83 protein-coding genes and 1 tRNA gene are annotated in these 115,343 nt (G+C 37.6%); 41 read left to right on the top strand and 43 right to left on the bottom strand.

Annotation, left to right across the window (positions count from 1 at the left end; translation table 11 throughout):
- The first annotated feature begins 388 nt into the window (after positions 1–388).
- A complete protein-coding gene (locus ACFING_RS01095) occupies positions 389–955 on the top strand; it encodes an SH3 domain-containing protein (protein ID WP_375620834.1) in 567 nt (188 codons plus the stop codon).
- Positions 956–1,001: 46 nt separating this feature from the next.
- Here the strand turns inward: ACFING_RS01095 and irrA are convergent, their stop codons facing one another.
- Positions 1,002–1,514, bottom strand: a complete 513-nt coding sequence (gene irrA, locus ACFING_RS01090) for an iron response transcriptional regulator IrrA (RefSeq protein ID WP_375611439.1) — start codon at positions 1,512–1,514, stop codon at positions 1,002–1,004.
- A gap of 233 nt (positions 1,515–1,747) precedes the next feature.
- Here irrA and fabA point away from each other — a divergent pair, with 233 nt between their 5' ends.
- The 3 genes from fabA to fabI are packed head-to-tail and all read left to right on the top strand — an operon-like array spanning position 1,748 to position 4,402.
- Positions 1,748–2,257 carry a 3-hydroxyacyl-[acyl-carrier-protein] dehydratase FabA gene (gene fabA / locus ACFING_RS01085; protein ID WP_273722474.1) on the top strand — a complete coding sequence of 170 codons (510 nt, stop codon included), beginning with the start codon at positions 1,748–1,750 and terminating at the stop codon, positions 2,255–2,257.
- Between the two features lie 57 nt (positions 2,258–2,314).
- A complete protein-coding gene (gene fabB / locus ACFING_RS01080; protein WP_375629263.1) occupies positions 2,315–3,535 on the top strand; it encodes a beta-ketoacyl-ACP synthase I in 1,221 nt (406 codons plus the stop codon).
- 48 nt (positions 3,536–3,583) lie between these two features.
- Positions 3,584–4,402: an enoyl-ACP reductase FabI gene (fabI, locus tag ACFING_RS01075; protein WP_375620835.1), complete on the top strand. Its 819-nt coding sequence runs from the start codon at positions 3,584–3,586 to the stop codon at positions 4,400–4,402.
- Between the two features lie 1,940 nt (positions 4,403–6,342).
- Here the strand turns inward: fabI and gpsA are convergent.
- From gpsA to acnA, 11 genes are all read right to left on the bottom strand, one after another.
- Positions 6,343–7,350, bottom strand: coding sequence for an NAD(P)H-dependent glycerol-3-phosphate dehydrogenase (gene gpsA / locus ACFING_RS01070; protein WP_375629261.1), 1,008 nt, complete (start codon positions 7,348–7,350; stop codon positions 6,343–6,345).
- A gap of 397 nt (positions 7,351–7,747) precedes the next feature.
- A complete protein-coding gene (gene cyoD, locus ACFING_RS01065; protein ID WP_375629259.1) occupies positions 7,748–8,596 on the bottom strand; it encodes a cytochrome o ubiquinol oxidase subunit IV in 849 nt (282 codons plus the stop codon).
- A complete protein-coding gene (locus ACFING_RS01060) occupies positions 8,596–9,264 on the bottom strand; it encodes a cytochrome (ubi)quinol oxidase subunit III (RefSeq protein ID WP_375617543.1) in 669 nt (222 codons plus the stop codon). The genes cyoD and ACFING_RS01060 overlap by 1 nt, the downstream gene beginning before the upstream one ends.
- The gene (cyoB, locus tag ACFING_RS01055) at positions 9,261–11,279 is read right to left on the bottom strand and encodes a cytochrome o ubiquinol oxidase subunit I (RefSeq protein WP_375611433.1); all 2,019 of its coding nucleotides are present in this window, start codon (positions 11,277–11,279) and stop codon (positions 9,261–9,263) included. The genes ACFING_RS01060 and cyoB overlap by 4 nt, the downstream gene beginning before the upstream one ends.
- A gap of 76 nt (positions 11,280–11,355) precedes the next feature.
- Complete coding sequence (cyoA, locus tag ACFING_RS01050) at positions 11,356–12,327, bottom strand: ubiquinol oxidase subunit II (RefSeq protein WP_375611432.1); 972 nt, start codon at positions 12,325–12,327, stop codon at positions 11,356–11,358.
- Between the two features lie 130 nt (positions 12,328–12,457).
- The gene (gene aroQ / locus ACFING_RS01045; protein ID WP_375611431.1) at positions 12,458–12,910 is read right to left on the bottom strand and encodes a type II 3-dehydroquinate dehydratase; all 453 of its coding nucleotides are present in this window, start codon (positions 12,908–12,910) and stop codon (positions 12,458–12,460) included.
- Positions 12,911–12,964: 54 nt separating this feature from the next.
- Positions 12,965–14,098 (bottom strand): DNA replication/repair protein RecF, encoded by a 1,134-nt coding sequence (gene recF / locus ACFING_RS01040; RefSeq protein WP_375611469.1) that lies wholly within the window; start codon positions 14,096–14,098, stop codon positions 12,965–12,967.
- 20 nt (positions 14,099–14,118) lie between these two features.
- Positions 14,119–15,240, bottom strand: coding sequence for a DNA polymerase III subunit beta (dnaN, locus tag ACFING_RS01035; RefSeq protein ID WP_375620838.1), 1,122 nt, complete (start codon positions 15,238–15,240; stop codon positions 14,119–14,121).
- A 186-nt stretch (positions 15,241–15,426) separates the two neighbouring features.
- Entirely contained in the window at positions 15,427–16,998 is a 1,572-nt protein-coding gene (dnaA, locus tag ACFING_RS01030; RefSeq protein WP_375620839.1) for a chromosomal replication initiator protein DnaA, read from the bottom strand.
- Between the two features lie 701 nt (positions 16,999–17,699).
- Positions 17,700–17,966, bottom strand: coding sequence for a 30S ribosomal protein S20 (gene rpsT / locus ACFING_RS01025; RefSeq protein ID WP_375620840.1), 267 nt, complete (start codon positions 17,964–17,966; stop codon positions 17,700–17,702).
- Positions 17,967–18,203: 237 nt separating this feature from the next.
- Positions 18,204–20,891 carry an aconitate hydratase AcnA gene (gene acnA / locus ACFING_RS01020; protein ID WP_375629256.1) on the bottom strand — a complete coding sequence of 896 codons (2,688 nt, stop codon included), beginning with the start codon at positions 20,889–20,891 and terminating at the stop codon, positions 18,204–18,206.
- Between the two features lie 294 nt (positions 20,892–21,185).
- Between acnA and ccmA the strand changes: the two genes are divergently transcribed.
- From ccmA to ACFING_RS00995, 5 genes are read left to right on the top strand one after another with little or no spacing between them, the layout of a single operon-like run.
- Positions 21,186–21,797, top strand: coding sequence for a heme ABC exporter ATP-binding protein CcmA (gene ccmA / locus ACFING_RS01015; protein ID WP_375629253.1), 612 nt, complete (start codon positions 21,186–21,188; stop codon positions 21,795–21,797).
- 11 nt (positions 21,798–21,808) lie between these two features.
- Positions 21,809–22,474: a heme exporter protein CcmB gene (gene ccmB, locus ACFING_RS01010; RefSeq protein ID WP_375611427.1), complete on the top strand. Its 666-nt coding sequence runs from the start codon at positions 21,809–21,811 to the stop codon at positions 22,472–22,474.
- A 46-nt stretch (positions 22,475–22,520) separates the two neighbouring features.
- Positions 22,521–23,300, top strand: coding sequence for a heme ABC transporter permease (locus tag ACFING_RS01005; protein ID WP_375629250.1), 780 nt, complete (start codon positions 22,521–22,523; stop codon positions 23,298–23,300).
- Positions 23,288–23,539, top strand: coding sequence for a hypothetical protein (locus tag ACFING_RS01000; protein WP_375612828.1), 252 nt, complete (start codon positions 23,288–23,290; stop codon positions 23,537–23,539). The genes ACFING_RS01005 and ACFING_RS01000 overlap by 13 nt, the downstream gene beginning before the upstream one ends.
- Positions 23,514–24,107: a DsbE family thiol:disulfide interchange protein gene (locus tag ACFING_RS00995; protein WP_375620841.1), complete on the top strand. Its 594-nt coding sequence runs from the start codon at positions 23,514–23,516 to the stop codon at positions 24,105–24,107. Before ACFING_RS01000 ends, ACFING_RS00995 begins: the two co-directional genes overlap by 26 nt.
- Before the next feature lie 706 nt (positions 24,108–24,813).
- Here the strand turns inward: ACFING_RS00995 and ACFING_RS00990 are convergent.
- From ACFING_RS00990 to ACFING_RS00980, 3 genes are read right to left on the bottom strand one after another with little or no spacing between them, the layout of a single operon-like run.
- Positions 24,814–25,815: an Hsp33 family molecular chaperone gene (locus ACFING_RS00990; protein WP_375629247.1), complete on the bottom strand. Its 1,002-nt coding sequence runs from the start codon at positions 25,813–25,815 to the stop codon at positions 24,814–24,816.
- A gap of 36 nt (positions 25,816–25,851) precedes the next feature.
- Positions 25,852–26,787, bottom strand: coding sequence for an ornithine carbamoyltransferase (gene argF, locus ACFING_RS00985; protein ID WP_375629244.1), 936 nt, complete (start codon positions 26,785–26,787; stop codon positions 25,852–25,854).
- The gene (locus ACFING_RS00980) at positions 26,784–27,998 is read right to left on the bottom strand and encodes an aspartate aminotransferase family protein (protein WP_375629317.1); all 1,215 of its coding nucleotides are present in this window, start codon (positions 27,996–27,998) and stop codon (positions 26,784–26,786) included. The genes argF and ACFING_RS00980 overlap by 4 nt, the downstream gene beginning before the upstream one ends.
- Before the next feature lie 486 nt (positions 27,999–28,484).
- Here ACFING_RS00980 and ACFING_RS00975 point away from each other — a divergent pair, with 486 nt between their 5' ends.
- On the top strand, positions 28,485–29,021 hold the full coding sequence (locus ACFING_RS00975; protein WP_375617530.1) for a GcrA family cell cycle regulator: 537 nt from the start codon (positions 28,485–28,487) through the stop codon (positions 29,019–29,021).
- A gap of 913 nt (positions 29,022–29,934) precedes the next feature.
- Here ACFING_RS00975 and ACFING_RS00970 read toward each other — a convergent pair.
- Positions 29,935–30,525 (bottom strand): Smr/MutS family protein, encoded by a 591-nt coding sequence (locus tag ACFING_RS00970; protein ID WP_375611420.1) that lies wholly within the window; start codon positions 30,523–30,525, stop codon positions 29,935–29,937.
- Between the two features lie 52 nt (positions 30,526–30,577).
- Positions 30,578–31,270 carry a Tim44/TimA family putative adaptor protein gene (locus tag ACFING_RS00965; protein ID WP_375620844.1) on the bottom strand — a complete coding sequence of 231 codons (693 nt, stop codon included), beginning with the start codon at positions 31,268–31,270 and terminating at the stop codon, positions 30,578–30,580.
- A 175-nt stretch (positions 31,271–31,445) separates the two neighbouring features.
- On the opposite strand from ACFING_RS00965, the gene ACFING_RS00960 reads away from it, so the two are divergent.
- Complete coding sequence (locus tag ACFING_RS00960; RefSeq protein ID WP_375629241.1) at positions 31,446–31,940, top strand: FxsA family protein; 495 nt, start codon at positions 31,446–31,448, stop codon at positions 31,938–31,940.
- Between the two features lie 142 nt (positions 31,941–32,082).
- Positions 32,083–32,559 (top strand): protein-export chaperone SecB, encoded by a 477-nt coding sequence (gene secB / locus ACFING_RS00955; RefSeq protein WP_375629238.1) that lies wholly within the window; start codon positions 32,083–32,085, stop codon positions 32,557–32,559.
- A 68-nt stretch (positions 32,560–32,627) separates the two neighbouring features.
- Here the strand turns inward: secB and ACFING_RS00950 are convergent, their stop codons facing one another.
- Complete coding sequence (locus ACFING_RS00950) at positions 32,628–34,928, bottom strand: NADP-dependent malic enzyme (RefSeq protein WP_375629235.1); 2,301 nt, start codon at positions 34,926–34,928, stop codon at positions 32,628–32,630.
- A gap of 195 nt (positions 34,929–35,123) precedes the next feature.
- Between ACFING_RS00950 and mutS the strand changes: the two genes are divergently transcribed.
- Entirely contained in the window at positions 35,124–37,868 is a 2,745-nt protein-coding gene (mutS, locus tag ACFING_RS00945; RefSeq protein ID WP_375620846.1) for a DNA mismatch repair protein MutS, read from the top strand.
- 1,073 nt (positions 37,869–38,941) lie between these two features.
- On the opposite strand, the gene ilvD is transcribed toward mutS, so the two are convergent.
- The 4 genes from ilvD to ACFING_RS00925 form a co-directional block, all read right to left on the bottom strand.
- Positions 38,942–40,780: a dihydroxy-acid dehydratase gene (gene ilvD / locus ACFING_RS00940; RefSeq protein WP_375629232.1), complete on the bottom strand. Its 1,839-nt coding sequence runs from the start codon at positions 40,778–40,780 to the stop codon at positions 38,942–38,944.
- A 171-nt stretch (positions 40,781–40,951) separates the two neighbouring features.
- Positions 40,952–41,131 (bottom strand): hypothetical protein, encoded by a 180-nt coding sequence (locus ACFING_RS00935; protein ID WP_375611413.1) that lies wholly within the window; start codon positions 41,129–41,131, stop codon positions 40,952–40,954.
- Between the two features lie 600 nt (positions 41,132–41,731).
- Entirely contained in the window at positions 41,732–41,983 is a 252-nt protein-coding gene (locus tag ACFING_RS00930) for a DUF1150 domain-containing protein (protein ID WP_012754519.1), read from the bottom strand.
- A 26-nt stretch (positions 41,984–42,009) separates the two neighbouring features.
- Positions 42,010–42,441, bottom strand: coding sequence for an Hsp20 family protein (locus tag ACFING_RS00925; RefSeq protein ID WP_375629229.1), 432 nt, complete (start codon positions 42,439–42,441; stop codon positions 42,010–42,012).
- Positions 42,442–42,561: 120 nt separating this feature from the next.
- Here ACFING_RS00925 and nth point away from each other — a divergent pair, with 120 nt between their 5' ends.
- The 10 genes from nth to ACFING_RS00875 all read left to right on the top strand — a co-directional run bounded on the left by nth (position 42,562) and on the right by ACFING_RS00875 (position 52,308).
- Positions 42,562–43,302, top strand: a complete 741-nt coding sequence (gene nth, locus ACFING_RS00920; RefSeq protein WP_375620848.1) for an endonuclease III — start codon at positions 42,562–42,564, stop codon at positions 43,300–43,302.
- Positions 43,303–43,457: 155 nt separating this feature from the next.
- Complete coding sequence (gene rpmI / locus ACFING_RS00915; RefSeq protein WP_183193590.1) at positions 43,458–43,661, top strand: 50S ribosomal protein L35; 204 nt, start codon at positions 43,458–43,460, stop codon at positions 43,659–43,661.
- 33 nt (positions 43,662–43,694) lie between these two features.
- Positions 43,695–44,096: a 50S ribosomal protein L20 gene (gene rplT / locus ACFING_RS00910; RefSeq protein WP_375624743.1), complete on the top strand. Its 402-nt coding sequence runs from the start codon at positions 43,695–43,697 to the stop codon at positions 44,094–44,096.
- A gap of 94 nt (positions 44,097–44,190) precedes the next feature.
- Positions 44,191–45,273: a phenylalanine--tRNA ligase subunit alpha gene (pheS, locus tag ACFING_RS00905; RefSeq protein ID WP_375629225.1), complete on the top strand. Its 1,083-nt coding sequence runs from the start codon at positions 44,191–44,193 to the stop codon at positions 45,271–45,273.
- Between the two features lie 32 nt (positions 45,274–45,305).
- Entirely contained in the window at positions 45,306–47,720 is a 2,415-nt protein-coding gene (gene pheT / locus ACFING_RS00900) for a phenylalanine--tRNA ligase subunit beta (RefSeq protein ID WP_375629222.1), read from the top strand.
- Between the two features lie 290 nt (positions 47,721–48,010).
- A complete protein-coding gene (locus ACFING_RS00895; protein ID WP_375620851.1) occupies positions 48,011–48,919 on the top strand; it encodes a metal ABC transporter substrate-binding protein in 909 nt (302 codons plus the stop codon).
- Positions 48,916–49,746 (top strand): manganese/iron ABC transporter ATP-binding protein, encoded by an 831-nt coding sequence (locus ACFING_RS00890; protein WP_273790252.1) that lies wholly within the window; start codon positions 48,916–48,918, stop codon positions 49,744–49,746. The genes ACFING_RS00895 and ACFING_RS00890 overlap by 4 nt, the downstream gene beginning before the upstream one ends.
- The gene (locus ACFING_RS00885) at positions 49,743–50,609 is read left to right on the top strand and encodes a metal ABC transporter permease (RefSeq protein ID WP_375611406.1); all 867 of its coding nucleotides are present in this window, start codon (positions 49,743–49,745) and stop codon (positions 50,607–50,609) included. The genes ACFING_RS00890 and ACFING_RS00885 overlap by 4 nt, the downstream gene beginning before the upstream one ends.
- Entirely contained in the window at positions 50,606–51,511 is a 906-nt protein-coding gene (locus ACFING_RS00880) for a metal ABC transporter permease (RefSeq protein WP_273790250.1), read from the top strand. Before ACFING_RS00885 ends, ACFING_RS00880 begins: the two co-directional genes overlap by 4 nt.
- A gap of 410 nt (positions 51,512–51,921) precedes the next feature.
- Positions 51,922–52,308, top strand: coding sequence for a YbaN family protein (locus ACFING_RS00875; protein WP_375611405.1), 387 nt, complete (start codon positions 51,922–51,924; stop codon positions 52,306–52,308).
- Between the two features lie 1,464 nt (positions 52,309–53,772).
- On the opposite strand, the gene pncB is transcribed toward ACFING_RS00875, so the two are convergent.
- The 5 genes from pncB to aroA all read right to left on the bottom strand — a co-directional run bounded on the left by pncB (position 53,773) and on the right by aroA (position 67,809).
- The gene (gene pncB, locus ACFING_RS00870; protein WP_375611404.1) at positions 53,773–55,077 is read right to left on the bottom strand and encodes a nicotinate phosphoribosyltransferase; all 1,305 of its coding nucleotides are present in this window, start codon (positions 55,075–55,077) and stop codon (positions 53,773–53,775) included.
- A gap of 132 nt (positions 55,078–55,209) precedes the next feature.
- The gene (locus ACFING_RS00865; RefSeq protein WP_375629219.1) at positions 55,210–63,774 is read right to left on the bottom strand and encodes a GH36-type glycosyl hydrolase domain-containing protein; all 8,565 of its coding nucleotides are present in this window, start codon (positions 63,772–63,774) and stop codon (positions 55,210–55,212) included.
- Between the two features lie 229 nt (positions 63,775–64,003).
- Positions 64,004–65,704, bottom strand: coding sequence for a 30S ribosomal protein S1 (gene rpsA / locus ACFING_RS00860; RefSeq protein WP_026500132.1), 1,701 nt, complete (start codon positions 65,702–65,704; stop codon positions 64,004–64,006).
- Between the two features lie 132 nt (positions 65,705–65,836).
- Positions 65,837–66,484 (bottom strand): (d)CMP kinase, encoded by a 648-nt coding sequence (cmk, locus tag ACFING_RS00855; RefSeq protein WP_375629216.1) that lies wholly within the window; start codon positions 66,482–66,484, stop codon positions 65,837–65,839.
- The gene (gene aroA, locus ACFING_RS00850) at positions 66,481–67,809 is read right to left on the bottom strand and encodes a 3-phosphoshikimate 1-carboxyvinyltransferase (RefSeq protein WP_375629213.1); all 1,329 of its coding nucleotides are present in this window, start codon (positions 67,807–67,809) and stop codon (positions 66,481–66,483) included. The genes cmk and aroA overlap by 4 nt, the downstream gene beginning before the upstream one ends.
- Before the next feature lie 187 nt (positions 67,810–67,996).
- On the opposite strand from aroA, the gene ACFING_RS00845 reads away from it, so the two are divergent.
- Complete coding sequence (locus ACFING_RS00845) at positions 67,997–68,377, top strand: TIGR02300 family protein (RefSeq protein WP_375611400.1); 381 nt, start codon at positions 67,997–67,999, stop codon at positions 68,375–68,377.
- A 117-nt stretch (positions 68,378–68,494) separates the two neighbouring features.
- Positions 68,495–68,570 (top strand) — tRNA-Ala (locus ACFING_RS00840).
- A 1,602-nt stretch (positions 68,571–70,172) separates the two neighbouring features.
- On the opposite strand, the gene ACFING_RS00835 is transcribed toward ACFING_RS00840, so the two are convergent.
- A complete protein-coding gene (locus ACFING_RS00835) occupies positions 70,173–70,760 on the bottom strand; it encodes a hypothetical protein (protein ID WP_375629210.1) in 588 nt (195 codons plus the stop codon).
- Between the two features lie 111 nt (positions 70,761–70,871).
- A complete protein-coding gene (locus tag ACFING_RS00830; RefSeq protein ID WP_375629208.1) occupies positions 70,872–72,053 on the bottom strand; it encodes a DNA recombination protein RmuC in 1,182 nt (393 codons plus the stop codon).
- 90 nt (positions 72,054–72,143) lie between these two features.
- On the opposite strand from ACFING_RS00830, the gene def reads away from it, so the two are divergent.
- Genes def through truA form a run of 3 tightly spaced genes read left to right on the top strand, consistent with a single transcriptional unit; the run spans position 72,144 to position 74,354 of the window.
- Complete coding sequence (gene def / locus ACFING_RS00825) at positions 72,144–72,680, top strand: peptide deformylase (RefSeq protein ID WP_375629206.1); 537 nt, start codon at positions 72,144–72,146, stop codon at positions 72,678–72,680.
- Positions 72,680–73,609, top strand: coding sequence for a methionyl-tRNA formyltransferase (gene fmt, locus ACFING_RS00820; RefSeq protein ID WP_375629203.1), 930 nt, complete (start codon positions 72,680–72,682; stop codon positions 73,607–73,609). The genes def and fmt overlap by 1 nt, the downstream gene beginning before the upstream one ends.
- A 1-nt stretch (position 73,610) precedes the next feature.
- Positions 73,611–74,354, top strand: coding sequence for a tRNA pseudouridine(38-40) synthase TruA (gene truA / locus ACFING_RS00815; protein ID WP_375612809.1), 744 nt, complete (start codon positions 73,611–73,613; stop codon positions 74,352–74,354).
- Between the two features lie 32 nt (positions 74,355–74,386).
- Here truA and ACFING_RS00810 read toward each other — a convergent pair whose 3' ends face one another.
- The gene (locus tag ACFING_RS00810; RefSeq protein ID WP_375629201.1) at positions 74,387–75,250 is read right to left on the bottom strand and encodes an LOG family protein; all 864 of its coding nucleotides are present in this window, start codon (positions 75,248–75,250) and stop codon (positions 74,387–74,389) included.
- Between the two features lie 106 nt (positions 75,251–75,356).
- Between ACFING_RS00810 and dapD the strand changes: the two genes are divergently transcribed.
- Positions 75,357–76,205 (top strand): 2,3,4,5-tetrahydropyridine-2,6-dicarboxylate N-succinyltransferase, encoded by an 849-nt coding sequence (dapD, locus tag ACFING_RS00805; RefSeq protein ID WP_375620857.1) that lies wholly within the window; start codon positions 75,357–75,359, stop codon positions 76,203–76,205.
- Positions 76,206–76,779: 574 nt separating this feature from the next.
- On the opposite strand, the gene lepA is transcribed toward dapD, so the two are convergent.
- The 5 genes from lepA to dnaK form a co-directional block, all read right to left on the bottom strand.
- A complete protein-coding gene (lepA, locus tag ACFING_RS00800; protein ID WP_375629314.1) occupies positions 76,780–78,585 on the bottom strand; it encodes a translation elongation factor 4 in 1,806 nt (601 codons plus the stop codon).
- Positions 78,586–80,043: 1,458 nt separating this feature from the next.
- Entirely contained in the window at positions 80,044–80,958 is a 915-nt protein-coding gene (locus ACFING_RS00795; protein WP_375629198.1) for a DMT family transporter, read from the bottom strand.
- 32 nt (positions 80,959–80,990) lie between these two features.
- Positions 80,991–81,896: an acetylglutamate kinase gene (argB, locus tag ACFING_RS00790; protein WP_375629195.1), complete on the bottom strand. Its 906-nt coding sequence runs from the start codon at positions 81,894–81,896 to the stop codon at positions 80,991–80,993.
- A 1,729-nt stretch (positions 81,897–83,625) separates the two neighbouring features.
- The gene (gene dnaJ, locus ACFING_RS00785; protein WP_375611466.1) at positions 83,626–84,768 is read right to left on the bottom strand and encodes a molecular chaperone DnaJ; all 1,143 of its coding nucleotides are present in this window, start codon (positions 84,766–84,768) and stop codon (positions 83,626–83,628) included.
- Between the two features lie 158 nt (positions 84,769–84,926).
- Positions 84,927–86,819, bottom strand: coding sequence for a molecular chaperone DnaK (gene dnaK, locus ACFING_RS00780; protein ID WP_273790233.1), 1,893 nt, complete (start codon positions 86,817–86,819; stop codon positions 84,927–84,929).
- Between the two features lie 960 nt (positions 86,820–87,779).
- On the opposite strand from dnaK, the gene ACFING_RS00775 reads away from it, so the two are divergent.
- Entirely contained in the window at positions 87,780–88,334 is a 555-nt protein-coding gene (locus tag ACFING_RS00775; RefSeq protein WP_375611390.1) for a copper chaperone PCu(A)C, read from the top strand.
- A gap of 110 nt (positions 88,335–88,444) precedes the next feature.
- Here ACFING_RS00775 and lysM read toward each other — a convergent pair whose 3' ends face one another.
- Entirely contained in the window at positions 88,445–88,900 is a 456-nt protein-coding gene (gene lysM / locus ACFING_RS00770) for a peptidoglycan-binding protein LysM (RefSeq protein ID WP_375606145.1), read from the bottom strand.
- 386 nt (positions 88,901–89,286) lie between these two features.
- On the opposite strand from lysM, the gene ACFING_RS00765 reads away from it, so the two are divergent.
- The 6 genes from ACFING_RS00765 to thpR all read left to right on the top strand — a co-directional run bounded on the left by ACFING_RS00765 (position 89,287) and on the right by thpR (position 94,335).
- On the top strand, positions 89,287–90,009 hold the full coding sequence (locus ACFING_RS00765) for a response regulator transcription factor (protein ID WP_005774392.1): 723 nt from the start codon (positions 89,287–89,289) through the stop codon (positions 90,007–90,009).
- A gap of 39 nt (positions 90,010–90,048) precedes the next feature.
- Positions 90,049–91,833 carry a stimulus-sensing domain-containing protein gene (locus ACFING_RS00760; RefSeq protein ID WP_375629192.1) on the top strand — a complete coding sequence of 595 codons (1,785 nt, stop codon included), beginning with the start codon at positions 90,049–90,051 and terminating at the stop codon, positions 91,831–91,833.
- A 23-nt stretch (positions 91,834–91,856) separates the two neighbouring features.
- The gene (locus ACFING_RS00755) at positions 91,857–92,321 is read left to right on the top strand and encodes an HPr kinase/phosphatase C-terminal domain-containing protein (protein ID WP_375611387.1); all 465 of its coding nucleotides are present in this window, start codon (positions 91,857–91,859) and stop codon (positions 92,319–92,321) included.
- 136 nt (positions 92,322–92,457) lie between these two features.
- On the top strand, positions 92,458–92,856 hold the full coding sequence (locus tag ACFING_RS00750; protein WP_375611386.1) for a PTS sugar transporter subunit IIA: 399 nt from the start codon (positions 92,458–92,460) through the stop codon (positions 92,854–92,856).
- 17 nt (positions 92,857–92,873) lie between these two features.
- On the top strand, positions 92,874–93,167 hold the full coding sequence (locus tag ACFING_RS00745; RefSeq protein WP_012754483.1) for an HPr family phosphocarrier protein: 294 nt from the start codon (positions 92,874–92,876) through the stop codon (positions 93,165–93,167).
- Between the two features lie 628 nt (positions 93,168–93,795).
- The gene (gene thpR / locus ACFING_RS00740; protein WP_375620860.1) at positions 93,796–94,335 is read left to right on the top strand and encodes an RNA 2',3'-cyclic phosphodiesterase; all 540 of its coding nucleotides are present in this window, start codon (positions 93,796–93,798) and stop codon (positions 94,333–94,335) included.
- 106 nt (positions 94,336–94,441) lie between these two features.
- On the opposite strand, the gene grpE is transcribed toward thpR, so the two are convergent.
- Together grpE and hrcA are read right to left on the bottom strand one after the other, a co-directional pair.
- Positions 94,442–95,104 carry a nucleotide exchange factor GrpE gene (gene grpE, locus ACFING_RS00735; RefSeq protein ID WP_375620861.1) on the bottom strand — a complete coding sequence of 221 codons (663 nt, stop codon included), beginning with the start codon at positions 95,102–95,104 and terminating at the stop codon, positions 94,442–94,444.
- 134 nt (positions 95,105–95,238) lie between these two features.
- Positions 95,239–96,309, bottom strand: a complete 1,071-nt coding sequence (gene hrcA, locus ACFING_RS00730; protein ID WP_375629189.1) for a heat-inducible transcriptional repressor HrcA — start codon at positions 96,307–96,309, stop codon at positions 95,239–95,241.
- A 513-nt stretch (positions 96,310–96,822) separates the two neighbouring features.
- Here hrcA and rdgB point away from each other — a divergent pair.
- Positions 96,823–97,470, top strand: a complete 648-nt coding sequence (rdgB, locus tag ACFING_RS00725; RefSeq protein ID WP_375629186.1) for an RdgB/HAM1 family non-canonical purine NTP pyrophosphatase — start codon at positions 96,823–96,825, stop codon at positions 97,468–97,470.
- Positions 97,467–98,666, top strand: a complete 1,200-nt coding sequence (hemW, locus tag ACFING_RS00720) for a radical SAM family heme chaperone HemW (protein ID WP_375629182.1) — start codon at positions 97,467–97,469, stop codon at positions 98,664–98,666. The genes rdgB and hemW overlap by 4 nt, the downstream gene beginning before the upstream one ends.
- Before the next feature lie 1,591 nt (positions 98,667–100,257).
- On the opposite strand, the gene dapE is transcribed toward hemW, so the two are convergent.
- The 3 genes from dapE to ACFING_RS00705 form a co-directional block, all read right to left on the bottom strand.
- Positions 100,258–101,430, bottom strand: coding sequence for a succinyl-diaminopimelate desuccinylase (gene dapE / locus ACFING_RS00715; RefSeq protein ID WP_375629179.1), 1,173 nt, complete (start codon positions 101,428–101,430; stop codon positions 100,258–100,260).
- Positions 101,431–101,653: 223 nt separating this feature from the next.
- Complete coding sequence (locus ACFING_RS00710) at positions 101,654–102,400, bottom strand: M48 family metallopeptidase (RefSeq protein WP_375620865.1); 747 nt, start codon at positions 102,398–102,400, stop codon at positions 101,654–101,656.
- Positions 102,401–102,431: 31 nt separating this feature from the next.
- Positions 102,432–103,211 (bottom strand): alpha/beta hydrolase, encoded by a 780-nt coding sequence (locus ACFING_RS00705; RefSeq protein WP_375620866.1) that lies wholly within the window; start codon positions 103,209–103,211, stop codon positions 102,432–102,434.
- Between the two features lie 196 nt (positions 103,212–103,407).
- On the opposite strand from ACFING_RS00705, the gene infC reads away from it, so the two are divergent.
- From infC to ACFING_RS00690, 3 genes are all read left to right on the top strand, one after another.
- On the top strand, positions 103,408–103,926 hold the full coding sequence (gene infC, locus ACFING_RS00700; protein WP_026500140.1) for a translation initiation factor IF-3: 519 nt from the start codon (positions 103,408–103,410) through the stop codon (positions 103,924–103,926).
- A gap of 344 nt (positions 103,927–104,270) precedes the next feature.
- Positions 104,271–104,456, top strand: a complete 186-nt coding sequence (locus tag ACFING_RS00695) for a hypothetical protein (protein WP_375620867.1) — start codon at positions 104,271–104,273, stop codon at positions 104,454–104,456.
- Between the two features lie 64 nt (positions 104,457–104,520).
- Positions 104,521–106,287: an ABC transporter ATP-binding protein gene (locus tag ACFING_RS00690; protein ID WP_375620868.1), complete on the top strand. Its 1,767-nt coding sequence runs from the start codon at positions 104,521–104,523 to the stop codon at positions 106,285–106,287.
- Positions 106,288–108,529: 2,242 nt separating this feature from the next.
- Here ACFING_RS00690 and ACFING_RS00685 read toward each other — a convergent pair.
- The gene (locus ACFING_RS00685) at positions 108,530–113,188 is read right to left on the bottom strand and encodes a translocation/assembly module TamB domain-containing protein (protein WP_375629176.1); all 4,659 of its coding nucleotides are present in this window, start codon (positions 113,186–113,188) and stop codon (positions 108,530–108,532) included.
- Entirely contained in the window at positions 113,188–115,152 is a 1,965-nt protein-coding gene (locus tag ACFING_RS00680) for an autotransporter assembly complex family protein (protein ID WP_375629174.1), read from the bottom strand. Before ACFING_RS00680 ends, ACFING_RS00685 begins: the two co-directional genes overlap by 1 nt.
- Between the last annotated feature and the right edge of the window lie 191 nt (positions 115,153–115,343).

Here is a 115,343-nt window from a genome sequence, read left to right as displayed (position 1 = left end):
TAGCAAATTTTATAAAATGGATTATCACGAAAAAGTGTTCTGTTAGCCCTTCATATATCAATCTACTCTATAATGTTGCTCATATTTTTACGCTTAAATGTTTCATTCATCGTATTATTTGGTTCATTTAAAATTTCTTTTCAAGCTATACAATAACCCCTTCACTGAACAGTTTTTTGTTCATAATATGTATACCTATATTTTTATTTCGAAAAATAAACCCAGAAAAGAGATACAAGCTTTTGTTTTCCTTATTTTGATATTTTTGTAGCAATTTTCTCATCGTTTAGATCTCTTTAACGAGCAGTGTGTCATACTTTTTATCAGTTTCCAGTCTTATCTTTCAGATTTTAAATTTCCAATATATGATGAAATAAAGGAGTTCGGTGTGCAAAATTCTCGTTGGTTTCGCGTTTCAATACTCGCATCATGTATCTTAATAGCAACAGTCATTGTATTAGTTTCACCTCATTTGTTGCATGCACAAACATTTAATCAAAATTTAGGGCCCAGTGGTTTACCACTTCCGCGATTTGCTTCGATTAAACCCACCAGCGTTAATGTACGCGTCGGACCAGGAAGCAACTATTCTATCATTTTTACCTACAAAAAGAAGGGCTTACCTATTGAAATCATTCAAGAATATGATCAATGGCGCAAAATTCGTGATGCCGAAGGCGATGAGGGGTGGGTGTATCAATCGCTTTTATCGGGAAAGCGAACTGCTATAACTATTCCATGGCAAAAAGATAAAACTAAAAGACTAATGCTACGAAAAAATCCCACCGACAACGCAGAACTTGTGGCAGAAGTAGAACCTAATGTCATTGGTAATATCCGCCAATGTGATGGACAATGGTGCGAATTAAACATTAATAATACACGCGGATGGCTTCAACAACCCCAGTTATGGGGAATCTATCCTGATGAAAAAGTAAAAGTAAAAGGCTGGTGAATAATCAAACTCAACAAGTTTAATTTTTATTCCTCATTGAATATCCTCACTGCCTATCACAAGATTGATTTTTTGGTTTCAATCGCACGATTAAATCAACATGTGAAATTTCCATACCTTCTGGTGGCTTAGGCAAATTTCTAATAATGGGAGATTCTTCCAAATTGTAAGGAATATCAAGAATACGATTTTCACCTTCTATATAAAAATGGTAGTGATCAGAGGTATTTGTATCAAACCAAGTTTTTGAGCCTTCTACGGCAATAATCCGTAATAATCCCGCTTCCGTAAATTGATGAAGCGTATTATAAACCGTTGCTAAAGATACAGGTACACCTGCCTTCATCGCTTCCTCATAGAGCTCTTCAGCAGTAATATGACGATTTCCTTGAGAAAAAATCATATGTGCAAGTTCCAACCGCTGACGTGTTGGACGCAGACCATTTTGACGCAAACGTTTTTCTAACATAGAAATGGAATAATATTGCACAATTTTTCCACACTCTTTTGTGAACTGCTGCTCTTCATTCATATCTAAATTGTCTGCACTCACTGACATAATTACAAACCCAAATACATTCCTGCTAAATAAGATCAAAATACAAAAAAATGGGAATAGTATGGTGTAATCTTGTATTCCATTTTTAAATAATTACCTATGTAGAATACATAAAAAAAGGCTTTTGTCATTAAAAATGATATAAAATCATTTCCCTCTCTTTAAAATTTGCTCTAAAAGTAGGTTGGGAAAAGCGCAGAAATTAAAGATATATGCAAATAAATGGAGTAACAATGGCTGAACAAAAGTCTCGCTACACATATGAAGAGCTTCTAAGCTGCGCTCGCGGCGAAATGTTTGGTAGAGGTAATGCGCAATTGCCAGCACCGCCAATGTTGATGATTCATCGAATCACTCAAATTAGTGAAACTGATGGTAAATACGATAAAGGAATGGTTCGCGCCGAATTTGACATTACACCAGACATGTGGTTCTTTAATTGTCACTTTATAGGCGATCCCGTCATGCCAGGATGTCTTGGACTGGATGGTATGTGGCAATTAACAGGTTTTTTTCTTGGTTGGCTAGGCGAACCAGGCAAAGGAAGAGCAATATCAACAGGTGAAGTAAAGTTATCAGGGATGGTAACTCCACAAACCAAAATTCTTGAATATGAAATAGATTTTAAGCGTATTCGACGTGGAAATTTAGTCTTAGGAATAGCTGATGGGTGGCTAAAAGCAGATGGAGAGACTATTTATAAGGCGAACGATTTACGCGTTGCTTTATTCAAAGAAGATTGAACGTTATTTCCGTCAGAAAGAACTTTTCACTATTCTGTATGGAACGAGGAGGTATGAATGCGTCGAGTTGTTGTAACCGGAATGGGAATTGTCTCCGCAATTGGAAATAACCTTGGAGCTGTTTTAACCAGTTTACGTGAAGCAAAATCCGGAATTTCTTACGCACCTCAATATGCTGAATTAGGCTTTCGTAGCAGAGTTTATGGCAAGCCCGATATTAATATAGAAGAACTCGTAGATCGACGTGCTCTACGTTTTCATGGGCGTGGAACAGCATGGAATCATATCGCCATGGATCAAGCAATTGCTGATGCGGGTCTAGAACCGCATGAAGTATCGAACGAACACACGGGTATTATTATGGGTTCTGGAGGTGCTTCAACACATTCAATCGTAGAAGCTGCTGACATTACACGCCAAAAAGGCCCAAAACGTGTTGGACCTTTTGTTGTCCCTAAAGCGATGAGTTCTACAGCATCTGCAACATTAGCAACTTTCTTTAAAATAAAGGGGATCAATTATTCAATCTCTTCAGCTTGTGCTACCTCCAATCATTGTATTGGTAATGCTTACGAAATGATTCAATATGGTAAACAGAAGCGCATCTTTGCCGGAGGCTGCGAAGATTTGGATTGGACACTATCTGTTTTATTCGATGCCATGGGCGCTATGTCCAGCAGATATAATGACACCCCTCACAAAGCTTCACGTGCTTATGATGTTAATCGTGATGGTTTTGTCATTGCTGGAGGGGCTGGCGTTTTAGTCCTTGAAGATTTAGAACTTGCTAAAGCACGTGGTGCAAAAATCTACGGAGAAATCGTTGGATACGGTGCGACATCCGATGGACATGATATGGTTGCCCCATCAGGAGAGGGAGCGGAGCGGTGCATGCGCATGGCTCTTGCAACAGTCAATAATAAAATTGATTATATCAATCCCCATGCGACAGCAACTCCTGTTGGTGATCCTCCTGAGATAGAAGCTATCCGTCGTGTCTTTGGAGCAGGTGATCAATGCCCCCCCATTTCCGCTACCAAGTCTCTAACAGGACATTCCTTGGGAGCAGCAGGTGTTCATGAAGCAATCTATACATTGTTAATGATGAATCATAATTTTATTTGTGAAAGTGCCCATATTGAAGAACTTGATCCAGCTTTTGCTGATATGCCAATCGTTCGTGAACGACGTGATCATCAACAACTGAATACCGTATTGTCGAATACTTTTGGCTTTGGCGGTACCAATGCAACGCTTGTTTTCCAACGTTATGTATAAACAAAAGCTCTTAGTAATTGAAAAAAGTACGGTCTTACGGAGAATAATATGAAAGGTTTGATGGAGGGCAAACGCGGCCTTATTATGGGAATTGCGAATGACCATTCAATTGCTTGGGGCATTGCCTGTCAGCTCGCACAAGCAGGAGCGGAATTAGCGTTGACTTATCAAGGAAATGCTTTTGGCAAACGTGTTCATCCCCTAGCAGATAAACTTGGCTGCAAATTAGTGCTAGAGTGTGACGTTGAAAAAAGTGAAAATATTGATTACGTCTTTGAGCAACTTGAAAAAGAATGGAAAACAATTGATTTTATTGTACATGCCATTGGTTTTTCAGATAAAACTCAGCTAAAAGGGCGTTACGTTGATGTTACAACACGTGAAAACTTTCAACGCACGATGGTTATTTCAGCTTATTCCTTTACTGAAATTGCCCAGCGCGCGGGTAAGCTTATGCCGAATGGAGGAGCACTTTTAACTCTTACCTATGGTGCTTCACAGCAAGTTGTGCCTAATTATAACATCATGGGTGTTGCTAAAGCAGCTTTAGAAGCTATGGTACGTTATTTAGCAGCGGACTTTGGTCCTCAAAATATTCGTGTCAATGCGATTTCCGCTGGTCCTGTTAGAACTTTAGCAGGTAATGGTATTGCAGCTGCACGGGCAATATTTTCACATCAACGCCGTAATGCCCCATTACGTCGTACCGTAAATATTCATGAAATTGGAAAATCTGCTCTTTATCTACTCTCTGACTTATCATCAGGTGTCACAGGTGAAATCCATTATGTTGATTCAGGCTATAACATCATGTCTATGCCAATACTTGAAGAACTAAAAAAAAGTGACGATTCTCAAGAAGGATAAATTTTATTTTATTGCACTAAAAAATAAAATCAATCATGTGCATAGTGCTTTAATCGGGTATTGAGTACTTTCTCAGCTATATAACAGTGTATTGACTTATAATAATATGACGTAAGGCATGTGTACAAGTGTTTGTAAGAATAAGTGAATACAAAACCAGATGTACGATGCCTTGTTTCGCAAAATATTTTATAAAAAGCCGGAATATTTCTTCAATTCATGGTTGATAAAGTTTGTGTTTTATGACGTCATTTACCTTACTAAAGTATACGCTTTTGCCATTGCTTATAAATCAATATCCAACTCTCATGCCACCGCAGTTTGAAACAGAGATTAGAGAATTATTAAAATCCTTAGTTTCAGCTTTTGTGTAGCAAATTGAAAAAAAAATATTTCTACCGTTTGATTTATTCTTGAAACGCAAATACAATCTAATTTAGGAAGAATATGAAGGCGTAAAGAAATCAATCGTTAATTTTACTATTATTCTTTAATGAGACTTTACGATTTTAAAAGCATCTACATCAATGTTTTTTTAATAATGGAGATTACTCTTTACCTCACACCTTTATTTTGCTCGTTCTTTAATGAAAGCGTTTCTTTGATATGTCAGGTAAAATAGAACACCCAAAAACACTATAGCTGTTGCTCCTTCATGCATTTTTTTAAGATATCTCTCAATGCATGCCATTCCATTTCACAATGGTACCTGTAAAACGTATAAAAAATCCCTGTGAAGTATATAAAATCCTTTTTTTACCACCATTTTAATGTTTATACAGATGACAAACCGACACCGTCATTTTACTTGCCATGTTCTAATATTGAAACAACCCTTGACACTTGAGATGATTCATTAGAAGTATCTTTAATAATTTTTTATCCACGTACTAACCCGCTTGTGACAAGCAAACACATATTTTTAATTAACTCAATACAAAAATAAAATGAATTATTTATATAAATCAATTTTTTATCTTTATAATCACATTATTTTTTAGTTTAACTGACAGTCACAAACAAGTACAATAACATTTTCTCAATCTTAGACTTTCAAAGTTATAATTCCAAAAATCATTTCTTGCATATAAAAAACAGAATTGACATGTGAGAAAATAAAAGGCTTAAATATCTCTACTGAACAGCTTCAAGTGCCAAGAGCTGTTTCAACATTGGGGGGTAATGATGCTCGTCTTCCTCCTTCATAAACGTAAAGATGGGGATGTGCACAATGGCTTTATCGTTATACTATTCACGGTCACCGTCGCGAAGTGGACTTGGGAGTTTTAAGAGAGAGGTCTCTTTAAAACAAGAACATGAATATACAACAGCAATCGTGTTTTTTTGGGCATTCTATTTTACCTGACACATCAGAGAAATGCTTTCATTAGAAAATGAGAAAATAAAGGTGTGAGATAATCTCTATTATTTAAAAGATATTGCTTTAGATAGCGTAAAACCGAATTTAAAAATGATTGTAGAAATGGGAACAGATTTTCAGCTTTAAAATTTCATCTTCTTCCCAAATTAGATTGTCTTCTTGTTTTAAAGAATTACAAAAACAGAGATTCGCAATATCCCTGCCCCGATATTCTTAGCTTATACGTTACATAAATAAGATGCTTCTACCTAATGAGTCTTGTATTATTCTGTTTGCAAATATCATTGTGAGATGAATTTAAGAGACAATAAAAATATCTTGTTCATTACATTACATAAACATGTATAAGTGGAAACGACAATTTATCTTCAAAGAGATAGCTCTTAGACAAAAGCCAAAACTTTTATATTTCAGCCATGTTTCATAAAGAATCGAATGATATGAATCTATAATTTTCTGGAATATGACTGCCTTATACAACCATCAATAAAATCTATTTTATATGTCTATCATAGCATGTTTCTATTTTTTACGATTGGAATTATTAAAAAACAGGATATTATTGAATTTCGTCCTTGAGGGCGCGACTTAGTAATGTGTTTGCCGCTTCAGTTATATTTTTACCACAATAGAGAATTTGATAAATTTGTTCTACAATGGGCATTTCTACCCCAATACGCTGCGCCAACGTATATACTTCCTTGGTATTTAAGTATCCTTCCACAACCTGACCAATTTGTTTTTCTGCTTCTTTTATATCTATTCCTTTACCAAGAAGTATTCCAAAACGGCGATTACGCGACTGATTATCAGTACATGTCAAAACCAGATCACCTAAGCCTGTCATTCCCATAAATGTGGAAAGCTCAGCACCCATAGCCCCCCCTAAACGACTGATTTCAGCTAGTCCTCGTGTGATAAGAGCTATTCGTGCATTTGCCCCAAAACCTATGCCATCTGATATTCCTGCACCAATAGCAATAACATTTTTGACTGCCCCCCCTAATTGAACACCAATCATATCTGAACTTTTATAAACTCTAAAACTTTTGTCACAATGAAAAAGTTGCTGCAATTCTTTACCAAACTCAACATCAGAAGCTGCTATCGTCATTGCAGTAGGCCAACCAATAGCTAGTTCTTGAGCAAAAGTTGGTCCAGAAAAAACAGCTAAAGGAATTTTTTCACCTAAAATCTCACGAGCAACCTCTTGTAAGAAACGTCCAGTACCATGTTCTAAACCTTTTGTAGCCCAAATAACGCGTGAATGCTGATCTAAATAAGGCTGAATATTATACAAAACTTGATGAAATACATGGCTTGGAACAGCGATTAATATATTGTGACTTGCCGTTATTGCAGTTTCAAGGGAAGCTTCAAGTAATAAATTTTCAGGAAATCGAACATCGGGTAAATATACTTGATTACAACGTTGTTCCTGTAATTCTTTGATATGTTGAGGACTATATCCCCAAAGTAAAACATTATGACCATTACGGGCAAGAGCTATCGCTAATGCAGTACCAAAAGAACCAGCACCTATAACTGTCATTGCAACGGTTTTCATTAAATTTTCTGATTATTCTCTAAATTTTTGATTTCAATTGCATATTATTATTACAATAATTTTAATGCTATCTTTAATATAAATTCTTTAAATCTAAAAATATTACTGCTTCGTAGCTTTTTTATCTCACACAATATAAAAACTTGTTTCGCACATTCTCTTTCTTTGTAGTAAATTTTACAAACATCACTTTTTGTATATTCTACAAATAGCTATTTGTCTCAAAAATTAAAGATTGACTAAATACCCCACGGACTTTCTCTTTTAAATTAAAAGTATATTCAAAATAATGATACTCATTCCACTGATATCTTGTACTTATCTCCTGCTTTATATCCCACGAATTCTTCTACGAAGCTGATACATGCCGCATCAGCTCCGTAGATATTTCTAACAACTACTCCACAGGAAACTGCGTATTTGGACCTTGCTCCATGGGCATTTCTGAACTAGGTGCTTGATCTACAGGAGTTTGCGTACTTAGACCCTGCCCCATAGGCATTTCTGAACCAGGTGCTTGATCTACAGGAGTTTGCGTACTTAGACCCTGCCCCATAGGCATTTCTGAACCAGGTGCTTGATCTACAGGAGTTTGCGTACTTAGACCCTGCCCCATGGGCATTTCTGAACCAGGTGCTTGATCTACAGGAGTTTGCGTACTTAGACCCTGCCCCATGGGCATTTCTGAACCAGGTGCTTGATCTACAGGAGTTTGCGTACTTAGACCCTGCCCCATAGGCATTTCTGAACCAGGTGCTTGATCTAAAGGAGTTTGCGTACTTGCACCTTGCTCCATCGAAACCTCTGAGCCCTGTATCTTTTCTGGCTGTTTTCTTACGGAGATATCTTTGTTTGATAACTGCTCAGACACTGAAGAATCATCTCTACTTGATATTTCCGGTTCAATAACACGTCCTGAACCACCCATCATATTATAATTCAAATGAGAAATAGCCCACCAAGTTCCCCCAATAATAACAAAAATGCAAATAGCAGCAAACCACAACGCGCTTAAATTCCACTTGGCGTCTGGACCAGAATTCAAGTGCAAAAAGAAAACAATTTGTACTATAATCTGAATAATCGCCATCCCAATAAGATACGCAACCTTTGTACTAACTGCCCAACTTTCCATCATTCCATACATCACAGGAATAAAAGAACCCAAAGTGAAAAATACAGCTAGAATAAAACCAACCAAATAGGAACCAGTACTGGGACCATGTGTTTCATTTTGCACGCTCATCACAACGCTCCTAATAGATAAACCATGGTGAAAACACCAATCCATACAATATCAAGTAAATGCCAAAAAATGGAAAGACATGCTAAACGTGTTTTATTGTTCTGATCCAAGCCATTACGACGAAGATGAAAAAACATCACAACCATCCAAAGAAGGCCAACACTTACGTGAAGTCCATGGGTGCCAACCAAAGCAAAAAATGCTGACCAATAAGCAGAGAGAATTTCCCGTCCAAAAAGCTGTAAACCTGTTGCAGGATCAATACCCGCATAAGCATTTGGATCAAAATAAAAAACCTCACTCAAAAGTTCATGAAATTCGTAAAGTTCCATACCAATGAAGCAACACCCCAATACAAAGGTAATAGCCATCCATAAACGCACACCACTGATGTTATTTTTATGTGCTTGTACCATTGCAAAGCCATAAGTGACGGACGAAAACAACAAGAAAGCAGTCTCAACCAAAACAAACTTTAAATCTATAAACTCACTGCCCGCTTTACCACCACCATAAGAAGCAGAAAATACAGCAAAACTTGAAAACAGTGTCGAAAACAGGATTAAGTCTGAAAGAATATAGACCCAAAAACCAAACGTCATTACCGAGCTACTATCGTGGTGAAGTTCATCTATAGTACTCGCGTTATTCATTGTTACAGCACTCATACTGTCACTCCTTGTTCTTTAAGAACAGCCGTAAAGGCATCTTCAGTTTTTTGCACTTCTTCAGCTGGAATATAGTAACCATGATGATCACCTGTTAATGAATGACACACAAGCGTTGCAATAAAACCAACCAGTCCAACCGCAACAAGCCACCAAATATGCCAAACAAGCGCAAAACCAACAACTAATGAGAAGAAGCCAGCAATAATTCCAGCCGATGTATTCGATGGCATATGAATTTTTGTAAATCCACTTGTCGGCCGTTGATAACCACTTTTCTTCATATTCCAATAAGCATCATCAGACTGTATCTTTGGAAGGAGGGCAAAATTATAAGAAGGAGGCGGTGAAGAGGTAAACCATTCAAGTGTACGTGCATCACCCCAAGAATCATTTAATGTTACCGGTAAGTGCCCTTTATGCTTAATACCGTACCAAATCGCCAAAACAACCTGTAGCACAAAACAAAGGATACCAAGTAAGATAATACAAGCACCCAATGCAGCAATAATAAACATCGGCTGCCAACTAGGTTCCATGTAATGCTGCAGACGACGCGTCGCCCCCATTAAACCAAGCGCATAAACCGGGAAAAAGGCAAGGTAAAAACCAATAAACCAACACCAAAAAGATGTAATACCTAGTATGCGATTTGGTTTATAACCAAAAACTTTTGGAAACCAAAATGCAATCCCCGCTAAGTACGCAAAAACCACACCTCCAATAATTGTATGATGGAAATGTGCTATCAAAAAGAGCGAATTATGAAACTGCCAATCAGCAGGAACAATAGATAATAAAACACCTGTTAATCCACCACCAACAAATGTAAAGATCATACCCATGCACCAAAGCATAGGAGGCTCAAAGCGAATCCGACCTCTATACATCGTAAGCAGCCAATTAAAAACTTTTACACCGGTTGGAACTGCAATAATCATCGTAGCAATACTAAAGAAGGTATTTACAGCTTCACCCCCACCCATTGTGAAGAAATGATGGCCCCAAACAAGAAGCGAAAGAATCAAAATAACCAACATGGCCCATATCATTGAAGTATAACCAAAGAGGCGTTTTGAAGAAAAAGTTGATACAACTTCAGAAACAATTCCAAAAGCAGGAACAACCAAAACATAAACCTCAGGATGACCAAAAACCCAAACATAGTTAATCCATACCATCGGATTTCCGCCACCAACATTGGTAAAGAAATTCATGTTCAAATAACGATCACATGCCAAGAGTGCAAATGCTACAGCCAAAACAGGATAAATGACTACAATAAGAACATTGCTGACAAAAGCACTCCAACAAAAAATAGGCATTCTCATCATTGTCATTCCAGGAGCACGCATTTTAATCATCGTTGCAATAAAATTCACTGATCCCATTGTTGTTGCAATACCAGAAAGCTGAAGTGACCATAAATAATAATCTACCCCTGTATCTGGACTCGTTTGCAATTCTGTAAAAGGTGGATACATCAACCAACCACCACGACCAAAATTCCCAACACCTAGGGATATGTTAATCAATATCGCCCCTGCAGCCGTAATCCAAAAACCTAGATTATTTGCAAAGGGAAAAGCAACATCACGCGCACCAATTTGAAGTGGTATAAGATAATTAAAAAGACCAAATAAAATAGGCGTGGCCATGAAAAAAATCATGATCGTACCATGCGCCGAAAAAATTTGATCAAAATGCTCAGGGGGCAAATAACCTGCTGTTTCACTCCCAAGAGCTAAAGCTTGATGCGTTCGCATCATAAGTGCGTCCGCAAAACCGCGAACAAGCATAATAATTCCAAGAACGATGTACATAATACCTATGCGTTTATGGTCAACCGTTGTAATCCAATTTCGCCATAGAATCCCCCACCACCCAAGTACTGTTAGAGCAATAACAGCAATTAAACCAACCAAAACAATCGCAATACATGTATACAAAACGATCGGTTCATGTGCAAGCGCATGAAAAGCACCTGCCGTAGGATCTGTAAGTCTTCCAAACATTTCTCAACCCATTTCAAATGAAATTCAAGTTTAAAAGAAACCTTTGTTAAAAGGGCTCTTTACTTTATTGACTCTGTTAAATAACATCAGGATCAAATACTGAACATAGTGCACCCCATAGCGTCTGAGCAGCAGCACGTTTCATTAAATCTTCATTACATACCGTCTTTTCATCGACACATCGATTAACAACACGATAGTAAAGCCGCTTCTCAACAGGTGCAAAATAACGAACTTCAGCATCTTTTTCCTTCGCAGCAATATCACCCATACGAGGCGCAATAGAAAGTTGACGATAAGATGAACGATCAAGTACTCGACCATTAGCCCGAGCTTTTACAATCCAATCCTCAAAATCCTGCAAAGACACAGAATGCCACTTAAACCGCATACCCGAAAAACCATCACCACTATAATTTGCTGAGGCTCCTTTGAATACTCCTTGCTCTTCAGCGACCAAATGCAACTTAGCATTCATCTGCGGCATAGCGTAAAGAACTGTACCCAATTTGGGAACCCAAAAAGCATTGACAGAATTCTCTGACGTCAATTGCAATAAAACTTGACGTCCTTCAGGCGCATAAATCTCATTAATCGATGCAACACCGTATTCAGGATAAATAAAAAGCCATTTCCAATCAAGAGCAACAGCATCAATCTGTAATGGCTTTCCTTCACCTACAACTTCCACTGGAAGAGGATTTGTAGGTTCAAGCTTATAGGTATAATAAGCTGTTAATGAACCTAAAACCATTACAATTACAACTGGAATACCCCACATCAATGCTTCAATTTTATTTGAATGTGCCCAATCAGGAGAATAGTCCGCTTTCATATTCGATGCACGATATTTTATAGCTAAAAATACCACACTCACCATAACTGGGATAACAATACAAAGCATCACCACCACACAAACAACGATCAAAATGAGCTGTTGACGTGCAACATAACCTGATGGCTGCATAACATCAATTTTACAACCAGACAAAAGCAGTGCTCCCCCTAAAATCACAAGCATTTCTAATTGTCTAACAAAGCTTTTCATCTCTATTTACCCCCGTCATACGCACTAAAAACTGTCATAAATATATACCTCACATTGTACAGATTTGAAAATAATTATCAAGAGAATTAAATGCCTATATTACTCTTATTAAACGCTTACTCTTTACCTATCACAATTTAATTGTTTTGCTTAATTGTTTTGCAATATACTCAAGTGCAAACCGATATCCATCACCTCCACACCCAGTTATGATAGCGTCTACACCTGCAGATGTATAAGAATGGTGACGAAAAGCTTCACGCTGATAAATATGAGATAAATGAACTTCTACTTTCGGCCCTGAAAACATTTTTAGGGCATCAAGAAGTGCAACAGATGTATGACTGTAAGCCGCTGGGTTAATGATCAATCCAGAACTTGCCTCTATTGCTTCTTGTATCCATGCCACTAATTGCCCTTCATAGTTACTTTGATAAAAATTTATTATAATATCATTTTTTTTTGCCCATTCTCTGCATCTTTTTTCAATATCTTCTAGAGTTTCAGTTCCATAAATTTCTGGCTCACGTTGACCTAGAAAATTTAAATTAGGACCATTTAAAATCGTTATTATCTCTGACATAGCAAGCCTTTTCTTTCAGACCTATCACTTATTAAAAAAATATTTAGCATGTTTTTACGGCAATAAAGCTCCATCCTTAATCTCAAAGAATTCTGCGCGTCCTTTTAAGTCATCAAATAAAAGACGATCTGTTCCTGTCATAAATGTTTGTACAGCTAAATCATCAAGAATATCAAATAGAGCAGCACGTCGATGCGAATCAAGATGGGCAGCCATTTCATCAAGAAGAAGAATGGGAGATCTTTCCGACATCATACCTGTTAGACGTGCATGACACAAAACTAAACCTGTTAGCAGCGCTTTTTGTTCACCTGTTGAACAAGATGTTGCTGCTCTATTTTTATCAGCATAAAAAACCTGCAAATCTGCACGATGTGGTCCTTCTAACGTCCGACCAGCAGCACGATCCATTGCGCGATTATGCCGCAATCGATCACAAAATTGTTCTTCAACTTCAGTTGCTGATATTTCACTAAGAGCTGTTTCTAAAAAACCATCAATTTGCAAAAAAGCTCGTGGAAAAGGTATCTGTGAGGGCATTTGTGTAAACATGTCATTTAAAAGACGAATAACATCAACACGCGCCGCAGAAATAGCTGTCGCCAATTCTGCCATTTGCTTTTCTAAAGCATCAAACCAAGCACAATCTTCATTTCCATCTAAAAACAAACGATTACGTGCGCGCATAGCTCTATCATAATCGGCTATGCGGCGCCTATGCAAGGGATCAATCGCCAAAACCATACGGTCCAAAAAACTACGGCGCTCAAGTGAAGGACCTGTAAAAAGACCATCCATAGACGGTGTTAGGACACTAATATGACAATAATCTGTTAGGCAATCACTCGACTCATTCACACCATTAATATGGACCTTTCGACTGTTATCGCTAACCTCAAAAGCTGTACCAATCTTTACTTCACCATAAAGAGCGCATTCAAGACGCGCAAATACAACAAATCCTCCACCACCACCATCTACAAAACTAACGTCAGAATAAACAGCACGCCGCAAACCACGACCAGGAGAAAGAAAAGATAACGCCTCTAAAAGATTCGTCTTACCAGCACCATTATGCCCAGTAAAAACCACATGCTGACCAGAAAAATGAATATTGAAAAAAGAATAATTGCGATAACGTAAAAGCTTCAGCTGCCTCACTGCCACTTTGTGCACATGACTGGCTATGCATTGCAAAACAACTGCCCCTAAACGCGAATAGGCATCAGTACATAGAGCACATCCGCATCATCATTATCACGAATCAGAGCTGGTGCTCCAGCCTCAGCCAACATAAAAACCATCTCATCACTTGAAAGCTGCCCAGCAATATCCAAAAGATAACGTGAATTAAATCCTATCTCAAGCGGTTCAGATGCATAAGTTACTGATAATTGATCTTCTGCACTGCCCGAATCTGGGCTATTAACAACAAGCCTTAACTGTCCATGCTCAATCGTTAATTTAACTGCACGCCCCCGATCACTTGAAATCGTTGAAACACGATCAACTGCAGAAGAAAAGTCCTGCCTATTAACAATTAATTCTTTATCATTTCCAAGAGGGATAACACGTTGATAATCTGGAAATGTTCCATCAATTAATTTTGATGTAAAAATCACAGAGCCTATAGAAAAACGAATTTTTGTCTCCGAAAGCTCTATACATACATCGCTATCATTTTCTTCTGAAAGAAGTTTTTGCAATTCTCCTACAGCTTTACGGGGAACAATAACACCAGGCATTCCTTCAACTCCCGAAGGAGCTTCCATCTCAACTTGTGCCAAACGATGACCATCAGTTGCAACCAAACGCAATTTCAAAACACCATCATTAATAATATGGAAATAAATACCATTAAGATAATAACGGGTTTCTTCAGTAGAAATAGCAAATTGTGTACAATCAAGTAAATGTTTTAAGCCTGATGCCGATAGAGAAAAACGATAACCAAATTGCCCAGGAAGCGACTCTGGAAAGTCTGCCCTCGGAAGACATTGAAGCTGAAAATGTGCACAACCCGAAACAATGGACATTGTACCTGCTTGATTCTCATCGAGGGATAATACAACTTCATTGCTATCAGGAAGTTTTCGAATGATATCATAGAGCAAATGTGCCGGAACAGTTGTTGCTCCAGCTTGTTTAACATTAACTGCAAAAGATTCCATAACCTCTAAATCAAGGTCTGTTGCTTTTAACTGTACACGGCCATTTTCTGCATCAATCAACACATTCGATAAAATAGGAACAGTATTACGGCGCTCTACCACACGGTGAACCCGACCAAGAGACTTGAGAAATTGACTGCGATCAACTGTAATACGCATAAAAGCCCCGTATGATTTACTAAAAACTATAAGAATTCCTTAGAATTAAAGAATAGATCCCTTTAGAGAATCGCCTGCTAGAGTTTATTAAACCTCTCTTAAAATGGCAAGTCACTCCTGCATAAGAAAAAATAAATCTTTTCATTAAATTCTTTAAAGTCTCTCCAAAGAAAGAAACGATAAACACTATACAGCCTGTTCTCCAATCAACCGCTTAAGCAACTCAAGTTCCTTAGCCAAGGTCTGATCACCACAAACCAAATCTTCAATTTTACGCACAGCGTGTAAAACTGTTGTATGATCTCGCCCACCAAAACGGCGCCCAATTTCTGGTAATGAGCGAGGAGTTAATACTTTTGCTAAATACATTGCAACTTGCCGTGGCTTCACAACCGTACGTGTTCGACGATTAGATAACAAGTCCTGTTTAGAAACATTATAATGGCGTGCTACCGTACGCTGAATTTCTTCAATCCGAATACGCTTAGGTTCACCAGGACGTGTCAAATGACCTAATAATTCATCAATCCGCTCTAAAGATAAATCAGACTCAAAAGATTGACGAAACAAGAGCTGATTAAACGCACCTTCAATATCACGCCCCGACCCTAAAACCGTTTTCGCAATATATTCCAAGATATCATCAGAAATTGATACCATGCCATCATCTTGTTGTGCCACCTTCAACCGCTGGCGCAACATTTGCAAACGCATTTCATAATCTGGTGCTTCAATTTCAAGAGCTACCCCTCCCTGAAGACGAGAGCGAACGCGAAGATCAAGCGATTCTAATTCTGCTGGTGGACGATCTGCAGCGACAACAACCTGTTTTGCACTATCAAGTAACATATTAAGCAAATGGCAAAACTCATGTTGTATCGACTTACCCTGCAAAAACTGCATATCATCAATAATCAAAAGGTCGATATCACGAAGCTGTTCTTTAAAAGAAAGAGCATCATTATCACGAATAGCTGTTGCAAAACGCCACATAAAATATTCAGCAGTTAAATAAATAACGCGCACAGACGTTAAACGCTTCAATGCAGAAGCAGCAATCGCTTGAAGCAAATGTGTTTTTCCTAAGCCAACAGATGCGTGAATAAAAAGAGGATTAAAACGTAAGGCACTTTTATGCCCCTCTGCAATGGAACGCGCAGCTGCTAAAGCAACACGATTAGAAGCCCCCTCAACAAAACTTTCAAAAGTATAGCGAGAATCAAGTGGAGATCCAAAAACTCCCGTTTGAGAATTCTTAACTGAATGCTCTGCGCAACTTTCAACAAAAGATGAAGTCGCCTGCTCCTCTAGCACAACAGGAGGAACACTTCTTTTACAAACGACATCTCTTGAAACGCGTTCCATACCACGAACAATAACTTCAACACGAAGAATTGCTGAATTCTCTTGTTTCCATAAATGAGTCAAAAGAGAACCATAGTGATTATTAATCCATGAACGTAAAAAAGCAGTAGGAACAGAAAGCTTTACAAGAGTATGACTATATTCAGCAAGCTTCACACGTCCAAACCAACTGGTATAAGCCTCAACACCAACCTGCACCTTTAATTGCGCCATAACACGTATAAAAGCCGCCGCACTTTCCTCCTCTGAAACAATAGAATGCCCTATAGAAGCATTTCTACAAACGTTCTCATCACTTTCCGTCATCCTATTCTTTATTATGTTCTCTGCCGACAGGATATTTACCGAAACCCTTTTAAAGGAACTAGCTTTAGAGTTCAATTTATCCACCATCTTCCATCCTGATAAAAATAAAATTTTGTCCTGCCAAACAACTAAAATAAATCTAGCGAAGGCAAAACGCCCTACCCCAAATAAGATTACTCACCCTCCCCTAGGATAGCCTCATCACAACCCCACTAACAAAGATGACCAATAAGATTTATTTGCACTCATGATATGACCCACCCTTCTAAAATGGTAAACATATCCATTAAGAAAACTAAAAAACCGTCAGAAAACCTCTCCAACACAAAAGTTTCGAAAAGCCTAAATCAAAACATCTTGTATTCAACAAAATACAGAATAATGCGCTGATGTGACCCCTTCATGCTTCTTAGTCTTCATAAGAACCATACAAAACAGCAGAGGTAAAATGCAAGAGGTCAAAATAAAATCAAAAAACCCAAAAAAAATGCTTATATTAATGAGGACTGAAAAAAATATTGATTCAATTCATTTTTTTTCTCTAAATTTACCAATAATTAAAGAATCTCTTCAGATTTAAAAAAAAAAATAAAATGCTTGACAAAAAAGACTCTGTACAAATCCACAAAGCTTGTGGATAACCATACCTCCCCCTATAAACTTTCTCTCCTTTTTCAAGTGGAGAATCATTATCGATTCTTATTTTCAATAGAAACTTTTTGAAATAATAAACAAAAAGCCAGCATCCTCATGGATACTGGCTTTGTTCTCAATTAAAGGAGAAAAGCTTAAACGCTGAGAGCCTTCAAACGTTTAGCTAAACGTGATACTTTCCTCGCAGCAGCATTTTTATGAAAAATCCCTTTAGAAACTGCACGCATAATTTCAGGCTCAAAATTCTTAAATGCAATCTCTGCAGATGCCTTATCGCCACCCGCTAAAGCGTCATCAAACTTACGTATAAAAGTACGAACGCGTGAACGGCGGGCCTTATTAACCTGTGTGCGCGCCGCAACCTTGCGCACCGCTTTTCGAGCAGAAGGTGTATTCGCCATAAATATAATCTCTCTTTCAACACCTTGGTAAAATGAGTCTCAATAACAACTCTACCAATATAAATAAATCCAACCCAAGCAAAACTATAAATCTGCCTATAACCGTGTGGATTATAGCGCAATCCTAAAGCTAACGTCAATTAGATTTTCAAAGATAGCCATAAAAAAACGAAGCTAAACTCTTTGATCCGCAACTTTATAGCTTAATAATAGATATTCCTTAACAAACAAAAGAATTTAAACGGCTAACTTACGCAAGACATATTGCAAAATTCCACCATGATGCAAATAATCTAGCTCATCTTCAGTATCAACACGGCATAATAATGGAACGGTTTTTACCGTACCATCAGAAAAAGTAATTTTCGCTACAGTCTTTTGACGAGGTTTCAAGTTATGAATCCCTTCAATTGTCACCTTTTCATCTCCCTTTAAGCCTAAAGATTTCCAACTTAGCCCCTCTTCAAAGACAAAAGGGACAATGCCCATACCAACAAGATTAGAGCGATGAATCCTTTCAAAAGACTGCACAATCACTGCTTTGACACCAAGAAGATTGGTCCCCTTGGCAGCCCAATCGCGGGATGATCCATTACCATATTCAATACCTGCAAAAACAACGAGTGGAATACCTTCTTGTTTATACGCCATTGCTGCATCGTAAATAGTTTGTTCTACCGCTGACGGATAATGAACCGTATAACCTCCTTCTCGACCATTTTCCCCTAACATGAAATTACGAATGCGAATATTGGCAAAGGTCCCACGCACCATAACTTCATGATTCCCACGACGCGTTCCATACTGATTAAAATCAGCCACTTTAACACCATGATCCATTAAATATTTTCCGGCAGGAGAAGCTGCTTTAATAGAACCAGCAGGAGAAATATGATCCGTCGTGATTTTATCACCAAATAAACCTAAAATCCGTGCATCTTTAATATCTGGTAAGATATCAGGTGTTTTCTGCATATCATCGAAATAAGGTGGATTGCGTACATAGGTGGATTGCTCATCCCAAGAATAGGTAGAACCCGTAGGAATCTGAACTTTTTGCCAATTTTTATCTCCCTTAAAAACATCTGCATACTTTTCGGCAAAAACCTTCCGCGTGACATTTTTTTCGATAAACTCCTGTATTTCTTGAGAAGTTGGCCAAATATCTCTCAAATAAATGGGATGGCCATTTGAATCTTCACCTAGAGGCTCCTTGGTTAAATCTTTACACACCGTCCCGATGAGCGCATGTGCAACAACTAACGGTGGTGAAGCTAAATAATTCGCTTGCACATCAGGGGAAACACGCCCTTCAAAATTACGATTTCCTGAAAGAACCGCAGATGCAATTATACCATTGTCATTAATCGTTTTGGAAATAGCTGGATGCAAAGGACCAGAATTCCCAATACATGTTGTGCACCCAAATCCTACTAAGTTAAATCCTAATGCATCTAAATCTTTTTGCAGACCCGAATTTTGAAGGTAAGCTTCAACGACTTGTGAACCAGGTGCAAGAGAAGTTTTTACCCATGGTTTACTCCTAAGACCCTTTGCCACAGCATTTCGTGCCAAAAGACCCGCAGCAATAAGAACACTTGGATTCGATGTATTCGTACACGACGTAATCGCAGCGATCACCACATCACCGTGACCAAGCGTATATTCTTCACCCTCAACCTGATAACGCTTATCTTGTCCAGAAGTCTTCTTATAGTCTTCGACCAATGCCTTCTCAAAACCCTGCCCAACATTTTCCAATGCAATACGTCCTTCAGGACGTTTAGGACCAGCCATAGAAGGGACAACGGTTCCCATATCTAATTCAATTGTATCACTAAAAATGGGATGAGCCACCATTTCATCATGCCACATCCCTTGTGCTTTGGTGTAAGCCTCCACTAAGGCAATCCGACTTTCATCACGCCCTGTCATATTGAGATAACGCACTGTCTCCTTATCAATTGGGAAAAAACCACACGTTGCTCCATATTCAGGTGCCATATTTCCAATCGTTGCCCGATCAGCAAGCGTCATATGCTCCAAACCAGGACCAAAAAACTCAACAAATTTACCGACAACACCCTTCCGACGTAGCATTTGGGTCACCGTTAATACGAGATCGGTGGCTGTTACACCTTCCTTAAGTTTACCTGTTAGACGAAAACCAATCACTTCAGGTAACAACATAGAAACAGGTTGGCCTAACATTGCTGCTTCTGCTTCAATACCACCAACACCCCAACCTAAAACCCCTAAACCATTTACCATAGTCGTATGCGAATCAGTTCCCACACAGGTGTCAGGATAAATCGTCTCACAGCCCTCTTCATTCTTCATCCATACACATTGTGCTAAATATTCTAAGTTAACCTGATGACAAATCCCTGTTCCTGGAGGAACAACGCGAAAATTTTGAAAGGCTTGTTGCCCCCATTTAAGGAAACGGTAGCGTTCACCATTACGTTCATATTCATGCTCAACGTTTTCCTTAAAAGCCATGGAATTGCCAAAAGCATCAACAATAACTGAGTGATCAATGATGAGATCAACGGGAATGAGAGGATTGATTTTTTCAGCGTTACCGCCAAGTTTAACCATAGCATCACGCATTGCAGAAAGATCAACAACTGCTGGAACACCTGTAAAATCCTGCATAAGAACACGTGCAGGACGGTAAGCAATTTCTGCCCCAGCGCTCCCTTTGTCGTTTAACCACTTAGCAACATTGAAGATATCCTCTTTTTTAACTGTGCGACCATCTTCGAATCGCAATAAATTTTCGAGAATAACTTTCATCGAAAACGGTAAACGAGAAACACCTTCAAGTCCGTTCTTCTCCGCTTCAATCAAGCTATAATAAGTATATTCTTTGCCACCAACATTTAATACTCTACGACAATTAAAGCTATCAATTTGAGTCATGACTGTCCACCCTCATACTATAACCACCCAATTTCCAGGAATGAACAACACAAACTACGAGTCAAGGTCGCAGCTTGAGCGCAGACGCAATTACCTCCGCCATCCATTTCCCCTCCACCCTCTAGGCATAATGCGGAAATCAGCGCCAGAAACCATTTTACACCAGATATTGATGCAAGGCATCCCTTATAGAACTATTTCTAGAACTATTCTAGGTACAATTGCATAAAAAATGTGTTTTTTATTCTATAATGCAATAAAGAATATGAAAATAAAAACAAAATAGGCAATCACATGGTGTTATCAGGCAAAGATTTAGCCGCTTACAGAAACGAGGAAATTCTGTTTCAAGGTCTTTCTTTTTGTTTATTTTCACAGCAACTTATGACAATCACCGGTCCTAATGGTATCGGAAAGTCTACATTACTCCGAATCATTGTCGGTCTTCTTGAGGCTGCTGAAGGTTATATAATACTTAAAGACCATGATCAAATATACCCTGTTGCAACTGCTTGTCATTATCTTGGTCCTCAAAATGCTATGAAACCTCTCTTATCTGTTATTGATAATTTGCAATTTTGGGCAGATTTTTACGGTCAACATTTACGTTTTGCGCATGAAGCTCTTGCCGATATTGGTCTTTCTAACCTTGAACATTTACCCTTTAACGCTCTGTCAACTGGACAACAAAGACGCGTAGCTATTGCTCGCCTTTTGCTCTCCTATCGTCCTCTTTGGATTTTAGATGAACCAATATCTGGGCTTGATAACCATGCTCAAAAACTCCTTGCTCGTATTTTCCAGCGTCATCTCAATCAAGGTGGTATGATTATCGCTGCAACTCATAATTCCATAGGCATTCCAGAAAACCATAAAATCGCTCTGGAAAAATTTTTACCTCTCTAGGAGAGAATAAAATGAAAGCACTGTTCTGGCGTGATCTTAAACTATTATTAGCGCTACAAGCCACTTCACTAACAGGATTATTGTTTTTTATCGCTGTTGTTGTCATAACCCCCTTTGCCATTGGACCAGATCCCAAAACTCTTGCACAAATAGGACCAGGTATATTGTGGTTTGGGGCCCTTCTTGCAGGACTCCTCAATCTGAACAAACTTTTCCAAATCGATCGCGATGATGGTAATCTCGACCAATTTATCCTTTCAGGAAAAAGACAAAGTTTTACACTAATTGTCTTTACAAAATGTCTTGCCCATTGGGTAGGAACAATGCTTCCTCTTATTTTTGCCACACCTATTTTAGCCCTCATGCTCCATTTAGATGTAGTAATAACTTTTACAACAATACTTACGCTTTTATGCGGAACACCAGCTATTATTTTTATTGGTGCTATAGGCGCTGCACTCGCAACCTCATTGTTGCACAGTACTTTGCTTATTTTTATCATTATCTTGCCGTGGATCATTCCAATTATGATTTTTGGTGTTTCCGCTGCTACAGCCCCAATAAACCCAAATACCTCTTTTCTCACTTCTCTAGCTCTTCTCAGCGCTTTTTCACTTCTTTTGAGTCTCTTTAGCTCTTTTGTTGCTGCGATAACGCTTAAACTTTTATCAGAATAATAAAAGATGATTGCCGCATAGCAAAACTCTGCCTATTATGAATTTTATGAATAAACTATCTCGTACATATAAAATCAGGTTACTCCCTGCAAGTTTCACCCTTTTCATGAAAATAAGCAGAGTCGTCTTACCTTGGTTGGTCGGCATAACATTGTGTTTCCTTATCTTAGGGCTTATTCTAGTGATGCATTCCCCTGATGACTATCAACAAGGCATTACTGTTAAGATTATGTACCTTCATGTACCCTTTGCGTGGTTGTCTACATTCTGCTATGTAACGATGAGTGCAGCGGCTTTAGGAAACCTGATTTGGAAATATCATCTTGCTGATGTAGCACTTAAATGTGGAGCGCCTATTGGGGCAATTTTTACCGCCTTGGCTCTCATTACAGGAGCGCTTTGGGGGCGACCTACATGGGGAACATGGTGGGTTTGGGATGCACGATTAACATCAGTTTTAATTCTGCTTTTTATCTATCTCTCCATTATCCTGCTTGGGCGTGCTTTTGACAACCAAGTAAAAGCCGCTCGTGCTACTGCAATTCTTACACTTGTTGGATTTGTTAATATCCCTGTTATTAAATTTTCCGTTAATTGGTGGAATACATTGCATCAACCAGCATCATTGTTACGTGCTGGAGGATCAACAATCGACAATGCTATGTTATGGCCCCTTATAACAATGCTCTTTTGTTTCATCTTTATGTTTATTGCTCTTTATTTGATGGCTATGCGAAATGAAATCAATCGTCATTATATCCGAATACTTCAGATTAAAAAATCCCGTCGTGCACAACAACAGGACGCTTCATCATGCTCGACCTAAATGGCATCCACGGCGGACTTTTAGGAAATCTATCTCAGAAAATTGATTTTTTCCTGAGCACCCTTAAACACGAGCAAATTGTTGTTTTAAGCTATGTGCTTTCTGCAATATCCCTCTTATGTCTTATTGGATATATTCTTTGCAAAGCCCTATACCAAAAAAAAATTCTCCAACAGCTAAACAAAAAAGAGCTGTCCCAAAAAGAAAAGTATAATGAAAAACATCCCTCTAAAACTTAAAAAAAATATATCTTTACCTGTTCTGCTTGTTTTTTTTGGACCATTTGTGCTTTTTCTTCTTCTCATGATGTTTTTTTTCAACTTTATGGATAAAAAACACCTTCAAGATTCTTCTCTTCTCCCAAACGCATTGGCTGAAAAACCTGCTCCCAATATTCATCTTCCTCTTCTTGATAAAGAAAGTTATCTCAATTCAAAACAGTTTAAAGGACGTGTTACATTGGTCAATTTTTGGGGCTCTTGGTGTTTGCCCTGTCGCGAAGAGCATCCTATTCTTATGCAAATTGCACAAGATAAACGTTTTGATCTGATTGGTATTAATTACAAAGACAATAAAACAAACGCCCTGCGCTTTTTAAACAGTTTTGGTAATCCTTTTAAATTTATTGGCTTTGATGTTTCAGGATATACAGCTATTGACTGGGGGGTGTATGGACCACCAGAAACCTTTCTCTTGAATAAAGAGAGTATTATTATTGCCAAACATGCTGGTCCCTTAACATGGCAAATTTATCAAAAAAAAATTCTACCAAAAATTGAACAAGCGATTATGACAGAAGACAAATAAAATATCGACATATTGATTTTAAATAATTTTTACCATTTTTATCTATTAAATGAAAACACCGAATACTATGAGATTTTTTCAAATTTCTTTATGTTGAATTAAAAAAATGTTTAAGAAAAGGCTAAAAATACTTTTTATGAATCATCTAAATATGAAAATAATTGGCAATATTTTAAGTTGAAAAATATAATAATGCAAACTTGTAAGTAAAAACATCCAGTTTTACCACGCTATGTATGCCGTTTTATAGAGCACCACCATTTTTACGCTTAATATAAATAGCAAGCTATTATCACCACACATTTTGCCAGCTCTGGGGTATTACGACATAGCCTTGGCACTTGAGACGATTCAGAAGGATTTTTACACCTTTTTTCGTGTTTTACCCCCACGCCAGCTCTGCTTGTAACGTGCAAGAAAGTGATTTTAATTGATGCAATATAAAAGAGATTTGCCATGAGAGAACTTTACAATATTCTGGACTCTCATTCAACATGCAAAACGATAAATTACTATTATAAATCAATATATTGAAGGTACTGTATGATATTAATACTGATTGCAAAAGAAAGATCATTGGCATACATCGAAAAAAGCTAAAGAAAGAAATATTCTAGAAGTTCATATGAGCTTATGCGTAAACTTTTATGACGCAAATAAAATAGGCTTTTGTTGCAATCATCATTTTTTAATGAAAAATGTTTGATTATGTTTTTTCTTCCAAAAATTCTTGCGCTGTAAAACGATACATTTTTGAGCAAAATTCACATGTAACTGAAATATATTTATTTTGAACCATTTTATTGCGTTCATCAATAGAAAAGCCTTCTAGGATTCCTTTAATTTTTTCGTGTGAACAAGAACATTGATCAACAAGAGAAAAAGGGTTAAAAACTCTAACACCTTGTTCATGAAAAAGACGGAACAAGAGCTGTTTACTACCGACCTGGGGATCCGTTAATTCTGAACTTTCAATCGTTTTCATGAGTATTTTAGCTTCCTGCCATTGGTTATCCAATTGGATATGAGTTTTCGTTTCTTCTCGCTTGTGATGAGGGGTATCTATTTTATGATGAGACGATGATTGGGGCAAAAGTTGGGTCAAAATACCTCCAGCTCGCCAGCTTTTCTGCGGTTTTCCTTGTTGGTCACGATTAATTAATATAGCAACAGCCAAACGGATATCGGTAGGAATTTGTTCTGATTGATCAAAATAAATACGAGAAGCTTCTTGTAAATTTGATCCATCTAATGCAACTATCCCTTGATAAGGTTGCATATGGGGACCTTGATCAATTGTGAAAGCTAAAGTGCCTTTTCCTAAAAGTATTTCTGAAGAGATTTGATTATTGTCTATGGCTTGTTTAAGCTGTTCCTTATCAAAACGAGCGTATCCACGTAAACTGGAAGGAGGCGAAAAATCGCACACCAACATATTAACTGGTCCATCGGAATGAGTTTGTAAAATAAATTTTCCCGTAAGTTTTAGAGAAGTTCCAAGCAGAACCGTTAAAAGTAAAGCTTCTGCTAGAAGATAAGAAACCGGTTCAGGGTATTGATGTCTTGTGAGAATAGAATTTAAAGTTTCCCCAAGTTGTACGGCACGTCCACGGATATCAAGTTCTTCAACTTGAAAGGGAATAACACTATCATCTTCATGCAAAAAGTTGTTGTTGAGAGAGGCTTCATCTTTAGCTTGTTCACTCATAGCTTTGCCTTTTTTATATAATTTGTTGTAGGGAGGCTATTGTGGAGAGAAAAACGCATCTTGTAAACACCAAGAAAGAATTGCTTTTTGAGCATGAAGACGATTTTCAGCCTCATCGAAAACAACGGAGTGCGGTCCATCAATCACAGAATCAACCACTTCTTCACCACGATGAGCAGGAAGACAATGCATAAAAAGAGCATCAGGTTTTGCTAATTTCATGAGAGATTCATTGACTTGATAAGGCTGAAAAATAGAACGACTGCGAGCACGAAATTCTTGTCCCATGGAGACCCATGTGTCGGTCATAATACAATCAGCATCTTGAGCTGCTTTTTGGGGATCATGGGTTAGCATAAGATGTGCTCCTCGCTCACGTGCCCAATGTATAAATTTTTCCTGTGGTTCACTGCCCTTTGGAGTAGCAATACGCAAATGAAAACCAAAAAGAGCTGCGGCTTCAATTAAGGAATGGAGCACATTATTACCGTCCCCCATCCACGCAAATATTTTACCAGAAATAGGCCCCCGATGCTCCTCATAGGTTAAGATATCTGCTAGAATTTGGCAAGGATGTGTATCATCTGTAAGGGCATTAATGACAGGAATTTGTGCATATTGTGCCAATTCAAGCATACGTTGGTGTTTCGTTGTTCGCAATATCACAATATCCACAAAACGGGATAAAACGCGCGCCGTATCAGCTATGGTTTCACTATGACCAAGTTGCATCTCTGAACCCGTGAGCATGATCGTATCTCCGCCAAGCTGGCGCATACTGATATCGAATGAAATACGGGTTCGTGTGGATGGTTTTTCAAAAATCATCGCGAGTGTTTTACCTATAAAAGGTTTTGAACCTTTTCCTGCCTTAAAAGATGCTTTAAGAATTTTTGCATAATCAATCAGTGCACGCGCCATTGCTGGCGTTAAAATGGATAAATCCGTGAAATGACGAAGAGCATTTGTCATATGTGTGATATTTGTCTTTCTTTATTTATTTGCGAAAGATAGGAAATTGCTTTTTCAATACGATGCAAACTTTCATCTATTTCTTCTTCCCTAATGATAAGAGGAGGCAATAAGCGCACAACATTGTTGTTGGCTGCAACGCTTAAGAGATATTCATTTTCCAAAGCATTAACGACAAGATTTGAAGGCACAACACATTGAATACCCAACATAAGCCCCATCCCCTGAACTGCGCAGATAATATCAGGATAGATATTGAGAATGTGCAAAAGCCCACTTTTTAGTTTATCACCCATGCGCTGAACATGGATGAGAAAACTTGGCTCTAACAAAACATCAAGAACACTATTTCCTACAGCCATTCCAAGCAAATTTCCTCCAAAGGTTGATCCATGCGTTCCAAGTATCATACTTTTTGCAACTTTATCCGTTGCAAGGCAAGCGCCCAATGGAAATCCACCTCCTAGTCCTTTTGCGAGGGTAAGAATATCAGGCGTGACATCACTCCATTCATAAGCAAAAAGCTTTCCTGTTCGTCCCATGCCCGTTTGCACTTCATCCAAAATCAACAACAGACCATTATCATCGCATATTTTACGCAAAAATCTTAAATATTCATGAGAAACCGTTCGTATTCCTCCTTCTCCTTGAATAGGTTCAATAAGAATAGCGGCGGTATTTTTATTAATAGCGTTACGCAAAGCGATTTCATCACAAAAAGGTACTTGAATAAATCCACCAGCTTTAGGTCCAAAGCCTTCAAGATACTTTTCATGCCCAGTCGCAGCAAGTGCAGCAAGTGTACGTCCATGAAATGCCCCTTCAAAAGTAATTATTTCAATGCGTTCTGAATGACCAGCAGCATAGTAATAATGGCGTGCCGTTTTGAATGCGCACTCCAATGCTTCAGTGCCTGAATTGCAGAAAAAAACCTTATCCGCAAAACTATTTGCACAAAGCCGCGTGGCAAAAGATGCTTGTTCAGGAGATTGAAAAATATTAGAAACATGCCAAAGTTTTTCAGCTTGTATCTTGAGCGTATCAACCAATTTTGGATGTGAATATCCTAATGCATTAACAGCAATGCCAGATGTGAAATCAAGATAATGGTCTCCTTTATCGGAAATAAGCCATACACCATGCCCCTGTTCAAAATGCAAATTTCGTCTTGCGAAGCATTCATAAAGTGGTTGTATAGAGACGGCATCCATCATAATTCCCTTTATATTTTAGTCTTTTCAATATATATATAAAGCAACACTACAAATAAAACAGCATGGTATATTTCGTTACGGTGCTTTCAACATTTCATTACGATTAGTGATTACACCTATAGAATAGATCATTACACCAATTGAAAAAAAGTCAATGAAGGTTCTACAAATAAGCATTTTGGGAAAAAGCCTTAAACAAAAGTGAAAGTTTAACCTATGATTGATTTGCAAGTTGGGGAAAACATTCTAAATAAACTCTTCAAGAGGTAAAGACTCTTGTCATAGAGTGAGTGCATATTGTAATTTACAATATAATAAGCAAGATGATGTGTTTTGATTTGTAAATCCACAGGTTGGATGATTTTTTTATGCTCACGTAGAGTGTAAAGTTCTTTCATTCAGCGTAATGAAAACATTATTTAAACATTTGAAGATGCAACGGGGGAGAGCATCTTAGTGACGTAATCGGAATGGAGTGCTGGTATGGGTTGGACATGTGAACGCGTTGAGCTTCTTAAAAAGCTTTGGAGTGAAGGGTTAAGTGCAAGTCAAATTGCTGCTCAATTAGGTGGGGTCAGCAGAAATGCAGTCATCGGCAAAGTACATCGATTAAAGTTACCAGGACGTGGTAAGACAGCACAAGGAAGCACGCGTGCGCAAAAAACTCCCGTGGGAAGTAGCAGCCCATCATCTCCACGTGTGCGTCGCAACACATCCACGGTATCGCCAATAAACACATCATCTGTAAGTATTGAAGAAACCGCTTTAAAGACAGAATTTGTAGTGGAAGATGTAAAAGAAGTTGATATGTCCACAAAATCCAATGTAGTTGTGCCTATATCACGTCAACTTAATCTTCTACAATTGAGTGAAAATACATGTAGATGGCCGGTTGGCGATCCATTATCAGCAGATTTTCATTTTTGTGGTGCAGATTCTGATGAAAATAGCCCCTATTGTGCCTTTCATGCTAAGCTAGCATTTCAACCAATATCTGAAAGACGTCGGATAAGAGTGTAATATCCTCAATTGAATCTCGTATTCTACGCCTTCTGCGCTTCGCTATTAAATTTTAATTATCGAATTATTATGAGAAAGAAATTTAATGGAGCTTTTAATAAATGAAAAAATTTCTTCATGAAACTATTCAACGAAACTGTATCTTTTGGTGCTATTGCGCAGCTGTGTGTTGTAAAGTTATATTCCTGTTTATTTTCACAATTTTCTTTAATTTAGTTGTACTGCTTTTAACACTATCCATAGTGACATCTTTTGAATAAGCTAGTTTCTCAATTTCTCATGTTTTTATTCTTCGTGTATTTATATAGAGTAATGCTGTGGTTTATAAAAATAATTTATCGCTTTGCAACCTGAATGAGATCCATTTATATCTCTCTCATTTTAAGTCCTCTTATATTGAATCAATCAAAATCTTTTGTTTGGGCGTCACGAGCGAGATGAGAACTGTGGAGAGTTAAAAACACTTAAAGAAAAGCATGCCTCTTATAAATGCTTTCAAGTGCCAAGGACTTAAAGGGTTGTTGCAACATTGGGAGATGGCAAAGTGTGTGGTGATGCCAGATTGCCCTTTTATTAAGTATAAAGATAGGGTGTGCTTCATGGATTTATCATTATACTCTTCATGGATGCCGTCGCAAAATAGGCTTGGGAGCGTTGAGAGATGTTTCTTTAAAACAAGCCTGTGAATATATGCAATTCAATATCATTCTGTTTTGCGTGAGGGATGTGCCCCGTTAAAGAATGCGATAAACAAAAGCGTGAAGCAATACGTAGAATGTAAAATAATATCTTTATAATTTTTTATAAAAAATTATAAAGAAGGGAATATTGTATTCAAGGCTCTTACGAAATATACAAAAACAATAAATTATAAGTATAAATAAATATAAAATCTAGAGCGACCACAATAACATCACTTTCCTTCTCCCGACACAAAACGGCGCAACCAAACATAAAGCGCACCTTCTCCGCCATGCTGACGCGCTGCTTGCTCAAACGCGTGGACATAGTATCGAAAAGCTGGTGTTGATAACCAATACGGAACAAATCTATACAAAGCTCCATCGCTCCCAACGGATCGTCCTTTTCCTGTAATCACAAGGACATAACGCAATCCTCTCTGCTGAGAGGACTGTAGAAATTTTTTTAAGAAAAAATAAGCTTCTTCCTGCATATAACCATGGAGATCAAGACGCGCCTCAAGAGGACAACGACCTTGGGAAATTTTACGATATGCAACATGATCAAAGAAATGAATCTTTTGTGCTTGTGTAACTGACCTCTTTTCTCTTTTAATAATTGTCGAGGGTTGTTGATTTTCCTGAGACAATGAGGAGATTTGAGTTACAGGCTGTTTTTTATCATTAATATTTGCAATAGTTTCTGAAGCAGAAGAGAGCATCTTACCGTGAAGCGGTGTTATCGTACGACAAACCATCTCCCATAAAAGACGATCTTGTGAAGCCAATAAATCTCTTTTTTGTCTCCATTTACTTGAGGACATTTTAATTTCTCATAAATCATTGAATGCTTATGGAAGAAAAACAAAAAGTATTTTAATTTTCATTTTCTGTAGCAAAAAGCTTCCAGTTGGGATCTGACGATAAACTATTGCGAACAAAAGTCCAAATATCCCTGATTTCTACAATAGCATCAGGATCACCGTCTATACGCTCGCCCTGTTCATTATAAGTAACAGAAATCATCTCACTGACAATACGTATCGTTAAAAGTTCATCTTTTTCTTGTATTGCCGCCGCAACAAATTCGGCCTTATTAATTCCAACAAAAGTGAATTCTATTCTTTCTTTATTTTTTTCTCGTTGCTCAATAGCCATACAAAAGCTCTCAAAAACATCCTGACAAAGCAAGCTTTTAAGTTGATTGCGATCACCTTTGGCAAAAGCTGTTACAATCATTTCATACGCAATTTGTGCACCTTTTATAAAAAGTTGAGGAGAAAAATGAGGATCAATTCTATGCAATTCCCGCAAATTTTTATTCAAAACACTCCCCTCCGGTGAAATTTTATCAATTTCACTAAAGTCGTCTTTTTGTGAATTTTTCTGATGAGGGAACGAAACAATATTATCAGCCGTTTCTGCTTCAACTTGTTTTTTAGAACGTCGTGAATAAGGATCAAAGGGTGGCTTTTCAAACCCAATTCGTTTCCCTAATACATTACGGAGTTGCACAAAAATAACAACCATAACAACAAGAGCTATGACAAGTATAACGTCAAATTCCATAGGCGCTGTCAATCTCCAAAGCTTAAGTCTCTAATAAACATTGCAGTCAATACCATTTATCAATAAATATGTAAAATAAGGAATCTTATCATTCAAATATTTTTATAGATTTTGTATTTAAACGGAGTTCTCTTAAGAATTTCTCCCCCCTACTCATCTAGAAGGAAACTTTCATGTGATAAAACTTTATTCTATAAATCCTCGTTTTTTTGTTGTTATCTTTCTTTGCATTCTTTTAATCGAGATTGCTGGTTTTATCTTTGTTGGTCAAGAAATTGGTATTTTGGCAACCTTGAGCTTGGTTATTCTCACAACCATAGTTGGGGTTGTTTTATTGCGAATTCAAGGGATTAGCCTCTTAAAAAATATACAAAATGAACTTATCCAAGGACGCACATTAGAAAATAATATTATTAATGATGCTTTCATCATGTTTAGTGCAATTTTACTTATTCTTCCCGGCTTTGTAACTGACCTCTTGGGAATATTACTTCTTATTAAACCAATTCACTCTGTTGCTTGGCATTTCTTTGCATCATTAAAAAACAAAATGAATCCCAATACTAAAAGAAAAAATGACTCTGAAAAAATAATTGATCTAAAAGCAGAAGATTACACAATTCATGATACGACAGAATCTCCATGGCGCAAAAATGATGATAACCATTGAAATGCCTAAAAAATCTGTAACAAACTAAAAAAATATTCAAGATAAAGAGCGCATTTCTTGCAACCTTTTGCAAGGCGTGATAACCAATCTGGTCTTTAGATCTAAAATAAATATACATATTATAATGGAAGAGGTTTGTCGTATGGCCGAAGATGAAATGAATAACAGTGGTGGAGAGTCGGTTTTTGCTGTATTAACTCAATATTTAAAAGATTTATCATTCGAAAACCCTGGTGCTCCTCGTTCATTACGTGCACGTGAAAAATCACCACAAATTGATATCAATATTAACGTCAATGCTAACCCAATTGGTGATGACAATTATGATGTCGTTTTGTCTCTCTCCGTCAAAGCCAATGATGAAACTGAAACCTTATTTCATGTAGAACTTATTTACGGTGGTGTTTTTCACCTTAAAAACATTCCACAAGAACATGTTATGCCACTGGTCTTTATTGAATGTCCCCGTCTTTTATTTCCATTTGCTCGCCAAATTATATCTGATGCTACTCAAAGTGGTGGTTTTCCACCTTTGTGGATTGATCCTATCGATTTTGCAGCACTCTTCCAAAAGCGTCTTTCTGAAGAGCAAAAAGACAATCCAATACAGCCCTCTTAAAAAATTTATTTTTTTTGCTATCAAAAAGCCCCTTGATATATTATTGGTATATTAGGGGCTTTTTTCCTTTAGACGACTTTTGCGGCATGATAAGCCGCAAGCATTGCAATATTGACAACATCTGTATCGCTTCCACTAAACGGTACAATTTGGACAGATTTTTCCAATCCAATTAAAATAGGACCAATGATAGTTGCTTCACCGAGTTCTTGTAACATTTTGCTTGCAATGGAAGATGCGTGATATCCAGGCATAACCAAAATGTTAGCAGGCTCCGTTAATCCCATAAATGGATATTGCTGCATCAATTTGGAATTGAGTGCCACATCAGCACTCATTTCTCCATCAAACTCAAAATCAACTTTGCGTTCATGCAAAATATTAATCGCATCCTGAATTTGCTGCGTCGTCTTCCCTTTCATATAACTAAATGTAGAAAATGCTAAAAATGCTACCCGTGGTTGATATCCAAATCCTCGCACAAATGAAGCTGCTTGTTCAGCTATATCTGCAAGTTCTTCAGCATTAGGATTTTCATAAACGGCTGTATCCGTAATAAACACAATTCGTCCACGGCAAATAGCCATTGAAATACCAATCAATCGTTCTTTTGGTTTTTCATCAATTGCACGACGTATATCGATCAACGCTGTTTCATAATTGCGTGTCACCCCTGTAACCATTGCATCAGCATCTCCTAGTGCCACCATACACGCAGCAAAATAATTGCGATCATTATTGATACGACGATGACAATCACGCAACAGCCAACCTTGACGCTGCATTTTTTTATAAAGATAATTCGCATAAGCATCTGTACGGCAAGAAAGCTTAGCATTCATAATAGAAATACCTTCACGCTCCAGATCAATTCCAGCGATAACAGCCGCTTCTCTTACTTGCTCTTCACGACCAACCAAAATTGCTTGTCCCAATTTTTGATGAACATAGGAAACGGCTGCCCGCATAACTTGCTCTTCTTCACCTTCTGCAAATACAATTTGTTTTGGCGCTTGACGAACATGGTTATAAACCCTACGCATCATCGAGGAAGTAGGATCACGTCTCGCATTCAAATCGCGCTCATAGGCCTCTAAATCATCTATGTTCTTTTGCGCAACACCGCTTTCCATTGCTGCTTTTGCTACCGCTATTGAAACAACCGTAAATAAACGCGGATCAAAAGGAACAGGGATGATATAGTTAGGACCAAACTTTAATCGCTTTCCATAATAAGCTTCTGCAACGCTGTCAGGCACTTCTTCATGCGCTAAATTAGCAAGAGCCTTTGCCGCAGCAATCTTCATGGCTTCATTAATAACTCTTGCACGCACATCAAGCGCACCACGAAATATATAAGGAAAACAAAGAACATTATTAATCTGATTTGGATAATCGGAACGCCCTGTTGCGACAATGGCATCATGACGCACTTGCATAACCTCTTCCGGCGTAATTTCTGGATCGGGATTAGCCATAGCAAAAATGATCGGCTGGGGTGCCATGGATCTTACCATTTCAGGAGTAAGAGCACCTTTAGCAGAAACCCCAAAAAATATATCTGCACCTTCCATTGCTTCCATAAGCGTACGTTTATCTGTTTGAATAGCATGCGCAGATTTCCACTGATTCATTCCCTCTTTGCGGCCTTCATAGACCACACCCTTTGTGTCACATAATATGATATTTTCGGAACGAAAGCCCATCGCTTTAATCAGTTCAATACAAGCAATCCCTGCAGAACCAGCACCATTACAGACTAACCGCGTATTTTGCATATCGCGCCCTGTTAAAGTCAAAGCATTGAGAACACCCGCAGCAACAATAATCGCTGTACCGTGTTGATCATCGTGAAAAACAGGTACATTCATCACCTCGCGTAGGCGGCTTTCAATCATAAAGCACTCTGGCGCCTTAATGTCTTCAAGATTAATTCCACCAAAAGAAGGTTCTAAATGACGCACTAAATTGATAAAACTTTCTGTATCGTTTATATCAATTTCTAAATCAATGGAATCAATATCCGCAAAACGCTTAAACAGCACTGCTTTGCCTTCCATGACCGGCTTAGAGGCAAGTGCACCTAAATTGCCTAACCCTAAAATAGCTGTACCATTTGAAATAACAGCAACAAGATTGCCTTTTGCTGTATAATCATAAGCTAGCGCTGGATTTTGAGCAATTGCCTTAACTGGAACGGCAACACCTGGTGAATAAGCAAGTGCTAAATCATGCTGTGTTGCCATAGACTTTGTTGCAACAATCTCAAGCTTTCCTGGTCGACCACGACTATGAAAATCTAGAGCTTCTCTTTCGCTCGCACTGTAAACAGTTTGAGACATTTTCTGATCTTGCTCGCTCTTTTTCATCTCACTTTATTTTCTCCAAAAACAGTGTAAATTCTGCTTGATAATGCGTATAGTCATTAAATTTGATTCATATATTAGAAATCGCTATTCTTGCCTTAGCAAATCTGATGATGCGTTGCAATTTAGAGATAAATAGATATTGAAGTAAACAAAAAAGAGTAAAAACTTCACTTAAAGGAAACAGGCCTCGTACAAATGGATAAAAAAAACAATCATAAAAATAATTTAATTCCACAGCCTGCCTCCCCATCTGCTTCCTCTCAAGAACGTCTTACACCTATGATGGAGCAGTACATAGAAATCAAAGCCGTCCATCATGATTCCCTTCTCTTTTACCGAATGGGGGATTTTTATGAATTATTTTTTAATGATGCGATTGAAGCTGCTCAGGCCTTAGGAATTACACTCACAGCACGTGGAAAACATTTAGGACAAGATATTCCTATGTGTGGTGTTCCCGTTCATGCTGCTGATGATTATTTACAAAAACTGATTGCTTGTGGTTACCGAGTTGCTGTTTGTGAACAAATAGAAGATCCTGCTGAAGCAAAAAAACGTGGCTCAAAATCTGTTGTTCGGCGTGATGTTGTTCGCCTTGTAACACCAGGAACAATAACAGAAGAAAAACTCCTTGATCCAACACGCGCAAATTATTTGATGACACTTTCCCGTATAAAAACTAGCGATGGAGAGGAATTTGCTCTTTCTTGGATTGATATCTCAACAGGCATATTTCGTGTAACAGAAAGCCGCCAAGAAAAACTTTTAGCAGATATTATGCGTGTTGATCCACAAGAAATCATTGTTGCTGATTCATTTTTTCATGATAAATCTCACAAGTCACTTTTTAGTGTTCTTGATCGTATCGTTTCACCTCAACCTGCTTGTCTCTTTGATGCACTCACCGCTGAACGCGATATTTGCAATTATTTTAAACTCTCAACTCTTGAAGGCGTTGCCGATTATTCACGCTGTGAACTCTCTGCAATTGTAGCTGCTATTCGTTATATCGAAAAAACACAAATCACACATCGCCCTCCCCTCATGCAGCCTGAGCGCCAAAATGAAAGTGCGACTCTTTTTATTGATGCCGCAACCAGATTAAGCCTTGAACTTATTCGTACGACATCAGGTCAACGGGATGGAAGTTTATTAAAAGCTATTGATCGCACTGTAACAGGAGGAGGATCACGCCTTCTTATTGACCGCCTTATTGCTCCCCTCACCACTCCTTCAGCTATTGATACGCGTTTGGATTCTATCGATTTTTTTCTACGTAATCCTTCTCTTGCAGAAGCGATAAAGCTTATTTTAAAGGGGGGACCAGATATGCCCCGCGCCGTTTCACGTTTGGCTCTTGGACGAGGAGGTCCCCGTGATATGGCGACAATCCAGCGTGGCTTTGAAATCATTCGTGAATTGCATCAACTTCTTGATAATGAGCTTCTGCCTCAAGAAATAAGTGATGTACAACAGGTGTTCTCAAAATTACCCACAGCGTTATACTTTCATTTAGAACAGGCATTAGCTGATGATCTCCCACTCCTTAAACGTGATGGTGGTTTTATTCGTTCTAATTATCATAAAGAGCTCGATGAAATGCGTGCTTTACGTGATGAATCTCGCCGTGTCATTGCTGAGCTTCAAGCGCAATATGCCCAAGAAACAGATATTAAGACGCTTAAAATAAAGCATAATAATATTCTAGGTTATTTCATTGAAGTAACCAGCACACAAGCATCTTCCCTTACAAATAATCCACAAGCTAAAGCACGTTTTATTCATCGGCAAACAATGGCAAACGCTATGCGTTTTACGACAACAGAGCTCGCTGACCTTGAAAGCCGTATTGCCCATGCTGCCAATCACGCATTGACACTTGAACTAGAGATTTTTGATATTCTCGTTCATGAAATTACCGAACAAGTTGATTTTATTCGTAAAGCCTCTGAAGCACTTGCTATTTTAGATGTCTCTGTCGCTTTAGCATATCTTGCTGAAGAACAAGGATATTGCCGCCCTAAAATTGATCTTTCACTTACCTTTCGCATTACAGCAGGACGCCATCCTGTCGTCGAGCAAGCACTCCGCAAACAAGCAGCAGAACCTTTTATTGCCAATAATTGTGATCTCTCTGTGCAAGAAAATCAGCAATATGCAGCAATCTGGCTGTTGACAGGGCCTAATATGGGAGGAAAATCAACTTTTTTGCGGCAAAATGCTCTTATTGCTATTATGGCGCAAATGGGGTCCTTCGTTCCAGCAACTTCAGCACATATTGGTGTTGTAGATCGCCTATTTAGTCGCGTTGGAGCTTCCGATGATCTTGCACGAGGGCGCTCAACCTTTATGATGGAAATGGTTGAAACAGCAACGATTCTCAATCATGCTAGCCACCATTCCCTTGTTATTCTTGATGAAATAGGACGTGGAACATCAACCTTTGATGGACTTTCTATTGCTTGGGCTGCTGTTGAATATCTCCATGAAGTTAACCATTGTCGTGCTATTCTCGCTACCCATTTTCATGAAATGACCGCACTTACCGAAAAACTTGACAGACTGCATAATGTAACCATGAAAGTCAAAAACTGGGATGGTGATGTAGTTTTTCTTCATGAGGTCACACCAGGAGCGGCTGACCGTTCCTATGGTGTACAAGTCGCAAAGCTTGCTGGACTTCCCCCAGCCGTTATTACACGAGCAACAGATGTACTCCATCAATTAGAACAAGGCGAAATGGCTGGAAAAGGACATAAACTCATTGATGATTTACCACTCTTTTCTCTTAAAGCAACATCTCCCGTCAATGAAGCAAAAAACAAACATTGTATACTTCACGAAGCTTTAAAAAATATTCATCCCGATGAACTCTCTCCTAAACAAGCTTTAGAAGCAATTTACCACCTCAAACAGCTTGAAAAGAGTAACCCTTTATAGAAAACAGATGTTATTTTTTATTAAAAAACCTTCTTAATAGGAGATAACGTAACCATTTTTGATATACCACAGCATAAACAGTTATTTATCGTATTCCCATCGCTTTTCTACATAATATATTTTGATAAGTGTAATTGCCTATAGGCAAAACCCTATGCATTATATTTCATATTCCCTTAGATTAATATTGGCTCTTATACAAAAAATTGGTCAAGATCGACTATTTTTACAAGATAGTCGTTTTTTGTAAAGATTGTCATAGTCGTTTTTTGTAAAGATTGTCATGAAATCTCCTCCACGTTGCAAATACGCCATATTTAATGAATTATGCTTTTTCACGATCAATATTATTGTTATCATAGCAATATTTTTAGTTTAAAACTGTCAGTGTTGGAATACCATCCCATTTTGCATAATAAATTCATGGATAATGGGTCTCGTATTTTCTTCACATTTTAAGTTATTCTTCACATTTTAAGTTATAAAGAGCTCTTTTACTGTTTTCATATGAAACATATAATCAGATATATCACAGCTGTACTTTATTTTCATAAACATCCTTCAACTCCTTCCCACACCTTAATGGATAAGGATTTTCATTCGAATCAAGTCTGCAAATAGTCCAACTTCTAACGGATTTTCCTTGACTTCCTAATCATGCGCTTCTCTTAAACTCAAAGCTTTACAAACAAGTCTAAGAATATTCACCACACACTAAAAACACACTTAATATTTAAGGAAGATGCCGTATATCACAGTCCTAAATGACAGTGTTTTACGGTACAACAAGATAATGCCACCAGTACAATAAATATCTTTCATAAATATGAGTAATAAGAAATCATAATCTCATATAAGATTGGAATATGATATGAAAAGTAATTATACTGTATCTGTTTTACATAGCTGCTAAAATAAGCAATCTACCGCAGTTTTTAGTTGTATTGATAGCTTTTTAATCATACTCATCATGACTCGAAATATTCTGATAAGTTCATAAACTCATAAAATAATTAGCTTAGAATATCGTGCAAAAGATGCAAAAAATCAGAGCACTATCTCTATTCAACTCATCAAATATTACGTACTGCACCCTTTGCAGCAGATGTGGTCATCGCTGCATAGGCTTTGAGAGCCTTTGAAACTTTACGCTGACGCTTCTCAATCGGTTGCCAAGCGCCTTTTCCTTTTGCTTCCATCTTAGAACGGCGCTGCTTCATCTCAACGTCATCCACCAACATATGAATTCTACGATTTGGAATATCAATTTCTATGATATCCCCCTCTTCCACCAACGCAATTGCTCCTCCTTCAGCAGCTTCTGGTGAAATATGTCCTATTGAGAGCCCTGAACTTCCACCTGAAAAACGTCCATCTGTAACAAGTGCACAAACCTTGCCTAATCCTTTAGATTTGAGATAACTCGTTGGATAAAGCATTTCTTGCATTCCAGGTCCACCACGTGGGCCTTCATAACGGATTAAAACAATTTCACCTGTTTTAATCTTATCAGTTAATATAGCTGAAACAGCTGAATCTTGGCTTTCAAAAATTCTTGCCGGACCTTTAAAAGTTAAAATTGATTGATCAACGCCTGCTGTTTTTACAATGCAGCCATCTTTTGCAAGATTTCCATAAAGAACTGCCAATCCTCCATCTTGTGAATATGCGTGTTCCCTATCGCGAATCACACCTTTTTCACGATCAAGGTCAAGGGTCTCATAGCGACAAGATTGACTAAAAGCTGTCTGTGTTGGAATACCACCTGGAGCGGCACGATAAAATGCATGAACTGTTGGCTCATTAGTTTGCTTTACATCCCAGCAGTAAAGAGCTTCTTTCATTGTTTTTGCGTGAACCGTATAAGTTGATGTATCAATGAGTCCTGCCGCATCCAGTTCACCTAAAAGCCCCATAATACCACCAGCGCGATGAACATCTTCCATATGTACATTTGCAACAGCAGGAGCAACCTTACATAAAACAGGAACACAACGTGAAAGATGATCAATATCCGTCATGGTAAAATCCACCTCACCTTCTTGCGCTGCAGCTAAAAGATGCAGTACTGTATTGGTTGATCCCCCCATGGCAATATCAACGGTCATTGCATTTTCAAAAGCCTTGCGTGAAGCAATAGAGCGCGGCAAAACTGTTTCATCATCTTCTTCATAATAACGTTTAACCAATGCAACAATCTGTTTTCCAGCTTCTTCAAAAAGCATTCGTCGATCTGCATGTGTTGCTAACATTGATCCATTTCCGGGAAGAGAAAGCCCCAATGCTTCCGTTAAGCAATTCATAGAATTGGCCGTAAACATTCCTGAACAAGAACCACATGTAGGACAAGCAGCACGCTCCATTTCAGCAACTTCTTCTTCTGAATTTTGTTCTGAAGCTGCTGCAACCATGGCATCGACCAAATCAACCGTTAGATCTTGATCCTTCCATTTAATCTTACCTGCTTCCATAGGACCGCCTGAAACAAAGATTGTCGGAATATTCAACCGTAAAGCAGCCATTAACATACCAGGCGTAATTTTGTCACAATTAGAAATACAAACAAGTGCATCTGCACAATGTGCATTAACCATATACTCTACAGAATCAGCAATGATTTCACGTGAGGGCAACGAATAGAGCATTCCATCGTGCCCCATCGCAATTCCATCATCTACAGCAATGGTATTAAATTCTTTCGCAACACCACCGGCAACTGCTATCTGTTGTGCGACTAATTGCCCAAGATCTTTTAAATGGACATGCCCTGGTACAAATTGTGTAAAAGAATTCGCAATCGCAATAATGGGTTTACCAAAATCAGTATCTTTCATCCCTGTTGCACGCCAAAGTCCCCGGGCTCCTGCCATATTACGCCCGTGGGTCGATATCCTTGAACGGTAAGAAGGCATTATTTTTTTCCCCTCAAATAATTCCATTTTGCTTGTTGTGCTGTAACTTCATTATAAAAACAAGAGCTTTAATATTCAAAAGAGAAAAATACCTTGTACTGCGGCATTTGAAGCACAAAATTAAAAGCTCTGCATAAACTTTTTCATAAAGCCTTTGTTTTTTATTACCTGTTAATCAACATCTAATCCCTGTGCGAGTCCACGTTTGAGACAAATATCAAAACGCTTCAGTATGACACGAACTGTTCCAGATTTTTGTATGCCAGATTTGGTTAGTATATTGCATCTATCTGTTTGCGTAATTTCTGGAATTGGAAAGAATATAAAGAAATCGTGATAAAAATCTATCATCTCCTTATAATTCAGCTTTACACCTTTCAAACGCATTCATAAAAATATCTTTTAAATAATGATGACGCATTATCTCATGCTTTTGTTTTTACACTCTTCAATAGAGCTACTCCTCTCAGGAAGAACAAAACACACCAAACAAAATACACTTGTATAGCCTTTATACTCATTGCACTCGAGCCCATTTCACGATAGCGCCTATGAATGGTATAACAGCCCCCGTGAATAATATAAATCTATAAGGGACATCTTCACACTTATGAAGAAGAAAACTGACACCATCATACATTTTTTTATCCCCATATCGTGAACGTCCTTGGTAATTGAGACAATTAAAAAGAGATATTTTTATTCCTTTCTTCAAGTGTTTTTATCCACATGGCTCTCCCTGCTTATGACATCAAGCAAGTGACTTTAATTGTTTCAATATAAGAAGATCTCAAATGAGAGAACCTTATGATATTTGGGACTCTCATTCCAGTTGTAAAAAATTAATTATGAATATAAATCAATACTTAATCTAATTATAACTCACATTACACCCTTTACGAAAAAACAGATAGAATTTATAAAGAGTACAGCTTTTTCTCGTAAGGTAATCTAGTGCAGAGTTACAATTTGTAGTTCATGCTCATTGGCTCCAGCAAGGGCGATAGAACGCTCATCGGATAAAATGATAGGATAACCTGTTTCACCAAAGAGAGCCCATATCGTAATGCCTGGGGTCATTGGTGGAAGATCTGGAAAGTTTTTAGCCAGATCATCTGTACAAACTTTTTTTAAATAGGCAATCTGTCCCGCATCAGAGTAGGATGTGTTCTGAAACGACAAGTTTTGTTTGTGTTCTCCCATTTCACTGTTCCTTTACGCCTTAACTTTTATGACTCACCACTACTGACTTTAATTGGAATCTGTTTTATTTCTTTTTTTAATTTTGGTTGATACAGATTAATTGATAAAAGACCATTTTTCAACTCTGCATTTGTAACATGCATCCCTTCCGCGAGAACAAAGGTTCGCTGGAATTGTCGCGCAGCTATACCGCGATATAAATATTGATGATTTTGGTTGTCTGTTTGTTTACCATGAATAACCAATTGATTATCATCGAGTAAAATATTAAGATGGTTAATCTTAAATCCAGCAACAGCCAAAGTTATCCGGATATGATTTGCATCATCACTTTTATGCAAACGTTCAATATTATAGGCTGGGTAAGCCTCATCAGCTTTACCGATACGTTGCAATATTTTTTCTACGGTTTCAAACCCTAAAAGAAAAGGATTGGAGAAAGGCGTCACATATGTCATTCATGAGTATCCTCTTTAAAACGGCTTTACTTGACCAAACTCTATAAAAGTGTTCGCTGCACTCCTCTCATATGGCGAGCATGAATGATAACTTCAAGAGAGAAGATTTAAGAGAGTTCAATGCCTCAAAGTAACATAAAATTATCAAAGGTGCGAAATTTATCTAGTATATTGTATAATAAAGATGAAATTGCGGAAATATTTCGCCGTTTTTCTGTGCAACGCCCAACACCTAAGAGTGATCTTAACTATATAAATACTTTTACACTTTTAGTTGCCGTTGTGCTTTCGGCTCAAGCGACAGATGTAAGCGTTAATAAAGCGACAAAAGAATTATTTTTCCTTGCTGATCAACCGGAAAAAATGGTTGCATTAGGGGAAGAAGAAATAGCAAATCATATCCGTTCAATTGGCCTTTGGCGTGCAAAAGCACGTAATGTTTATGCGCTTTGCAACTGTTTAATTAATCAATATGGTGGTCAAGTACCCGATACGCGTGAAGCACTCATGGCCCTTCCTGGAGTTGGGCGCAAAACGGCTAATGTGGTCTTGAATGTTGCTTTTGGTCAGCCTACATTGGCAGTAGATACACATATTTTTCGCTTTAGCAACCGTCTTGGTTTGGCGCCTGGAAAAACACCAGAAATTGTTGAGAAAAAATTATTAAAGATTATACCGGTTCATTATATTCGCCATGCGCATCATTGGCTGATTTTACATGGTCGCTATATTTGTCAAGCCCGTAAACCACAATGTACGCAATGCATTATTGCCGATTTATGTAAAGCAGCCATCAAAACAAATGCAATTCCAGCACCTTTGGTTGAGCTTCAAGACAATGGAGCGCCGATTTTTTTGTAATACGGTCTTGCTATTTTGTGTATACTAGCTTATGAAAACGTCTTTAAGAGCCGCCCGGCAGGGCATGCCGTGGCTGTTTAAATGCTTGTTCAAGCGTTGGTCCGCTTGAGTGAATAAAATGTTTGATTGAATAAATTAATGTACGGAGTAGCAAAATGCCCAAGATGAAGACCAAATCATCCGCTAAAAAGCGGTTTAAAATCACTGCGTCAGGCAAAATTAAAGTAGCAGCTGCCGGTAAGCGCCACGGCATGATTAAGCGTTCGAATAAATTTATTCGCGATGCACGTGGAACAATGGTTTTGTGTGAACAAGATGCTAAAAAAGTCATTCAGCATTATTTGCCGAATGGTATTTAAACCTTACGCTTTTGATTTTGAGGAGATTATAATATGGCTCGTGTGAAAAGAGGTGTGACAGCACACGCTAAGCACAAAAAAATTCTTAAACAGGCTGAAGGTTTTTACGGTCGTCGTAAAAATACCATTCGTGCAGCTAAAGCAGCGGTTGATCGTTCAAAGCAATACGCTTATCGTGATCGCAAAAATAGGAAACGTACTTTCCGTGCTTTGTGGATTCAGAGAATTAATGCGGCTGTTCGCGCAGAAGGTTTAACTTATGGACGTTTTATTGATGGCTTATCAAAAGCCGGTATTGAGGTTGATCGTAAGGTTCTTTCAGATATAGCAATCCATGAGGCAGAAGCATTTTCTGCTTTAGTAGCTTCGGCAAAAAAAGCTTTAGAATATTTAAAAGATACGACACCTAATGCTTTCGAAGGCGCTGTCAAATAAGCCAGTCGTGTTCTCTTAAAGCATTCATTTATTCGAGGTCCCGTGCTGGCTATTGCGAGTGCGGGTTTTTCTTTATTAAAAAATAGGCAAAAATATGAATGATATTGAGCGTCTGGAACAAGAAATTTGTTTAGCCTTAGAGGCAGCAGGTGATGAACAAGCACTTGAAGAAGTGCGTATTGCAGCATTGGGTAAAAAAGGTAGTATCTCTGAAAAATTAAAAGAATTAGGAAAAATGGATGCTGGCGAGCGCCATAAAGTTGGACCAGTTCTTAATGAATTAAAAAATCGCATTTTAGAATTATGGGCACAAAAGCGTGATCTTCTGAAAAGACAGGCAATAGATGCCCGTCTTTCTCGTGAAAAAGTTGATGTTACCTTGCCTGTTCGCTCTTCACCTATAGAACGGGGACGCATTCATCCTATTTCACAAGTGATTGAGGAAATTATTGCCATTTATACAAAGTTGGGTTTTTCTCTTGCAGAGGGACCTGATATTGAAACAGATTATTATAATTTTACAGCATTGAATTTTCCTGAAGGGCATCCAGCGCGTGAAATGCATGATACCTTCTTTTTTGATGTTGATAAAATGGGAGAACGAAAATTATTGCGAACCCATACATCACCCGTACAAATTCGTACACTAGAAAAACAAAAAGCACCGATACGGATCATTATTCCTGGAAAAACTTACCGCATGGATTCGGATGCAACACATTCTCCCATGTTCCATCAGGTAGAAGGTCTTGTCATCGATAAAACCTCCACCATAGCCCATATGATGTGGCTACATGAAACCTTTTGTAAAGCATTTTTTGAAGTTCCCTCTGTAAAAATGCGTTTTCGTCCCTCTTTTTTCCCTTTTACCGAACCATCTATGGAGGTAGATATTCAATGTGATCGTTCTGGTTCAGAAGTAAAGTTCGGAGAAGGACAGGATTGGTTGGAAATTTTAGGATGCGGAATGGTGCATCCCCAGGTGTTGAAAAATGTTGGTTTAAATCCAGATGAATATCAAGGTTTTGCATGGGGCATGGGCATTGATCGTATTGCCATGTTGAAATACGGTATGCCTGATTTGCGGGCTTTTTTTGATGCTGACCTGCGTTGGTTAGACCATTATGGCTTTCGTTGCTTTGATATGCCTGCTTTTTTTCCTAATAGAAATGTGTGATCTTAGTCATCGCTTTCATGTGAGGTTTTAAAATGAAGTTTACATTGTCCTGGTTAAAAGATCACTTAGAAACAAATGCATCTTTGAATGAAATTTGTGAAAAATTAACCGCTATAGGTCTTGAGGTTGATTACGTTGATGATCGGTCTTCTTTAAAAGGTTTTGTGATTGCAAAAGTTTTAACAGCAATAAAGCATCCTGATGCAGATAAACTTCAAATTTTATCAGTCGATACAGGGACTTCCACACCTGTTCAAGTTGTCTGTGGAGCACCAAATGCACGCGCAGGTCTTGTTGGTGTTCTGGCACTACCAGGCACTTATATTCCAGGACTTGATGTAACATTATCTGTAGGAAAAATCCGAGGTGTTGAAAGTTTTGGGATGATGTGTTCACAAGCGGAGCTTGAATTATCAAATGAGCATGATGGGATTATTGAACTTCCAGAAGATAGTCCTATTGGAGGTTCATTTGCAGCTTATGCTGGTTTAGATGATCCGGTTATTGATATTGGTTTGACCCCTAATCGTTCCGATTGCACAGGTGTTCGTGGTATTGCACGTGATCTTGCTGCCGCTGGAATGGGAAAATTAAAAGAATTATCCCTGTCAAAATTTGATCCTTCCTTTGAAACACCTCTCGATGTTTCATTAGATTTTTCGCAAGATTCATCATTATGTTTAGGTTTTGCTTGGCGTGAAGTGCGCAATGTTCAAAATGGTGCATCACCACAGTGGATGCAACAGCGTTTGAATGCAATTGGTCTGAGACCGATTAATGCGCTTGTTGATATGACCAATTACATCAGTTTTGACCTTGGTCGTCCACTCCATGTTTTTGATGCAGATAAAATTAAAGGTAATTTGTGTGTACGTTGCGCGCGTGAAGGAGAGCAACTTCAAGCACTGAACGGAAAAATCTATCATCTGGGCCCTAAAAATTGTGTCATTGCAGATGACGAGGGGGTTGTTTCGATTGCCGGTATCATGGGCGGTGAAAGAACGAGTTGTGATGAAACAACACATCGCATTATTATTGAATCGGCGCTTTGGGATGCGCGAAGCATTGCACAAACAGGAAGAGCATTAGGTCTTATCAGTGATGCACGTTATCGATTTGAACGAGGTGTTGACCCGGCTTTTATAGAAACAGGACTTGAGATTGCAACAGAATTGGTCTTACGTCTTTGTGGTGGTGAAGTATCTAAAAAGAAGATCGTTGGCTATCAGCAACAAGAAATCAAACAGATCGCTTTTCCTTTTTCTGAAATTAAACGTTTAACAAATTTGGAAATAGAACCTGAAAAAGTCATCTCTATTTTAACAAAACTTGGATTTTTTGTTGAAGGAAAAGGAGAAGTCGTTACGGTAAAAGTACCATCATGGCGCCCTGATATTATGGGTAAAGCCGATTTGGTGGAAGAGGTTATGAGAATTTATGGGTTAGATAAAATTAAACCTATTCCTTTGGAAAACTTTGCAGAAGGAAAAGATCAAATTTTAACATGCGCACAAATTCGTTCACGTGCTACACGTTTGGCTCTAGTGCAACGTGGTATGAAAGAAGCGGTGACATGGTCTTTTATTTCTGAAAATCAAGCTCTTGCTTTTGGAGGAGGTCAAGAAGAGCTTAAATTAGTTAATCCTATTGCTGCTGATATGTCAATGATGCGTCCTTCCCTTTTACCTGGCTTGATTATGGCGGCACAAAGAAATGCTGATCGTGGTTTTTCCGATCTTGCTTTGTTTGAAGTTTCAAGTATTTATGAGGGCGACACCCCTGATAAACAACACCGTGTTGTTAGTGGAATTCGTCGCGGAACAGAGCAATTTAAAGGGGCTGGGCGTTTTTGGAATGGAAATGCAACCGTCGTTGATGTTTTTGATGCCAAAGCAGATGCTTTAGCTATTTTAGAAGCATGCGATATGGATGTTGGGAAAGTGCAGATTGAAGTTGGAGCACCGGATTGGTATCATCCTGGTCGTTCAGGTGTCATAAAACTTGGATCAAAGATTATTCTTGGTTTTTTTGGTGTTTTTCATCCTGCTACATTAGAAAAGTTAGATGTCAGTGACCCTTTATGCGGCTTTGAAATTTTTCTAGATCGAATTCCAGAATCAAAGAAAAAAACGACCAAAAGCCGTCCTCCTTTGAAACTCTTACCTTTTCAAATGGTGCGGCGTGATTTTGCCTTTATAGCGGATAAAACTGTTGCCTCTTCTCTTATTATTCGGGCGGCAAGTGGAGCCGATAAAAAACTTATTCATTCAGTGCGGGTTTTTGATATTTTTGAAGATTTAAGCTTTGGTGAAGATAAAAAATCTGTTGCAATTGAAGTAACTATTCAGCCCATAGAACGGACTCTAACAGATGAAGATTTAGAAAAGCTTGCCTCAAAGATCGTGGATAATGTTACCAAAATGACAGGTGCATATTTGCGCTACTGAGTATTCTCATTTTTTATGAGATATTTTACATGAAGTGGGAGCATCTTTGCGTGCTCCCTTTTTGTTTGGCATTCAAGAGCTATAGAACTTCTTGAAAGGGGACCTCCTTACCAAAACAAGCTGCTTAAATCATCAATTTTTTCAATATGAAAAAACTGTTTTTAAACATCTTGAAAAGTTATTTTTTCTCTTAATCCTTCATTGCAAATGTAAAAGATAACTGCTATTGCTAAATGATAATGCAAATTATTTGCAATAAAAAGAAGGCATATAAAGGAAAGAGAGAATCAATGAACGTAAGAACGTTTTTCACCATAGTTTTTGGAAGTGTTATTTTTTTTACACCCAATTTTGCTTTGTGTGCTGGTAAATTTAAAGCTGTTACGACATTCACTATCATTGCTGATATGGCACGCAATGTAGCAGGTGATGCCGCTGATGTTGAATCCATTACAAAACCAGGTGCGGAAATTCATGAATACCAACCCACCCCACGCGATCTTATGCGTGCTCAGGGAGCTAACCTTGTATTGTGGAATGGTTTAGAGTTAGAGCTTTGGTTTGAAAAGTTTTTTCAAAATATCAAGGATGTTCCAAGTGTTGTTGTTTCAAAAGGTATTATACCCATTAAAATTGGTGAGGGCCCCTTTAGCGGTAAACCCAATCCTCATGCGTGGATGTCACCGACCTCTGCTTTGATTTACGTTGATAATATTCGCGATGCTTTTGTAAAATATGATCCTGAACATGCTGAAATTTATAAACAGAATGCTGAAATTTATAAACAGAAAATTCGTGCAACGATTGATCCAATTAGGGCTGAATTAGAAGCTGTACCGCAAGATAAACGTTGGCTTGTGACCAGTGAGGGGGCTTTTAGCTATTTGGCGCGTGATTTTGATCTAAAAGAACTTTATTTATGGCCCATCAATGCTGACCAACAAGGAACACCACAGCAGGTCAAGCATGTTATTGATATGGTTCGCAAATACAATATTCATGCAGTTTTTTCTGAAAGCACTATTTCCCCTGCGCCTGCTAAGCAGGTTGCCAGAGAAACAGGAGCTAAATACGGTGGTGTTCTTTATGTTGATTCTTTAAGTGAGAAAAATGGTGAGGTACCCACTTATATTGATTTATTACGTGTCACGAGTGGGCGTATTAGCAATGCTTTAGTAGAGGGAGTAAAAAACCAATGACGGAATGTGGAATTTTTGCCCAAGGAGTAACGGTAACATATCGTAATGGACATACAGCTTTACGTGAAGTGAATTTTGAAAGTCCAAAGGGTTCTATTACGGCATTGGTTGGTGTTAATGGATCCGGTAAGTCAACGTTATTTAAAGCGATTATGGGGTTTGTACGCCCCTCAAAGGGAAAAATTCGTATGTTTGATTTGCCCGTTGATATAGCTTTGAAAAAAAATCTTATTGCTTATGTTCCTCAAAGTGAAGATGTTGATTGGAATTTTCCTGTCTTGGTTGAAGATGTTGTATTGATGGGGCGGTACGGTCATATGAATTTCTTTCGCTATGCCCGTACACAAGATTATGAAGCCGTTCGTATTGCCTTAGAACGCGTTGATATGTTGGCTTTTGCCAAGCGCCAAATTGGAGAACTTTCTGGTGGACAGAAAAAGCGTGTTTTCCTAGCGCGCGCTCTTGCACAGAAAGCAAAAGCTATTTTATTAGATGAGCCGTTTACAGGGGTTGACGTTACAACAGAAGATAAAATCATTGCTTTGTTACAAGATCTCCGTAAAGAAGGAGCAGTGATCTTGGTTTCAACTCACAATTTGGGTTCTGTTCGCGAATTTTGTGATCATACAGTTTTAATAAAAGGTACTGTTTTAGCTTCTGGGTTAACAGAAAAAATCTTTACAAAGGAAAATCTGGAGAAAACTTTTGGAGGGTCTTTGCATCACCATATTTTTGATCTTCAAACCACAAAAAAAAATGATGTTTTCATGGGAAGAAAGCAGTCTGCAGTTTGTGAAGATATTGAAAGAGTGGAGCACGTTGCATGATTTCTTGGTTGCTTGAGCCACTGAGCTATCAATATATGGTGAATGCAATGTGGGTTTCTGGGTTAGTTGGGTGTGTTTGTGCCTTTCTTTCAGCTTTTTTGATGTTAAAAGGTTGGTCATTGATTGGTGATGCACTTTCCCATTCGATTGTTCCTGGTGTAGCAGGAGCTTACCTTTTAGGATTACCTTTTTCACTCGGCGCTTTTTTTTCTGGTGGTCTTGCAGCAGCAGCAATGCTCTTTTTTAACCACCGGACAAAGCTTAAAGAAGATACCATTATTGGGCTCATTTTTTCTTCCTTTTTTGCCTTTGGGTTGTTTCTCAAATCATTAAAACCAATGGCTGTTAATATTGATACGATTGTTTTGGGAAATATTTTAGCAGTGAGTTCAACAGATATTCTACAATTGGCTTTTATCGGCTTTGTTTCGTTGCTTATATTGCTTTTGAAATGGAAAGATCTTCTTGTGTCATTATTTGATGAAACGCATGCGCATGCCATTGGATTAAACGTAAAATTTTTAAAGATTCTCTTTTTCACATTGCTTGCCGCTTGTACTGTTGCTGCGATGCAAACCGTTGGAGCATTCTTAGTCATTTGTCTTGTTGTGACACCTGGGGCAACGGCCTATCTTTTAAGTGATCGTTTCGTGAACATCTTGGTTATTGCAGTTGTAATTGGAACCTTCACAAGTGTCTTGGGTGTTTATGTGAGTTATTTTTTGAATGCACAAACGGGGGGGGTTGTAGTGCTTTTTCAAGCATCTTTATTTGTTTTGGCTTTTATTTTTGCTCCTAAACATGGGTTTATTGCTGCGCGCTTACGCATAAATGCGGCAAAAAAGGGTGTAATATTATCATGATTGATCAATTACTGCTTCCGTTTCAGTTTTCTTTTATGCTTAAGGGTATGCTTATTGTCATGATTCTTTCTATTCCCATGGCGATGCTTTCCTGTTTTCTTATTTTGAAAGGATGGGCGCTGTTAGGCGATGCCATTTCTCATGCAGTTTTTCCAGGTGTTGTTGTTGGTTATATGACAACACCATGGGTAATCGCATTTTTAACTTCTTTGCCATTTGCTTGGTTTCAGCATATGCGTCCAGAGAATATTACAATGACTTTGATTACTTGCGGTGCTTTTGTTGCAGGAATGGTGTGTGCACTATTAACGGGTTTTTTAGGGAGCAATAGCCGTATCAAACAGGACACGGTGATGGGTGTGGTCTTTTCTTCAATGTTTGGTTTGGGGCTTGTTTTAGCCACGTCTATTTATAGTAGCTTAGATTTGAATCATATTCTATTTGGTAATCTCTTAGGTGTTAACTGGCTTGATATAACGCAGACGGCAATCATTTCCGCTGTTGTCACTTTTATTTTAGCAGCAAAATGGCGCGACTTTATGCTGTATATTTTTGACACAGTTCAAGGACGTGCAATGGGGTTACCAATATCTCTACTCCACTATACCCTGCTAACGATGATTTCTCTTACAATTGTTGCAGCTTTGAAAGCTGTAGGGATCGTACTCGTTATTTCTTTACTGATAGCACCAGGAGCAATTGCCTATCTTGTCACAAAGCGGTTTTCTTTTATGTTAATGATCGCGATACTTGTTGCAGCTTTTTCTGGTTTTTTAGGGATTTATCTCAGCTTATTTATCGGCTCTGATTCTGCTTCCACAATTGTGTTGATCTTGACGTTGATTTTTATGGCTATTTTCATGATGATTTTCTTTCGTCGAAACACAGTTCAAGAGACTTGAAAGTGTTAAAATTCATGCATATCAGCCATGCATTTTTATATATTGTTTCTCATTTTTATTTTAATTAGAGTCCCGAGTGCTAGATTATTTTTCCTCCTAATATCTAGCAGGTGAATGCAGTAAATTTTCTCCCCCCCCCAACACTGCATTCTTAATTAAGAGGCTGCATTGATTTCTTCTGCAGCCTTTTTATTTTTTTGTTTTTCTAAAATCTCTCCTCTTTTCTTGAAATCATTTAAAATGATTATAATATTGTGTAAGCTATTCGGTATTTTCAAGGAACTTATAACAGCAAAGACACTTACGCATGAAGGGGTAGAGCGTAATTGTGCACTCAGACATATAAACAGAAAAAAACAGATACAATGTTTTTGTATAGGGTTTTGCGTAGAGGAAAATAGTACGAGAAAATGAAAAAAGATTTGAAGATATCGCACCCTTTACGTATCTGCTATTATATAGCAGGGTGGGCGATGGTTATATTAGGTATTATCGGTGTCGTATTACCTATTATGCCAACTGTGCCTTTTTTATTGGTTGCCTCATGGTGTTTTACGCGTTCTTCTCCACGTTTTCATCAATGGTTGAATAATCATCGTATTTTTGGTCCCCCTATTAAGCGATGGGAAGAAAAAAAAGCAATCTCTCCATTCGTTAAAGTTTTTGCAATGATGAGTATGACAGGAGGATTTTTATCCTTTTTTGTAATGCTACACCCTCCTTTGTGGATTTCTTTACTTGTTGCGGTTATATTATTGCTGATTGCCATTTATATTGTAACACGTCCATCTTCCTAATGATAAAAAAGGCTTTATGGGATACTCTTTTTAGCTTCAACTTATTTGTAAAAACTATGAGAACTTTTAAGTTTTGAATATAAGCTCTCCATTTCCAAAATGCATATGAAATAGCAAGCTTTTTGAACGCAATTAATTAATAATATGTTTGTGAAATAATTTTTATGAACACTCAAAATGTTCTCACTTGGTAAACAATGATAAATCACATTCAGGGAAGAGAGTCATTATTTTTGTAAAGCATGTTTGTATGAATCTCTACATATACATCATTAAAAAGTCATTGATATGATAGTCATTTCTTTCTAAAAGACATTTCGTTTGTTTTCATATCTCTTAATGAGGATATAATACAAAGCTTACTAAACACCATCATTTTTATACTTATACAGTTAAGAAGCCGGTCTATTATATCAATCTTTAATGTTATATCTGTTATTAACTTAAGAATAATTCATAAAAAACAACAGAGTTTTTCAAATGGTTTTATACATACACGCATTCTTATTATAATATGCGAATAAATAATTTCTCTGTCTTTGTATAAAGCTTATTCGAAATAAAAATATTATTGCATTCTCTGTTTTTAATAAAGTCATGCCCCTCACGTAAAACAAAAGGTCTCCCAAATCATGTTATTTACACATTTATTTTAATGAAACATCTCTCAACGCTTTACTCATTTCATAATAGCAGACCATACATGGATAAAGTAAAATCTCATTGTAACGTGTATAAAATCTATTTGAGCACCATCATCCTTGCCTTTCAAAATGCACACCAATAGTCACCATGCTATTTGTCATCCTCCAATGTTGCCTTAGTAATTCCTAATGCTACAATTATAGCTTGTCATCTGGTTTTGTATATTTTGACACTAGATTTTGTATCAATTTATTTTTTTCAAAGAGTTTAAAGATGTTCTCAAAGGGTTTTGAAAGCCTTTTCTCATTTTTACTTATGGAAACGCACTTTTTTCTGATTTTCGGTAATTTTTGCAATTTTAGGTGTCAAAATCTATTTTGATAAAACGCGCATTTAATGGCCAAAATTGTACATAAAAATAGCAAATTACCACGTATTCCTACTTAATCCAACCTCTTCCCACTTAGTATAAAACCTACTGTCAAACTACAACAATAACCCTTAGAACTTGAAAACCTTCATACATGCAAGGAGATGAGTGTGCTTGATTTAACAGGGTTAAAATGAGAAAATCTCCTTGGTTAAACTTCCTTGGCTCGTTAAGTATTTTTTTAATGCGTCGTAAATATTTTTAAGTCTTATCTATCGCGCCTTATGTAAGTGAAGCGTATGCGTGGTAGGCCAAGTAGAATCTGCTCAAAAACAGCCGAACTGTTTACAGACCAGCAAAGGTTAAGAATCCTCGTCCTTAGAGTAGGACAAAAATCAATCTTATAAACAATATGATGGATCAATATACTTGTTTTAAAGAACCGGAAACTATGTCTTTATAGGTCTAGCAATTCGCTTTTTATTACCAAAAAAATTGAGATAACGTTGTACTTCTTTTGAATCACCGATCGTTTTTTCAGGATTATCTGAAAGTTTTACGGCTGGTCGACCATTGGCATAGGTCACCTTACAAACAAGGGAAAGAGCATCAAGAGTTTCGATTTCCTGAGGTGCACAGCCTGTAAAATCATTGGTAAGATCCGTGCCCCATCCAAAACTCATGCGCACTTTACCATGGAAATGATGATAGGTTTTTTCAATTGTATTGACATCAAGAGCATCAGAAAAAATTAAAAGTTTTTTGCGTGGATCTTTTCCTTTTTCTTTCCACCATTGAATAATACGTTCACCACCTTCAATAGGAGGCGCACTATCGGGTCTGAAACCCGTCCAATCAGCGACCCAATCTGGTGCATTGCGTAAAAATTCTTCTGTACCAAAGGTATCAGGTAAAACAATGAGAAGATTTCCACCATAATAACGATTCCAATCTTGCAAGACTTGATACGGAGCTCTGCGTAATTCATCATCGTTGTTGCTGAGAGCCGCAATAACCATAGGCAATTCGTGTGCATTGGTTCCAAGAGCTTCTAAATCCGTATCCATGGCAAGAAGAACATTAGAAGTTCCAGTAAAAGAATGACCAATGCCTTCTTTTAATGCTTCCACACACCAGCGCTGCCATAAAAAAGAATGGCGGCGCCTTGTCCCAAAGTCAGATATTTTAATATCAGGCAATTTTTTGAGACGTTCAACTTTACTCCACATTTTTGCTTTAGCACGCGCATAAAGTACATCAAGAGCAAAACGATCTAGTTTTTTGAGAGCAGCACGTGAACGTAATTCACTAATAATAGCAAGGGCAGGAATTTCCCACATGGAACTATGGGCCCAGGGTCCATGAAAATGAAGGATATATTGGCCATCTTTGCGGGTGAGTTCATATTCTGGGAGTTGAAAATTCTCAAGCCACTGAAGAAAATCCGGTTCAAAAATTTGTTTGCGTCCATAAAATGTATTACCAGCAAGCCAGATCATTTCTTTTTTTGTAAAGCGCAAACTAAGAGCATGATCAAGTTGAGCACGTAATTCACTCTCATCAATATCATCGGCAAGACGTATTGTTTTAGAGCGATTTATGAGGGAAAAAGTAACATTAACATTAGGGTATAACCCCCAAATCATCTGCACCATAAGAAGCTTATAAAAATCCGTATCAAGAAGTGAGCGAATAATGGGATCAAGCTTCCAAGTGTGATTGTAAACACGTCTAGCAATATCCGGATGATTCATAACCTTTTTCTTTCATTTTCATAAAATCTAAAATATTATGCACCAACACGGCTAATATAGACGGTGCAATATAACAACTCTACAGTTTTGGGCAAGAATAAAAAGCCTACTCTCTTTTTCCATCTTTCATCTTTAAGATTTGACAATACGCATAATTTCATGCTGACCTGTTTTTTGTAACTTTATCCCTGTATGAACTTCGGTATATTCTTTGCTATTAACATAGAGCATATTTTTAGGTCCCCATTTTACTTTAATGCTATAAACGGCATCATAAAACTTCATTGTTGCTTCATATTTTGGCCAAATAGAGGGTAAATGTGGCTGCAAAAATAATAGGTCTCCCTGACGCTGTATTCCAAGAATAGCTTGTGTTGCGGCGCGATAAAACCAACCGGCTGAACCTGTATACCAAGTCCAACCGCCTTGACCACATCGTGGTTCAACAGCATAAATATCTGCAGCCATCACATAAGGTTCAACACGATAAATTTCAGGATCTTGTCCATGGGTAATTGGGTTTATCATAGAAAATAAAGCATAAGCTTTATCGTTTTGTTCCATTTCAGCCAACGCAAAAATACTCCAAATGGCACCATGCGTGTATTGACCACCATTTTCTCGAATTCCTGGAGGATAACCTTTTATATAACCAGGCTCGAGCGTACTTTTATCAAAAGGCGGCCAAAAAAGGCGAATGAGTCCGCCTTTTTTATCATAGAGCTGTTCCAACATTGATTTCATCGCTTGTTTTTGACGTTCAGGCGATGCCATTTGAGAAATGACAGCCCAAGATTGAGCAATGGTATCAATTTGACATTCATCATTGATTTTAGAGCCAAGAGGTGTTCCATCATCAAAATAACCACGTCGATACCAAGCACCATCCCAACCGTTTTTCTCTAGGGATTTTGTTAAATGTTCAAGGTACGTACTCCATATTTGCATATGGCTATTATCACCACGTTTTTTGGCTAAAGAAATAAATGCTTGTAATGTGTACCCAAGAAACCATCCTAACCAAATGCTTTCGCCTTTTCCTTCCACACCGACCAAATTCATGCCATCATTCCAATCCCCACCTAAAATAAGAGGGAGACCATGTGGTCCGCAGCGTTTAATGGCAAGGTCTAAAGCTAAAACACAATGTTCATAAACTGTTGCAACCTTTGAGGATTGGGTGGGTTGAAAATAAGCATCCTGTTGCCCACTTTTGAGAACATCACCTTCAATAAAAGGAATGAGCGTATCAAGAAAAGCGTCGTCACCAGTGGTAGTGACATAAAGAGCTGTTGCATATGCAAGCCAAACGATATCATCAGAAATGTATGTACGAACACCAGCATTTGTGTCAGGCAACCACCAATGTTGCACATCACCTTCAAGAAATTGGTGCGCTGCTGCATTTAACAATTGTTCACGTGCTAATTGTGGTTCCAGCAATAACAAAGACAAGCTATCTTGTAACTGGTCACGAAAACCAAATGCACCACTCGCTTGGTAAAAGCCTGCGCGTGCCATGATGCGGCATGCGTAGATTTGATAAGGAAGCCAATGGTTGACCATAAGATTAAAAGAAGCATCAGGTGTTTTGACTTGGAAAGGAGAAACAAAATCACTCCATTGCTGTTTTTGTTTTGTGAGCTGAATTTCAAAATCACTTGCACGTACTTGATTGAGTAATTTTTCAGCTTCTTGCCTATTTTCAGCACTGCCAAGATAGAAGATGATTTCTTTTGTTTGCCCTGGTTGAAGATCAATATCATAGGCGAATGCTGAACAAGGATCACATCCTGCTGCAATGGTATTCGAAAGAGCACCAGCTTTATGGATCGCATTTGGACGTGTTACGGTTCCCGTTGCACCAATAAATTCAGCGCGATTGGTCGTCGTGCTGGTTGGCATTTCGGATGCTGATAAAAATGTAACTTGTTGATATTTCTCGATGTGATAGGGATTTTGAATAAAATGTGCACCCCATCTAGCCTCATAAGAGGAAACAATAAAGGGGGCATATTTTGTACGGACATTTCCCAAAACCCATTCAACATAATTATAAAGGCGTAAACTGCGTGGTTTTTTCCCTTCATTCGTAAGGATAAGACGTGAAAAGCGAATAGGTTTTTCGGGATCAAGTGTATGAGTCAGTTCTAATGCGATTTCTGAATGTGTTGATTTAAAAGTTGAGAATCCAAACCCATGACACGCCTCATAGACAATATTTTCGTCACATTCAACAGTAGAAACGGGTGAGAAACGTTTTAAAGACTGGCGATCAACCAGATAAAGTGCTTCTCCTGGTCGGTTAGACGTTGGATCATTCGCCCAAGGAGTTAGTTGATAATCGCGGCTATTGTTAGCCCAAGTAAAAATTGCACCTTCAGCAGAGACATGAAAACCAAATCTGTGATTAGCAATGACATTAATCCACGGATGCGGTGTAGTGGTACGTCCATGAAGACGTATTACATAATGATTATGCTGATTAAAACCACCGTAACCATTCCAATATCTTAGATCTTCTCCATTTGGGAGAAAAGAGGATGGTTTTTGTTGGCTAATAAGACCAATGGAAGAAAAAAGATTTTGTTCAGTTTGTGTTGTAAATTGCTGTCCTTCGTTATATCTTGGCAAGTCTAATTGATCATAAGGTTCTTGATAATTTTTACGAACTGTGAGATTAAAATCATTCTCATCAAGTCGTTTAAGTTGTTCAGATAAAGAGCCATTTTGGGCATCAAGAACGATACGCGCTGATGCAAGAAGCGTTTTAAAACTCTGTTCACTCATTTGATCGCGTCGAAGCATGAAAATATGTTGGCGTTCATCTGCTTTTTGCGTGTGGTGATAATAAGATTCACAGACCCACTCAAGAGCGCGTTGTGTACTTTGTATATAAGAAAATGTTTGTTCATTAAGAATGACCAAATCAACAATGAGTCCACGCATACGCCAATATTCGTGTGCTTTAAGGAGCTCGCGCAGTACAGTTATATTTCCCTCGTTATTTAATCTAAGAAGACAGAGTGGATTGTCTCCTGAGATAGACATGGGCCAAAGATTAGACTGTTTTCCTAGCGTTTTTGCTAATATTTCAGAAGGAAGACGCCACGTTCTTTCTGGATAAATAAGCGGTGTTGCATATTTTTGATAGATAATAGCTTCTTTAAGCTGGGTTCCGCTCTGATACAGTGCGACTTGTGAGTGCGTCCATGCCATTGAAAGTTCTTTTTGAAACATATCAGGTTGTCGATAATGTTTAATATGATTATTTAGCGCTTCTTTTGTATGAGCAGCAAAAGTCCAAAAAATAAGTTCTGCTTTTTCATGGGCTGAAATTTTTATACGGCATCGCAATGACATAACAGGGTCAAGAACACAACCTTGACTGTTACTGAAACGAGCATTTTGGTCAAATGCAGCGGGTCGATGAATAGATCGCCCCCGACCAATAAACAGAGAGCGATCTGTTTCAGCTTCTGTCTCTTGGAGAATATCTGTTGTACTAGAAACAAAATGGGTAACATAGATTTCAGGATCACTAGGCGAGCGTTTGCGCCTTTTGGCAAAAATTGTTTTACCTTCTTCAGTAATTTCTGTCTCTATAAACATACGGGAAAAAACAGGATGAACTTGGTCTGTATCCATCGTGGCAAGCGCTAATTCACCATAAGAAGTCACTTCAATGAGTCGGTCTTTATTTGTCGTATTCATCAGTTGAATACGTCTCCCTTCGCCACATCCTTCAGATGTAATAAGACATTCAAGTGTTGATTTAATACCATCAACCATTTTTGTATATTCAGCCTTTTCATCTGTAAAAATGCTGACAGCTTCTTCTTCAATAACACGTGTTGGCTCACCAGTAACAGACCACCACCGTCCACTATGCGTATCACGTAAGAAGAATAAAGTACCTTGTTGATCTTCTGTTGCATCAGAAATAAAGCGCGTAATCGCATAATCGTGCCAACGGCTGTAACCAGAACCGTTCGCTGTTAACATGGTAGAATAAAAGCCATTAGACAAAAGTAAAGTTGCTCGTGGTTTGAGTAACGGGTTTGTAATAATGCGCAAAGGGGCTGCGTCAAATGCTTGAGACTTATTGCGCATACGATTAACAGCTTTGGTATGAATAATAGGAATGAGATGAGGCGCTCTTTCCTGTAAGAGCAATTGTGTTGCTTCAATAACGGGATCACGGTGAAAACGATCACGCATTCGCCCTTGAAAAATAACATTGTTAAGAGCAAGGATAGACATGCCATGATGGTGCGCATAATAATTGCGTATAATGGCGTATTTTTCCCCTGTTTTCACGCGTGTTGGAGTAAAATCAACAGAGTCATAATAACCATATGTTCCTAAAGCTCCAAGATCACGGAGTCGTTTTAAATTAGCGACAGCGCAAGCAGGAGCATATTGTGCCGCTAGAAGGCTGGCATAGGGAGCAATGACAGCATTGCGTGAAAGACCACGTTGGAGTCCGAGGTTTGGAACACCAAAATGAGCGTATTGGTAATTCATTAAATGATCGCGAGCATTAAATGCGGCTTCTGAAATACCCCATGGCAATTCCCGTTTATGGGCATATTGTATTTGACAACGAATAATCAATCGATTTGTTTGATCTAGGAGAGATCCTAAAGGTTCATGCATTACGAGAGATGGCATAAGATATTCAAACATTGATCCAGACCATGATAGGAGTGCACCTTTCCCACCTATGGGTACGAGAAGTCGACCAAGACGAAACCAATGTTTAAGTTTTATATCTCTTTTTGCGATGGCAAAAAAGCTTGCAAGACGTGCTTCTGAAGCAAGTAGGTCATAACAATTTTCATCGAGTTTGTTTTCTTGAACACGATATCCTATGGATAAGAGATGCCGTTTAGGCTGTTCTAAAAAGTCAAATTTCATATCAAAGGCTATTTGCCGTGCCGCTATAGCCAGCCTGTTTAGTTTTTTACGTAATTTTTCAGTATCACAATGAGCAGTCGCATCATTACGATGAGCGTTACAGGTGTCGATAAGGCATTTAGCCCAAGAAAGCGCACGAGCAGATTCTATCGTTTGAATTTTGTGGTCAAGTTCACCGACTAAGTGCACAATATCGTGGGCTGCAAGTGAAAGATCTATGATGTGAGAAGGGACCGTATTTTCTTGTTCTAAAAAAGTGAAGACAGAATCATGAAAACGAGTGATGTTTTCTTCGATTTTTTGGTGTAAAGAGCGTAAACTGGGTTGATGATCTGGAATTTCTCTGACAGTTTCTTCAAGAATAGCAAGAACATCCGATAAGCCTTCTCGATCACTTTGGAAAAAAAGAAGCGGTTTTTCAGCCCATTCACTTAAAGCAGAAGAGAGTGTTACCAAATGACCGGCAAGATTTCCTGAATCAACGGTTGATACATAAGTAGGTAAAAGAGGCCTGAGTGTATCCGTTTCATACCAATTATAGAGATGACCACGAAACTTTTCCATTTTTGTAAGAGAGCGTAATGTACATTCAATACGGTTGATGGTCTCTTCAAAACCAATCCAGCCAAAATCACGTGCTGCAATAATAGAAAGGAGATAAACGCCAATATTCGTAGGCGATGTACGTTGAGCAACAAGAGGTTCAGGATCTTCTTGAAAATTATCGGGAGGCAGATGGTTGTTTTGTGCATTGACAAAGGTTGTATAATAAAGCCATGTCCGCCGTGCAATAGAGCGGAGTTTTTTTTCATCTTTTGAAGAAAGATCAAGGCTATCTTGAAAGGTTGAAGGTTGACTCACAATCCAAGCAATGAAGGGTGAAAAAAACCATGCTATCCCAAAAGGCAAAGCAACCAAGCTTGCAAAACTATCAGAAAAAAGAGGGAGTGCTATAGTAAGAATACCAATAAGCGATGCTGGTGCCATTGTAAAAACATAGAAACGCAAACTATTGGGTATTGATTTTGTTGCGGCAGAAGTTTTCCATTCAAGAAGATGCTGTTTTGAAATCGTCATACGATAGAGTGTACGAATAATCGCATCGGTCATAAAATACGCCGAATGAGCAAGAAACGTCGTTTTAAGAAATATATCAGCGCTTGTAAGAGCAATTTTGTTCCAAATTAATTGAAAATGTCCACGCAAAGAATGATCTATATTGGATGAGACAAGCGTTTTTAATACACATAGAATGGGTGAAATGAAGGAGCTAAACAACAAGAATAGTTGCCAGACGATTGCACTCTTTAAAGACAAAAAAGCCCATCCTGCAAATGCTGCGATTAACCACATAAGTGGAGTGAGAGAACGACGTAAATTATCCTGCACTTTCCAACGCGTCACGGAACTTATTTGACGGTGGGAAAAAAGATAAGGCAAAAGCTGCCAATCACCGCGGACCCAACGATGATAACGCATAACATCAATATTATAAGCGGTTGGATAGTCTTCAATGACTTCTATGCTACTTACCAGAGCAGTACGAGCATAACCTCCTTCTAAGAGATCATGACTAAGAATAGTATTTTCTTTAATTTTGCCATCAAGTGCTTGTTCAAATGCATCAATATTATAAAGACCTTTACCGATAAAGGTGCCTTCTCCTAAAAGATCTTGATAAGTATCAGAAACAGCAAAAACATAAGGATCAATGCCACGGTTGATAGAAAAAACCCGTTGGAGAATTGATGTTTTTTTTCCTGTTGTAAGAGAAGGAATAATGCGTGGTTGTAAAATGCTATAGCCCTTTACAACCTTTCCACTTTGTGGATCAAAAACGGGATGATTGAGTGGATGGTTAAGCTTTCCAACAAGTTTCGCGACGCTCTCTGGAGTAAGACGTGTATCACAATCCAGCGTCATAACAAAACGGCAATCCATAGGAAGATGTGGATTGGGAGGATAAAAGCTTGTATTTTTATCGCCTCTTAAGAGCCGATTAAGTTCATGAAGTTTTCCTCGCTTTCGTTCCCATCCCATCCAACATTTTTCGCTTGTATTATAAAGGCGTCGGCGATGTAAAAGGAAAAAAAGCGGAAGTTCATCACGATGATAACGACTATTGAGTTTATCAATACTCTTTTGCGCATAGTGCAATAAATCAAGATCATCTTGCGTTTCTCTCAATGGAGCATCCACCCAATCTGTAATGAGTGCAAAATGAATGGCACCTTTAGAATTGGAAAGATAGTGCACTTCAAGATTGCGCACTTGTTCATCAATATCATCGCGTGATGTCATCAAAGTAGGTACAATAACCATTGTCCGTGCATGTTTTGGAATACCTTCTTTATATTCATAACCAATGAGTTGTTTTGATGGGACAAACCACGAAACAACAGTGTTAAATAAAGCAAAAGCAGCATCCATAGCAGGAAAAAGCGCCAATACAGTAAAGCAAAAAGATATCCATTGTGTCATGCCAGATATTTGTAAAAGGGCGTAAATTACCAGCAAAAGAGCAAGCGTCAGAAAAGAGACAGGAACGGCGATGACTCTCAATTTTGAGCAACAGGAAGCGCGTGTCCATTTTATGAGAAAGGGCGGAATATACCCACAAGCCTTTTCAAATATGCCACGACCATCATCAACAAGGTACCACCCCACACAAGAATGATGAGGCATATCTTTAGAAGTGGAATTTGCCATTTCTACAACTTTATGTGCAACTTCCAGTTCACTAAGAGGCGAAAAGCGAGAAACTTTTTCAATGACTTGTCGATAAATATTGCGTGAGTGAGCATCAATTTCAGAAAAATCACTATTTTTACGCAAAATAGAATCGACACAACTCACTGTTTCAAACCATGCTGTCCAATCAACATCATCTATAGCTTTAAGAGCACGGATAATATTTCCCATGGTCACACCATCTGCTGCTTGTCGGGTATGTTCATCAGCTGTTGCAATCTCTAAGCTACTACCTTGGCTTTTCAATTGCTTTTCAAGCCAAGTTAATGCTACGGTTGAATCGACAGATGCACTGCGCAGGCGATAGAATAAATGTGCTGAAAAAGTTGGATCAACAGTAAATGGTTTATACTGCGTAAAAAGAGAGTGTGGATTTGTTTTATTTTCTACAAGAGAAATTTTATCAGCTACTTGACTAGCAAGATGGCGCATATGTCGCGCTTTTTCGATACGTACTGAAAGACGACGGACATTTTCAATGAGCAGCATTTGCATAACTGAAGGAAAAGCCCACAATTCACCAATTGTGAGCGCACAAACTTCTTGAAATCCGTTGGTCATAGCAGTGAGTGTTTCTTGTGAAAAGCTGCTATCGGTATGCGCAATATAAAGCCAAGTTAAAGCAAAAATTCGTGGTATTCCGGCTTTGTGTGTAGAAAGAGGAAGTTGCTTTATGAAGGACTTGGGTAGATTACGACGTAGCTTTTGTATGGTTTTATCAATGGTGTAATGATTATCAATGAGCCATTGAGCAGATGGTGCGATGGTTTCATCATTTCGAGCAGCAAAATCACTGGTATGAAAGGCATGAAGAATAAGTTTAGCATTTTCATTCAATCTCTTGCGAAAATCTCCTACTCCTTCATATTCAGGGAGTAAAATTTCTTTACCAGAAGCTATATCATGCCCTAAGTTATAAAGATCTTCCTGTACCTTATAGATTGCACGAAGAGGAAAATCCGTATTAATAAAATGATCTTTTTTCTCTTTTTGAGAAAAAAGTATTTTATGAAGGGTATTATGCACGCCATGTCCCATTGTTATTTAATTACATCGTTTTTTATTTAAATTGTAAGCATTTTATCTGAATAGTGAACCGTTGTTAGACAAAAAACAAACTTTTTGTTTTTATTTGCAAGCATTTATAATTTTTGTTTCAATAATTTAAAAATAAGCAGACAATTTTTTTTAGAAAATAAAAAGGTCACTCCTAATGAGTGACCTTAATAATAACACCAACTTTAATGATTGATGATTAATCTTGTTCTTGTTTTTTCAAAGCTGCACCCAGAATATCACCAAGAGAAGCACCTGAATCTGTAGAACCATATTGTGCAACAGCTTCTTTTTCCTCTGCAATTTCTAAAGCTTTAATCGATACTGAAATTTTACGTGTTTTTTTATCAAATGCTGTGATGCGAGCATCAACCTTTTGCCCAATTGCGAAACGCTCAGGACGTTGCTCATCACGATCACGCGCAAGATCAGCACGCCGAATGGTTGTCTCAAGGTTGTGGTCAATCAATTTCACACCAATGTCATTGTCGTTAACAGCAATCACTTCGCATGTTACAACTGCACCTTTTCGCAATTCGCCAGAAGCAGCTGCTTCTCCAACTTTATCACTGGAAAGCTGCTTAATTCCAAGAGAAATGCGCTCTTTTTCAATGTCAACATCAAGGACCACAGCTTTAACGATATCGCCTTTATTGTAAGTATCAATAACTTGTTCACCAGGACGGTTCCAATCAAGATCAGACAAATGAACCATACCGTCAACATCGCCTTCAAGCCCAATAAACAGACCAAATTCTGTTTTATTTTTAACCTCTCCTTCAATTTGCGAATTGACAGGAAATTTATTAGCAAAAGCTTCCCATGGATTTTCAAATGTTTGTTTTAAGCCAAGAGAAATACGCCGTTTAGAAGGATCAATCTCAAGAACAACCACTTCTACTTCTTGTGATGTAGACAGAATTTTTCCAGGATGAACATTTTTCTTTGTCCAGCTCATTTCAGAAACATGGATCAGCCCTTCGATTCCTGGTTCAATTTCAACAAAACCACCGTAATCAGTAATGTTGGTAACAGCACCCGTAATTTTTTTACCAATCGGATACCGGACACTGATGCTTTCCCAAGGATCACTTTCAAGCTGTTTCATTCCAAGAGAAATACGGTGCGTATCTTGATTAATGCGAATAATCTGAACTTTAATCGTTTGGCCAATTGTGAGCACTTCAGATGGGTGATTAACACGCCGCCATGCCATATCTGTAACGTGCAAGAGACCATCAATCCCACCAAGATCAACAAAGGCACCATAATCTGTAATATTTTTCACCACACCTTCAACGATTTGGTTTTCTTCAAGATTTTGTACGATTTCTGAACGTTGCTCAGCGCGACTTTCTTCTAAAACAGTGCGGCGTGAGACCACAATATTGCCACGACGACGATCCATCTTCAAAATTTCAAAGGACTGTGAATTATGCATGAGGGGTGAAACATCACGAATGGGACGAATATCAACTTGGCTGCGAGGCAAGAAAGCAACGGCACCATCAAGATCAACTGTAAAACCACCTTTTACTTGGCTAAAGATCACTCCATCAACGCGTGCACCAGCATTGAATTTTTCCTCCAAACGGACCCAACTTTCTTCGCGCCGTGCTTTTTCACGCGATAAAACAGCTTCACCCATCGCATTTTCAATGCGTTCAATGTAAACCTCAACTTCATCGCCAACTTGCAAAGAACCATCTTTTGCTTTAGCTCCAAATTCTTTGAGAGGAATACGTCCTTCGACTTTAAGACCAGCATCAATAATGGCCATGTCTTTTTCGATTGCAATAACACGACCTTTAACAACAGATCCTTCATTAAGATCATTAGTTTGAAAAGATTCTGTTAAAAGGGCTTCAAAATCCGCTGTTGTGGGATTGTATTGTGACATAAGAACTCCTAATATATACCTTGTATTATAAGGTATGAGCGCTAGGTTAGTGTTAACATAAGCAACTCCCTAGCCTTTTCCCTTGAATAAGGGAAAAAAGTTAGCGCTAGGCTGGAAGTTACCTTAACGAATTTATCCAATTATATGCATTTTTATGATTGGATCAACAAAACTGCATGCAATTTCAAATGTTGCTTCTATACTCAATTCTGACGTATCAAGCAAGTGGGCGTTTTTTGCTGGTTTTAGTGGACTTTGTTTGCGCGTTATATCGCGACTGTCGCGCTGTTCAAGTTGAGCTAGGATTTCATGATAATTTGCTTGAACACCTTTTTTTAAAATCTCTTGGTAGCGGCGTTTGGCGCGTGTTTGAACATTGGCTAGAATATAAAACTTGATATCGGCATCAGGACAAACAATCGTTCCGATATCACGCCCATCAAGCACACAGCCGGGTAAAACTTTAGCAAAGTTGCGTTGTTTTTCGACAAGAATTTTGCGTACAGCAGGGTTAATTGCTATTTTTGAAGCCGCTTCACCAAGTTCATGAGAAGAAAGAAGAGAAGGATTTAAGGTATTAAAATCAAGTTCTGTAGCATAAATAATAGCATTTTTTTCATCATTAAGAGCTAAATTTTGTTGTAAAAGCGTATGAGCAACACTACGATAAGTAAGACCAGTATCGAGATGACGAAGGCGATAATGTGCAGCAATTTTGCGTGCTAAGGTTCCTTTGCCTGAGGCTGCAGGTCCATCAATGGCAATAACAAAAGGCTTCAAGCGATTTTCCCCCCAAGTTTTTTTATAAAAGGAATAAACTCTGGAAAGCTCGTAGCGATCATTCGTTTATCATCAATGGTAACAGGTTTTTCTGACACAAGCCCAAAAATGAGAAAACACATAGCAATTCGATGATCAAGATGTGTGGCAACATACCCCCCCCCCAAACCTTTGGCAGAACCTTTTCCATAAACAATAAGAAAATCTTGACCTTCTTCACAGTCTACACAATTAATTTTTAATCCTTGCGCAACAGCAGACAATCGATCTGATTCTTTTACACGCAATTCTTCAATTCCTAGCATAACTGTTTTGCCTTCTGCAAAGGCTGCTGCTACTGCCAAAGCAGGATATTCATCTATCATCGATGGAGCACGTTCTTTGGGCACCGTAACGCCTCTAAGGACCGATGATTTTATCTGTAGATCAGCAACATTCTCTCCACCTGTTTGACGTCGGTTCAAAAATTCAATTTGAGCACCCATTTCCCACAATGTTTCGATAAGTCCTATTCGAGAGTTATTTATCAAAACATTTTCAATGGTGATATCAGAGTCTTCTACAAGAAGGGCTGCGATAATTGGAAAAGCAGCAGAAGAAGGATCACCCGGAATATGAATCGTTTGTCCAGTAAGATGGGGTTGACCATTAAGATGAATCAAACGCGCACCTTTGTTATCTTTTTCTATTTCAAGTTGCGCACCGAATGCTTTTAACATTTTTTCCGTATGATCTCGTGTCAGAACTGGTTCAATAACAGTTGTAGTGCCGGCGGTATTGAGTCCAGCAAGCAGGATTGCTGATTTAATTTGGGAGGAAGCTATTGGAACACGGTAACGAATCGGATTAGCCATTTTCGGACCATAAAGCGTTAAAGGAAGGTAATCGTCGCGCGTTGCCTCAATTTCAACCCCCATGAGACGCAGTGGATCAAGGATACGCCCCATTGGACGTTTAGAGAGAGAAGCATCACCAATAAAGGTTGTTTTCATATGATACGGACCAACCATTCCCATAACCAAACGAGCACCTGTTCCAGCGTTTCCAAAGTCTAAAGGTTTTTGTGCAGCTAAAAGGCAACCATTCCCTGTTCCTCGTATGATCCAGAAGTCTCCTTTTTTAATAATACAGGCACCCATAGCTTGCATAGCAGCAGCTGTATTGAGTACATCAGCGCTTTCAAGTAATCCATGAATATATGTCTCACCACTTGCTAATCCTCCCAATATAAGAGAGCGATGAGAGATTGATTTATCTCCTGGTATTTGAATTTTTCCAGAGAGACTACTCGATTTATAGGTGGTTATAGGGATTGCTTTTTGCATGGAAATTCTATTTAATTCTATCTAACTTTTATGAAATTGTGCATCCTTTAGCACATGCTTTAAAAGACGTCATGAAAAAATCACTGTGGAACAGTGTATTTATCTTTGACAAAGGTATTATTTTTCGATTAAGCACCATAAAATTTATCTTTTAATGGAATAATAGTTAATCAAAGAGGCACGGTTTATGGCAAAACAAGAACTTGGAACTAAACGTGTTGATCCAGAAACAGGAAAAAAATTTTACGATCTAAATCGCGATCCTATTGTGTCGCCCTATACAGGAATTTCTTATCCGCGTTCTTACTTTGAAGTTGCAGCAGCTGAAGCAAATAATGAAGAAGAAGTTGATACTGAGGAGCTTGATACAGCACTTGAAAAATCTGCTTTTATGCTTCTTGAAGATGATGATGTGGATTCTAAAGATGACGATCTTCCTGATTTAGAAGATAGTGATGTAGATCTTGGTGATGATGATGATACATTTTTGTCTCATGATGGTGACGATGAAGATGATGACGTTACTGATATTCTCGGAGGCGGTGTTTCTAATGATGACGATGCTTAAAAGAAGTAAAAGAGGACATCTTTTCTATTGAATGTAAATTCTTCTTGATCTTCAATTTTGATCGTTCTAGAAAAGTTGGAATTGTATACTGTCTTTTTGGGACAATTTGTTTTTATAGGGGCTATAGCTCAGCTGGGAGAGCGCTTGCATGGCATGCAAGAGGTCAGCGGTTCGATCCCGCTTAGCTCCACCAAAAGGACCAACTGTTCTATCAAGGGAATCAATCATAATAAAAGATGTGTGCATCAATTTAAAAGGTTTATGTGCTATTTAATTATCATTTCAATAGCGCCTGTTCCTTGCATTTTAATGATATTATAATACATTTTTAATCATTTGTTGGATTATAAAATTTACTGTCGCAACCATGAAAGTAGATAATTTTTTTATGCTTTGCACAGAAATAGAAAATGATCTGTTTAACCTGCGCCTTGTCTTAAAGGACAAAATCTGAATTTCCTTTACCACAATATTTCCACAAATATCATAATATGTTGGTTACTGGTATCTTTTTAAAAGATATGAAGTACTTAAACAAAGATTAGAGAATAAAATATTAAAATATACTTCTCAATTATTGCGAATCAGAACTTTTTTCGAGTATTTTTAGCCTGATCAGATGTTCTGCCAATTAAAAAATACCCACCTTGAGTAGCGTATACCTGCTCAATACTAAGGTATATTAACGCTTAAATAATATATTGAATCAATTAATTTTTTTCCTTGCACGTCACAAACAAGGTCGAGGTGTGAGAGCAAAGTGGTGCCATCATTATATGTGCTAATTCCCAATGTTACCGATAATTCTTACATTTGAAAATGTATGTTCATAAAAAAATATTTTTAGTCTTTTCTTTCACAGTTTTTATCCACATACCCATTGTGCTTATTATCTGCAAGCCAATGGTTTTATTGATTCAACCTCAAGAGATCTGAAACGATAAAACCCTACGCCATTCGAGATTCTTACTTTAATATGAATAACGATATATTATCTTTATAAATCAATATGCTTAAACCATTTAAGAAAAAGAATAAAAATGCTTCTCATAAATATTCTCAAATGCAAAAGCTATCACAACATTGGAGACTGACTTGTTACTTCATAGGCGTTACAAATCTTTCTCTGAATATTCCCTACCCTGAATATTCATTGTGTGTAAAGTTGCATATACCTTATCATCCTATAAACGGGAGTGTTTTTACAATACAATAAGATAACTTTTTTCAATTAAGATGGACTGGATGGACGAATATGTTTTATTTCATACAATACTAAATACACCTAGTTCTTTTGAAGACTGTAGCGCCCTCTTTATACAAAATAACGTTTTTTCGTTTAATGCATTTCTCGTTTTTTTATATTGAATATTTTACCCTTTTTATGATGCCCGAATTGCATTTGTTTTAATTGCTATTTTATACGCTTAACAAAGAAAATATTCATATAATAATCAGCCAGTAATACGCATAATGAAAATAAAAAATGATATTATATTTTAAAATTTTTCTTCAATAATCTCTGGCACTTAGCCCAATGCGAAATGCCAGCGCTAAATAGAAGATAGTTTCTATTATAAATTTTTTTAACAAAGGAGGTAAAAATGTCGAGAGTATCTTCAAATATATTGTGTATTGCAAAAACTTTCTGTTGCTTGAGTTTATTCTAAAAAAATAACAATTTATTTCATTGAACGATCGGAAAAACGACACTATTTTATCATATCATGCGGAATTTTGCTTTCGAATAATTTTATCCCATCAATTCCCTGATTGAGATTTTCAAAAATCTTCCCTAATGCCATCCACATCTTTTTAATTGCTGTTCATAGAGCCTCGATATCCTTGCCATGCGCTGTGCTGTCTGTGAAAGCGCAGCACTGACATGCCCACCACTACGTGCATAAGCACCATGCCCCATATGATAATTTAAATAAAGGCTATATGCATCATCAAACCTCACCCCATTGCGTTGAACACTTTGGCGATGATACCAAGCAACAAAATCAGCAGCATCTGCGAAATTCGTACGCCATGCAAAAGACTTTCCTGTAGAGCGAAGATACATTGCCCATGTACTATCAAGCGCTTGAGCATAACCATAAGCTGTCGACCGACGCTTCCATGGAATAAAACCAAGTAGTTTTTTGCGTGGAGGACGTGCATTGTGACGAAAGCTCGATTCCATCTTAATGGTTGCAAGAATAATAGGCATAGGAATCCCATAGCGCATTTCTGCTCTTTGAGACGCCTTTCTCCAATTATCAAAAAAACCATTTTTTTGTGCTAAAATAACGCAAGCATTGTTTGTGTGAATGGGAGTGGTTGTTGCGCATCCCTCTAGCAAAAACACCAGTGCCCCTAAAAACAAAAGGTGTCGCATATTCCTATTCCTCTCGTTTAAGAAATAAAACAAGATAGAGATACTAAAAAATGATTACCAATCAATAAAGAACATGATCTAACTTGTAATATTTAAGAAGCTTGCTTTGCTTTATTCCTCATCAGCAAAACGCAATGTTTGCGACTGAGCCAATGTTGTCATTTTTGTTGGTTCAGAGTAATTTTCTTTTAATTCGACAGTTTCAATGCGATTTGCCCGTTTCATGATTTTGGAAGACGATATCAAAATTCCCTCTATATCTTCACCTGCTTTATGAAAGTGCTTCTGTAGTGCGCGAACACGCGTATCCATTCGTCCAAAATCTTCCATCAATTTTGCTACTTCTGATTGAATTAAATGCGCTTGTTCACGCATCCGCGCATCTTTCATAATGGTTTGTACCACTTGGACAGAGAGCATCAACAAAGATGGTGAAACAATAATCACATGGGCTCTATTGGATTTTTGTACCAATGCCTCAAAATCCTCATAAATTGTTGCGAAAATCGATTCAGATGGCACAAAAAGGAAAGCAGTGTCATGGGTTTCTCCAGGAATCAAATATTTTTGTGCAATATCACGAATATGAACTTCCATATCGGTACGAAATTGGCGTTCTGCCTCTTGACGCTCTTGCGCTGATTCTGCCTTACGCATAGCATTCCAAGCTTCCAGAGGAAATTTAGCATCAACAACAAGAGAAGGAGCTTTATTGGGCATATGAATGAGACAATCTGGGCGCTTTCCATTGGAAAGAACAGCCTGAAAAGCATAAGCGTTTGTTGGTAAGGCATCGGCAATAATTGCTTCCATCCGCCCTTGACCGAAAGTACCACGCGTCTGCTTATTACTTAAAATGGACTGCAACTGAACAACTTGTCCCGTAAGCGATTGAATATTATTTTGTGCTGCATCAATCACTGCTAAACGCTCTTGCAAACGATTCAAATTTTCATAAGTGGATTTGGTTTGTACCTGAAGTGTTTGGCCTAAGCTTGTTGTCATCCCATTGAGTTGCTCACTGAGTGATTTATTCAATTCAGCCTGCCGTTGACCAAAAATTTCCGCCATCGTTTGCATTCGTCCTTGCATTTCAGCTTGTGTTTTCAACAAGGTAGCCATCTGCATTTGTGCCTCACGTGCGCGTTCAGCAATTTCATTTTCCAAAAATGCTTTTTTTCGATGAGAATGTATCAACATAAAAAATGCCAAACAGACAAGTATAAATAAAAGCAAAAGCATTAGTTTAGAAAAAAAATCACCAGCGAATATGGAAAAAAACGAATCAAACATAAATTGTAATATAACGCTCTTATTGTAAAAAAACGCAAGAATCCGTTATTCAATATTGACCAATAACAAACCATTGATTAATCTCTACTTATGCCAATGAGATCTTTAGTTACTTTACCTGATCCAATTTTACGGGAAGTGTCCAAACCTGTTGAGCAGGTCGATTCAGCTCTCCAAAAACTTGCGGATGACATGTTGGAAACCATGTATAATTCTAAGGGCGTTGGTCTTGCTGCTATTCAAATTGGTATACCGCTACGTATGTTGGTTATAGATGTCTCTGGAAATTCTGAAGATGAGCAAAAAAAACCACTTGTTATTATCAACCCTGAAATTTTATGGCTTTCAGATGAGCGTAATATTTACAAAGAAGGCTGTCTTTCTATTCCTGATTATTTTGCAGAGGTTGAACGTCCTAAACGCCTTCGTGTTCGCTATCAGAACCGTGAAGGAAAACGAACAGAAATTGAAGCAGACGATCTCTTAGCAACTTGCTTACAGCATGAAATTGATCATTTAGATGGGCGCCTTTTTATTGATTACATTTCAAAGATCAAACGCGATATGGTGATACGAAAATTTAAAAAACGTGCAAAAGAAAAAAACATGCAGGAAGCAGTTTTGTAATGGCTTTACGATTAAGTTTTATGGGAACACCAGATTTTTCTGTTCCTATTTTACATGCTTTATTGGATGCAGGTCATGATGTTGTTGCTGTTTATAGTCAACCCCCTCGTCCAGCAGGACGTCGAGGGCTGAAATTAATCCCCTCCGCTGTTCACACCGTAGCAAAAGAGAAATCTATTCCCATCTTTACGCCTCAAACACTCAAAACAATCGAACAACAGGAGCAATTTGCAGCACTTTCTGTTGATGCTGCTATTGTGGTGGCTTATGGACTCCTTTTACCTAAAGCTATTCTCGAAACGCCACGTTTTGGTTGTTTTAATGCCCACGCTTCACTCTTACCACGTTGGCGTGGTGCTGCGCCTATTCAACGAGCAATTATGGCTGGTGATAAAGAAACAGGTATCATGATCATGAAAATGGATGAAGGACTTGATACGGGGCCTATCGCTCTTTCTCGCTCCATCCCCATTACTGATAACACCACCACTGCTGAGCTTTCAAACAGACTTTCACATATTGGCGCAGAACTTATGGTAGAGACTTTATCAACTCTTGAAAAAGGACAACTTAAACTGACCCCACAATCAGAAGAAGGCATCACCTATGCCGCCAAAATTAGAAAAGAAGAGACCCGCATTGATTGGACAAAACCTGCAGAGTTTATTCATAGGCATATTCGCGCGCTCTCTCCCTCTCCTAGTTGCTGGTGCAATATGAATATCGGTGGACGAGAAGAACGTGTAAAAATTCTTGATAGTCGTTTAACAACAGGTCCTTCTCTTGAAATTGGACGGATAGAACCAGATTCTTTGATTATCCATTGTGGGCAAGGACGGATAGAAATAACCTCTCTCCAAAGATCTGGCGGTAAAATTCTTGAGTGCGCCACCTTTTTGCGAGGTGCTCATATTTCTGCTGTTTTTTAAGATGCCACGTTTTAAACTCACTCTTGAATATGATGGTTCAAATTATGCTGGTTGGCAGCGTCAAGCAAAACTTCACACGATACAAGGAGCTCTTGAACAAGCAATTTTTTGCTTTAGTGGACAACAATTGACCATAACAACAGCAGGAAGAACCGATGCGGGCGTACATGCTACGGGACAAGTTGCGCATGTTGATTTTGAAAAAAACTGGCTCTCCCATACTGTGCGTGACGCGCTCAATGCTCTTTTACGTAAACAGGGAGAGGCGATTTCAATCTTAAATGTAGAAAATGTCCCTGATGACTTTGATGCACGATTTTCCGCTGTAAAACGCCATTATCTTTTTAAAATACTTAATCGTCGCTCTCCACCAGCTTTAAATGCCAAACGCGTGTGGTGGATACCAAAACCTCTTCATGCTGAAGCCATGCATGAAGCTGCGCAAAAGCTTGTAGGACAACATGATTTTACAACTTTCCGTTCAGCACATTGCCAAGCCAAAAGCCCTATTCGCACCCTTGAACGCCTCGATATTCAAAGAGAAGGTGAAGAAATTTTCCTTTATGCACAAGCTCGTTCTTTTCTTCATCATCAAATCCGTTCATTCGCAGGAAGCCTCATGGAAGTGGGTATTGGACGTTGGACAGCTCAAGATCTCGAAACAGCTCTTCATGCTAAAGATCGTAAACGTTGTGGTGTTGTTGCCCCCCCCTCAGGACTTTATTTAACCAAAGTAGAGTATTAATGATCCTTCAAGAGTGAGCATCTCAAAAGTCGTTAAGGCAGTTTATAAAAAGAACGAATTTCTTCAAAAGCTTCTGCTGCTGTATTAACAAATTTCACAAAATTAATATCAGTAGGAGAAATTGTACCTTGTGCAGACAGATACTCAAAATTGACAGTATTGCTCCAAAATTCTTTGCCAAACAATAAAATCGGTACCTGTTTCATACGCCCCGTCTGTACTAAAGTTAATGTCTCAAACAGTTCATCCAGAGTCCCAAATCCTCCTGGAAAAATGGCTAGGGCTTTCGCTCGTACTAAAAAATGCATTTTGCGCATCCCCAAATAGTGGAAATTAAAACACAAATGCGGTGACACATACGAATTAGGCTCCTGCTCATGTGGTAAAATAATATTCAAGCCAATCGTTGGGGCACCAACATCACAAGCACCACGATTTCCCGCCTCCATGATTCCTGGTCCGCCCCCCGTAACAACCACAAATTCACGATATTGTGTCGTAGCAGAATAGAGTGAGCACAAACGCCCAAACTCTCTTGCTTCATCGTAATAATGTGACATAGCATGCAAATTTTTCTTTTGTATTTCATTTTTTGCAGCCCACGCTGCTTGCCCAGGTTCAGGAATACGCGCACCACCAAACAAAACAACTGTTGATTGAATATCATATTCTTTAAGGGTTATTTCCGGCTTTAAAAATTCAAGACTAATACGTTGTGAGCGCAGCTCTGGACGCATCATAAAATCTTGATCGATATAGGCTAAACGATAAGTAGACGAACGCATTTGTGCTGAATTAGAGATTTTATGGATCTGTTGTAGAGCATCCTTCGTATGGAGAAGTGGTGTCCAGTTTTCTTGCTCCCTTTTTCTTTTTTCTTTACAGCTTTTTTTCATGCACCTGTCCTACTTCCTCATCGTTTTATTGACTGAACACATTTCTTCGCGTAGTTCATAGAGAATAAATCTTGAAGCTTTCAACTTGTTTAACGGAACTCTCGTCATGACTCATATCACACAACTTGAAATTATTATCGAAAAAGCTTTTGACGATCGCGATTCTATCGATACTACCACAAAAGGCGAAATACGTGAGAGTGTTGAACATGCATTGAACCTTCTTGATAAAGGTGAAATCCGTGTTGCAGAACGACAAAAAAATGGACAATGGCATGTTCATCAATGGTTGAAAAAAGCGGTTTTACTCTCTTTTCGGCTTAATCCTATGCAAATTATTACTGGTGGAATCAATGGGACACATTGGTGGGATAAAGTTCCTTCAAAATTCTCTGGTTGGCAAGAGGCAGATTTTAAAAGTGCTGATTTCCGTTCCGTTCCTGGAGCCATTGTACGTCATTCTGCTTACATTGCACCCAATGTTATATTGATGCCATCCTTTGTCAATCTTGGTGCTTTTATCGATGAGGGCACAATGGTTGATACATGGACCACCGTTGGTTCTTGTGCACAAATTGGTAAACATGTCCATCTTTCTGGCGGTGTTGGTATTGGAGGTGTTTTAGAACCACTGCAAGCAAATCCAACAATCATTGAAGATCATTGCTTTATCGGTGCTCGCTCTGAAATTGTTGAAGGCTGTATTATCCGTGAAGGTGCTGTTTTGGGAATGGGAGTCTTTATTGGAAAATCAACAAAGATTATTGATCGTACAACAGGTGAAATTTTTATTGGTGAAGTACCAGCCTATTCAGTGGTTGTACCAGGTTCTCTCCCCGGAAAACCTTTACCAAATGGTGAAGCAGGCCCAAACCTTTATTGTGCTGTTATTGTAAAACGCGTTGATCAAAAAACACGAGAAAAAACATCTATTAATGATCTTTTACGTTCTTAGACACAAGATTAATTCATAATAATATTTCATCGTTTTTTAACTTGAATAATAACCTCGAATACAAGGATTCTCTCATTTCAAATCCTTTCATAGTGAATCAATCACTATCATTTCCTTGCACGTTATAAACGCAGTTGGTGTGTGGGTAAGAAACACTTCAAGAAAAGAGTGAAATACCTTTAATGAATTCTCTCAAGTGATAAGGACTGTCATAATATTTTGAGCTGAAAAAAAGTATGATGGGTGCGCTTTGCACCTTTCTGACGCGTAAAAGCGGTAATGCCAAATGGATTTTATATCATTCACAGTGTATTTTACGTTATATTTTTCATAGCCCCCGTTGTGAAATGGAGTTTGATGTATTGAGTGATGATTTACGAAAACGAGCACGCCAATATGCAACATAAATGTATTTTGTTTAAAGCATTCTGTTTTACGTGAGAAAGTGATACCATTATGCAATACACAAGAACATGAAGCACGACGCAATTCTATTTAAAAGTGTTCTTTAAACACCTGAACCAATCGACAAAAGCAAAAGCGCAATCAATGAGAGAAAATACCCCTTTTTTCATTATTTGTTCATTTTGAGCACTTGAATAAATGCCGATTGTGGAATTTCTACTTTTCCAAATTGGCGCATCCGCTTTTTGCCTTCTTTTTGCTTTTCCAAAAGTTTGCGCTTACGCGTAACATCACCCCCGTAACATTTCGCTGTTACATCTTTACGCAAAGCACGAATCGTTTCGCGCGCTATAACTTTACCACCAATAGCCGCTTGAACTGGAATCTGAAACATATGCTGAGGAATAAGATCTTTCAGTTTTTCGCACATTGAACGCCCACGCTTTTCTGCAATCGTGCGGTGAACAAGCATCGATAATGCATCAATAGGCTCTCCATTCACCAAAATAGACATTTTAACTAAATCACCTTCTGCATAATCTGTCATTTGATAATCAAAAGAAGCATAACCCTTTGAGATTGATTTTAGCCGGTCATAAAAATCAAAAACAACTTCATTCAGTGGTAAATCATACGTTACCATAGCACGGGTTCCAACATAGGATAACCCAACCTGTACCCCGCGCCGCTCTTGGCATAGCTCTAAAATTGACCCAAGATAATTATCAGGAGTCATGATTGTCGCCCGAATCCACGGTTCTTCTATGGAAGAAATTTTAACCACATCAGGCATATCCGCTGGATTGTGCAACTCTTTAACAGAACCATCATTCATATTCATGCGATAAACAACCGAAGGTGCTGTCGCGATTAAATCCAAATTAAACTCACGCTCTAATCGCTCTTGAATAATTTCAAGATGCAGAAGTCCCAAAAAGCCACAGCGAAAACCAAACCCCAAAGCCGCAGATGTTTCCATTTCAAAAGAAAAACTCGCATCATTTAAGCGTAATTTGCCCATGGCTGCACGCAAATCATCAAAATCGGCAGCATCAATTGGAAAAAGTCCACAAAAGACAACCGGTTGCGCAGGCTTAAAACCAGGTAAAGCATTTTCACAAGGACGGCGCTCTTCAGTAATCGTATCCCCAACCCGTGTATCTGCTACCTCTTTGATAGAAGCAGTGATAAAACCAATCTCGCCCGGTCCTAATTCATCAACCTGTACCATTTTAGGTGTAAACACCCCAACGCGCTCAACTGGATATTTTGCTCCTGTACCCATCATACGAATGGTTTGGCCTTTTTTTAAAATACCATCTATCACCCGTACCAAAACAATGACACCAAGATATGCATCATACCAGCTATCAACCAACATTGCTTTCAAGGGATTTGCAACATCGCCTGTATGTGGAGGTGGTAATTGTGCAACAATTGCCTCCAGAACATCAGGAACACCCAAACCTGTTTTTGCTGATATTTCTACTGCTTGAGATGTATCAATGCCTATTACATCTTCAATTTGTTCTTTAACACGCTCAGGTTCTGCTGCTGGAAGATCAACTTTATTGAGAACAACAACCAACTCATGGGAATTATCAATGGCTTGATAAACATTTGCTAACGTCTGCGCCTCTACGCCTTGGCTTGCATCCACCACCAACAGAGAACCTTCACAAGCTGCCAATGAACGCGAAACCTCATAAGCAAAATCCACATGACCAGGTGTATCCATAAGATTTAAAATATAGGTTTCACCATTCTTTGCCTTATAGTGTAAACGTACCGTTTGTGCTTTAATAGTAATTCCACGTTCACGCTCAATATCCATGGAATCGAGTACTTGTTCTTTCATCTCACGTGTATCAAGCCCACCTGTTATTTGAATCAAACGATCAGCTAAAGTTGATTTGCCGTGATCAATATGCGCCACGATGGAAAAATTACGAATATAATTACGATCTATTGTCATATAAGGCGATTTAGCAAAGAATAATACAAAACGCAAAGACCAATTATGCTCCAGCTCCTTACAAAAGAATATAAACCTAAAAAGCCTCTCAAAACACAACTTTTTATAGCCTAAACAATAAGGCTTTTGTTTGCGAAATTAAATACAAAAGGTCCTAAAATGATCTTTTCGCATCTTATTTGATGACTCATATGCTGTAATAAGCCAGTACCATCACACACTTTGCCAATCTTCAATATTGCGACGATCCTTTACATTTGAAAAATTTTATAAGAGATATGCTTTTCTTGCACAGTTTTTACCCACATGGCCCTACCCACTCACTTGTGACGTGTAAGAAAGTGATTTGGATTGATTTAACATGAAAATGATTTGACGTGAGAAAATTTTACGGTATTCAGGGTCATAATTGAATGTGAATAATGCTATATTATAATTATAAATCAATATATTATCATATTTATATGATGGGCGTGTATATCACTTAGGCTTGCAATAAAATTCGCAAGAAATGCTTTTTATTTGTACGCAATAATCTGCTTTTTTAGCAATCTTATATAAAATAACATGAATATCGAGAGAGTTTCTTCTCAATTTTTAAAACTTTAGAAATACGCTCTATTGAGTGATGTTTTTATATACTTTTTATATAACTCCTTCCTTCCTCCATTAAATATAAAACACACCAATCCTCTTCGATTCATTGGATAACGCATTGATTTATAATGATCGTTTATTGTTTTGCAATTTAAATGAAAACTCTGAATATCGCGAGCCTCTCTCATTTTAAATCTTCTCATAATGAATCAATAAATTTTTTGCTTCCCCATTATAAAACAGAGCTAGTGTATGGATAAAAACGTTTAAGAAATGAGTCAAAATGCCTCTCTCTTTCAAATGACAAAGGCTATCGTAATATTGAGAACAGATAAAGAAAATCTCGTGCCTTTTATTTTAAGTAAAATGATGATGTTCTGTGGTTTTTCTATACTTCATGCAGACCGTCAATGAATATGATGTATATTGAGAAAATTATCTTTTAAAAAACGCTTTAATGTACAACGTTATGGGGATACTTTGAGCGTTCTATTTTGCATGAGAAGCGTAACTCTATTAAAGGACAAAAGAAACAACGTGCGACAGTGCGTAATTTTCATTATTCAAAAACACTACCGTAGATGTTTTTGAAAGTTGTTAAAGCCGAATTTAAAAATGATCGTAAAGATGAGCGTTAATTTTTAACTTTATATCACCTCATGTTTTGGCTCAATGAAGGTTGTCTGCCCGGTTCAGAAATCTGACAAACAGAGAGAAGCATACTATTTCTCCAATTTGATATGCAAAAACTGGAATAATTTATAGAACTTCTTAATCATCTGAATATTAAAAAAGCTCCAAAAATGAAAACTCTACAAGAAAAAATCTCATGCAATAAAATCATAATAAAAAAATGTATAGCTAATCATTTTTTTTAATTGCTTTATTTTTTTTACGCCATTGTGAAGGTTGTAATTCAGCCACAATTATCCCAATCAGAATAAGCAAACCGCCCAATAAAGCTAAGGGAGATAAATGTTCTCCAGCCAAACGCCCAACAATACCAGCCCATACCGGTTCACCTGCGTAAATGAGTGTCGCACGCGTAGGGGAAATAGACTTTTGTGCCCAATTCATAGCTAATTGAATGATGGCACTCATTAATGCCAATCCTATACCAATATTAAACCACACCCACGAAAATTCAGGAATGCTTTCTCCCATCAAAGGCATACAAGCAAATGAAAAAAAACCACTAAAAAATAACTGAATAATGGTTACACGCCGACTATCAACCTTGTTCGCAAAAATTCCGATGAGTATGACTTCTCCAGCAATCGCTAAAGCGCCTAACAAAGTTAAAATTTCGCCTTTTGAAAAATCAAAATTTCCCGGCTTTTGTCCTGAAATAAATACAAGCCCAATAAAAGCGAAAATAATGCCAATCCAACAAGCTAAACGGGGAGGTTTTTTAAAAACAATCCATTGCAAGATTGGAACCATCGGTACATAAAGCGCTGTGATAAAAGCTGACTGACTACTAATAATTGTTTGAAGTCCAGCTGCTTGAAAAGCATAACCAAAAAACATGGCTAAACCTATTGCCATCCCAGCGAAAACTTCATAAACAGTTATACCTTTTATAGAGCGCCAAAAAATTACCCCACATATAAGAGATGCAACAATAAAACGAAATCCAACAAAAAACAGAGGACCACTATAGCATACCGCAATGTGAATGACTAAAAATGTAATGCCCCACAATATTGTCGCAGTAAATATTGCCAATTCTGGCTTACTTAATAAAGGATATTTAAACTGTTTTAGATTCACCATGAAAAACTTTCTCTTCCAATTTTCCCCACAATTTATGAAACAATAAGCGTTCCAACTCCCTGTTCGGTAAACAGCTCTAGTAAAACAGAATGAGGAGTTTTACCATTTAAAATGACAACACCTTCCACACCATTTTGAAGGGCTTTTATGCAAGTCTCTACTTTTGGAATCATGCCTCCTGAAATTGTCCCATTTTTAATAAATTTCTCAGCTTCAGAAACTGTCAATTCTTTTAAAAGTTTACCTTGTTTATCCAAAACACCAGGAACATCAGTGAGAAATAAAAGGCGTTTAGCCTCTAATGCACCAGCAATAGCTCCAGCAAAAATATCAGCATTGATATTATAAGTTTTACCATCGCGTCCTGGAGCTACAGGAGCAAGAACTGGTATCATTTCAGAACATGCTAAAAGATCTAGCAATGTGCGGTCAACTTCAACAGGCTCACCAACAAACCCCAAATCTAAAACACGTTCAATATGCGAATCAGGATCAATGACAGTTTTATAAGCCTTTTCGGCAAAAACCATATTGCCATCCTTGCCGCATAATCCTATTGCCCATTCACCCTCAGCATTGATGAGAGCAACAATTTCTTTATTTATGGAACCCGCTAAAACCATTTCAACCACTTCAACGATCCGCTCATCGGTTACCCGTAGTCCGTTTTCAAATCGTGATTCAATCCCCATTTTCATTAAAATTTCAGCAATTTGAGGCCCACCACCATGAACAACAACAGGATTGATCCCCGATTGCTTTGATAGAGCAATATCACGCGCAAATGCTCGCCCCAAAGCAGGATCACCCATAGCATGGCCGCCATATTTTACCACGACCGTTTCATTTTCATATTTTTGCATATAAGGTAAAGCAGACGATAAAAATGCTGCTTGTTTTTCCAAAACATCTACATCACCGTTTTTAGCATCATCCATCAATAGAGCCTCCTCATCACTTTTTACCATCTCTTAATGAAATTTAGGAAAAGTGAAAACAATAAAACCAAACTTTACTCTATCCACCCCCTCCCCTGAAAATCGTCAATTTTCCTCTAAATTACGAAAAAGGAATAGCAAAATGAAATACAAAAAACTTCCTTTAAAAATTGACAGCGAAAAATTAAACAAAATAGACGTAAAAAAATGTCATTATTTTATGACCTTATATATAAAATTGAAAAGCAAAATTTTGAAGCTAAGCCGTACATTCAACTCATTAGTTTATCCCTATGGATACTTAACAATGAATAGGAATATATACAACCATTGATTTTGTAAGATAAAAATAAAGTTTCTTATAATAATAAAATTAACATATTCCCAAGATAAGAAATCACTCAACTGCTTTATAGCTTATCCCAATAAACTATAACTTTGGTTTTAAAAATTTGACTTTTTCTCAATCATTAAACATGAGGAAATGTCAATTGAACGCTCCTCATGGAGAATCATAATAAGTTGATTTATAATCATAATTTATCTTTTTATATCGTAAAATCAAAAAAAGGCTTTGCAAAATTATCATATATTGTGACTTTATTTCGATAACTCTTCAGAAGCATCTTCGTAAAAGCATTTAATTGTTTAGATTACTCTCTTCGTAAGGTTTTATAAAACTTCTCATTTTTCATGATCGGTCATTAAGTTTTTCTTTCTGCATAGCGATACATGCTTGAATTATTCAATGTTTTGTAGAATTTTTAATTCTTTTAATTATGTTATTTTATGAAAAAAGATTCATTTCGTAAATTTCTCTTTCCATATCACCAATCAATTTCAACAATATATCGTGCTGTTTTCTAAGCATATTGTGCTATTTTTTATTGTATTTATTTTTTCTTTTTAAAGGTAACTTCCTCTATCTTCCCACCAACTTTTTATTATGCCAATAAATTCAATTAAGTGAATTCCATCGAATCTGTTTCCCCACAAGAGAGATACATCGAATAACTCAAAAAGTGTTTTGTTATGTCTTCTTTAGCATTCAACACACATTATCTCATTCCACAATTTCTTTGGAACAAAATAAACTTGATTATAGCGTTTTTTATTATCTGGAAGAACTATTTATGACATCAGAAATACAAAACTAAATCCGCATCTAAAAGACATGATTACTGCTAAAAGCTAAGATGAGGCATGTAAAAGCTATTCCGAACAAAATAACCCTTATTTTAAAGGAAGCAGTGATTAAAACTATGAAAAATGCCAAAAATAAAATCGGTTATAAGAAGTTGATACTTTATTTGAAAAAGATGGATTGCCTAACAGCTTATTTAGCGTTTCTTGGAAAGCCGCTACCTATTTTATAATTTTATTATAGAGCCTTTAAAAAGAAATTTTGAGTGAAAAAATAAACACCAAAAATACTGAATGCATAAAGGCAGTTATCATGACACTGGCAATATTTATTATCAATCACTCAATTGCGTTCTTATATGGATAAGCCCTTTTTAAAATGTCATAGACACTCAAAAATAAGACTTATCCATAAAACTCATGAAATATAAAAACTATCAGCAGCAGGAGTTTATCCTAAATTAGCTGTCTCTCTCTTTTCTTTTCAAGAAAAAATGCTTTTCAAAGATAATGAGACAATAGAAAGCTTAATGAAAATAACTTTCCCACAGTTCTCTCTAATTATTCTGAGAACATTCACATAATTTTAACCAGAAATATTTTCAAAAAATTCTTTCATACGTGAAAAAAAACCATGTGATTGCGGTGAATTTTCATGATTTGAGAGTTTCTCAAATTTTTGCAACAATTCACGTTGTTCTTGCGTTAATTTCTGCGGCGTCTCAATCGTGATATGGATGTAAAGATCACCCCTTGCTTGCTGACGGCGCAACATGGGCATACCTTTGCCTCTAAGGCGGAATTGACGTCCATTTTGTGTCCCTTCTGGAATCTTAACGCGTGCTTTAACACCATCAAGGTCGGAAACTTCAAACTCTCCTCCTAAAGCAGCTGTTACCATTGAAATAGGAACGCGACAGTGAAGATCTGCTCCTTCTCGCTGAAAAAACTCATGCGGTTTAATGGAAAGGAAAATATAAAGATCACCATTGGGGCCACCACGAATACCAGCATCACCCTCACCAGAAAGGCGAATACGCGTTCCATCTTCAATACCAGCTGGAACATTTACGCTTAATGAACGTTTTTTCTCTATACGCCGTGTCCCCTGACATTTGGGGCATGGATCCGTAATAGTTTCACCACGTCCATGACATGTAGGACATGTCCGCTCAATAGAAAAGAAACCCTGTGCAGCACGCACACGACCAGATCCATGACATGTTCCACAAACTTGCGGCTTAGAGCCTTTTCTCGCTCCTGATCCTTCACAAACATCACACGTAACGGAACTGGGAATATTAATTTCTGCAGTTTTTCCTGAAAATGCCTCTTCTAAAGTCACTTCCATATTATAACTCAAATCTGCACCACGTTCGCGACTATCACCACGCTTACGGTGTGTCCCTCCCATAATCTCACCAAAAAAGTCTTCGAAAATATCCGCAAATCCACCACCAGCAGCAAAACCACCAAAGGGATTTGCTCCCCCTTGACCACCGCTATTTTCAAAGGCCGCATGGCCAAATCGATCATAAGCAGCACGCTTCTGGGGATCTTTAAGAACTTCATAGGCTTCGCCAATTTCTTTGAATTTTCGCTCTGCCTCTTTATCCCCCGCGTTGCGATCAGGATGATATTGCATTGCCAACTTACGAAAAGCAGATTTCAACTTTTTATCATCACATTCGCGAGTCACGCCAAGAATTTCATAATAGTCAACCTTCATCATGTATTCCTGATAATTTTTCTGTCATCCATCTTTATGGATAATATTGCTTTTAATTTATATTTTTAGCAACAAAGTTGCAACTTATCTCAAATAATAAAGCCCAGCCTTATATTTCAAAGGCCGGGTTTATCAATTAATCAACACATATGCTGACACTATTTCTTCTTATCATTAACTTCTTCAAAATCAGCATCAACAACATCATCATTCTTTGCCTCTGTTTCAGTGTCAGCGCTCGCTGCTTGTGAGGCTTCGTACATAGCCTGTCCAAGTTTCATACTGACTTCTGCTAATTTTTGCATCTTTGTTGTTACTTCTTCCGTATCACTGCCTTCAAGCGCAGATTTCAAATCAGATATTGCTGTTTCAATCTGTCCCTTTTCTTCAGCTGATACTTTATCGCCATATTCATTGAGCGACTTTTCAGTTGAATGAATAAGAGCCTCCGCTTGATTTCTAGCTTCAACACCTTCACGGCGTTTTTTATCCTCAGCCGCGTGCTCTTCTGCATCCTTTACCATTTTTTCAATATCAGCATCACTTAAACCACCTGATGCCTGAATACGAATTTGATGCTCTTTACCTGTTCCCTTATCTTTGGCCGAAACATTAACAATACCATTCGCATCAATATCAAAAGTAACTTCAATTTGAGGTATACCACGTGGGGCTGGAGGAATACCAACAAGATCAAATTGAGCCAATAACTTATTATCACTTGCCATTTCCCGTTCACCTTGGAAAACACGAATCGTCACAGCACTCTGGTTATCATCAGCTGTCGAAAAAACTTGCGATTTTTTCGTCGGGATAGTGGTATTACGCTCAATAAGGCGTGTGAAAACCCCACCCAAGGTTTCGATACCCAAAGATAAAGGTGTTACATCTAGCAACAACACATCTTTGACATCGCCTTGCAATACACCTCCTTGGATGGCAGCACCCATTGCAACCACTTCATCAGGATTAACGCCTTTGTGTGGATCCTTACCAAAGAAGCTCTGCACAACTTGCTGAATCTTGGGCATACGTGTCATTCCACCCACTAAAACAACTTCGTCAATCTCACCGGCCTTTAATCCAGCATCTTTCAACGCAGCTTTACAAGGTTCAATGGTACGCTGCACTAAATCATCAACGAGAGATTCAAATTTTGCCCGAGTCAATTTCATTGTTAAATGCTTAGGACCTGATTGATCTGCCGTGATAAATGGTAAATTGATTTCTGTTTGCTGTGACGAAGAAAGCTCAATTTTTGCTTTTTCTGCCGCTTCTTTTAAGCGCTGTAAAGCGAGTTTATCATTTTTCAGATCAATTCCTTGTTCTTTTTTGAATTCATCGGCAAAATAACCGACCAAGCGCATGTCAAAGTCTTCACCCCCTAAAAACGTATCCCCATTGGTTGACTTAACTTCAAAAACGCCATCTCCAATTTCAAGGACTGAAATATCAAATGTACCACCACCAAGATCGTAAACTGCTATTGTTTTTCCGTCCTTTTTGTCCAAACCATAAGCTAAAGCAGCAGCAGTTGGCTCATTAATAATCCGTAAAACTTCAAGTCCAGCAATTTTACCTGCGTCTTTCGTGGCTTGACGTTGCGCATCATTAAAATAAGCAGGAACCGTAATAACGGCTTGTTCAACTTTTTCACCAAGATAAGATTCTGCTGTTTCCTTCATCTTTTGCAAAATCATAGCTGAAATTTGTGACGGAGAATATTTCTTTCCCGCCTCTTCAACCCATGCATCACCATTGTCACCTTTAACAATTTTATAAGGAACAAGCGCTTTATCTTTTTCAACCATAGGGTCATCAAAACGGCGCCCTATCAAACGTTTAACTGCAAAAACTGTCCCTTCAGGATTTGTCACCGCCTGCCGTTTAGCAGGCTGCCCAACAAGCCGCTCCCCCCCATCAGTAAAGGCAACAACGGAAGGTGTTGTTCGCGCTCCTTCTGAGTTTTCAATAACTTTTGCGTTTTTGCCATCCATAACAGCCACACAAGAGTTCGTTGTCCCCAAATCAATACCAATTACTTTTGCCATATTATAATCTCCATTCAGCAAGCTACCTCAACCTTCATAAAGCATCTTTTTAAGATAGCTCCTCATAACACCTAAAGCCCGTATATTGCTTCAAGCAATATAAATAATGATAAACTGCAAGTCGCAACAAGCCTTGCTGCCTCGTATATAAGAACAGGCTTTTATTGCTACAAGAGAATAATGAGAGAAACATCTCTAAAATAAAAAATTTATTTTAAAATAGGCACTCTAATGACCCATAAATACCATATTTATGAGAGACTTGAGAGGATAATATATTTTTCTTGCAATTCTCAAAAAATATATCTTTCTATAAAAATTAAAAAATAAAAGAATGATTGCACTCTCGCTCTTGATCTTCTCATCATTGATAAAATCATACTCACGTAAAAGCTTTTTAAAAGGCGAATAATTTATATCACAAATATTATAAATTTTCCTTGGACTAAAATAGTCATCATATCTAATGCTCATATCAGTAAAGGTATTATCTATCTATCTCCTTTCAAAAATTCTCCTTCTAACGGTCTCATTGTTTGCGGCTATTTGAAATCTGTGCTTTAAATTCACCTAAAGCGTTTTTTCTTAACTGTATAATTTTGAACTTTGAAAATATATAAAAATACCTCTGTATAAACGCTTTAAAATGCCAAGAGCTGTCATAATATTAAAAATTGGTAAAGTGGTTGATGATTGTTCTGTATTATATCTTCATTAAGTAAAACAGTAGTGCATCATAGATTTTATACCATTTGCAAATACTATTTATGAGATGAACACGGAAGCGTTAAGAGGTGTGTTGTCATTGTAAATCTTACTGTCTTCTTTTAAATTTCAAGAATTCTATGATTTTTATATTAAAATCAATTTCATTTTAGCATTTCTTTCTTTTATTTTAAATAAAAGCTCTGCTAAAATAAAAATATTCAAAGTGTGAATCTTATGAAGGAGGGTAAATCAATGATGACATCTATTATTAAGAAAATAACAAATCTCATCTTTAAGAATATAATACATACACAATATCCATACAAAAAGGTTATCATAAATATCGTGTGTGCTCTTCTCTTTGCTGGTATAACCCTGCCAGCAGGTGCTCAGCAATATAAACTTGGCGACATAGAAATTCTCAATCCTTGGACACGCGAAACACCTAGAGGTATAAGAGTTGGTAGCGGTTATCTCTACATTATCAATCACAGTAATACCCCAGACCGTTTGGTTTCTATTTCCACAAACGGAGTAAAAACAACGGAGATACACTCTATGGCTGTCGTTAATGATATTATGAAAATGGAAAAAATGCACAATGGCATTGAAATTCCGGGAAATGGCGAAATCACGCTTAAGCCTGGCGGTGATCATATTATGTTCATGGGGCTTTCACAACCATTTAAGTTAGGTGATAAAATTAGCGCAAAATTAACATTTGAGAAAGCAGGAACCATTGATGTTGATTTCTCTGTAAACGCTATGAAAGTACCATCACCTTCTAAATCCTCTCCTGTTCACTAAGCTCCTTTTATTATAAATACACACTTTATAAAATGAAGAAGCGTGAAATTTTTTACGCTTCTTTATTTTTTGTTTTATGCCATCAGTAAAAAATTATCCCCTTTGATGAATTAACTATGGTCAATTTCAGGAATACGTAAAACTTGTCCAGGATAAATTTTATCGGGAGATTTTAGCATTGGCTTATTGGCTTCAAAAATAAATGTGTTTTTATTACCTTGCCCTTTTCCATAAACCTCTTCAGCAATTTTCCAAAGATTATCACCAGATTTAACCTCATAAAAGCGAGAAGTTTTTCTAGGCGTTGTATCTATAACCTTTAATTGATCAACATCTACAGAAGAGATACCTTGTGAATTGCCAACAACCAGCAGTGCTTTTTCAAGTGTTTCCCTATCTGGAACTTCACCGCTTAAAATAGCTTTACCGTCTTCAACTTGAATATTGACTTTTTCTGTACCGAGTTGAAAATGATCAAATGCTCTCTTAAAATCCTTTTCTTTTGGTTCATGGTCCCCAATACCTAACTTTTCCCCTACAGTTTTAATAAAATTAAAAAATCCCATTACGACCTCCTTTCGTGTAGCAGAAACAAATTTTTGTGCATATATTGCCACATTCTTTTCTTTGCTCTTAAAACACATAGGCAGATTTTCTAAACTTCAACAATCAAAACTACATCTGTTCAATTATGAGACAAATACAATAATAAACTTTGTAATAAACCTTGATAAAAAAAGCCTTTATGAAAATTTTCTCTCAAATGAAGGGATCTTAATAGACGTAGAAACATTATAAATTATGAAAGCAAAACAAGATTTTACAGTAATGACAAAAGGTTTTTTACTTTGCTACAATTTGTATCATATTTGTTTTGCAAAAAAAATATGAACTCCCATATAAATAAGTGTGGGTAATTTGCTACCACAGCAATAGAAAGGTCTAAGAAACCATGAAAGATACACCAACAATCACACAAACGATTGTACTTGTTGATGATGATCGCAATATTTTGACATCTTTATCTTTTGCGCTTGAGACAGAAGGATATCGGGTTGAAAGCTATACAGATGGAGCATCTGCACTCAAGGGTCTCACACTTCACCCTCCACACTTAGCTATTTTTGATATTAAAATGCCCCGAATGGATGGGATGGAACTTTTGCGTCGTTTGCGTCAAAAATCTGATCTTCCAGTTATTTTTCTTACCTCTAAAGATGATGAAATTGATGAATTATTTGGTCTCAAAATGGGAGCTGATGATTTTATTACTAAACCTTTCTCCCAACGTCTTCTTATTGAACGCGTGAAAGCTATTTTACGCCGTTCTAATGCACGTAACCAACCGCTTTCTACAGGAACTTCTTCCACCTCTTCTCTCAAACGTGGAGATCTTGTGATGGATCAAGAACGCCACACCTGTACATGGAAAGATAAACCTGTTATTTTAACCGTTACGGAATTTTTGATTCTGCAAACCTTAGCACAAAGACCAGGAGTTGTAAAAAGTCGTGATGCTTTAATGGATGCTGCTTATAGTGATCAAGTCTACGTAGATGATCGCACCATTGATAGTCACATTAAACGTCTGCGTAAAAAGTTTAAACAAGTGGATGATGATTTTGCAATGATTGAAACACTTTATGGTGTAGGTTATCGTTTCCACGAGGTATAAAACTACTTTGTCGCAAAAATTTGAATGGCAATCAAATCGATGACAGACAATTCTCAACTGGAAACTTTACAAAAAACAACCGTTAATGGTACATCCTCAACGCCATTTCTTATGTTCGCTCGTTTGCATCTTCGAACACAACGTCTCTTTAGACAATTGCTTTTTTCCAGCCTCACACGTCGCATTGTTATATTAAACATTGCTGCTCTTGCCGTTTTAGTTACAGGCATTTTATACCTTAACCAATTTCGCGATGGTTTAATTGAAGCAAAAATCAAAAGTTTATGTACCCAAGGAAAAATTATTGCTGGGGCTATTGCTGCTTCTGCAACAGTAGATACAAATTCTATCCTCATTGACCCTCAAAAACTCTTAGAGTTACAGACTGGTGAAAGCGTTACACCCGCTCCTCAATCAACCGATTCTTGGGATTTTCCTATTAACCCTGAGCAAGTTGCCCCTCTTTTACGGCGTCTTATTACACCTAAAACGACAAGAGCACGTATCTATGATCGTGATGCTACTCTCCTTCTTGATTCGCGCGTTCTTTATTCTAGTGGAGAAGTTTTTAGTTATGATTTACCCCCACTTAAAACAGAACAAAACATGTGGGATCGCCTTACTTCATGGTATTCAAACGCATTTTATGGCAAAGGTATTGCTCTTGACAGAGAACAAACAAAAACCAGTGGTATTGCTTATCCAGAAGTGTACCGCGCATTAAACGGATCTCTTGCTACGGCTAAAAGACGCAACAGACAAGGGCAATTAATTGTTTCTGTTGCCGTTCCTGTTCAACGCTATCGCGCAGTGGTTGGAGCTCTTCTTCTTTCAACCACTGGTTCCGATATTGATAACATTGTAAAAGGCGAAAGACTGGTTATCTTTAAAGTTTTTGCCGTTGTAGGTAGCGTACTTTTGGTTCTTTCTCTCTTTTTGGCCCATACGATTGCCCATCCATTAAGTAAATTATCTGCCTCGGCTAATCGAGTGCGTAATGGCAATAATCAGCGTGTAGAAATTCCTGATTTTTCAATGCGTGAAGATGAAATTGGTCACCTTTCAACTTCTATTCGTGATATGACCAATGCCCTTTATATGCGTATTGAAGCCATTGAACGTTTTGCTGCTGATGTAAGCCACGAATTAAAAAATCCTCTCACCTCCCTACGCAGTGCTGTTGAAACGCTCCCTCTGGCTAAAAATGAAGAAGCACAAGAAAAATTGCTGGAAATTATTCAACATGATGTGCGCCGCCTTGATCGGTTGATTACAGATATTTCTGATGCATCGCGACTCGATGCAGAGCTTGCACGAGAAACCGCAGAGATTGTTGATATGACACCGCTTTTGGAAAGTCTTGTTCATGCTGTTCAGGAAGTGTATCGTAATACGCAAACTATTGATATAAGCCTTAATATTGTCCCACGTCCTCATGGAAAAGCTTATCTTGTATTGGGACATGAACTTCGTTTAGGACAAGTGATTTCAAATCTTCTTGAAAATGCGCGTTCTTTTATTCCTCGGAATCGTGGCAAAATTTGCATTACTATGAAAAGCCATGCTTCAACCCTTATTTTAACCATTGAAGATAATGGCCCAGGTATTCGTTCAGAAAATATTGAACGAATTTTTGAACGTTTTTACACAGATCGACCAAATGAAGATGCTTTTGGACAAAACTCTGGACTTGGCCTTTCTATTAGTCGGCAAATCATCGAGGCTCATAATGGGACAATTACAGCCGAAAATATTATTGATCCTACACTTGGGAAGTGTAAAACTGGTGCACGTTTTACTATCATGCTTCCGCTTGCTAAATAAATCTTTTATCCAAAGTAAAAGACATGAAAACAAAATGTGAAATACTCCACGCAAATTGCCTTCAACTAGGCGGCAAGGGGCTGTTAATTATAGGTCCATCCGGATCAGGAAAATCAACCATCACCCTTTCTTTGCTTGACCGCGCTGAGTGGTCAAAACGTGAAGCGAAGCTTATCAGTGATGATTATACAATGTTGCGTGCGGAAAATGGAAAGCTTCACGGATACACTCCTGATAATTTAGAGGGCGGCATCGAGATTCGTGGCGTTGGTCTTTATATGATAGAATTTGAAAAGCACACAACTATCGATTGTGTTATTTTTCTCGGTCCGGAATATGAACGTTTTTCCACAAATAAAACTTTTCAATTTGAAAATTTGCACATTCCTCTTTTAAAACTTCCCTCTCTTCGTGAAGCCGATTGTACAGCCATTTGTCAAGCTATTGAAGCATTTTTGTTTAGAAAAATATGGCAAAAATCTGTCTAATTTTTTTCTAAAGATAAAAAAATCACAATTTTTGCCTTTTTTTTGCAAATTTTTCTTGGCAGCAAGATAAAGCCTTGTACAATGTCTTTCCCACCAACTATGGTTGGGTCTTATTAGTTAACAGGAGTTTGCGTAAATGATTGGACTCGTGCTTGTAACGCACGGTGAGCTGGCTGTCGAATTTTTACATGCCGTGGAACATGTTGTTGGAGTACAAGAAAAGTTCGCAACAATATGCGTTTATCCCGATGACGATATAGATCAGCGCCGAGGTGATATTATAGCCGCAGTAACCGATACAGATACGGATCATGGCGTCATCATATTAACAGATGTGTTCGGTGGAACACCATCAAATATAGCTATTCCTGCTATTGAAAAAGGACGCGTTGAAATGATTGCGGGTGTTAATTTGCCCATGCTTATTAAACTGATTTCTATTCGCAAATGTCCTGATATTTCATTATCAGACGCGTTAAGAATAGCACAAGAAGCAGGGCGTAAATATATTAATGTACCAAGTATGATTTTATAGCGGATAATAAAATACCAATGTTTTCCAAAGATACCCTCCCATGTATAAGTCGTCATTTCAATATCTGTAATAAACGTGGGTTACATGCACGTGCTTCTGCAAAATTTGTACAAACTGTTGACAATTTTAATGTTACTGTTGAAGTTGAAAAGGACGGGAAAATTGTTGGCGGATCATCAATTATGGGACTTATGATGCTAGCGGCTTCATCCGGTTGCAACCTCACCATTCGTGTTTCAGGACCAGAAGCAACAGATGCTCTTAATGCTCTTGAAAAGCTCATCAATAACAACTTTGGAGAGGAAAACTAGTGCTTTTTCATCATAAACAAAGATGATAATTCTTAGAAAATAGGAACTTTCCATCATTATTTTGAATTTTAATTTCTCTTCCCGCTTTTATACAAATATTCATATCCATTATAGATTGGCATAATTATCATAAATGTAAAAGCTTATAATAATTTTGTTATGCTCGATTTTTTTCTTCCTTTCCTAACATTATTTGACCAATTTGAATAGTTTTGCGTATTATGGCTATTCCCCGACTTAATCATATAATTAAATTTTTACAGAAAAGAGAACTCTTTACCTTGTATTAAAGTATGCTTTATTTTAGGCTAAAGATAAATGTCAAAATAATTTCGCACATCAAAAATCTATCAACTTTTCTTATTTTCTGCTAACTTTGTAGCCTTTATAATACACAAGTAATCTTCCATTGCACATCATTGTGATACAGATCCTGAAAACGCAATTCTTATCAATATCATAACCATTTTCTTAAAACAAATAAGCTGTGTATATTCATAATTATGGTAAGCATTTTTTAAACATTATTTTTCTATACTATTGCCTTATGTTCTTTGGTAGACAACTCACTCTCGTTATCTATCATTGTGCTTGGAGTGGCATCTTTTCATTGTAAAGAGGTAATATTGTGGGTCGTCTATTTAGTGCCCTTCAAATTCCTCAACAAACAACACAACAACTTGTGTCGTTGCAAAGTGGCTTACCAAATACGCAGTGGATTAATTCGCAAAATTTTCATGTCACCTTATCTTTTTTTGGCAAAGTTGAAAGTTCTACCGCAGATATACTTATGCACGCCTTTGACACAATAAAGCTCTCTCCTTTTATGCTACAAATAGATGGTTTTGATATTTTTGGTTCAGAAAATACTGCCCCCTCTCTTGTTATTCGCATTAAACCTTGTAAAGCTCTCAATCTTCTACACGAAAAGATGCAATCTATCCGTAGCCATTTAGGTCTAACACCTGATGAAAGAGAATTTACTCCACATATTACTATTGCGCGACTGCTTGATACTAAACCTGAAGACCTTGTTCCTTATCTGTTCTTTCGAAGGAATTTTTCATTTCCTCCTTTTGAGGTTGATCATTTTGTTTTATTTTCATCGCCATTTCCCTCAAGCGATGCCGTGTATGTTGTAAAAGGAAATTGGCCACTTCAAAAATAAAAGGGTGTTTGTCACACCCTTTAAAAACTCTTTGAGAAAAGACCCTATATATATGAAACTGCAGGGAATACTGCATTTTACGATAGAGGTTTGTTATTGATGTGTTTTAAGCCGAATCATCTTCAACAGAAGTTTCTTTTGCTCCTCCTTTGGCTACACCCACTATAGCTGGACGTAACACCCTTTCCCCGATAATATAACCTGCCTGAACCACTTGTTGAACAGTATTATCTGGAACATCAGCATTGGGAATTTCAAACATCGCTTGATGAAAGTGAGGATCAAATTTTTGCCCCTCTGGATGAATTTTTTGCACCCCATGACGTTCTAATGCTGCCATCATGGCACGTTCAGTCATTTCAACGCCTTCTGCCAATGATTTCAAACCAGCATCACTCTCCCGTGCACCTTCTGGAATAGCTTCCAAAGCACGATTGAGATTGTCAGAAACCGATAACATATCCCGTGCAAAATTAGCAATGGAATAAGCTCTTGCATCCGCCACATCTCGCATAGTACGGCGTCGAAGATTTTCCATATCTGCAACAAGACGTAAAAGCTGATCTTTCAGTTCTTTATTTTCATCCTGCAAAGACGCTAAAAGATCACTAACCTCATTGCTTTCTGTTTCAACGACTTCGTGTTCCTCTGTTTTATGTGTTTTTAAAAATTCATCGGCTGCCTGTTTAAGTGTATTACGATCAGCTGGATTTTTTAAATCACAATTTTCAAATGAAGCGTCAGTAAATTTGTTTTTTTCATCAGACATAAAAATTTTATTCCTTCATAAGATTCGTTATTCTCGATATCGAAATTCTACAGACAAAAATCAAGGGGTATCGATGTATATAATACTATATAATACAATGAGCTTTTATAGTACAAATACTTACTTGCATCGTTTTAACGCAATAACTGTGACACAAGTTGAGCTGTATAATCAACCATGGGCACGATCCTTGCATAATTAAGCCGTGTAGGACCAATAACACCTAAAGCACCAATGACTCTTTGTTGTGAATCACGATAAGGTGCTACAACTAAAGAAGAACCAGAAAGTGAAAATAACTTATTTTCTGAACCAATAAAAATTCTAACCCCAGAACCTTCATCCGTTAAATCGAGAAGTTGTGCCATACTTTCACGCGTTTCAAGATCATCAAACAAATGGCGTAATCGTTCTAAATCTTCTTCTGCTTTCACATCTTCAAGTAAATTGCTACGCCCGCGAACAATGAGGTGTATTTTATGATCAGCACCTTCTCCTCCCCAAAGAGCTAATCCCGTTTCAACAAGATGATGCGATAAATCATCAAGTGCAGCCCGTGTTTCTGCGCATAAGCGGGCAATTTCCCCTTTAGCTTCACTCAATGTACGCCCTTGGATATGGGCATTGAGAAAATTCGTTGCTTCCGTCAATTGTGCATGAGTAACCCCTTCCGGTAAATGAACAATACGATTTTCAACTTCACCTTGTTGAGTCACCAAAACGGCAAGAGCATGCTCCCTATCAAGGCGCACAAATTCAATATGTTTCAATGTTCCTTCTTGTTTTGTTGCTAAAACAAGCCCTGCCCCACGTGAAAGATCTGAAAGAACTCGGCTTGCTTGAACAAGAAAATGTTCAACCGATTGTGCATGACCAGCCTCTTTGACTTGCATTTCAATATTTTCTCGCTCTTCGTTTGGCAAATCACCCGCTTCCATAAATGCATCAACAAAAAAGCGTAAACCTGATTGTGTTGGCATTCGACCCGCAGAAACATGTGGTGCATAAATCAAACCGAGATGTTCAAGATCACTCATCACATTGCGAATCGTCGCAGGCGATAATGTCTGTTGTAAAAGCCGCGAAAGATTACGTGATCCTACAGGTTCACCATCATTAAGATAAGCTTCAACAATATGGCGAAAAATATCACGCGAACGTTCATCAAGATATTTTAGTTCATTATCAATAGTTTTGTGCTTCATCACAACTGTTTCACTACTTTTAAAATCCTCATCTCTTATATAAGTTTTGCCAAGGTTTGGTCAAATAGTCTAAAGTAGTATAAAAACATATTATCCTATTGAGCTGTAAAATGCTACCTTTCAGAGTGATGCTTGATAAATTACGCAGGAAATATTTTTGTTAGAGTGTGTGAGAAATATTTAAGATTAAGAATTGATCTGTAAAGTGGTCTGCTGTAGGGACTTGTCAAGAGAATCTAGATTGATTAAAAATCGCTGTAAATAGAAAATTTCACCCTTTAGAGCAAGCAGAAAATTGGAAGTTTACCATAAAATGCTATCATAAAAAAGACATGTCTTCCCTATCTTTGCAAGGTTATCTTCGTGCAAGATAAAAAATTTTATTGGAATAAAATATCATAAAACGTGTAAAATAATCATATTATGTGAAATCAAGCAGAATGTGTGTATATGAGCATTTAAACCGTTTTTTAGCACAAAAATAATTCCCCTTTCATTTTTGGAGAAATCTATATGAGAAGCATAGCAGATAAAAAACTTGTCATTGCTACACATAACACTGGAAAATTGCATGAAATCACTACTTTAATTACGCCTTTCGGTTTAATAATACAATCGGCAAAAGAACTAGGCTTGCCAGAACCAAAAGAAACGGGAAAAACATTTGAAGAAAATGCTTATATTAAAGCTTTTTCAGCAGCAAAAAAAACAGGACTTCCTGCCCTCTCTGATGATTCAGGCTTAGAGGTAGATGCATTGGAGGGTGCGCCAGGCGTTTATACCGCTGATTGGGCAATTCAAGCCGATGGTACACGTAATTTTCCAAAAGCTATGAAAAAAATAGAAAATGAACTCCAAAAAGTCGGAGCACGAGAAAAAAGTCAACGGAAATGCCGTTTTATATCCGTCATTTGCATTGCATGGCCTGATGCTCATGCAGATTACTTCCGTGGATGCGTTGAAGGAACGTTCATTTGGCCTCCACGGGGAGATAAAGGCTTTGGTTTTGATCCTATTTTTTTACCAGATGGATGTGAAAATACCTTTGGAGAAATGTCAACAGAACAAAAACACAACTGGAAACGCAATGATCTTCCCCCTCTTTCACATCGCGCACGTGCTTTCAAACTTTTAGCAGAAAACCTTTTAGCATTCTCATGAATGAACCTTTCGGCATTTACATTCATTGGCCCTTTTGTGCAGCTAAATGTCCTTATTGTGACTTTAATTCGCATGTTCGCATCCATGGTGTTGATCAACCACGTTTTGTCACCGCCTTTAAGCGCGAAATAGAAACGCAATACCACAAAATAGGACCACGCCATATTACAAGTATTTTTATTGGTGGAGGAACCCCCTCTCTTATGGAGCCACAAACTGTCGATGCCCTATTGCAAGCACTTGCAAAAAAATGGGTAGTCGATGATAAAGTTGAAATTACATTAGAAGCTAATCCATCCAGTGTGGAAGCAGAGCGCTTTCGTGGATACCGTGCGGCAGGTGTTAATCGCTTATCTCTAGGAATACAAGCGCTCAATGATAAAGCATTGCGCAAACTTGGCCGACTCCATAATGTGGAACAAGCTCTTTGTGCCATTGCTTTAGCACGACAAATTTTTCCACGTTTATCCTTTGATCTCATTTATGCCCGCCCCGAACAAACCCTCGAAGAATGGAAATCTGAAATTTCCCAAGCAATTGATTTGGCAGCAGACCATCTTTCTCTTTATCAATTGACGATCGAAGAAGGAACCGCCTTTAAACGCCTTCATGATGCAGGAAAACTTATCCTTCCCCCATCAGAGCTAGCAGCAGATCTGTATCATCTTACTCAAGAAATAACGGCACTACATGGACTTCCTGCCTATGAAATCTCAAACCATGCAATGCCCGGTGCCGAATCAGCACACAATCTTCTTTATTGGCGTTATCACCAATATGCAGGCTTTGGTCCAGGAGCACATGGACGTTTCATTGAGCATACACCGAATCATTCCTCTTTCTGTTCAAAAACATTGTCATCACACCTTGAAAACCGCGAACGTTATGTCACAATAAATGAAAAGCATCCCGAACAGTGGCTTAATTTGGTAGAAACAACAGGACATGGCTGTATTGAAACGGAACATTTAACCACTGAACAACAGGCAAATGAAATGCTCCTTATGGGATTACGCCTTTGCGAAGGCTTAGAACTTATACGCTATGAAACCTTAAGTCCCAAACGCATCCCTATGGAAAAACTGATCGAGTTACAACACCAAGAATTGATAGAAATGGTCGATAACCAACGCTTAAAAGCAACAGCCAAAGGACGTATTGTTCTTGATCACATCATCAGCCAACTCGCAAATTAAAATTTTTATAACAACATACTTATTATCATTTTTCATAGCAAGGTGAGACTAGAATATTGTGAGATTCTTTCATTTCAAAACTATTTATAGCAAGTTAGTTATCGCCATTTGCTTACACCTTAAAAATAGAGAAGCATGTGGATAAAAACTATAAAAAAGGAGTAAAAAGGCCTCTTATGAACACTCTTAAGTGCTAAAAGCTATTGTAATATTTTGAGCTAGAAAGTGTATGGTGCTCTAACTTTATTTTTCATAAACATAAAGATGGGGAGGCATTATAGATTTTATATTACAACATTCATAAGCACCGTAGTAGCACAAATGTGACAAACATTAAGAAAATTTCTTTAAAACAAGTACGTGAATGCATAATACGATAATGTATTTTTTCTTTATGAAATCGTGGCACCATTAAAAGAACCAGAGAAATAAACATGAAACCATGCATCAATTTCTGATTATTTAAAAAGATATTACTCTAGATAATTTTGAAAACCGTAAAGCTGAATAAAAGAGAAAGTAAAAAAGAACGCTGATTTTCACCTTTATACCTTTATATTTCCCCTCAATCAGGTTGTGGTTGTATGTCTGTTTCAGAGATTACAAAAAATAGATATACACAATGCTTTTATCCTATTCTGTCATATAAAAGCTGTTATCGCAAAAAATACTGAACCAATATTTATTTGAGATACGCGGCTGTATGATCGTATTAATTTATAGGTAACAGCAACATCATGAGCTTTACTAAACAAATAATGTGCTCAAATGGCAAATATACTAAATATGAATCGGTATTGCTTTGTTAGCGAGCGAAACGATGTTAATCTCATATGATCTTACTTGTATGCGTATATGCTTATAAGTGTCTGTACCCGTCCTTTAAGGTTATTTAATTAAAAAATTGAGAATAATACTAGGACAATCTTTGGTTAAAGAAATCAACGTGCTGCTACAAAAAAATTCTGTGTATCTTTATCATAACCAAGATTAAAGCTGATTAAATACGCTCACCTTCTATCTCGTAATGATTTGCAACGGAAGTTCTTGGGGACAAAAAAAGCAAGGTAAAATATATGAAATAAAACAAACTTAAAGCGCTTTTCCTATAGTCTTTATTCTAAGAAAGTCTATAGGAACAAGAAGTACCTTTTATGCGAGTGCAGAAAACATATCAAAACATGAGCTGTGAATGAGCGCATTTATGTTGTACGAACTTTTTACAATAGTAGCATGTTTTTGTGTGTCTTTATGGCATCAACCTGTCATCACACAATGATGATATAATATTCATTGTTTTCCATATATGATTGCGTGTGACTTCCTTTCTACACTTTAAAGAACGAATATTTTCAATCCAATATGGTCTAAACAGTTCTGCTTCTTCAAGCAGATCTCTTTTGGCTTTTCAATTATGTAATTCACTTAACTAAAGACTCTACAGGCAAGAATCCCAACTTAAGAATATTCATTACTTACTCTAAGACTACTTAATATATTAAGTTTTACGAGTCTCGTATCACCACACCATAAATGGCAATATCTTATGGCACAACAAGATAAAGGTATTTTTGAACCAGCAACCTTTTCTTTATGCAAAAAATTCAATAATAAAACGCTCATAAATAGTAGTAAGTGTTTCTATTGCATCAAGGGCTACACACTCATCTACCATATGCATCGTTTGCCCCGGTAAACCAAATTCGACCACTGGGCAATAATCCTTAATAAATCGTGCATCTGAAGTACCACCAGAAGTGGAGCATTCTGGTATATTCCCTGTTACACTTTTAATAGCATTGGATAAAGTTTGAATGAGTTTATCATTTTTGGTCAAAAAAACATCTCCTAAACTTGGAATCCATTCAAGCTGATAAGAGGGATATTGGTCACCATTGTTTTTTGATTGTACCAAAGCAAGACGCTTTTCAATTTCCTTCATCAGTGTTTCTTTTGTCCAAAGATCATTGTAGCGTATATTAAAACGAATCGTTGTCTGCGCTGGAATAACATTGACCACTAAATTACCGGTATCGATGGTTGTTAGCTCCAAATTACTGGGTTGAAAATTTTCTGTCCCTTTATCTAAAACGGTTTGTGTCAATGCTTGAATAAGCTTACTTGCCAAAGGCAAAGGATTGGCAGCCCTTTCTGGAAAAGCAACATGACCTTGGCGACCCTTCACGGTAATGACACCAGAAATCGATCCGCGGCGACCAATTTTGATAATATCACCAACAGTCTTTACGCTTGTTGGTTCTCCCACAAGAGCCGCAGTCCATTTTTCGCCTTTTTTTTCTGCCCATTTGAGAAGTTTTACCGTACCATTAACAGCAGGCCCCTCTTCGTCACCAGTAATTAAAAGGCTTACCCTTCCTTTAATGGATCGTTTCTCAAGAACTCGCGCTAGAGCCGCAATAAAACAAGCGATACCACCCTTCATATCAACAGCACCCCGCCCATATAATTTCCCCTGATCTATAACAGCTTCAAAAGGTGGATAAGTCCAATCTTCCAATGCACCTGGCGGTACGACGTCCGTATGACCCGCAAACATAAGATGGGGTCCTTCACTTCCCATTTTTGCATAAAGATTTTCAACATTATCTGTATTTTTATCCGTAAAAACAGGGCGATCGACGTGAAATCCCATTTTTTTTAAAAATTGTTCCAAAGTTGATAAAGCCCCTGCTTCATGAGGTGTAACAGAAGGACAACGAATAAGTGCCTGTAATAGCTGAAGTGGATCTGTAAGAACAGACATAAAAAAACCTTCCCATTTTTTTATAAGTCATCGGAACTTAGGGTTATTACGCTGAATTACAAAAAAGATAAAGCAAAACATTGAAGACACTCAGCAAACCAAGCAGGGGAGAACAATCGTGCTGAGAGCTTCAATGGCTTCCTCATTATGCATGAGCAAGCAAACACTCAACAAAACACTCAACAAAAAGTTCCGTTAAATATTGCCTTCATTTGAAAGTTTTTTACGCCTCTAAATTATATGAATCAAAATTAATTGCATGCAGTCTAGGAGCATTTTCTTTCAACCAAGCACGATATGTTTTACTATCAGGACATAGCTCTTCACAAAGAGCCCAAAATCTTGGCCCATGATTCATTTCAACAAGATGAGCAACTTCATGGGCAACAACATACTCAACAACTTCTTTTGGTGCCATAATAAGGCGCCAAGAAAAAGAAAGACGCTTATCGATTGAACAAGAGCCCCAACGACTTCTCGTATCTTTATAACAAATGGATTTGACTTTACGCTCTACCTGATGAGCATAATGTGCCACCAAAGGCGTTATAATAAGCGCCGCTTGTTTTTTCAAAACGTCAGCAATGCGTCTTGGGAGATATTCTAATTGACCATAAACAATAATTTCAGGCCCTTGCTCCGCATCTGCTGTAATGATTTCTGTTACCCCACGTCCCTCTCTATGCTTTATGGTATGAGAAACACCCAATAAGGGAATTGTCGCCCCTTCTTTGAGATAAGCATTTTTATGAGAGATTTGTACATGAGCAAGACGTGCCTCAATCCAAGATCGATGCTTTTCAATAAAATTTTCAACCGCATAGAGATTTATTGCTGGTGGTGTTGTTACACAAATCTCCTGACTTCTGGCATCAATACGTAAGGTAAGACGGCGCGCATACTTATTTTCCCGCACCCGTACAGGTACAAAACGCTCAGAAAAAATAAAATGCTGTTTAGAAATGCTCATATATTTTTATCTTCATCAATAAATGTACCCCTTACTTTGCATTAATCTGATTAATAAAAGATCTCAATACTGTTTCAAGGCAATCTAAATCTTGTGGACGAGAAAAGCGATGATCTGCATCACGAACAAGTGTCAATGTTACATCATGGAGAGGTAAATGATCAAGTAAAGTCAATGTATGCTGATAGGGAATATCTTCATCTTCCATCCCTTGTAGAATATGGACTGGACACCCAACATCAATGCATCCTTTCATAACACAATTTTCGCGCCCATCTTCAATCAATGTTTTTGTAAAGGGCATTGGCTCTGTATCATCAACTGCAGGTCGTTCAATATAGCCTTTTTCTTCCAAAACCTTCCATTCTTCTGGGCCTAATTTTGGTTCCACCAATGTTTGTGTAAAATCAGGTGCTGGAGCAATCAATATCATGCCAGCAAGCTTCTTATTTTTCTGTGCTAGCATCATTGCAAGCCTTAGCGCAATCCACCCCCCCATAGAGGAACCAATCAAAATTTGTGGACCCTCACAATAGGTTTCAAAAGTCGCTAAACTTTCCTTAACCCAACGCGAAATTGTTCCTTGAAAAAAATCACCTTCAGATTCTCCATGTCCAGAATAATCAAAACGTAAACAAGACAAATCATTCTTCTGAGCAAACTGATCAACTAACGCTGCCTTACTTCCTAACATATCGGATTGATAGCCAGGAAGCCAAACCAAACCTGGAGATTGGCGCCCCTTGCGATAGCGTACTGCAAGTGCGGTGTTCTCAAATGAAAAAAACTGACAAGGAATATTTTGATCCATGATTTTTTATCCTCTATAAAACAAATTCTTTAAATTAAGAGAAAAACTTTTATAATCTAAATCATTCCAAAAAGTAATAAATCAAATAATGAAAATAACACGAATTATAGTTGTTTTTAGGTACATAATTGTATATTAAATTAACTGTAGTTGAATCAAAATTTAAGGAGCATAAACCATTCGTAAACCGTTTAAAATGACACCTACCCAAAAAGACGGACCACGTTCAAATCAGGATATTCGGGTACCTCATGTTCAGCTTATCAATGATGAGGGACAACATCAGGGAGTTGTTGCGATACAAGAAGCTCTTGCTATGGCTGCAGATGCGGGACTTGATTTGGTTGAAATTGTACCAAATGCGGAGCCACCTGTATGTAAAATCATCGATTTGGGAAAATTAAAATATCAAACCCAAAAAAAAGCTGCTGAAACACGTAAGAAGCAAAAAGTCATCGAAATCAAAGAGATTAAGATGCGCCCAAATGTTGATGTCCATGATTATGGAGTCAAACTCAAGGCTGTTCATCGCTTTATTGATCATGGTGATAAAGTAAAGATTACTTTGCGTTTTCGTGGTCGTGAGATGGCTCACCAAGATCTTGGATTAAAGCTTCTTCAGCGTGTGAAAGAAGATACAAGTGAAATTGCCAAAATCGAATTGGAGCCAAAGCTTGAAGGCCGGCAAATGATGATGGTGATAGCACCTAAATAGTTTTGCATTGGAATAATATTCGCATGCAACGCATCAAAATGATGTGTATAGTATTATTTAGAAGCACCACATAGAATTTTTGTGGTGCTTTTAAGGTTTTATAAATGTGTATAAATCCTTTTAAGAGTCTAATAATGCTTTATCAATTTATAAGAAGAATTCGTCATTTTGCATATTAATGAGAAAGCTCAACATCGTAAGGTCTTCTTATTTCAAGCTCTTTTATCATGCAATGCGGCAAAATTGTTTGCTTACACATCACAAATGGAGATGATACATAAAAATTATTAAAAAAGCAGAAATGTTTTTTGTGAGCCATTTCAAGTGCCAAAGGCTATCACAATATGGAAATTGGTAAATACAATAGTGAAACTCACCGGTATCTTTTATTGAAAACTAAAAATAATGATGAACAACGAATTTTCGTTATACCTTTTACAGAAACTTTGAACTACATTCTTCACTCTCACCGTCGTGAAATTGATGTGATGAACCTTGAAAGAAAAAGCTATTTTTGTAAAAAAGATTAAGGGGCTTTTTAATTAAGAGTGTTTCAATCTTGCATAAAATAATGAGAGAATATAGAAGCTCTTCATGGCTAAAAAACAAATTTCCTCTTTTGACAAACATCTTATTATCCGCCTTTTGCGAGAAAATTTTCGTAAACATATGCGTTGGTACAGTGCGGCTATCTTCTCAATGATCATCATTTCTTGTACCACAGCAACCAGTGCATGGATTATGCGGGATGTTGTTAATCAGATTATTGATGCACAAAATTTTCCTATGATTGTTTTGATTTCTAGCTTCATTGCTTTTATCTTTATTCTCAAAGGAGTTGCAACTTTTTTCCAAACTTACTTTCTAAACAAAGCAGGCAATAGTATCATTGCTGAACAACAGCGTAAAATTTTTGCACGACTTATGGAACAAGGTGTCTCTTTTTATCATAATAACACTTCATCTGATCTTCTTGTTCGTGTAACTCATAACGCGACAGCCGTACGTAATATAATTGATACTATTATCACAACTTTTGTACGTGATTTGCTTTCCGTTAGTGGTCTGTTGCTTGTCATGTTCATTCAAAACTTTGTGTTAATCTCCATTACTTTAATCGTAGGACCACTAGCTTTTTTAGGCGTTCGAATGGCTTTAAAACGCGTTCGCAGCTTGATGGAAAAAGAGCTCCTTTCACTTGGTGAAATTATCAAAATCGTACAGGAAACGGCTGTTGGTATTCGAATCATCAAGGCCTTTTCACTAGAAGAAGTCATGAAAAAACGGATGGACAAAGCCATTTGTGATGTTGAAAAACAAACAAACAGTATTGCAACACTCGAAGCTATTACCAATCCAATTATGGAAACACTCACGGGTGTTGCCATTGCAGGTATTATTTGTTTTTCCGGTTATCTTGCAACCCAACGCGCAGGTGTTCAAGGTGAATTTATGTCCTTTATTGTTGCTTTACTTTTAGCTTATGAACCCGCAAAAAGACTAGCAAATGTACGTGTTAAAATTGAATCTGGCTTGGTCAATATCCGTACGATGTTTGAAATACTCGATTGTCCCCTTACAGTTGTAGAACATAAAGAAGCTAAAGATCTGAATAAAACGCAAGGAACTATTCGTTTCGAACATGTTTCTTTTGCATACACTAATAACAAAATGATATTGAAAGACATCAACCTAGAAATAGAAGCCGGAAAAATGACAGCATTGGTGGGACCATCCGGTTCGGGAAAATCAACCCTTATCAACCTTATTATGCGCCTCTATGACCCCACAAAAGGACGCATATTGATTAATGATCAAGACATTCGCTACACAACATTTCGCTCTCTGAGAAACCTGATGGCCTATGTAGGACAGGATACTTTTCTCTTTCAAGGAACTGTTAAATATAATATCGGGCTTGGAAAAGAAGGGGCTAGTGATGACGAAATTATCGAAGCAGCAAAAGCAGCAAATGCTCATGACTTTATTATGAGTTTGCCAAATGGTTATGATACACAGATAGGTGATAATGGCTGTAATCTTTCAGGGGGGCAAAAACAACGACTCGCTATCGCTAGAGCAATGATTCACGATAGTGAAATTCTGATTCTTGATGAAGCAACAAGTGCGCTCGATTCACACACCGAAGCACAAATTAATGAAGCTATTCATCACCTTACTAAAGGACGCACAACGATCATTATTGCTCATCGCCTTTCAACGATTGCTCGTGCTCATAAAATTGTGGTCATACAAAATGGACAACTGATTGAACAAGGTACTCAAAAAGAATTGCTAGCAAAAGAACATGGGTTTTATAAAAAACTTCATAATATCCAGTTCAAAAAACATACCTCCTAATTTCTAGATCCTTAAATAAAATTTGAAATAAAAAATGGATAGAAGGTAATGCTCCATTTATAAAAAAGACTTGTTACCACGAAAAAGCATTACTTTAATCAAAGTTGGCAAAGAATTTATGGTTTATTGAAAATAAACTTCTTGGATTTAGATGAAAACTTTACTCGCTATTTTGTTGAATGCAATTGACTTTAACCATGAAATTTCAAAAACCCCTTCCCTTCCTCAAATAAGTGTTGAAACATTCATAAGTGTTGTGAATCCTGAAAGAGAAAGCATAAAAGTTTGAAAAAATTATCGCGGATGATGATGAATTTGGATTAATACAACCTTTATCCGTGTTTATCCCTGCACTGATAATTTTTTTCTCCACACAACTTTTAAAGGACAAAGACTCTACCCAATCTGATCTGTAAACAATCTAGATTTTTATTGAGCTCATTCCTCTTGATAACAACTTATGTGATTCACTTATACAAGGCTTACCCTAAATATTCACCACGTGCTTTCAGAATACTGTGTCAAAAAGGCTTACATACCTTATATCACCACACCTCAAATGTCGGTCTTTTATGGTACAACAGAATAAGCTAACAATTATAAATTGTGTTGCAAATTATAGATACACTCCGTTTAAAAGAAAAACATTGAAAAAATAAGAGAGGTTTTATTATAAAACTTTTTTACTGTTGTAGCTTGCTTTAAAGCAAGCTTTGCTGTTTTTTCTACATTTAGAAACTAAAATGATATTCCTCCAATACCTTAACGGCTTGAAGAGTTTATAAATGCACAACGTTAGTGCCTATATAAGGCTATAATTTCAATATGTAAAAAAACAGATGAAAAGCAAAATGACATTCCTCTTTCTTTTAACCGCTAAAATAGAAAAATACGACATATAATTCTGATAAATACTTTTACAAAAATATCTTTTAATATACATTTTAATACTTTGATTTATAATCGTAATTTGTTATTTTATATCTTAAACAAAAGATAAGATGTAATTTGCTTATTGCAAATTTTCTTTATATCTATGATGAATCAATCAAAAGCGCTTGTTGTACGTCATAAGAGATATTGGTATATGCATAAAAACTCTTAAGATAAGCAATAAAAATACCTCTACACTTTCAAGTGAAAAGATTGTCAGCAACATGAGAAGCTGGAAAATAGAATGATAATGCCGGCTTATAGCTTTAGTAAATACTTATACCTTTATTAATAACGGTAGTGTAGATTTTATACCATTCATAAGAGATACTTTATACCATTTCACAAGCAATCTTATGAAATAGACTCAAGCGCACACTGAGAAATGTTCCTTTAAAACAAGTACATAAACTTGCAACACAATAATGTTATATTTTGGAGTATTCTGTTTGGGGAGCTATTCGTTATAAGAAAAGTGATCTTATTCCAGACACAATAAACAAAATCTAAAATAATAGGTAATTTTTATTATTAAAAAATATTGCTTTAAATGCGTTTGACAATAAAATCGATATCTTATGAATTCTCTGCTTGCCTCACGTTTTTGACGGTCTTTAATGGAATCATGTCCTTCACGTAAAAACAGAATGCCATTGTGTTGCAAATTCACGTACTTGTTTTAAAGAGATCTCTCTCAAAGTCTTCCCTAAGCCCATTCGCAATAACATTCGTGAATTGTATAACGATAAATCCATTAACCCCCTCTATCTTTACGCTTATGGAGTAACAAGCCGGCACCACTCACACTATTCTGCCAGTCCCTAATGTTGCGACAGCTCTTAGCTCTCGACATGATTCATAAAAGGCATTTTTAGTTATTTCTTAATAGTTTTATCCACACAGGATTCTCCGCTTGTAGCATACAAGCCGAATGATTTTGATTGATTCAATACGAAAGAGATTCGTACGATATTCAAAGTTCTAATTCAAGTTGAATAACAATAAATTATCTTTATAAATCAATATATTGCACACATTACATTCTTTAGGCAACAGCACGATATGGGCTTGAAAACAAGGTAAGGTATTTCTCTAAAATAAATATATAGCAGCAAAATAACATACTATCTTTCGTGAAGATTTTGTCCCTTTAGAGAATAGCATAACAAAAATCAAATATTTCAGATACATCTCTTCACGCCTCAACAAAAAGCTTCTTCTTTTATAGGATTTCTAGTCTATGCCTCCTTCCTCAGATTTAGAAATGAGAGACAAAAAACGAAGAAATTGTTTTTTTAAAATTCAATCTTTAATAATCTCTTTCATAAAAGAGACCTATACTAGAATTTTGTTCATTTCCTATGGCACCTTTAGCTTTGAGATGACGCGAAATATCTAAATTAATTGTCCCTTTCGTCGTTCCATCAGACCCTGCTTCAAAGCCCAAATAAATATTATTGTGTATGTAGCGTCCAATACGTAAGCCTGTATTCCCCTTCTCATTAACGATAACATCAAGATCATCAAGTCCAATTTTAGTTCGTAAAGTATTCAACAAAGATGTATTAGAACTACCTGCAAGATCAGCCGCTGCTGCTGCAAGTTGAGCAATCTGAAATGGTGATAATTCATTAAGAGAGCGTTTAAAAATCAAACGCGCCAAAATCTCATCCTGAGGCAAATTTGGTTGTGATGAAAAATTAATATCAAGATTATCAACCGTCCCACTTACAGTTACAGTGACACGAATATCACCACTGTTATTGTTGGTTACAAAATAAACCGTAGGATTAAGATTACCACTAAAACTCGCTTGTCCTTGATCAAAATTAAGACGTTGCGACAAGATATCAAAACGTCCACGAATCATTCTAAATTCACCAACTGGATGCACATCATTCAATGGACCTGCTAGATTAATGCGTCCTCCCAGTTCAGCATCTAAGCCTTTTCCGCGTACAAAAAATTGATTGCGTGCTGTAATACGCATATTTGATAGCACGACAGATGAAGATTCTTGTGTAACTATACGGCTTTTGCTTTTGTTCGTGTTCTTAACATCAGCACGTTCAAGTGTTGTTTGAATCGATTTAGTTAAATTCTTATTTCTAACATCAAGAAACTTGGCACTTTTAAAATGATCAGGAACAAAAACTTCAGCTTTTTCAACGATGATATCACCACCAAGAACAAGACTATTAAAAAAATGACCTGTCATTGTCATCTCACCTGATAATGTTGCCAGAATCATAGAATCATCATTATAATTGGCATTATCAAGATGAAATATCAAATCTGTCTCTAGATCATTAGAGATACGACCTGAAGCAGAAATTCCTCCCCCCTCAAACGAAGAAGCTGAAGCTTTTTCTATAAGGATATGATCACCTTTCAATTTGCCTTCAATTGTTATATTATTTAATCCTACATTTGTTTGTGAATCAAAAAAGCTACCGTCGCCTATAGAAATATTTCCTATCAATTGTGGCTTTGATAATGACCCATTAAGAGCTGTATCAATTCTTGCTGTACCCGTTATATGTGCACCACGCTTAGCTAATAAGAGATTAACAAAATCAAGAGGCATTATCCCTTTAACGTTTAATTTTGCCTCTGAACCATTAAGAGATACAGGCCCATGGATGGAAAGATCTAATCCTTTATCTCCAGTAGCTATCATATTTTCAATATGAAATGTCGATTTTTTATAAGAACCACGAGCATTTATATTGATTGACATCGGTCCTTTATGCGTCATAGCGGTTAAATTTTGACTAGAAAGCTCAAAATGAGCAGATGGATCCTTCATTGTTCCACCAATATCAACTTTACCTATCACTGTCCCATCAAGCGCTTGTCCTGCAATAAAACCATTCGCCAAACGTGCAGATAAATTTTGCAAATTAATACGAAGATCAAGCGCATTTTTCTCTAGAGATACACGCCCCTGAGCTTGTGCTTGTACTCCTTCTCCTGTTAAATTTGCATTCAAAGTAAGATTTTGATCTACAGTGTTTCCCGTAGCAGAAAGAGAAAAAGGCATAATTTTTTTATCTTGAAAAGCAACGGTTGTCAGTCCCTCACCTTTTATATCGTAAGTTATATCAGGTTTTTTTAAATGACCACGAATCATAACCTGCCCTGTTACACTCCCTGCTGCACCAAGATCGGATTTCCACAAATTGACTAAAGTAGCAGGAAGGGCATTCATTGTAAGTTGTAAATTCAGGGTATCTTGAATATTTCCTGCTAAGATGATGTTGCCCCCATTTATTGCAATTCCTAATTCATTGATTGTCATTCCATCTTTATCAAAAGAGATTATAGATGGCTTCGGCAATGTTGCATGAAAAGTATGTTGTTTTAAGTCCACAGCTTCAATTTGCACTTCTCGTTTTATACTTTCTGGAAGTTCCTCAACCATTAAACGACCAGAAAGCCGTGCATTGAGAGTATCATGCAACGTCGCCTGGACAGTAAAAACCGTTTGTCCATTATTCCTATCAGCGTGAGCATTTAAACGATTGACCATTACCAAAGGTGTTTGAATATGTTCTGCATTGATAACTCCTTCAAACTGAGTCATGCCAAAAGGATCGAATATGTCAGCATCTATTGCCAATTTTTTTATTTTATTCTTGGAAAAATTCAAATGGTTAACATGCGCCTTCACATTGGTTTTTTGTCTGCCATTTTGTTCATCAAAAATAAAATCTCCTTTTACTTTTCCACTACCATCCTGCAAAAATAACGCTGAAAGTAGGGAAATATCATCGGCATCAATATGCAGCGCTCCTTTCAAAAAACCGCCAAGTTGTTGAGAAAGATCACCCGTTATTTTTGCACTTCCCCCTCTAATATCGATATTTTCAAGTTTTCGAATTTTATGAGAATCTTCAAAAGAGGCCGATAAATGCAAAGGTTTCTTAGCAAAAATTCCTTCACCCTTTACCACCCCTGTTAAAGAAGTAACTGGTGCTGTATTATCTACAAATGCATCTATGTTAAATGTTGTGTTTTGAAGTTTCTTCCCTACAATTAATGCTTCAGAAATATGGGCACGCGTATTTAGTTTTATATGGCTATTGCGCCCTCTAGCCGTACTTTGAATTGTAAGTGCACCACTTATCTTCGGATCTAATTGAGCTAGATCAAATACTTGAGCAGATAGATCCATTTTAGCGCTTTCATCTGAAAAATAACCATCAGCCTTTATGTTTGCATATTGATTTTTCAAATTAAAATGACGTAAAGTGAAGCCCATTGTATTTCGAGCAGTGCCACCTGAAAGAGTAGTATTTCCTTTGAATAAACGATCAAAAGACTGCACGCCTATTTTCATATCGTCAGCCATTCCTGATAATTGGAGATCAAAAATGCCACTCAATAAACTGATCGTTCCTTTGGCTTTAATATCTGCATTACCAGAAAGTGATTGTTTACTGAACACTTCCAAAGGAGTTAATGTTTGAGCTTTTAAACCGAGATCGCCTTTAAAAACAAAATTCTCCATTGTCCCTTTTAACCAAGAAGAAAAACCCTGAGCCGTAACACTCAGATCATGAATCAAAATTGGTTTGTTCGAAACAATATCCGTATCTAAATGCACATGAACCGCTTGGCTTAAATTTTCTACTAACGCTCCCTTAATCTTTTTAACCCCTTGAAGCGTCCCTTTAACCTGAACACCAACATGACGAGAAGCTGCATTATCAAGATTTTCGCTTACTCCTCCCATATCAAAAATTGCATCGCGAATATAAATATTTTTATTGCTTAAATGATTTACAACCAACCGCCCATTCCAAGATTGTTGACCTTCGCGACCATAGTCAATGTTCAAAGCAAGAGTATTCGCAGGTTTTGGCACTTCTGATATAGGTAAATGAATAGACTCCTTTTCGTTATCAAGAGCCATTTTGCCATCAACAAAAAGCCGTCGCAAGAATCCATCGGCGGTTATTTCAGCATTGGCTATAACATTCATTGCTTTGTTCTGAATAACCATCTGATCAAGGTGTGTCACACCTTCTTTTGTTCTTCTTGCCTTTGCTTTTAATGTTATATCAGATTCGAAGAGACTACGATATTGAACAGGTATTAAAGGGCTCAGTGTTCCCTCTAATTTCGTAGAAAAACTCTGTCCTTCTGGAACACTTGCAAGAATAACATTACCATCTAAAATAGAATGATGATCGGACTCTAAAGAAAGTTTGATAACCAAATCATCAAAAGTACCATCACCTTTCACGACGAGACTTAATGCTGGACGTTGTTCAATGTTAAAAATATTCGCCAAAATACCATTTTGTGGTTCGTTAGCAGAAATATCAATTTGAGCTGTACGATTACTATCAGATATCTTGGTGAGAACAGAAAAAGAACCCGGTGCATCTAAACGATGCGCCGCTATATCGACATCAAAATTACCACCAGCCAAGGTGAAATTGCCTTTTAAGGACATATCAGCAGAAAAACCAAAAAGATTCTGTTCAAATGTCACATGTTGAGCTGTAAGCGTATTGATAGAAAGAGCAAGCGGTAATTTTGGTAAAGAGAATTTACCAGTCTCAAGGGAAGAAACAAAAGAAGAATTGCCTTGCGGTTTGCGTAAAAATGTAACCTGTTCTGCCGAAAGCTGGTTAATATCCATCCGTCCTCTCAGCAACGCTAGACGATTCCAATCCATTTTAGCATTGGTAATTTTAAGCCAAACCCCTTTTTGATCACTGACAGTAATAGTATCAATTGATGTTTGAGAAGACAGTGTCCCTTGCATATTGTGTAAACGAACTTGACGATTAGGCGCTGAAAGCTTTCGTTCAATTAAAGAAACAAACCATGAGCGATCATCTGTTTTCATTTCGCTAGAGGGAAGAATGTCTCCTCTTTGCGCAAAAACAAAACCACCCACCCCAAAAAACAAAAATACAAAGAAGAAAGCTGATAAATGTACACCTTTTTTCATTAAAATGCTTGCCCTATACCCACATAAAAACCAATGCGAGGGTCACCCTTCTCTCTCTTTAAAGGAAAGGCTAAATCAACGCGTAAAGGACCAAGACCCGTCATATAACGACCTCCTATACCGGCTCCCCATTTAATTTTTTGAGAAAAATCAAAATTCGCCTTTTCCCCGACTAAACCTCCATCAAGAAAACTGACAAACCCTATTTTATCATTTAAAGAAACACGCAATTCTGCTGACCCCTCAATAAGCGCCCGTCCACCAACAACCCCATCATTTTCTGTTTTGATACCAATATTACGGTAAGCATAACCACGAACAGAGCCCCCACCACCAGCAAAAAAAAGCGTATTTGCGGGTACTTGTGCTGCATCATTCCCAAGAATTGCACCAAGCTTTGCCCGCGCAGCAACAACAAAACGATCCCCTTCATCCAACGCCCAATAAGAACGACCTTCTGCTGTTACTTTTGCAACAAAGTTGCTAAAACGCATCTCATAAAAAGGCTCAATGAAAACTTCACCATATAAACCTTTTGTTGCATTAAACTTATTATTACGACTATCGTAAATCAAACCGCTAGGGAAACCGATTGTTGTAAAATTACGGCTCCCAAAATAGATATCACGTGAATAACCATTTGAAACTTCTACAGCAGCCTGTCCCGATAGATTACCATTAAAAATATGCGTAATACCTAATTTTCCTTTGATGGCTTTTGTCGTATAATTTTCTAAAACATCTTGTTGTATTTTTAATTCTGACCTGAAATCTGTATCTGGCGTGAGTACACCGGGCTTTACAAATGTAGCACCGAAAAGATAATCAAAATTTTTAAAATTATATGATTGCTTTTTATTGCTACCAACACCACTTATTTTTGTTTCAATTTTAAGAGTCTCTGCATGACCCAAAAGATTGTTATGCATCCAATAAGTCTCAAAACCAGCACCGTCTAAAGTTGAATAGCTACCGCCTACACCAAAACGACGCGGTTTACGTTCTTGTACAACAAGTGCAAGCGGTAAACTACCATCTAGATTAATAGTATCAGCCTCACGTATATTGATAGCACGAAAAACACCAAGGCGCGCAAGACGTTCATTTGCCTTAGCTAACGCATCAGAATCGTATATCTGCCCTGGTTTCAATCCGGTCATCCACGCGATATAAGCTGAATCTACACGTGGTTTCTTACTTATATTACGCACACTTAAAGGACCATAATAAGCCTTTTGTCCAGGAGCAACAACAATCCGTCCTTCAACACGCAACGCAGCATGGTCAGCCACGACCTCACTCTTCATAATTTTAGCTTTAGCATAACCTTGTTGCCGCCATCCTTCTATCGCCCATTTTTCTGCTTTCAAAATGGTTTCAGATTTAGCAATAGCCCCAACTTTATAGCCCAATTCTTCAATTGTGGGCATTTTATGCGCTTTACGTTTTTCAAACGGAGCTACTTTATCAATATTGGCAATACTAAAAACATATTGTGGACCAGCATTAATTGTAATAACGATATTCGATTGTGCTGGAAGTTGAGTTACCGGACTTAAATCAGCGACTTCTAAGCCATTAATTTTAATACTAATAACACCACCATAGCGTCCATCAGCATAAAGAGCAGAAAGAATTGCTCGATAATCTGAACGCGCCTTGGCGAGCAAACCAGAAGAACTGGCGGATGCTTTCTCTTTATCAGCAACAAGAGAAGAAACAGATTTAACTATTTTTATACCTTCTAATGGTGCACCTGGCGGTGCAACAACATCAACTTTATAAAATTTCTCTGTACTTTTGGCATAATGTGAAGAAGAATTTGTTTTCTTTTGACCAAAAAGAGGGATGCCGAAAAAATCAAATGCAGCAAGTGGCTGTGGAAAAGAAAAAGTAAAACACAAGCCTATAAATACACAGCGCACAGTCCCTGATTTTAACAAAATTCTTGTCTGGTATACCATAAAATCAGATACCTTATAATACACTTTGCATCTACTACGCTTTGAAATAATATAAAAATAAGAAAGGTAAATATAATTACTTTGCACATTTTACACGTTTTATCACATCAAATAACACTCTGCGATACATAACGTTATCCTCCCCTTATATTTTCATAAAATTTTGCACTGTTGTATAACACGAACAGCCT

Source organism: Bartonella sp. AP150HLJHH (assembly GCF_042196385.1).
In the GTDB taxonomy this organism is placed as follows: Bacteria; Pseudomonadota; Alphaproteobacteria; order Rhizobiales; family Rhizobiaceae; genus Bartonella.
Note: the sequence above shows the minus strand (reverse complement) of the source record. Positions and strands in the feature narration are given on the sequence as shown.

What these genes read in the sequence shown, in the direction of transcription:
- irrA (WP_375611439.1), bottom strand. Translation starts at nt 1,514, where the DNA reads ATGTCAGTGAGTGCAGACAATTTAGATATGAATGAAGAGCAGCAGTTC.
- fabA (WP_273722474.1), top strand. Translation starts at nt 1,748, where the DNA reads ATGGCTGAACAAAAGTCTCGCTACACATATGAAGAGCTTCTAAGCTGC.
- fabB (WP_375629263.1), top strand. Translation starts at nt 2,315, where the DNA reads ATGCGTCGAGTTGTTGTAACCGGAATGGGAATTGTCTCCGCAATTGGA.
- fabI (WP_375620835.1), top strand. Translation starts at nt 3,584, where the DNA reads ATGAAAGGTTTGATGGAGGGCAAACGCGGCCTTATTATGGGAATTGCG.
- gpsA (WP_375629261.1), bottom strand. Translation starts at nt 7,350, where the DNA reads ATGAAAACCGTTGCAATGACAGTTATAGGTGCTGGTTCTTTTGGTACT.
- cyoD (WP_375629259.1), bottom strand. Translation starts at nt 8,596, where the DNA reads ATGAGCGTGCAAAATGAAACACATGGTCCCAGTACTGGTTCCTATTTG.
- ACFING_RS01060 (WP_375617543.1), bottom strand. Translation starts at nt 9,264, where the DNA reads ATGAGTGCTGTAACAATGAATAACGCGAGTACTATAGATGAACTTCAC.
- cyoB (WP_375611433.1), bottom strand. Translation starts at nt 11,279, where the DNA reads ATGTTTGGAAGACTTACAGATCCTACGGCAGGTGCTTTTCATGCGCTT.
- cyoA (WP_375611432.1), bottom strand. Translation starts at nt 12,327, where the DNA reads ATGAAAAGCTTTGTTAGACAATTAGAAATGCTTGTGATTTTAGGGGGA.
- aroQ (WP_375611431.1), bottom strand. Translation starts at nt 12,910, where the DNA reads ATGTCAGAGATAATAACGATTTTAAATGGTCCTAATTTAAATTTTCTA.
- dnaN (WP_375620838.1), bottom strand. Translation starts at nt 15,240, where the DNA reads ATGCGTATTACAGTTGATCGCAGTCAATTTCTCAAGTCTCTTGGTCGG.
- dnaA (WP_375620839.1), bottom strand. Translation starts at nt 16,998, where the DNA reads ATGGTGGATAAATTGAACTCTAAAGCTAGTTCCTTTAAAAGGGTTTCG.
- rpsT (WP_375620840.1), bottom strand. Translation starts at nt 17,966, where the DNA reads ATGGCGAATACACCTTCTGCTCGAAAAGCGGTGCGCAAGGTTGCGGCG.
- acnA (WP_375629256.1), bottom strand. Translation starts at nt 20,891, where the DNA reads ATGACTCAAATTGATAGCTTTAATTGTCGTAGAGTATTAAATGTTGGT.
- ccmA (WP_375629253.1), top strand. Translation starts at nt 21,186, where the DNA reads ATGGTGTTATCAGGCAAAGATTTAGCCGCTTACAGAAACGAGGAAATT.
- ccmB (WP_375611427.1), top strand. Translation starts at nt 21,809, where the DNA reads ATGAAAGCACTGTTCTGGCGTGATCTTAAACTATTATTAGCGCTACAA.
- ACFING_RS01005 (WP_375629250.1), top strand. Translation starts at nt 22,521, where the DNA reads ATGAATAAACTATCTCGTACATATAAAATCAGGTTACTCCCTGCAAGT.
- ACFING_RS01000 (WP_375612828.1), top strand. Translation starts at nt 23,288, where the DNA reads ATGCTCGACCTAAATGGCATCCACGGCGGACTTTTAGGAAATCTATCT.
- ACFING_RS00995 (WP_375620841.1), top strand. Translation starts at nt 23,514, where the DNA reads ATGAAAAACATCCCTCTAAAACTTAAAAAAAATATATCTTTACCTGTT.
- ACFING_RS00990 (WP_375629247.1), bottom strand. Translation starts at nt 25,815, where the DNA reads ATGAGTGAACAAGCTAAAGATGAAGCCTCTCTCAACAACAACTTTTTG.
- argF (WP_375629244.1), bottom strand. Translation starts at nt 26,787, where the DNA reads ATGACAAATGCTCTTCGTCATTTCACGGATTTATCCATTTTAACGCCA.
- ACFING_RS00980 (WP_375629317.1), bottom strand. Translation starts at nt 27,998, where the DNA reads ATGGATGCCGTCTCTATACAACCACTTTATGAATGCTTCGCAAGACGA.
- ACFING_RS00975 (WP_375617530.1), top strand. Translation starts at nt 28,485, where the DNA reads ATGGGTTGGACATGTGAACGCGTTGAGCTTCTTAAAAAGCTTTGGAGT.
- ACFING_RS00970 (WP_375611420.1), bottom strand. Translation starts at nt 30,525, where the DNA reads ATGTCCTCAAGTAAATGGAGACAAAAAAGAGATTTATTGGCTTCACAA.
- ACFING_RS00965 (WP_375620844.1), bottom strand. Translation starts at nt 31,270, where the DNA reads ATGGAATTTGACGTTATACTTGTCATAGCTCTTGTTGTTATGGTTGTT.
- secB (WP_375629238.1), top strand. Translation starts at nt 32,083, where the DNA reads ATGGCCGAAGATGAAATGAATAACAGTGGTGGAGAGTCGGTTTTTGCT.
- ACFING_RS00950 (WP_375629235.1), bottom strand. Translation starts at nt 34,928, where the DNA reads ATGAAAAAGAGCGAGCAAGATCAGAAAATGTCTCAAACTGTTTACAGT.
- mutS (WP_375620846.1), top strand. Translation starts at nt 35,124, where the DNA reads ATGGATAAAAAAAACAATCATAAAAATAATTTAATTCCACAGCCTGCC.
- ilvD (WP_375629232.1), bottom strand. Translation starts at nt 40,780, where the DNA reads ATGCCTTCTTACCGTTCAAGGATATCGACCCACGGGCGTAATATGGCA.
- ACFING_RS00935 (WP_375611413.1), bottom strand. Translation starts at nt 41,131, where the DNA reads ATGATAGATTTTTATCACGATTTCTTTATATTCTTTCCAATTCCAGAA.
- ACFING_RS00930 (WP_012754519.1), bottom strand. Translation starts at nt 41,983, where the DNA reads ATGGGAGAACACAAACAAAACTTGTCGTTTCAGAACACATCCTACTCT.
- ACFING_RS00925 (WP_375629229.1), bottom strand. Translation starts at nt 42,441, where the DNA reads ATGACATATGTGACGCCTTTCTCCAATCCTTTTCTTTTAGGGTTTGAA.
- nth (WP_375620848.1), top strand. Translation starts at nt 42,562, where the DNA reads ATGCCTCAAAGTAACATAAAATTATCAAAGGTGCGAAATTTATCTAGT.
- rpmI (WP_183193590.1), top strand. Translation starts at nt 43,458, where the DNA reads ATGCCCAAGATGAAGACCAAATCATCCGCTAAAAAGCGGTTTAAAATC.
- rplT (WP_375624743.1), top strand. Translation starts at nt 43,695, where the DNA reads ATGGCTCGTGTGAAAAGAGGTGTGACAGCACACGCTAAGCACAAAAAA.
- pheS (WP_375629225.1), top strand. Translation starts at nt 44,191, where the DNA reads ATGAATGATATTGAGCGTCTGGAACAAGAAATTTGTTTAGCCTTAGAG.
- pheT (WP_375629222.1), top strand. Translation starts at nt 45,306, where the DNA reads ATGAAGTTTACATTGTCCTGGTTAAAAGATCACTTAGAAACAAATGCA.
- ACFING_RS00895 (WP_375620851.1), top strand. Translation starts at nt 48,011, where the DNA reads ATGAACGTAAGAACGTTTTTCACCATAGTTTTTGGAAGTGTTATTTTT.
- ACFING_RS00890 (WP_273790252.1), top strand. Translation starts at nt 48,916, where the DNA reads ATGACGGAATGTGGAATTTTTGCCCAAGGAGTAACGGTAACATATCGT.
- ACFING_RS00885 (WP_375611406.1), top strand. Translation starts at nt 49,743, where the DNA reads ATGATTTCTTGGTTGCTTGAGCCACTGAGCTATCAATATATGGTGAAT.
- ACFING_RS00880 (WP_273790250.1), top strand. Translation starts at nt 50,606, where the DNA reads ATGATTGATCAATTACTGCTTCCGTTTCAGTTTTCTTTTATGCTTAAG.
- ACFING_RS00875 (WP_375611405.1), top strand. Translation starts at nt 51,922, where the DNA reads ATGAAAAAAGATTTGAAGATATCGCACCCTTTACGTATCTGCTATTAT.
- pncB (WP_375611404.1), bottom strand. Translation starts at nt 55,077, where the DNA reads ATGAATCATCCGGATATTGCTAGACGTGTTTACAATCACACTTGGAAG.
- rpsA (WP_026500132.1), bottom strand. Translation starts at nt 65,704, where the DNA reads ATGTCACAATACAATCCCACAACAGCGGATTTTGAAGCCCTTTTAACA.
- aroA (WP_375629213.1), bottom strand. Translation starts at nt 67,809, where the DNA reads ATGCAAAAAGCAATCCCTATAACCACCTATAAATCGAGTAGTCTCTCT.
- ACFING_RS00845 (WP_375611400.1), top strand. Translation starts at nt 67,997, where the DNA reads ATGGCAAAACAAGAACTTGGAACTAAACGTGTTGATCCAGAAACAGGA.
- ACFING_RS00835 (WP_375629210.1), bottom strand. Translation starts at nt 70,760, where the DNA reads ATGCGACACCTTTTGTTTTTAGGGGCACTGGTGTTTTTGCTAGAGGGA.
- ACFING_RS00830 (WP_375629208.1), bottom strand. Translation starts at nt 72,053, where the DNA reads ATGTTTGATTCGTTTTTTTCCATATTCGCTGGTGATTTTTTTTCTAAA.
- def (WP_375629206.1), top strand. Translation starts at nt 72,144, where the DNA reads ATGCCAATGAGATCTTTAGTTACTTTACCTGATCCAATTTTACGGGAA.
- fmt (WP_375629203.1), top strand. Translation starts at nt 72,680, where the DNA reads ATGGCTTTACGATTAAGTTTTATGGGAACACCAGATTTTTCTGTTCCT.
- truA (WP_375612809.1), top strand. Translation starts at nt 73,611, where the DNA reads ATGCCACGTTTTAAACTCACTCTTGAATATGATGGTTCAAATTATGCT.
- ACFING_RS00810 (WP_375629201.1), bottom strand. Translation starts at nt 75,250, where the DNA reads ATGAAAAAAAGCTGTAAAGAAAAAAGAAAAAGGGAGCAAGAAAACTGG.
- dapD (WP_375620857.1), top strand. Translation starts at nt 75,357, where the DNA reads ATGACTCATATCACACAACTTGAAATTATTATCGAAAAAGCTTTTGAC.
- lepA (WP_375629314.1), bottom strand. Translation starts at nt 78,585, where the DNA reads ATGACAATAGATCGTAATTATATTCGTAATTTTTCCATCGTGGCGCAT.
- ACFING_RS00795 (WP_375629198.1), bottom strand. Translation starts at nt 80,958, where the DNA reads ATGGTGAATCTAAAACAGTTTAAATATCCTTTATTAAGTAAGCCAGAA.
- argB (WP_375629195.1), bottom strand. Translation starts at nt 81,896, where the DNA reads ATGGATGATGCTAAAAACGGTGATGTAGATGTTTTGGAAAAACAAGCA.
- dnaJ (WP_375611466.1), bottom strand. Translation starts at nt 84,768, where the DNA reads ATGAAGGTTGACTATTATGAAATTCTTGGCGTGACTCGCGAATGTGAT.
- dnaK (WP_273790233.1), bottom strand. Translation starts at nt 86,819, where the DNA reads ATGGCAAAAGTAATTGGTATTGATTTGGGGACAACGAACTCTTGTGTG.
- ACFING_RS00775 (WP_375611390.1), top strand. Translation starts at nt 87,780, where the DNA reads ATGATGACATCTATTATTAAGAAAATAACAAATCTCATCTTTAAGAAT.
- lysM (WP_375606145.1), bottom strand. Translation starts at nt 88,900, where the DNA reads ATGGGATTTTTTAATTTTATTAAAACTGTAGGGGAAAAGTTAGGTATT.
- ACFING_RS00765 (WP_005774392.1), top strand. Translation starts at nt 89,287, where the DNA reads ATGAAAGATACACCAACAATCACACAAACGATTGTACTTGTTGATGAT.
- ACFING_RS00760 (WP_375629192.1), top strand. Translation starts at nt 90,049, where the DNA reads ATGACAGACAATTCTCAACTGGAAACTTTACAAAAAACAACCGTTAAT.
- ACFING_RS00755 (WP_375611387.1), top strand. Translation starts at nt 91,857, where the DNA reads ATGAAAACAAAATGTGAAATACTCCACGCAAATTGCCTTCAACTAGGC.
- ACFING_RS00750 (WP_375611386.1), top strand. Translation starts at nt 92,458, where the DNA reads ATGATTGGACTCGTGCTTGTAACGCACGGTGAGCTGGCTGTCGAATTT.
- ACFING_RS00745 (WP_012754483.1), top strand. Translation starts at nt 92,874, where the DNA reads ATGTTTTCCAAAGATACCCTCCCATGTATAAGTCGTCATTTCAATATC.
- grpE (WP_375620861.1), bottom strand. Translation starts at nt 95,104, where the DNA reads ATGTCTGATGAAAAAAACAAATTTACTGACGCTTCATTTGAAAATTGT.
- hrcA (WP_375629189.1), bottom strand. Translation starts at nt 96,309, where the DNA reads ATGAAGCACAAAACTATTGATAATGAACTAAAATATCTTGATGAACGT.
- rdgB (WP_375629186.1), top strand. Translation starts at nt 96,823, where the DNA reads ATGAGAAGCATAGCAGATAAAAAACTTGTCATTGCTACACATAACACT.
- hemW (WP_375629182.1), top strand. Translation starts at nt 97,467, where the DNA reads ATGAATGAACCTTTCGGCATTTACATTCATTGGCCCTTTTGTGCAGCT.
- dapE (WP_375629179.1), bottom strand. Translation starts at nt 101,430, where the DNA reads ATGTCTGTTCTTACAGATCCACTTCAGCTATTACAGGCACTTATTCGT.
- ACFING_RS00710 (WP_375620865.1), bottom strand. Translation starts at nt 102,400, where the DNA reads ATGAGCATTTCTAAACAGCATTTTATTTTTTCTGAGCGTTTTGTACCT.
- ACFING_RS00705 (WP_375620866.1), bottom strand. Translation starts at nt 103,211, where the DNA reads ATGGATCAAAATATTCCTTGTCAGTTTTTTTCATTTGAGAACACCGCA.
- infC (WP_026500140.1), top strand. Translation starts at nt 103,408, where the DNA reads ATGACACCTACCCAAAAAGACGGACCACGTTCAAATCAGGATATTCGG.
- ACFING_RS00695 (WP_375620867.1), top strand. Translation starts at nt 104,271, where the DNA reads ATGGAAATTGGTAAATACAATAGTGAAACTCACCGGTATCTTTTATTG.
- ACFING_RS00690 (WP_375620868.1), top strand. Translation starts at nt 104,521, where the DNA reads ATGGCTAAAAAACAAATTTCCTCTTTTGACAAACATCTTATTATCCGC.
- ACFING_RS00685 (WP_375629176.1), bottom strand. Translation starts at nt 113,188, where the DNA reads ATGAAAAAAGGTGTACATTTATCAGCTTTCTTCTTTGTATTTTTGTTT.
- ACFING_RS00680 (WP_375629174.1), bottom strand. Translation starts at nt 115,152, where the DNA reads ATGGTATACCAGACAAGAATTTTGTTAAAATCAGGGACTGTGCGCTGT.